The organism is Dechloromonas sp. H13, from assembly GCF_009469615.1.
In the GTDB taxonomy this organism is placed as follows: Bacteria; Pseudomonadota; Gammaproteobacteria; order Burkholderiales; family Rhodocyclaceae; genus Azonexus.
In genome coordinates this window covers 54716-166610 of the sequence record NZ_SSXX01000005.1, presented here as the reverse complement: position 1 = coordinate 166610, position 111895 = coordinate 54716, and the positions used below count along the sequence as shown (strand labels likewise).

Annotated in this window: 112 protein-coding genes and 1 riboswitch (1 of these 113 only partly in view); of the genes, 61 read left to right on the top strand and 51 right to left on the bottom strand. The window is 67.6% G+C overall.

Going from position 1 to position 111895, the window contains the following annotated elements; all coding sequences use genetic code 11:
• The 7 genes from ybgF to GH660_RS12725 form a co-directional block, all read left to right on the top strand.
• Nucleotides 1-323, top strand: partial view of a tol-pal system protein YbgF gene (gene ybgF / locus GH660_RS12755; protein ID WP_153147047.1) — the end only. It extends 421 nt beyond the left edge of the window; only the last 323 of its 744 coding nucleotides appear in the window; its start codon lies off the left edge, out of view; it ends in the stop codon at nucleotides 321-323.
• Nucleotides 324-962, top strand: a complete 639-nt coding sequence (gene queE / locus GH660_RS12750) for a 7-carboxy-7-deazaguanine synthase QueE (RefSeq protein ID WP_153147046.1) — start codon at nucleotides 324-326, stop codon at nucleotides 960-962.
• Between the two features lie 84 nt (nucleotides 963-1046).
• Nucleotides 1047-1727 carry a 7-cyano-7-deazaguanine synthase QueC gene (queC, locus tag GH660_RS12745; protein WP_153147045.1) on the top strand — a complete coding sequence of 227 codons (681 nt, stop codon included), beginning with the start codon at nucleotides 1047-1049 and terminating at the stop codon, nucleotides 1725-1727.
• On the top strand, nucleotides 1727-2830 hold the full coding sequence (locus tag GH660_RS12740; protein ID WP_194266315.1) for a YeeE/YedE family protein: 1104 nt from the start codon (nucleotides 1727-1729) through the stop codon (nucleotides 2828-2830). Before queC ends, GH660_RS12740 begins: the two co-directional genes overlap by 1 nt.
• A 43-nt stretch (nucleotides 2831-2873) precedes the next feature.
• Nucleotides 2874-3869: a YncE family protein gene (locus tag GH660_RS12735; RefSeq protein WP_153147044.1), complete on the top strand. Its 996-nt coding sequence runs from the start codon at nucleotides 2874-2876 to the stop codon at nucleotides 3867-3869.
• Nucleotides 3866-4621 (top strand): polysaccharide deacetylase family protein, encoded by a 756-nt coding sequence (locus tag GH660_RS12730; RefSeq protein WP_153147043.1) that lies wholly within the window; start codon nucleotides 3866-3868, stop codon nucleotides 4619-4621. The genes GH660_RS12735 and GH660_RS12730 overlap by 4 nt, the downstream gene beginning before the upstream one ends.
• Before the next feature lie 3 nt (nucleotides 4622-4624).
• Nucleotides 4625-5602 carry a sterol desaturase family protein gene (locus tag GH660_RS12725; protein WP_153147042.1) on the top strand — a complete coding sequence of 326 codons (978 nt, stop codon included), beginning with the start codon at nucleotides 4625-4627 and terminating at the stop codon, nucleotides 5600-5602.
• A gap of 4 nt (nucleotides 5603-5606) precedes the next feature.
• Here the strand turns inward: GH660_RS12725 and GH660_RS12720 are convergent, their stop codons facing one another.
• Together GH660_RS12720 and GH660_RS12715 are read right to left on the bottom strand one after the other, a co-directional pair.
• Nucleotides 5607-5825 (bottom strand): hypothetical protein, encoded by a 219-nt coding sequence (locus GH660_RS12720; protein ID WP_153147041.1) that lies wholly within the window; start codon nucleotides 5823-5825, stop codon nucleotides 5607-5609.
• Between the two features lie 7 nt (nucleotides 5826-5832).
• Nucleotides 5833-6990 carry a class I SAM-dependent methyltransferase gene (locus GH660_RS12715; RefSeq protein WP_153147040.1) on the bottom strand — a complete coding sequence of 386 codons (1158 nt, stop codon included), beginning with the start codon at nucleotides 6988-6990 and terminating at the stop codon, nucleotides 5833-5835.
• A 122-nt stretch (nucleotides 6991-7112) separates the two neighbouring features.
• Between GH660_RS12715 and ttcA the strand changes: the two genes are divergently transcribed.
• Together ttcA and GH660_RS12705 are read left to right on the top strand one after the other, a co-directional pair.
• Nucleotides 7113-8030, top strand: a complete 918-nt coding sequence (gene ttcA, locus GH660_RS12710; RefSeq protein WP_153147039.1) for a tRNA 2-thiocytidine(32) synthetase TtcA — start codon at nucleotides 7113-7115, stop codon at nucleotides 8028-8030.
• Between the two features lie 170 nt (nucleotides 8031-8200).
• Nucleotides 8201-9112, top strand: coding sequence for an adenylate/guanylate cyclase domain-containing protein (locus GH660_RS12705; RefSeq protein ID WP_194266314.1), 912 nt, complete (start codon nucleotides 8201-8203; stop codon nucleotides 9110-9112).
• A 78-nt stretch (nucleotides 9113-9190) separates the two neighbouring features.
• Here GH660_RS12705 and GH660_RS12700 read toward each other — a convergent pair whose 3' ends face one another.
• From GH660_RS12700 to recA, 8 genes are read right to left on the bottom strand one after another with little or no spacing between them, the layout of a single operon-like run.
• The gene (locus GH660_RS12700) at nucleotides 9191-9547 is read right to left on the bottom strand and encodes a PsiF family protein (protein ID WP_153147037.1); all 357 of its coding nucleotides are present in this window, start codon (nucleotides 9545-9547) and stop codon (nucleotides 9191-9193) included.
• A 51-nt stretch (nucleotides 9548-9598) separates the two neighbouring features.
• Nucleotides 9599-10537: an HPr(Ser) kinase/phosphatase gene (hprK, locus tag GH660_RS12695; protein ID WP_153147036.1), complete on the bottom strand. Its 939-nt coding sequence runs from the start codon at nucleotides 10535-10537 to the stop codon at nucleotides 9599-9601.
• A gap of 8 nt (nucleotides 10538-10545) precedes the next feature.
• Nucleotides 10546-10992 (bottom strand): PTS IIA-like nitrogen regulatory protein PtsN, encoded by a 447-nt coding sequence (gene ptsN, locus GH660_RS12690; RefSeq protein WP_153147035.1) that lies wholly within the window; start codon nucleotides 10990-10992, stop codon nucleotides 10546-10548.
• A gap of 50 nt (nucleotides 10993-11042) precedes the next feature.
• Nucleotides 11043-11366 carry a ribosome-associated translation inhibitor RaiA gene (raiA, locus tag GH660_RS12685; protein ID WP_153147034.1) on the bottom strand — a complete coding sequence of 108 codons (324 nt, stop codon included), beginning with the start codon at nucleotides 11364-11366 and terminating at the stop codon, nucleotides 11043-11045.
• A gap of 14 nt (nucleotides 11367-11380) precedes the next feature.
• A complete protein-coding gene (locus tag GH660_RS12680; RefSeq protein ID WP_153147033.1) occupies nucleotides 11381-12850 on the bottom strand; it encodes an RNA polymerase factor sigma-54 in 1470 nt (489 codons plus the stop codon).
• A 25-nt stretch (nucleotides 12851-12875) separates the two neighbouring features.
• The gene (gene lptB, locus GH660_RS12675; RefSeq protein WP_153147032.1) at nucleotides 12876-13613 is read right to left on the bottom strand and encodes an LPS export ABC transporter ATP-binding protein; all 738 of its coding nucleotides are present in this window, start codon (nucleotides 13611-13613) and stop codon (nucleotides 12876-12878) included.
• Complete coding sequence (gene recX, locus GH660_RS12670) at nucleotides 13610-14053, bottom strand: recombination regulator RecX (protein ID WP_153147031.1); 444 nt, start codon at nucleotides 14051-14053, stop codon at nucleotides 13610-13612. Before recX ends, lptB begins: the two co-directional genes overlap by 4 nt.
• The gene (gene recA, locus GH660_RS12665) at nucleotides 14046-15074 is read right to left on the bottom strand and encodes a recombinase RecA (protein ID WP_153147030.1); all 1029 of its coding nucleotides are present in this window, start codon (nucleotides 15072-15074) and stop codon (nucleotides 14046-14048) included. Before recA ends, recX begins: the two co-directional genes overlap by 8 nt.
• 326 nt (nucleotides 15075-15400) lie before the next feature.
• Here recA and GH660_RS12660 point away from each other — a divergent pair, with 326 nt between their 5' ends.
• The 3 genes from GH660_RS12660 to GH660_RS12650 are packed head-to-tail and all read left to right on the top strand — an operon-like array spanning nucleotide 15401 to nucleotide 20627.
• Nucleotides 15401-16897 carry a sodium:solute symporter family protein gene (locus GH660_RS12660; RefSeq protein WP_153147029.1) on the top strand — a complete coding sequence of 499 codons (1497 nt, stop codon included), beginning with the start codon at nucleotides 15401-15403 and terminating at the stop codon, nucleotides 16895-16897.
• Between the two features lie 14 nt (nucleotides 16898-16911).
• Complete coding sequence (locus GH660_RS12655) at nucleotides 16912-17964, top strand: VanZ family protein (protein ID WP_153147028.1); 1053 nt, start codon at nucleotides 16912-16914, stop codon at nucleotides 17962-17964.
• Entirely contained in the window at nucleotides 17913-20627 is a 2715-nt protein-coding gene (locus GH660_RS12650) for an HAD-IC family P-type ATPase (protein ID WP_153147027.1), read from the top strand. Before GH660_RS12655 ends, GH660_RS12650 begins: the two co-directional genes overlap by 52 nt.
• A gap of 674 nt (nucleotides 20628-21301) precedes the next feature.
• Here GH660_RS12650 and gltS read toward each other — a convergent pair.
• A complete protein-coding gene (gene gltS, locus GH660_RS12645; RefSeq protein WP_153147026.1) occupies nucleotides 21302-22504 on the bottom strand; it encodes a sodium/glutamate symporter in 1203 nt (400 codons plus the stop codon).
• An 87-nt stretch (nucleotides 22505-22591) separates the two neighbouring features.
• Here gltS and GH660_RS12640 point away from each other — a divergent pair, with 87 nt between their 5' ends.
• The 7 genes from GH660_RS12640 (at nucleotide 22592) to dsbD (ending at nucleotide 28531) form a co-directional block, all read left to right on the top strand.
• Entirely contained in the window at nucleotides 22592-22900 is a 309-nt protein-coding gene (locus GH660_RS12640) for a ferredoxin (RefSeq protein ID WP_153147025.1), read from the top strand.
• A complete protein-coding gene (locus GH660_RS12635; RefSeq protein WP_153147024.1) occupies nucleotides 22897-23535 on the top strand; it encodes an alpha/beta hydrolase in 639 nt (212 codons plus the stop codon). The genes GH660_RS12640 and GH660_RS12635 overlap by 4 nt, the downstream gene beginning before the upstream one ends.
• Complete coding sequence (locus tag GH660_RS12630; protein ID WP_153147023.1) at nucleotides 23523-24440, top strand: ATP-binding cassette domain-containing protein; 918 nt, start codon at nucleotides 23523-23525, stop codon at nucleotides 24438-24440. The genes GH660_RS12635 and GH660_RS12630 overlap by 13 nt, the downstream gene beginning before the upstream one ends.
• 104 nt (nucleotides 24441-24544) lie before the next feature.
• Nucleotides 24545-25639, top strand: coding sequence for a hypothetical protein (locus tag GH660_RS12625; RefSeq protein ID WP_228276488.1), 1095 nt, complete (start codon nucleotides 24545-24547; stop codon nucleotides 25637-25639).
• A gap of 28 nt (nucleotides 25640-25667) precedes the next feature.
• Complete coding sequence (locus GH660_RS12620; protein WP_153147022.1) at nucleotides 25668-26447, top strand: ABC transporter permease; 780 nt, start codon at nucleotides 25668-25670, stop codon at nucleotides 26445-26447.
• A gap of 9 nt (nucleotides 26448-26456) precedes the next feature.
• A complete protein-coding gene (gene cutA / locus GH660_RS12615; protein WP_153147021.1) occupies nucleotides 26457-26777 on the top strand; it encodes a divalent-cation tolerance protein CutA in 321 nt (106 codons plus the stop codon).
• 2 nt (nucleotides 26778-26779) lie between these two features.
• Nucleotides 26780-28531 (top strand): protein-disulfide reductase DsbD, encoded by a 1752-nt coding sequence (gene dsbD, locus GH660_RS12610; RefSeq protein WP_153147144.1) that lies wholly within the window; start codon nucleotides 26780-26782, stop codon nucleotides 28529-28531.
• Here dsbD and GH660_RS12605 read toward each other — a convergent pair.
• Nucleotides 28503-29240, bottom strand: a complete 738-nt coding sequence (locus tag GH660_RS12605; protein WP_228276487.1) for a phosphatase PAP2 family protein — start codon at nucleotides 29238-29240, stop codon at nucleotides 28503-28505. The genes dsbD and GH660_RS12605 overlap by 29 nt on opposite strands.
• Before the next feature lie 53 nt (nucleotides 29241-29293).
• On the opposite strand from GH660_RS12605, the gene GH660_RS12600 reads away from it, so the two are divergent.
• From GH660_RS12600 to GH660_RS12530, 16 genes are all read left to right on the top strand, one after another.
• Nucleotides 29294-29530, top strand: a complete 237-nt coding sequence (locus GH660_RS12600; protein ID WP_153147020.1) for an acyl carrier protein — start codon at nucleotides 29294-29296, stop codon at nucleotides 29528-29530.
• A 4-nt stretch (nucleotides 29531-29534) separates the two neighbouring features.
• Nucleotides 29535-30785 carry a beta-ketoacyl synthase gene (locus GH660_RS12595; protein ID WP_153147019.1) on the top strand — a complete coding sequence of 417 codons (1251 nt, stop codon included), beginning with the start codon at nucleotides 29535-29537 and terminating at the stop codon, nucleotides 30783-30785.
• A 42-nt stretch (nucleotides 30786-30827) separates the two neighbouring features.
• Nucleotides 30828-31085 carry a phosphopantetheine-binding protein gene (locus GH660_RS12590; RefSeq protein WP_304523164.1) on the top strand — a complete coding sequence of 86 codons (258 nt, stop codon included), beginning with the start codon at nucleotides 30828-30830 and terminating at the stop codon, nucleotides 31083-31085.
• A complete protein-coding gene (locus tag GH660_RS12585) occupies nucleotides 31082-31747 on the top strand; it encodes a hypothetical protein (RefSeq protein ID WP_153147017.1) in 666 nt (221 codons plus the stop codon). The genes GH660_RS12590 and GH660_RS12585 overlap by 4 nt, the downstream gene beginning before the upstream one ends.
• Nucleotides 31747-33090, top strand: a complete 1344-nt coding sequence (locus tag GH660_RS12580) for an AMP-binding protein (protein WP_194266313.1) — start codon at nucleotides 31747-31749, stop codon at nucleotides 33088-33090. Before GH660_RS12585 ends, GH660_RS12580 begins: the two co-directional genes overlap by 1 nt.
• Nucleotides 33077-33382: a hypothetical protein gene (locus GH660_RS17920; RefSeq protein ID WP_194266312.1), complete on the top strand. Its 306-nt coding sequence runs from the start codon at nucleotides 33077-33079 to the stop codon at nucleotides 33380-33382. Before GH660_RS12580 ends, GH660_RS17920 begins: the two co-directional genes overlap by 14 nt.
• Nucleotides 33379-34293: an acyl-CoA synthetase gene (locus GH660_RS12575; RefSeq protein WP_153147016.1), complete on the top strand. Its 915-nt coding sequence runs from the start codon at nucleotides 33379-33381 to the stop codon at nucleotides 34291-34293. The genes GH660_RS17920 and GH660_RS12575 overlap by 4 nt, the downstream gene beginning before the upstream one ends.
• Nucleotides 34290-34856: a LolA-related protein gene (locus GH660_RS12570; RefSeq protein WP_153147015.1), complete on the top strand. Its 567-nt coding sequence runs from the start codon at nucleotides 34290-34292 to the stop codon at nucleotides 34854-34856. The genes GH660_RS12575 and GH660_RS12570 overlap by 4 nt, the downstream gene beginning before the upstream one ends.
• The gene (locus GH660_RS12565) at nucleotides 34853-37180 is read left to right on the top strand and encodes an MMPL family transporter (RefSeq protein ID WP_153147014.1); all 2328 of its coding nucleotides are present in this window, start codon (nucleotides 34853-34855) and stop codon (nucleotides 37178-37180) included. The genes GH660_RS12570 and GH660_RS12565 overlap by 4 nt, the downstream gene beginning before the upstream one ends.
• A complete protein-coding gene (locus tag GH660_RS12560; RefSeq protein ID WP_153147013.1) occupies nucleotides 37177-37824 on the top strand; it encodes an alpha/beta fold hydrolase in 648 nt (215 codons plus the stop codon). The genes GH660_RS12565 and GH660_RS12560 overlap by 4 nt, the downstream gene beginning before the upstream one ends.
• A 4-nt stretch (nucleotides 37825-37828) precedes the next feature.
• Nucleotides 37829-38644 (top strand): polysaccharide deacetylase family protein, encoded by an 816-nt coding sequence (locus tag GH660_RS12555; RefSeq protein ID WP_153147012.1) that lies wholly within the window; start codon nucleotides 37829-37831, stop codon nucleotides 38642-38644.
• A gap of 62 nt (nucleotides 38645-38706) precedes the next feature.
• Nucleotides 38707-39900: a beta-ketoacyl-[acyl-carrier-protein] synthase family protein gene (locus GH660_RS12550; RefSeq protein ID WP_153147011.1), complete on the top strand. Its 1194-nt coding sequence runs from the start codon at nucleotides 38707-38709 to the stop codon at nucleotides 39898-39900.
• 106 nt (nucleotides 39901-40006) lie between these two features.
• Complete coding sequence (locus GH660_RS12545) at nucleotides 40007-40810, top strand: beta-ketoacyl synthase chain length factor (protein ID WP_153147010.1); 804 nt, start codon at nucleotides 40007-40009, stop codon at nucleotides 40808-40810.
• On the top strand, nucleotides 40804-41250 hold the full coding sequence (locus GH660_RS12540; protein WP_153147009.1) for a hotdog family protein: 447 nt from the start codon (nucleotides 40804-40806) through the stop codon (nucleotides 41248-41250). Before GH660_RS12545 ends, GH660_RS12540 begins: the two co-directional genes overlap by 7 nt.
• Nucleotides 41247-41969: a 3-oxoacyl-ACP reductase FabG gene (gene fabG, locus GH660_RS12535; protein WP_368666117.1), complete on the top strand. Its 723-nt coding sequence runs from the start codon at nucleotides 41247-41249 to the stop codon at nucleotides 41967-41969. The genes GH660_RS12540 and fabG overlap by 4 nt, the downstream gene beginning before the upstream one ends.
• 93 nt (nucleotides 41970-42062) lie before the next feature.
• A complete protein-coding gene (locus GH660_RS12530; RefSeq protein WP_228276486.1) occupies nucleotides 42063-42485 on the top strand; it encodes a hypothetical protein in 423 nt (140 codons plus the stop codon).
• A gap of 3 nt (nucleotides 42486-42488) precedes the next feature.
• On the opposite strand, the gene GH660_RS12525 is transcribed toward GH660_RS12530, so the two are convergent.
• The 14 genes from GH660_RS12525 to rpmH form a co-directional block, all read right to left on the bottom strand.
• On the bottom strand, nucleotides 42489-42818 hold the full coding sequence (locus GH660_RS12525) for a thioredoxin family protein (RefSeq protein WP_153147008.1): 330 nt from the start codon (nucleotides 42816-42818) through the stop codon (nucleotides 42489-42491).
• Nucleotides 42819-42827: 9 nt separating this feature from the next.
• Nucleotides 42828-44027 carry a cation:proton antiporter gene (locus GH660_RS12520; protein WP_153147007.1) on the bottom strand — a complete coding sequence of 400 codons (1200 nt, stop codon included), beginning with the start codon at nucleotides 44025-44027 and terminating at the stop codon, nucleotides 42828-42830.
• Complete coding sequence (locus GH660_RS12515) at nucleotides 44024-44794, bottom strand: class I SAM-dependent methyltransferase (protein WP_153147006.1); 771 nt, start codon at nucleotides 44792-44794, stop codon at nucleotides 44024-44026. The genes GH660_RS12520 and GH660_RS12515 overlap by 4 nt, the downstream gene beginning before the upstream one ends.
• A 24-nt stretch (nucleotides 44795-44818) precedes the next feature.
• A complete protein-coding gene (locus tag GH660_RS12510) occupies nucleotides 44819-45577 on the bottom strand; it encodes a glycosyltransferase family 2 protein (RefSeq protein ID WP_153147005.1) in 759 nt (252 codons plus the stop codon).
• A gap of 10 nt (nucleotides 45578-45587) precedes the next feature.
• Nucleotides 45588-46370, bottom strand: coding sequence for a 1-acyl-sn-glycerol-3-phosphate acyltransferase (locus GH660_RS12505; RefSeq protein WP_153147004.1), 783 nt, complete (start codon nucleotides 46368-46370; stop codon nucleotides 45588-45590).
• A complete protein-coding gene (locus GH660_RS12500) occupies nucleotides 46367-47380 on the bottom strand; it encodes a hypothetical protein (protein ID WP_228276485.1) in 1014 nt (337 codons plus the stop codon). The genes GH660_RS12505 and GH660_RS12500 overlap by 4 nt, the downstream gene beginning before the upstream one ends.
• Before the next feature lie 2 nt (nucleotides 47381-47382).
• Complete coding sequence (locus GH660_RS12495) at nucleotides 47383-48729, bottom strand: NAD(P)/FAD-dependent oxidoreductase (RefSeq protein WP_153147003.1); 1347 nt, start codon at nucleotides 48727-48729, stop codon at nucleotides 47383-47385.
• Nucleotides 48730-48756: 27 nt separating this feature from the next.
• A complete protein-coding gene (locus GH660_RS12490; RefSeq protein ID WP_153147002.1) occupies nucleotides 48757-49383 on the bottom strand; it encodes a hypothetical protein in 627 nt (208 codons plus the stop codon).
• A gap of 101 nt (nucleotides 49384-49484) precedes the next feature.
• On the bottom strand, nucleotides 49485-50264 hold the full coding sequence (locus GH660_RS12485; protein ID WP_228276484.1) for a TSUP family transporter: 780 nt from the start codon (nucleotides 50262-50264) through the stop codon (nucleotides 49485-49487).
• Nucleotides 50265-51611 carry a tRNA uridine-5-carboxymethylaminomethyl(34) synthesis GTPase MnmE gene (gene mnmE / locus GH660_RS12480; protein ID WP_153147001.1) on the bottom strand — a complete coding sequence of 449 codons (1347 nt, stop codon included), beginning with the start codon at nucleotides 51609-51611 and terminating at the stop codon, nucleotides 50265-50267. It abuts the gene before it with no gap.
• A gap of 3 nt (nucleotides 51612-51614) precedes the next feature.
• A complete protein-coding gene (yidC, locus tag GH660_RS12475; protein ID WP_153147000.1) occupies nucleotides 51615-53264 on the bottom strand; it encodes a membrane protein insertase YidC in 1650 nt (549 codons plus the stop codon).
• Between the two features lie 30 nt (nucleotides 53265-53294).
• Complete coding sequence (gene yidD / locus GH660_RS12470; RefSeq protein ID WP_153146999.1) at nucleotides 53295-53504, bottom strand: membrane protein insertion efficiency factor YidD; 210 nt, start codon at nucleotides 53502-53504, stop codon at nucleotides 53295-53297.
• Entirely contained in the window at nucleotides 53501-53866 is a 366-nt protein-coding gene (rnpA, locus tag GH660_RS12465; RefSeq protein ID WP_153146998.1) for a ribonuclease P protein component, read from the bottom strand. Before rnpA ends, yidD begins: the two co-directional genes overlap by 4 nt.
• A gap of 17 nt (nucleotides 53867-53883) precedes the next feature.
• The gene (rpmH, locus tag GH660_RS12460) at nucleotides 53884-54018 is read right to left on the bottom strand and encodes a 50S ribosomal protein L34 (protein ID WP_153146997.1); all 135 of its coding nucleotides are present in this window, start codon (nucleotides 54016-54018) and stop codon (nucleotides 53884-53886) included.
• A gap of 235 nt (nucleotides 54019-54253) precedes the next feature.
• Between rpmH and dnaA the strand changes: the two genes are divergently transcribed.
• The 5 genes from dnaA to dtd all read left to right on the top strand — a co-directional run bounded on the left by dnaA (nucleotide 54254) and on the right by dtd (nucleotide 60914).
• Entirely contained in the window at nucleotides 54254-55645 is a 1392-nt protein-coding gene (dnaA, locus tag GH660_RS12455) for a chromosomal replication initiator protein DnaA (protein ID WP_153146996.1), read from the top strand.
• A 210-nt stretch (nucleotides 55646-55855) separates the two neighbouring features.
• On the top strand, nucleotides 55856-56962 hold the full coding sequence (gene dnaN, locus GH660_RS12450) for a DNA polymerase III subunit beta (protein WP_153146995.1): 1107 nt from the start codon (nucleotides 55856-55858) through the stop codon (nucleotides 56960-56962).
• 41 nt (nucleotides 56963-57003) lie between these two features.
• Complete coding sequence (gene gyrB / locus GH660_RS12445) at nucleotides 57004-59493, top strand: DNA topoisomerase (ATP-hydrolyzing) subunit B (protein ID WP_153146994.1); 2490 nt, start codon at nucleotides 57004-57006, stop codon at nucleotides 59491-59493.
• An 83-nt stretch (nucleotides 59494-59576) separates the two neighbouring features.
• On the top strand, nucleotides 59577-60434 hold the full coding sequence (locus GH660_RS12440) for a restriction endonuclease (RefSeq protein ID WP_228276483.1): 858 nt from the start codon (nucleotides 59577-59579) through the stop codon (nucleotides 60432-60434).
• 27 nt (nucleotides 60435-60461) lie between these two features.
• Nucleotides 60462-60914 (top strand): D-aminoacyl-tRNA deacylase, encoded by a 453-nt coding sequence (gene dtd / locus GH660_RS12435; protein ID WP_153146993.1) that lies wholly within the window; start codon nucleotides 60462-60464, stop codon nucleotides 60912-60914.
• A 15-nt stretch (nucleotides 60915-60929) separates the two neighbouring features.
• Here the strand turns inward: dtd and GH660_RS12430 are convergent, their stop codons facing one another.
• The 4 genes from GH660_RS12430 to gshA are packed head-to-tail and all read right to left on the bottom strand — an operon-like array spanning nucleotide 60930 to nucleotide 65079.
• A complete protein-coding gene (locus GH660_RS12430) occupies nucleotides 60930-61745 on the bottom strand; it encodes a Sir2 family NAD-dependent protein deacetylase (protein WP_153146992.1) in 816 nt (271 codons plus the stop codon).
• The gene (locus GH660_RS12425) at nucleotides 61746-62774 is read right to left on the bottom strand and encodes an FAD:protein FMN transferase (RefSeq protein WP_153146991.1); all 1029 of its coding nucleotides are present in this window, start codon (nucleotides 62772-62774) and stop codon (nucleotides 61746-61748) included.
• Entirely contained in the window at nucleotides 62759-63757 is a 999-nt protein-coding gene (gshB, locus tag GH660_RS12420; protein WP_228276482.1) for a glutathione synthase, read from the bottom strand. Before gshB ends, GH660_RS12425 begins: the two co-directional genes overlap by 16 nt.
• A gap of 20 nt (nucleotides 63758-63777) precedes the next feature.
• Complete coding sequence (gene gshA / locus GH660_RS12415) at nucleotides 63778-65079, bottom strand: glutamate--cysteine ligase (RefSeq protein WP_153146989.1); 1302 nt, start codon at nucleotides 65077-65079, stop codon at nucleotides 63778-63780.
• Between the two features lie 150 nt (nucleotides 65080-65229).
• Here gshA and GH660_RS12410 point away from each other — a divergent pair, with 150 nt between their 5' ends.
• Nucleotides 65230-66852, top strand: coding sequence for an ABC-F family ATPase (locus GH660_RS12410; RefSeq protein ID WP_153146988.1), 1623 nt, complete (start codon nucleotides 65230-65232; stop codon nucleotides 66850-66852).
• A gap of 40 nt (nucleotides 66853-66892) precedes the next feature.
• On the opposite strand, the gene GH660_RS12405 is transcribed toward GH660_RS12410, so the two are convergent.
• A complete protein-coding gene (locus tag GH660_RS12405) occupies nucleotides 66893-67363 on the bottom strand; it encodes an SRPBCC family protein (RefSeq protein WP_153146987.1) in 471 nt (156 codons plus the stop codon).
• Between the two features lie 23 nt (nucleotides 67364-67386).
• Between GH660_RS12405 and GH660_RS12400 the strand changes: the two genes are divergently transcribed.
• Together GH660_RS12400 and GH660_RS12395 are read left to right on the top strand one after the other, a co-directional pair.
• Entirely contained in the window at nucleotides 67387-68097 is a 711-nt protein-coding gene (locus GH660_RS12400; protein WP_153146986.1) for a pseudouridine synthase, read from the top strand.
• Complete coding sequence (locus GH660_RS12395) at nucleotides 68094-69008, top strand: hydrogen peroxide-inducible genes activator (RefSeq protein WP_153146985.1); 915 nt, start codon at nucleotides 68094-68096, stop codon at nucleotides 69006-69008. Before GH660_RS12400 ends, GH660_RS12395 begins: the two co-directional genes overlap by 4 nt.
• Nucleotides 69009-69050: 42 nt before the next feature.
• On the opposite strand, the gene GH660_RS12390 is transcribed toward GH660_RS12395, so the two are convergent.
• The 4 genes from GH660_RS12390 to GH660_RS12375 all read right to left on the bottom strand — a co-directional run bounded on the left by GH660_RS12390 (nucleotide 69051) and on the right by GH660_RS12375 (nucleotide 74961).
• A complete protein-coding gene (locus GH660_RS12390) occupies nucleotides 69051-70193 on the bottom strand; it encodes an ABC transporter substrate-binding protein (RefSeq protein WP_153146984.1) in 1143 nt (380 codons plus the stop codon).
• A gap of 52 nt (nucleotides 70194-70245) precedes the next feature.
• Nucleotides 70246-72759 (bottom strand): DNA topoisomerase III, encoded by a 2514-nt coding sequence (locus GH660_RS12385; protein WP_153146983.1) that lies wholly within the window; start codon nucleotides 72757-72759, stop codon nucleotides 70246-70248.
• 76 nt (nucleotides 72760-72835) lie between these two features.
• The gene (dprA, locus tag GH660_RS12380; RefSeq protein WP_153146982.1) at nucleotides 72836-73915 is read right to left on the bottom strand and encodes a DNA-processing protein DprA; all 1080 of its coding nucleotides are present in this window, start codon (nucleotides 73913-73915) and stop codon (nucleotides 72836-72838) included.
• A complete protein-coding gene (locus GH660_RS12375; protein ID WP_153146981.1) occupies nucleotides 73912-74961 on the bottom strand; it encodes a LysM peptidoglycan-binding domain-containing protein in 1050 nt (349 codons plus the stop codon). Before GH660_RS12375 ends, dprA begins: the two co-directional genes overlap by 4 nt.
• A gap of 143 nt (nucleotides 74962-75104) precedes the next feature.
• Here GH660_RS12375 and def point away from each other — a divergent pair, with 143 nt between their 5' ends.
• From def to htpX, 3 genes are read left to right on the top strand one after another with little or no spacing between them, the layout of a single operon-like run.
• Nucleotides 75105-75608 carry a peptide deformylase gene (gene def, locus GH660_RS12370; protein ID WP_153146980.1) on the top strand — a complete coding sequence of 168 codons (504 nt, stop codon included), beginning with the start codon at nucleotides 75105-75107 and terminating at the stop codon, nucleotides 75606-75608.
• A complete protein-coding gene (fmt, locus tag GH660_RS12365; RefSeq protein ID WP_153146979.1) occupies nucleotides 75605-76528 on the top strand; it encodes a methionyl-tRNA formyltransferase in 924 nt (307 codons plus the stop codon). The genes def and fmt overlap by 4 nt, the downstream gene beginning before the upstream one ends.
• Before the next feature lie 58 nt (nucleotides 76529-76586).
• A complete protein-coding gene (gene htpX / locus GH660_RS12360; RefSeq protein WP_153146978.1) occupies nucleotides 76587-77432 on the top strand; it encodes a zinc metalloprotease HtpX in 846 nt (281 codons plus the stop codon).
• Here the strand turns inward: htpX and GH660_RS12355 are convergent.
• The gene (locus tag GH660_RS12355; RefSeq protein WP_153146977.1) at nucleotides 77429-77821 is read right to left on the bottom strand and encodes an S-adenosylmethionine decarboxylase family protein; all 393 of its coding nucleotides are present in this window, start codon (nucleotides 77819-77821) and stop codon (nucleotides 77429-77431) included. The two genes, htpX and GH660_RS12355, sit on opposite strands and share 4 nt — an antisense overlap.
• 9 nt (nucleotides 77822-77830) lie before the next feature.
• A complete protein-coding gene (locus tag GH660_RS12350) occupies nucleotides 77831-78718 on the bottom strand; it encodes a S1/P1 nuclease (RefSeq protein WP_153146976.1) in 888 nt (295 codons plus the stop codon).
• Between the two features lie 34 nt (nucleotides 78719-78752).
• On the opposite strand from GH660_RS12350, the gene rsmB reads away from it, so the two are divergent.
• The 8 genes from rsmB to GH660_RS12310 all read left to right on the top strand — a co-directional run bounded on the left by rsmB (nucleotide 78753) and on the right by GH660_RS12310 (nucleotide 90292).
• Nucleotides 78753-80012, top strand: coding sequence for a 16S rRNA (cytosine(967)-C(5))-methyltransferase RsmB (rsmB, locus tag GH660_RS12345; protein ID WP_153146975.1), 1260 nt, complete (start codon nucleotides 78753-78755; stop codon nucleotides 80010-80012).
• A complete protein-coding gene (locus GH660_RS12340) occupies nucleotides 80005-80583 on the top strand; it encodes a DUF4390 domain-containing protein (protein WP_368666116.1) in 579 nt (192 codons plus the stop codon). Before rsmB ends, GH660_RS12340 begins: the two co-directional genes overlap by 8 nt.
• Nucleotides 80580-82733: a PAS domain-containing sensor histidine kinase gene (locus tag GH660_RS12335; protein ID WP_153146974.1), complete on the top strand. Its 2154-nt coding sequence runs from the start codon at nucleotides 80580-80582 to the stop codon at nucleotides 82731-82733. The genes GH660_RS12340 and GH660_RS12335 overlap by 4 nt, the downstream gene beginning before the upstream one ends.
• Nucleotides 82711-83976 carry a sigma-54 dependent transcriptional regulator gene (locus GH660_RS12330; RefSeq protein WP_153146973.1) on the top strand — a complete coding sequence of 422 codons (1266 nt, stop codon included), beginning with the start codon at nucleotides 82711-82713 and terminating at the stop codon, nucleotides 83974-83976. Before GH660_RS12335 ends, GH660_RS12330 begins: the two co-directional genes overlap by 23 nt.
• A 27-nt stretch (nucleotides 83977-84003) precedes the next feature.
• Entirely contained in the window at nucleotides 84004-85437 is a 1434-nt protein-coding gene (gene trkA / locus GH660_RS12325; RefSeq protein ID WP_153146972.1) for a Trk system potassium transporter TrkA, read from the top strand.
• Between the two features lie 46 nt (nucleotides 85438-85483).
• A complete protein-coding gene (locus GH660_RS12320; RefSeq protein ID WP_153147137.1) occupies nucleotides 85484-86902 on the top strand; it encodes a TrkH family potassium uptake protein in 1419 nt (472 codons plus the stop codon).
• A gap of 58 nt (nucleotides 86903-86960) precedes the next feature.
• Nucleotides 86961-88028, top strand: coding sequence for a uroporphyrinogen decarboxylase (gene hemE / locus GH660_RS12315; protein WP_153146971.1), 1068 nt, complete (start codon nucleotides 86961-86963; stop codon nucleotides 88026-88028).
• Between the two features lie 281 nt (nucleotides 88029-88309).
• Nucleotides 88310-90292: a primosomal protein N' gene (locus GH660_RS12310; RefSeq protein WP_153146970.1), complete on the top strand. Its 1983-nt coding sequence runs from the start codon at nucleotides 88310-88312 to the stop codon at nucleotides 90290-90292.
• Between the two features lie 10 nt (nucleotides 90293-90302).
• Here the strand turns inward: GH660_RS12310 and GH660_RS12305 are convergent, their stop codons facing one another.
• Genes GH660_RS12305 through GH660_RS12290 form a run of 4 tightly spaced genes read right to left on the bottom strand, consistent with a single transcriptional unit; the run spans nucleotide 90303 to nucleotide 93786 of the window.
• Nucleotides 90303-91514 carry a nitrate/nitrite transporter gene (locus GH660_RS12305; RefSeq protein WP_153146969.1) on the bottom strand — a complete coding sequence of 404 codons (1212 nt, stop codon included), beginning with the start codon at nucleotides 91512-91514 and terminating at the stop codon, nucleotides 90303-90305.
• Nucleotides 91511-92218, bottom strand: coding sequence for an MOSC domain-containing protein (locus tag GH660_RS12300; protein WP_153146968.1), 708 nt, complete (start codon nucleotides 92216-92218; stop codon nucleotides 91511-91513). The genes GH660_RS12305 and GH660_RS12300 overlap by 4 nt, the downstream gene beginning before the upstream one ends.
• 18 nt (nucleotides 92219-92236) lie before the next feature.
• Nucleotides 92237-93130 (bottom strand): ROK family protein, encoded by an 894-nt coding sequence (locus GH660_RS12295; protein WP_153147136.1) that lies wholly within the window; start codon nucleotides 93128-93130, stop codon nucleotides 92237-92239.
• Nucleotides 93131-93135: 5 nt separating this feature from the next.
• A complete protein-coding gene (locus tag GH660_RS12290) occupies nucleotides 93136-93786 on the bottom strand; it encodes a class I SAM-dependent methyltransferase (protein WP_153146967.1) in 651 nt (216 codons plus the stop codon).
• Nucleotides 93787-93868: 82 nt separating this feature from the next.
• Between GH660_RS12290 and GH660_RS12285 the strand changes: the two genes are divergently transcribed.
• Nucleotides 93869-94189 carry a DUF1840 domain-containing protein gene (locus GH660_RS12285; protein WP_153146966.1) on the top strand — a complete coding sequence of 107 codons (321 nt, stop codon included), beginning with the start codon at nucleotides 93869-93871 and terminating at the stop codon, nucleotides 94187-94189.
• Between the two features lie 85 nt (nucleotides 94190-94274).
• Here the strand turns inward: GH660_RS12285 and GH660_RS12280 are convergent, their stop codons facing one another.
• A complete protein-coding gene (locus GH660_RS12280; protein WP_194266311.1) occupies nucleotides 94275-94655 on the bottom strand; it encodes a cytochrome c5 family protein in 381 nt (126 codons plus the stop codon).
• 55 nt (nucleotides 94656-94710) lie between these two features.
• Here GH660_RS12280 and GH660_RS12275 point away from each other — a divergent pair, with 55 nt between their 5' ends.
• Nucleotides 94711-95412, top strand: coding sequence for an N-acetylmuramoyl-L-alanine amidase (locus GH660_RS12275; protein WP_153146964.1), 702 nt, complete (start codon nucleotides 94711-94713; stop codon nucleotides 95410-95412).
• A gap of 27 nt (nucleotides 95413-95439) precedes the next feature.
• Here GH660_RS12275 and murB read toward each other — a convergent pair whose 3' ends face one another.
• The 3 genes from murB to bamE all read right to left on the bottom strand — a co-directional run bounded on the left by murB (nucleotide 95440) and on the right by bamE (nucleotide 100810).
• Nucleotides 95440-96453: a UDP-N-acetylmuramate dehydrogenase gene (murB, locus tag GH660_RS12270; RefSeq protein WP_228276481.1), complete on the bottom strand. Its 1014-nt coding sequence runs from the start codon at nucleotides 96451-96453 to the stop codon at nucleotides 95440-95442.
• Nucleotides 96450-100112 (bottom strand): methionine synthase, encoded by a 3663-nt coding sequence (metH, locus tag GH660_RS12265; protein WP_153147134.1) that lies wholly within the window; start codon nucleotides 100110-100112, stop codon nucleotides 96450-96452. Before metH ends, murB begins: the two co-directional genes overlap by 4 nt.
• Nucleotides 100113-100183: 71 nt before the next feature.
• Nucleotides 100184-100269: riboswitch (S-adenosyl-L-homocysteine riboswitch) on the bottom strand.
• Nucleotides 100270-100318: 49 nt separating this feature from the next.
• Nucleotides 100319-100810 (bottom strand): outer membrane protein assembly factor BamE, encoded by a 492-nt coding sequence (gene bamE / locus GH660_RS12260; RefSeq protein ID WP_153146963.1) that lies wholly within the window; start codon nucleotides 100808-100810, stop codon nucleotides 100319-100321.
• Between the two features lie 68 nt (nucleotides 100811-100878).
• Here bamE and GH660_RS12255 point away from each other — a divergent pair, with 68 nt between their 5' ends.
• A complete protein-coding gene (locus tag GH660_RS12255) occupies nucleotides 100879-101271 on the top strand; it encodes a rhodanese-like domain-containing protein (RefSeq protein WP_153146962.1) in 393 nt (130 codons plus the stop codon).
• Here the strand turns inward: GH660_RS12255 and GH660_RS12250 are convergent.
• From GH660_RS12250 to GH660_RS12240, 3 genes are read right to left on the bottom strand one after another with little or no spacing between them, the layout of a single operon-like run.
• Nucleotides 101251-102453, bottom strand: coding sequence for a multidrug effflux MFS transporter (locus GH660_RS12250; RefSeq protein WP_228276480.1), 1203 nt, complete (start codon nucleotides 102451-102453; stop codon nucleotides 101251-101253). The genes GH660_RS12255 and GH660_RS12250 overlap by 21 nt on opposite strands.
• Nucleotides 102446-103939, bottom strand: coding sequence for a YifB family Mg chelatase-like AAA ATPase (locus GH660_RS12245; protein ID WP_153146960.1), 1494 nt, complete (start codon nucleotides 103937-103939; stop codon nucleotides 102446-102448). The genes GH660_RS12250 and GH660_RS12245 overlap by 8 nt, the downstream gene beginning before the upstream one ends.
• Nucleotides 103940-103945: 6 nt before the next feature.
• Nucleotides 103946-104188: an accessory factor UbiK family protein gene (locus GH660_RS12240; RefSeq protein WP_153146959.1), complete on the bottom strand. Its 243-nt coding sequence runs from the start codon at nucleotides 104186-104188 to the stop codon at nucleotides 103946-103948.
• A 245-nt stretch (nucleotides 104189-104433) separates the two neighbouring features.
• On the opposite strand from GH660_RS12240, the gene GH660_RS12235 reads away from it, so the two are divergent.
• The 4 genes from GH660_RS12235 to GH660_RS12220 all read left to right on the top strand — a co-directional run bounded on the left by GH660_RS12235 (nucleotide 104434) and on the right by GH660_RS12220 (nucleotide 108504).
• Nucleotides 104434-105309, top strand: coding sequence for a TorF family putative porin (locus tag GH660_RS12235; protein ID WP_153146958.1), 876 nt, complete (start codon nucleotides 104434-104436; stop codon nucleotides 105307-105309).
• Between the two features lie 81 nt (nucleotides 105310-105390).
• Complete coding sequence (gene glnK, locus GH660_RS12230) at nucleotides 105391-105729, top strand: P-II family nitrogen regulator (protein WP_153146957.1); 339 nt, start codon at nucleotides 105391-105393, stop codon at nucleotides 105727-105729.
• A 10-nt stretch (nucleotides 105730-105739) separates the two neighbouring features.
• Nucleotides 105740-107227: an ammonium transporter gene (locus GH660_RS12225; RefSeq protein WP_153146956.1), complete on the top strand. Its 1488-nt coding sequence runs from the start codon at nucleotides 105740-105742 to the stop codon at nucleotides 107225-107227.
• A gap of 188 nt (nucleotides 107228-107415) precedes the next feature.
• Nucleotides 107416-108504, top strand: coding sequence for a phospholipase A (locus GH660_RS12220; protein WP_153146955.1), 1089 nt, complete (start codon nucleotides 107416-107418; stop codon nucleotides 108502-108504).
• On the opposite strand, the gene GH660_RS12215 is transcribed toward GH660_RS12220, so the two are convergent.
• The 3 genes from GH660_RS12215 to thrH all read right to left on the bottom strand — a co-directional run bounded on the left by GH660_RS12215 (nucleotide 108501) and on the right by thrH (nucleotide 111660).
• Nucleotides 108501-109853 (bottom strand): GGDEF domain-containing protein, encoded by a 1353-nt coding sequence (locus GH660_RS12215; protein ID WP_153146954.1) that lies wholly within the window; start codon nucleotides 109851-109853, stop codon nucleotides 108501-108503. The genes GH660_RS12220 and GH660_RS12215 overlap by 4 nt on opposite strands.
• 229 nt (nucleotides 109854-110082) lie before the next feature.
• Nucleotides 110083-110946, bottom strand: a complete 864-nt coding sequence (gene purU / locus GH660_RS12210; protein WP_153146953.1) for a formyltetrahydrofolate deformylase — start codon at nucleotides 110944-110946, stop codon at nucleotides 110083-110085.
• Between the two features lie 102 nt (nucleotides 110947-111048).
• Nucleotides 111049-111660: a bifunctional phosphoserine phosphatase/homoserine phosphotransferase ThrH gene (gene thrH, locus GH660_RS12205; protein ID WP_153146952.1), complete on the bottom strand. Its 612-nt coding sequence runs from the start codon at nucleotides 111658-111660 to the stop codon at nucleotides 111049-111051.
• Between the last annotated feature and the right edge of the window lie 235 nt (nucleotides 111661-111895).

The window sequence follows — 111895 nt, the reverse complement described above, 5'->3', positions numbered from 1 at the left end:
ACAAGTACAAGGAAGCGTCCTGGGGCTTTTCCGCCTTCGTCCAGAAATACCCGGACAGCTCGCTGGCGCCGAACGCCCAGTTCTGGCTGGGCAACGCCTTCATCGCCCAGCGCAACTGCGCCAAGGCGATCGAGGCGCATTCGGTGGTCACGACCAAATACGCCGACAGTGCCAAGGCGCCGGATTCGTGGCTGGCGATGGCGACCTGCCAGCAGGAGATGGGCAATCCGACGGCGGCGAAGCGCTCGCTGGAAACGCTGGTGGCCAAGTACCCGAATGCGCCGGCCGCCGATACCGCGCGTGATCGCCTGAAGAAAAAGTAGTTGGCGCTGCGTCTCACCGAAATCTTCTTCTCGCTGCAGGGCGAGGCATCGCGCGTCGGCCTGCCGACGGTGTTCGTCCGCCTCACCGGCTGCCCGCTGCGCTGCGTCTGGTGCGACACCACCTACAGCTTCACCGGCGGCGAACCGGCGACGGTCGCTGCGGTGCTGGCCGAGGTGGCGAAGTACCCGGCGCGCCAGGTCTGCGTCACCGGCGGCGAGCCGCTGGCGCAGAAGGAATGCCTGGCGCTGCTGGGCGCGCTGTGCGACGCCGGCTACGACGTCTCGCTGGAAACCTCGGGCGCCCTCGACATCGCCGCGGTCGACCCGCGCGTGGCGCGCATCATGGACCTCAAGGCGCCGGGGTCCGGCGAATGTGACAGGAACCGCTGGGAAAACCTGGCGGCGCTGACCGCGCGCGACGAAATCAAGATCGTCATCGCTTCGCGCGCCGACTACGAATGGGCGCGCGCCATGCTGCGCGAACAGCGCCTGAACGCGCGCTGCCCGGTGCTTTTCTCGCCCGCGCAAGGGCTGGTCGACCCGACGGCGCTGGCCGACTGGATCCTCGAGGACGGCCTTGACGTGCGTTTCCAGCTGCAGCTGCACAAGCTGTTGTGGGGCAACGCCAAGGGAAAATAGGGGGCTGCCGGGCCGGGCATTTCCAGCGCCGGAACAAGCAGATAGCGACGCAATCCAAGGCGTAATCGGGTATATTCGCGCCCCATGATGAAGCCTGCAGTCGTTCTCCTCTCCGGCGGACTCGATTCCGCCACCTGCCTCGCCATCGCCCGCAGTCAGGGCTTCGCCTGCTACTGCCTGTCCTTCGACTACGGCCAGCGGCACAACGCCGAACTGCGGGCCGCCGCGCGGGTCGCGCAGGCGCTGGGGGCGGTCGAACACCGCGTCCTCAGCCTCGGCCTCGCCCAGTTCGGCGGCTCGGCGCTGACCGACACCCGCATCGCCGTGCCCACCGCCGGCGTCCAGCCCGGCATTCCCGTCACCTACGTGCCGGCGCGCAACACCATCATGCTGTCGCTGGCCCTAGCCTGGGCCGAGGTGCTGGGCAGCCGCGACATCTTCGTCGGAGTCAATGCGGTCGACTATTCCGGCTATCCCGATTGCCGCCCGGAATACATCGCGGCCTTCGAGAAAATGGCCAACCTGGCGACGCGGGCCGGTGTCGAAGGCGCCCGGCTGGTCATCCACGCGCCGCTGATCGACCTTTCCAAGGCCGACATCATCCGCACCGGCAGCCGGCTGGGCGTCGATTACGGGCTCACCGTATCCTGCTACCAGGCCGATGCCGACGGCCGCGCCTGCGGCGTCTGCGATTCCTGCCGACTGCGCGCCGAAGGCTTCGCCGCCGCCAGCGTTCCCGACCCCACCGCCTACGTCCTCCGCTGATGGAATCCGCCGTTTCAGCCAACACCATTCTCTGGCTCGCCTTCGCCGTCGCCTTCGTCTTCGGCGCCATCGGCCAGAAAACCCATTTCTGCACCTTGGGCGCCGTGTCCGACATCGTGAACATGGGCGACTGGAACCGCATGCGCATGTGGCTGCTGGCCATCGGCGTGGCGATCCTCGGTTCGGCGGCGCTGCATGCGGCCGGCCTGATCGACCTCGGCAAATCGATCTACCGGACGCCCAACTTCACCTGGCTTTCCTACATCGTCGGCGGCCTCTGTTTCGGTATCGGCATGGTGCTCGCTTCCGGTTGCGGTTCGAAGACGCTTATCCGCATCGGCAGCGGCAACCTGAAGTCGGTGATCGTCTTCCTGGTCCTCGGCATCGTCGCCTACATGACCATGCGCGGGGTCTTCGGCGTCTTCCGCGTCAATGTGCTGGAAAAGGCGGCCCTCTCCTTCCCCGGCGGGCAGGACGTGCCAGCGCTGCTGACGGCCGCCGGCATGGACCCGCAAACGGCTTTCCTGCTCGCGGTTCTCGCCATCGGCGGCGGGTTGACCGCATTCAGCCTGTTCCGGCGCGAATTCTGGACGCTCGACAACCTGCTCGGCGGCCTCGGCACCGGGCTGGCCGTGGTCGCCGCCTGGTACGTCAGCGGCCACCTCGGCTACCTGCCGGAGCACCCGGAGACGCTGGAGGAAGCCTTCATCGCCACCAACAGCGGGCGCATGGAATCGCTGACCTTCGTCGCGCCGCAGGCTTACGCGCTGGAACTGCTGATGCTGTGGTCGGACACCAGCCGCAAGATGACTTTCGCCATCGCCACCGTGCTCGGCGTGATCGCCGGTTCCGGCGCATGGGCCCTGCTGACCCGCAGTTTCCGCTGGGAGGGCTTCGCCAGCGTCGAGGATACCGCCAGCCACCTGCTCGGCGCCGCGCTGATGGGCTTCGGCGGCGTGACGGCGATGGGCTGCACGGTGGGGCAGGGCATCACCGGCTTCTCGACGCTGGCGCTCGGCTCCATCGTCACCTTCCTGGCGATCGTCGCCGGCGCCGCGGCAACCCTAAAATTCCAGTACTGGCGGGTGATGCGCGAGGCATAATAGCGGGCGGCAGCCGGATCGGCTGTCGCACTCGACTATCGCCATGTTCGCCCGTTTCCTAAGCCAGACCCGCTTCGCCGCCTTTCTCGCCTGCCTGCCGCTGTTTGTCGCTGCCGGCGATGGCCTCGCCGCTCCCCCCGGACTTGCCATCGCGCTGAATTCCGCCGACGGCACGATCAGCCTGATCGACACCGAAACCTACAAGGTGGTCGGCAAGGCGGTGGCCTGCAAGGAGCCGCACCACCTGATGCCGTCGCCCGACGACAAGTCGGTCATCGTCGCCTGCTCGGCCTCCAACCAGCTGGTCTTCTTCGATCCATTGACCGGCCGGGAACAGAAGCGCATCCGCAACATTTCCGACCCCTACCAGATCGGCTTCTCGCCCGACCGCAAGTGGTTCGTCAGCAACTCGCTGCGCCTCGACCGCGTCGACCTCTACGACGCCGCCGATTTCCGGCTCAAGGCGCGTCTGCATGCGCCGCGCACTCCGTCGCACATGGCCTTCGACGCCGGCAACGAGTACGTCTTCATCACCCTGCAGGATTCCAACGAGGTGATGGCGATCAACCTGAAGACGCAAAAGACCGAATGGGTCATGCCGGTCGGCCCGACCCCGGCAGGGATCGTCATGACCCCCGACAACCGCCATCTCCTGGTCGCCATCATGGGCGAGGGCTATGTCGAGGTGATCGACTGGAAGGCGCAGAAGACGGTGAAGAAGGTGCCGACCGACACCGCCGCCCACAACCTGCACCCGCGCGGCGACGGACGTCACTACTTCGTTTCGAATCGCTCGGTGAGCGGCGGCAGCATTTCGCTGCTCGATACTCAGACCATGACCGTCGTCGAAAAGTACGACGTGCCGGGCGGCCCGGACGACATGGAAGTCCGCGCCGACGGCAAGGAGCTGTGGGCAACCGCCCGCTTCGGACGGCGCGTCCAGGTGGTGGACCTGATCAGCAAGACATTGAAGACCTCGATCCCGGTCGGCAGTTCGCCGCACGGGGTGTTCTTCCTGAATCACGCGCCGCGCAAATGAGCGCCCGTCAGCCGTTGCGCCGCCTGGCCTTCGCCGCTCTGCTCGCCGCGACGGCCGGCATGGCACACGCCGCCTGCAGCGGCCGCCTGTACCTGACCTTCGACACCGGCAACATGCGGCATGCCGAACTGATCGCCGAGATACTGGCCAGGCACCAGGCCAGGGCCACCTTCTTCGTCGCCAACGAGAAGACCCTGCGCGGCGACCATGCTCTGGACCAGAGCTGGGCGCCCTACTGGCAGGCGCGGGTGGCCGAGGGCCACGCCTTCGGCAGCCATACCTGGCGACATGGCAGCTTCCGCCAGGACAGCGGCGGGCAGACCCGCTACCGGCTGATGAACGGCAAGACGGAAAATCTCGGTGCCGATGCCATCTGCACCGAGATCCGCCAGCCCGACACCCGCTTCCGGGAACTCACGGGCCGCCCCCTCGACCCGCTGTGGCGTGCCCCCGGCGGGCGCACCACGCCGGCGACGCTGAAGGCCGCGCAGGCCTGCGGCTACCGCCATGTCGGCTGGGCGCCGGCCGGCTTCCTCGGCGACGAACTCCCTTCCGAAACCTATCCGAATCAGTTGCTGGTCGACCGCGCGGTGGGCAATCTCAAGGACGGCGACATCGTCATGGCCCACCTCGGCATCTGGTCGCGCCAGGAACCGTTCGCGCCGGCGCTCGACCAACTGCTCGACCGCCTGCAGGCCCGGGGCTTCTGCTTTGCGACGCTGGCGCCGGCCGCCGGTACGGTGGGCAGATAGAACATGGTCCAGCAATTCCTCGACACCTTCGTGCTGATCCAGGGCTGGCTGCTCGAGCATATCGTGCAGCCGCCGCTGCTGGCGCTGGGACTCGGCAGCTACCTGGAGGTCGCTTTCGACGGCGTCGAATTCTTTCTCTACGGTGTCCTGCAGCTGAGCATCGCCTACATGCTGCTGCGTCCGCTCGAGCATTTCCGCCCCATCGAGCGCTGGCCGGACCGCAAGGCGGTGCGCGTCGACGTCCTCTACACCTTCCTCGACCGCCTCGGCATCGTTCCGCTGGCGGTCTTCGCGCTCCTCAGCCCGCTGTTCCTCCATCTCGAAAGCTGGCTGCGCTTCCACGACATCATCCCGCCGCAGCTCGAGGATGCCTTTCCCTCGCTGGAAAATTATCCACTGGTCAGCTTCGTCGTCTATCTGGTCATCCTCGATTTCGCCGAGTACTGGCGCCACCGCCTGGCGCACACCTTCCGCTGGTGGTGGGCGCTGCATGCCATCCACCACAGCCAGCGCCAGATGTCGCTGTGGACCGACAGCCGCAACCATCTGCTCGACGACCTGATCGGCGGCGCCTGGTTCGCCCTGATCGCGCTCTGCATCGGCGTCCCGCCCGGACATTTCGTCGGCCTCATGGTCGCCGTGCGCATCGTCGAGAACCTGTCGCACGTGAACGCCCGGCTACACTTCGGCTGGCTCGGCGAACGCCTGCTGGTCAGCCCGCGCTACCACCGCTGGCATCATGCGGTCGACCTGCCGCCGGGCCGCAATTTCCGCTTCGGCTGCAATTTCGCCATTCTCTTCCCGATCTGGGACCGCCTGTTCGGCACCCAGTACCTGGGCGAGGAACTGCCGGCGACCGGGGTCCAGTCGCCGACCCTCGCCGCCCCGGCGCACGCCGACCACTTCTGGGCACAGCAGCGCGACGGCATCGCCGGGCTGGTCAAAGCGGTCAAGGCGACGCTCGGCCAGGCCCCCCGCTGAGGCCTCACTCCCCTTCGTTTTCCTTCAGCTTCTCGATCACCAGCGGAAAGGCGCCCGAGCCGATCAGGGCGACGGCGGAAACGATGAAGGCCAGGCCGGCCATCGGGTCATCGAGGACCGGATGCAGCAGGGCGCCGAAGCCGGCGACGCTGAGCAGGCCGGGAACGGCGCACAGGATGCCGAGGGTGGTGAGCACGATGAACGAGAGCGGGTAGTGGCGCATGAGTAACCTATAGACGGCGGCTCTGGTCGCCGCTGGCGAAGCCGCACAACGGCTGCTCGATGCCGCGACCGATGGCGATGACCTTGAACAGCTCGCCCATCTCGTGCGGCATCAGCAGCTTGTTGATGGCGCCGGCAGCGCGGATGTAATCCGGTGTATCGGCGGGCTGCGCCGCCAGCAGGTCGAGAATGCCGCAGTTGAGCAGGAACTGGCCCTGGCTGGCGTAGCCCAGGAGATCGAGCCCGGCCGCATCGGCGGCGGCGATCACGGCCGTGAAATCGACATGCACCGTGACATCCTGCAGGCCGGGCAGGTAGAAGGGATCGGGGTGCGCATGGTGGCGATAGTGGCACATCAGCGTGCCGCGGCCGCGCTGCTGGTGGTAGAACTCGCGGCGCGGAAACCCGTAGTCGATCAGGAGCAGGGCGCCGCGTTTCAGGCGGTGGCCCCATTCGGCGGCCCAGGCACGGTTCGCCAGGCTGATTTCGCTTTCGTAGCCGGGCGGCAGACGGCACTGGCGGCCGATTTCCTGCGCGGCCGCCAGCAGCGCGCCGGCCGCCGGTCGCTCGTTCCACGTGAAACCGCCTTGCCGGTCCAGCCCGACCCCGCGCTCGACAATCCCGTCTTCCCGCCAGGCAACGACGTGGGCCGGCATGGCGTCGAGCAATTCGTTGGCGACGACGACCCCGGCGAATGCTTCCGGCAGGGCATCGAGCCAGCGCACCCGCGCCAGCAGGTGCGGCACGGCGGCGGCCAGCGTCGCCCGCTGGCGTTCGCGCAGATCGGCGGAGAGATCGAGGATGTCGTAGTGCGCCGGCAAGGCGTCGAGGCGTTCGAGTTCGAGCAGAAGATCGGCGGCCAGACGGCCGGAACCGGCCCCCACCTCGAGCACGTGCGGCGCCGACCGGGCCGTCACCTGGGCGACCTGGCGCGCCAGCGCACGGCCGAAATAGGCCGTCATTTCCGGCGCGGTGACGAAATCGCCGGCGGCGCCGAATTTCCGCGCGCCCGCCGAGTAGTAGCCGAGACCCGGTTGATAGAGGGCCATCTCCATGAAGCGGGCGAAGGAAATCCAGCCGCCGGCGGCGCCGATTTCGCCGGCGATCGCGGCGACCAGGGCCCGGCTGTGGGCTGCGGCTTCGGGAGAAGGTTGGGGGAGAGTCATGGTATTTCCGGAAAGAAGACGATTTTAGCGGTCGCCGTGGCATTGCGCCGGAAAATTATCGCCGTCTCGCGGTAAACTTCGCCCTTTTCCGCGGTCGACCGCGGAAGGCAACGAAAATCGCCATGGAAACCTCGAACACCCTGCAAAAGCTCCGGAAATTCCTCGAAGGCCGCGTCGGCAAGGCGATCGGCGACTACAAAATGATCGAGGACGGCGACACCGTCCTGGTCTGCGTTTCCGGCGGCAAGGATTCCTACACGCTGCTCAACATCCTGCTCGCCCTGCAGCAGCGGGCGCCGATCAGCTTCCGCCTGATCGCGATGAATCTCGACCAGAAGCAGCCCGGTTTTCCGGCCGACGTCCTGCCGCGCTATTTCGATTCGCTGGGGGTGGACTACCGCATCGTCGAGGCCGACACCTATTCGATCGTCAAGGACAAGATCCCCGAAGGCAAGACCACCTGTTCGCTTTGCTCGCGCCTGCGCCGCGGCATCATTTACCGGACGGCCAAGGAACTGGGCGCCAACAAGATCGCCCTCGGCCACCATCGCGACGACATGGTCCATACGCTGTTCCTCAACATGCTGTTCGGCGGCAAGCTGAAGGCCATGCCGCCCAAGCTGGTCACCGACGACAAGGCACACGTCGTCATCCGGCCGCTCGCCTATTGCCCGGAAAAGGACATCGCCCGCTTCGCGCGCGGCATGGAATTCCCGATCATTCCCTGCAATCTGTGCGGGTCGCAGGAAAACCTGCAGCGCCAGAAGATCCGGGCAATGATGGAGGACTGGGATCGCAGGTACCCGGGGCGCACCGAAGCGGTATTCACCGCCATGCAGAATGTCGTGCCTTCGCACCTGGCCGACAACATGCTGTTCGATTTTCCCGGTCTGACGCTGGAGACGCCGGTGGACGAGGGCGACATCGCCTTCGACGAACCCGAGATGCCGTTGCGCGGCGGCGTGCCGATCGCTGTTGCGCCAGGCCCGGAAACGACACCCACTGGTGGAAATTTTTCCCGGGAATTCATGGGCATGTGAAAAACCTCACGTCTTGTGAAGTCGGCCGTTCCCTATACTGAATGCATGATCGACCCAACCCCATCCCGGAGAATGCCATGCTTGGCCACGCAAGCCGCAAAGGTGCATTGAAGCTGGTCCAGTCGCCCGGAGAGTGCGATAATTCGCAGCTTCTACCGGACCTTGACGTGATGACTGATACGCAACGCAGATTGATCGTGATGTTCGCCGACGTATCGGACAGCGCCCGACTGTTCGAACGCCTGGGAGATACCGAAGCATCCTATGCCGTCGAGCGTTGCCTCAAGCGCATGGAACGCGCCATCGCCGGCTATGGCGGACAGGCGGTCGAGGTTTCGGGCGACGGTCTGCTGGCCACCTTCGAGTCGGCGGAGCAGGCCTGCCATGCCGCGATCGACATGCAGTCGCGGGTGTCCAAGCTGCCCCCGGTGTCCGGCCTCAAGCTGACCATCCGCATCGGCCTCCATGTCGGCTCCATCGCCGTCGGCAAGGACACGATCAAAGGTTCCGCCATCGAAAGCACCGGCCGCATCGCCGGCAAGGCGCGCATCGACCAGATTCTCGCCAGCTCCCTGCTGATCGCCGAATTGCCCAAGCGGACACCCATCCTCAGCCGTCCGATGCCCGACCTCGGCAGCCTGAAGGAGGGCGAAACCACCTTCGATCTCGCCGAAATCGACTGGCTGGCCAATGAAGAAAATCAGCGCAAGCACGACAACATCGCCGTCGATCCGACGCCCAGCCAGTTCCTGGCGGATGTCGACCGCCTGTGCATTCGCTACCGCGGCAACGCCTTTCTGCTCGACGAGAAATCGCCCCTCCTGACCCTCGGCCGCGACCCGTCGAACAAGCTGGTCATCGTCGACCGCAAGGCCTCGCGCCAGCACGGGCGGATCGAACGGCGCAACAACAGCTACTACTACGTCGACAGCAGCACCAACGGCAGCTTCCTGACCATCGGCAGCCAGGGCGAAGTCCTGCTGCGGCGGCGCGAAATCGAACTCAAGGGCAACGGCCGGATATCGTTCGGCGCCTCGGCGAGCGACCCGAAAGCCGATTTCGCCGACTTCGAACATCTCTGATCGACAGACAAGCCGGCACCATGAAAAACGGCCGCCCTCGGGCGGCCGTTGCGGTCGACGACCGGAAATCGCCGAAATTCAGTTGGCTGCCTGGGCGTCGGCCACGCACTTCTTGATGAAGCTGCTCTTGGCGGCGCCGGCCAGCTTCTTCTCGGCAGCCGCCGCCTCGCAGGCGGCACCGGCCTGGCTGCCCTTGGCGTCAGCCTCGCACTTCTTGATGAAACTGCTGCGCGCCGCGCCGGCCAGCTTCTTCTGGTCGGCCGTGGCCTCGCAGGCACTGCCGGAACCCTGGGCGTCCGCCAGGCATTTCTTCATGAAGCTGGTCTTGGCGGCACCGGCCAGCTTTTTCTCGGCGGCCTTCGCCTCGCAGTCGTCGGCGGCGTACACGGAAGTGGCGGCAAAAGCCGCAAGCAATACGGCAATCAAGGTCTTCATGGTTTGTCCCCTCGGTGGTGAATGATCAAAGGCCAGCGCACTATCTGGCATTCAGGCGTCATCGTCAAGCATCATGCGCTGCTGGCGATCCATGAAATCCTGCATGCTGTCGATGCCACGCAGCTGCAGGATGGTATTGCGCACCGCCGCCTCGAGCAGCACCGCGAGGTTGCGCCCGGCGGCCACCGGAATCACCACCTTGCGCACCGGCACCCCGAGCACTTCCTGGGTCTGCGCGTCGAGCGGCAGGCGCGGGGCATCGCCGCTGCTGGCGGTCTTCTGCAGGTGGACGATCAGCTTGAGCTTCATCTTGCGACGCGAGGCGGTCTCGCCGAAGATGGTGCGAATGTTGAGCAGGCCGAGACCGCGCACCTCGAGAAAATCGCGCAGCATGCCGGGGCAGCGGCCCTCGACCGTCGCCGGCGCGATGCGGCCCATTTCGACGACGTCGTCGGCCACCAGGCCGTGACCGCGGGAAATCAGCTCGAGCGCCAGTTCGGACTTGCCGACGCCGGAATCGCCGGTGATCAACACCCCCATGCCGAGCACGTCCATGAACACGCCATGCAGGTTGACGGTATCGGCGAGGCGGGCGGAAAGGTAGATGCGCAGCAGGTCGATCACCGCCGAGCACGGCCTGGGCGACAGGATGACCGGCGTGTCGCTGGCCGCGCAGGCGGCGAGCATGACCTCGGGCGGCTTCAGCCCGTCGGCAATGATGACCGCCGGCGGCTCGGCCTGCAGCAATTCCTGAAAGAGCTGTCCGAAGCGGCGCTCGCCGATGCGCATGACCCATTCGTATTCGGCCTGGCCCATGACCTGCAGGCGCTCGGGGTGGATCACGTTGATATGGCCGACGACATCTGCCCCGTAATTGCTGGACAGCTTGATTTCGATCCGGCGGTCGATGCGCTGCCCGACCACCCAGTTGAGCATCAGCTTTTCGCGGTTGTCCTCGTAAAGCTGGATCAGGCTGATGTGGCGCGCCACGGGGAAATTCAGGACCGGAAGAGGGCGACGATGGCAGCGGAGTCGGGCGCGGCCAGCAGGGCTTCGCGGAAGGGGCGCTCGGAGAAACGCTGGGCCAGCTCGGAGAGGATCTGCAGGTGCTCCTCAGTCGCCTGCTCCGGGACCAGCAGCACGAACAGCAGGTTGACCGGGCGCCCGTCGGGCGAATCGAAGGGCACCGGCGTCGCCAGGCGCAGGAAGGCACCGGCCGCGTGCTTGAGACCCTTGATGCGGCCGTGGGGAATGGCGATGCCCTGGCCGAGGCCGGTGGAGCCGAGTTTTTCACGGGCGAACAGGCTGTCGAAGACAACCGAGCGGGCAAGGCCGAGATGGCTCTCGAAGAGCATGCCGGCTTGCTCGAAGACCCGTTTCTTGCTGCTGGCGTCGAGGTCGAGAAGCACCTGCGAGGCCGACAGGATGTTGGTCAATGGGTTCATAGGGGACAAAAAACAAGGCCGCAGCGATCAAGGCTGCGGCCGTTCGGCGATCAGCCGGCGACGTGGTTGGCTACCTTGTCGCCGCGATGGTGGTCCTGCAACTTCTGCTTGTATTTCTGGACCTGGCGATCCAGCTTGTCGAACATCGCATCGATGGCGGCGTAGAGATCGTCACCCGATTCCTCGACATGCATGTCCTTGCCGGGCACATGGACGGTCACTTCGGCCTTCTGCTTCAGCTTTTCAACGGACAGCACGACGTTGACACCGGTAACCTTGTCAAAATGGCGAACCACGGGATCCAGCTTGTTTTCCACGTATTCGCGCAATGCCGGCGTAACTTCGATATGGTGACCAGCGATCTGCAGATTCATTTTTTCTCCTCTCTCTACAGGGTCTTGCGTAAATTGACCGGCGGGATGTTGAGCGACTCGCGGTATTTTGCCACCGTGCGTCGGGCGACAACGATTCCCTGCTGGCCTAGTATTTCGGATAATTGGCTATCCGACAAGGGCTTCTTGCCGTCCTCGGCCCCGATCAGCTGCTTGATCAGGGCGCGGATGGCGGTGGCAGAGCAGGCGCCACCGGTATCGGTGGACACGTGGCTGCCAAAAAAATATTTCAGTTCGAAGATGCCGCGCGGCGTCGCCATGTATTTCTGGCTGGTCACGCGCGACACGGTCGATTCGTGGAGGCCGAGAATGTCGGCGATCTCGCGCAGGACCAGCGGCCGCATCGCCACCTCGCCGTGCTCGAAGAACTGGCGCTGGCGGTCGACGATGGCCTGGGTGACGCGGTGGATGGTCTCGAAACGCTGCTGGACGTTCTTGATCAGCCAGCGTGCTTCCTGCAGCTGGCCGGTCAGGTTGCCGTTGCCCCGGCGCTGGCGCGCCAGCACTTCGGCGTACAGGCGGTTGATGCGCAGCCGCGGGTAGGCGTCGGGGTTGGTGTAGGCCGTCCATTTGCCCTTGATTTTCTTGACGATGACGTCGGGCGTTATGTAGCGCGCCTCGAGCTGCGCAAAGCGGGCGCCGGGCCGCGGGTCGAGGCTGACGATCAGCGCATGCGCCTCCTTCAGGGCTTCGTCGTCGCAGCCGGTCAGCCGCTTGATCTTGACGAAATCGCGCGCGGCCAGCAGTTCGAGATGCTTCTCGACAATCTGCAGGGCCAGCGGACACTGTTCGTCGGCCGGCCGGGCGCGGAGCTGCAGCGCCAGGCATTCCTGCGGACTGCGCGCGCCGATTCCGGTGGGGTCGAAGCTCTGGATGTGGCGCAGGGCGATCTCCAGCTCCTCGGGTTCGATTTCGTACTCCGGCGGCAGGGTTTCCCAGAGCTCTTCGAGGGGCGTCGACAGATAGCCGTCGTCGTCCAGGGCCTCGATCAGGAAGCGCACCAGGCTGCGGTCGCGCTCGGAAAGCTGGGTCATCCCCAGCTGCCAGGTCAGGTGGTCGCGCAGGGTCGGCGTACTGGCGTGGATGTCCTGGGCATCGCTGTCGTCGTCCTCGTCGCGGCCGGCGCCGGTGAAGGTGCCGGCATCGGAGGCCCAGCGGTCGTCATCGACGCCGGTCGGGGTCTCCGGCACGGCCTGTTCGCGCTCGTCGCGCGCCGCCCGGTCGTCCTGGGACTCCTGCTCGCCGCGCTCGGCCGCCTCGCTGCGCGGGGCGTCGAACTGCTGGGCGGCGGCAAAGGATTCGGCCGGCCCTTCGTCGTCGCGTTCCAGCATCGGGTTTTCCAGCAGGTAGCGTTCGATTTCCTGCTGCATCTCGACGGTCGACAGCTGCAGGAGCTTGATCGACTGCTGCAGCTGGGGCGTCAGCGCAAGGTGCTGGGAGAGTTTTAACTGGAGTGCGGGCTTCATCGCTTGTCGGTACGCGGCCTCGGCATCACAGCTTGAAATGCTCGCCGAGATAGACCTTGCGCACGCTTTCATTCTCCACGATTTCGGCCGGCCGTCCAGCGGCCAGCACGTTGCCGGCGTTGATGATGTAGGCGTGGTCGCAGATGCCGAGCGTCTCGCGCACGTTGTGGTCGGTGATCAGGACGCCGATGCCGCGTTCCTTGAGGAAGCGGATGATCTTCTGGATTTCCAGCACGGCGATCGGGTCGACCCCGGCGAACGGCTCGTCGAGCAGGATGAAGCGCGGATTGGTGGCCAGCGCGCGGGCGATTTCCACCCGCCGCCGCTCGCCGCCGGAAAGCGCTGCGGCGTTGATGTGGCGCACATGGTCGACGTGCAGCTCGGCAAGCAGGCCTTCGAGGCGGTCGTTTTCTTCCGCCGGCGGCAGATTCAGCAGCTCCAGCACGGCGCGGATGTTTTCCTCGACGTTCAGCTTGCGGAAGACCGAGGCTTCCTGCGGCAGGTAGGACAGCCCCTGGCGCGCCCGGTTGTGCATCGGCAGATGGGTCAGCCGGGCATCGTCGATATGGACTTCACCACCGTCGGCCGGCACCAGGCCGACGATCATGTAGAAGCAGGTCGTCTTGCCGGCGCCGTTGGGACCGAGCAGGCCGACAACTTCGCCGCTCTTCACCTCGAACGAGACATCCTCGACGACGGTGCGCGCCTTGTATTTCTTGCGCAGGTTGTGCGCGGAAAGGGTCGAGACCCGGGAATCGCTCATTCATCGCCTCCGCGCATCACCTGGCGAATCGCCTCGCCGGAGAAGCCGCGATATTGCAGGAAACGCATCTGTTTGGCCCGCTCTTCGGCGGATTGCGGCACCTGACCGAACTTGCGCGCCCAGATCGCCCGGCAGCGCTCGGTCTCGTCGCCGGCCTCGGGCAGCGCCGCGGCGATGTCGTCGTCGGCGACGCCCTGCTGCTTCAGCTCCTGCCTGAGCCGGGCATTGCCGTAACGGCTGCCGCGCGCGGCGACGCGCTGGCTGGCGTAGCGGTGGTCGGACAGCAGGCGCTCGGCCTGCAGGGCGTCGAGCACCGCATCGAGCAGCTCCGCCGACTCCGCCTGCGCGGCCAACCTGGCCTTCAGCTCGGCCCGGCTGTGATCGCGGCGGGTCAGCAGCCGCAGGGCGGCGACCCGCAGCGCGGCGGACGAATCAGGCATCGACCTTTGCCGCCTTGACCGGCTTGATGACGGTGGTGCTGGCCGCCTCACGGATGCCGGCCTCGATCTCCTGGGCGATTTCCGGATGCGCCTTGAGGAACTCGCGGGCGTTGTCCTTGCCCTGGCCAATCTTTTCGCCCTTGTAGGCGTACCAGGCGCCGGATTTGTCGACCAACTTGTGGGCGACGCCCATTTCGACGATTTCGCCCTGGCGCGAGATGCCCTCGCCGTAGAGGATGTCGAAGATGGCTTCGCGGAAGGGCGGGGAGACCTTGTTCTTGACGACCTTGACCTTGGTTTCGCTGCCGATCACCTCGTCGCCCTTCTTGATCGAGCCGATGCGGCGGATGTCGAGGCGCACCGAGGCGTAGAACTTGAGCGCGTTGCCGCCGGTGGTGGTTTCCGGCGAGCCGAACATGACGCCGATCTTCATGCGGATCTGGTTGATGAAGATGACCAGCGTGTTGGTCTTCTTGATGTTGGCCGTCAGCTTGCGCAGGGCCTGGCTCATCAGGCGGGCGTGCAGGCCGACCATCTGGTCGCCCATTTCGCCTTCGATTTCGGCGCGCGGAGTGAGGGCGGCGACCGAGTCGACGACGATGATGTCGACCGAGCCTGAGCGCACCAGCATGTCGGCGATTTCCAGCGCCTGTTCGCCGGTGTCGGGCTGCGAGATCAGCAGGTCGCCGACATTGACACCGAGCTTCTGGGCGTACTGCGGGTCGAGGGCGTGTTCGGCATCGATGAAGGCGGCGACGCCGCCCAACTTCTGCATTTCGGCGACGACCTGCAGGCACAGCGTGGTCTTGCCCGAGGATTCCGGACCGTAGATCTCGACGACGCGGCCGCGCGGCAGGCCGCCGACGCCGAGCGCGATGTCGAGACCGAGCGAGCCGGTCGACACGACCTGGATGCCTTCGTCGATTTCGGCGTCGCCCATCTTCATGATGGAGCCCTTGCCGAACTGCTTTTCAATCTGTTGCAGCGCCGCTGCGAGCGCCTTCGCCTTGTTGTCGTCCATGGAGGTACCTCGGAAATTTGACGGGATTATGGCACAGGGGCCAGGGGATGGAATAGAAATTGCTGCGGTGCCGGCGCGAATTCCCGACCCGGGTAAAACCGGCAATGGGCAGCGCCAATTACTGTGTATAAACACAGTATAGCGATTCCCGTCGCTTGGCAAGCGCGGGCGGGCACGGATTTCGCCCCTTTTGGCCGGTCGACCGCAGCAGGCCGCCGCTGGCGCCCGCGCCAGGCCGGGACGATGCCGCCGGCAGGCATCGCTGCTGCAGCGCAACAGCCTTATAATTCCCGCGTTTTCAACCCCTTGCCTCCGGGCGGCGCAAGATGCTGATCTGGTTCGTCGTTCTCTACCTGATGCTGTCGATCGGCATCGGCCTCTACGTGGCCACCCGCGTGCATACGGCCAAGGATTTCGCCGTCGCCGGCCGCCACCTGCCGCTGCCGGTCGTCACCGCCACCGTGTTCGCCACCTGGTTCGGCGCCGAGGCGGTGTTCGGCGTCTCCGCCACCTTTGTCAAGGACGGCCTGCGCGGCGTCGTCGCCGATCCCTTCGGCTCGTCGCTGTGCCTGATCATCGCCGGTTTCTTCTTCGCCAAAAAACTCTACAAGCTCAACATCCTGACCCTGGGCGACTATTTCCGCCTGCGCTACAACCGCACCGTGGAAGTGCTGACCACGTTGTGCATCGTCGCCTCCTACCTCGGCTGGGTGTCGGCGCAGATCAAGGCGCTCGGGCTGGTCTTCAACGTCGTCACCAACGGCTTCGTCAACCAGACCGCCGGCATGATCCTCGGCGCCACCATCGTCCTCACCTACACCACCTTCGGCGGCATGCTGTCGGTGGCCATCCTCGATTTCGTCCAGATGGGCGTCATCATGGGCGGCATGCTGTACATCGGCTACATCGTCTCCGGCCTCACCGGCGGGGTGGAACTGGTGGTCAATCACGCCTCGGCTGCCGGCAAGCTCGATTTCTTCCCGCCGCCCGACCCCTGGCAATGGCTGACCTTCCTCGGTGCCTGGATGACCATGATGCTCGGCTCGATCCCGCAGCAGGACGTCTTCCAGCGCATCACCTCGGCGAAGACCGCGACCATCGCGATCTGGGGTTCGATCCTCGGTGGCACCATCTACTTCTGCTTCACCTTCGTTCCGATGTTCATCGCCTATTCGGCAACGCTGATCGATCCCGAGCTGTTCACCGGCCTGCTCGAAAGCGACTCGCAGCTGGTCCTACCGACGCTGGTCCTCCAGCACACACCGGTCTTCGCCCAGGCCATCTTCTTCGGCGCCGTGCTCTCGGCGATCATGAGCTGCTCGTCGGCGACCCTGCTCGCGCCGTCGGTCGCCTTTTCGGAAAACATCGTGCGCGGCTTCTTTCCCGGCATGGGCGACCACCAGTTCCTGCGCGTCATGCGCATCACCATTGTCTGCTTCACCGCCGTCGTCCTTGGCTTCGCGCTCTATTCCAACGCCAGCATCTTCAAGATGGTCGAGAACGCCTACAAGGTGACACTGGCCGGCGCCTTCGTGCCCCTCTTCTTCGGCGCCTTCTGGAAGAGGGCGACGACACAGGGCGCCCTGGCCGCCATTTTCGGCGGCCTCGCCGCGTGGATCCTGGTCGAACTGCTGGTCGGCGAGGCCAGCCTGGTGCCGCCGCAGCTGATCGGGCTGGGCGTCAGCATGCTCGGCATGGTCGCCGGTTCGCTGCTGCCGCAATGGGTCGGCCACGCCACCCCGGCCGCGGACATCCACGCCGCGCTGCACCACCGCGCCGCCGCCGAAACCCACCACGCGGCAGAACACCCGCATCACCACTGACATACAATCGGGCCATGGACTCCCGAGGCCCGGTTCTTCTCGCCCGTTACCTTGCGCTGGCCTGGCTCGGCCTGGTCGTCTATGGCAGCCTGCACCCGTTTTCCGGCTGGCTGGACAAGGGCGTTTCGCCCCTCGCCTTTCTTGAAGGCGGCTGGCCGCGCTACTGGACGGTCTTCGACCTCGCCGCCAATGTCGCGGTCTACGTCCCGCTCGGCTTCTTCCTGACTCTCGCGCTCTACCGCCTGCCGGGCCGCTTCACGGCGCCTGTGCTGGCGGTCGTGCTCGCCGGCGCGGTCAGCTTCGGGCTCGAAACGGCGCAGACCTGGCTGCCGTCGCGCGTGCCGTCGAACGTCGACCTCGCCTGCAACGCCCTCGGCGGCCTGCTCGGCGCGCTCTGGGCGCAACTGGTCGGGCCGCGCATCTTCAACCGCATCGCCGGCCTGCAGGCGCGCCTGATCGCGCCGGTCCCGCACGCCGAACTCGGCCTCACCCTGCTCGGGCTCTGGCTGCTGATCCCGCTCTCGCCGGAAACGCTGCTGTTCGGCGCCGGCGACCTCCGGCAACTGCTCGGCCTGAGCGGCGCCGTGCCGTTCGCCGCCGAGAGCTTCGTCCTCATCGAGGCCAGCATCACCGCCTTCAACGCGCTGGCGGTCGGCCTCATCGTACGCCTGCTGTGCGCGCGCATCGCCTTCGCCTATCTCGCGGTACCGCTCTTCATCCTGCTCGGCCTGCTGGTCCGCACCCTGGCGACGGCGATTCTCGACAGCCCCGGCGACGCCTTCGCGTGGCTGACGCCGGGCGCCCGGATGGGCCTGACGATGGCCGCCATCGGGCTGATTCCCGCCATCGTGCTGCCGGCCACGGCGCGCCTGATGCTGGCGGCGCTGGCCCTGATGGCCGGCGCCATCCTGGTCAACCTGGCGCCGCCCAACCCGTATTCGGCCGCCGCGCTGGCCGTCTGGCGCCAGGGGCACTTCCTCAACTTCAACGGCCTGACCCGCTGGGTGGCGACCCTATGGCCCTTCCTGACCCTGCCCTTCCTGCTGCTGAGCAGCCGCCGGACGTAAACTGGCACGCGCTGGCCCCGGCCGAGGCCGAGGCGCGACTCGGCGTCGGCAGCGGCGCCGGGCTGAGCGAGGTGGAAGCCGCCACGCGCCTGCGCCGGCACGGCCCCAACCGCCTGAGCGAACGGCCGGGCAAGCCGCCCTGGCGGCGCTTCGCCGAGCAGCTGAAACAGCCGCTGGTGCTCGTGCTGATCGCTGCCGGCGGGATCACCGCCGGCCTTGGCGAATGGGTGGACGCCAGCGTCATCCTCGGCGTCGTACTGGTCAATGCCGTCATCGGCTACTGGCAGGAAGCGCGGGCCGAGGGCGCCCTGGCAGCGCTCGCCAGGAGCGTGGCGATGCCGGTCACGGTGCGCCGCGGCGGCCATCGCCGCCGCCTGGCGGCGCACGAGCTGGTGCCCGGCGACGTCGTGCTGCTGGCCGCCGGCGACCGCCTGCCGGCCGACCTGCGGCTCGTGCACGGCCGGGAGCTGCACACCGACGATTCGCTGCTCACCGGCGAATCGCTGCCGATCGCCAAGCACAGCGCGGCGCTGCCCGCCGACACGCCGCTCGCCGAACGCGCCAACATGGCCTGGGCCGGCACCACGGTGGTCGCCGGGCAGGGCACCGGGCTGGTCACCGCCACCGGCGACGCCACCGAGACCGGGCGCATCGCCGACCTGATGGCCGCCGCCCCCGAGCTGGCGACGCCGCTGACGCGCAAGATGGCGACCTTCTCGACGTGGCTGCTGTGGGCCATCGGCGGGCTGGCCGTGCTCACCTTCGGCGTCGGGCTGGCGCGCGGCGAAGCGGCGTTCGACATGTTCATGGCCGCCGTCGCGCTCGCCGTCGGCGCCATTCCCGAGGGCCTGCCGGCGGCGGTCACCGTCACCCTGGCGATCGGCGTCGCGCGCATGGCGCGGCGGCGCGCCATCGTCCGCCGCCTGCCAGCGGTCGAGACGCTGGGCAGCACGACCGTCATCTGTTCCGACAAGACCGGCACGCTGACCGAAAACGCCATGACCGTGCGCGCCCTGGTCGCCGATGGCCGCGTGTGCGCGGTCGCCGGCCACGGCTACCGGCCGGAAGGCGCCATCGACTTCGCCGGCCAGCCGGTGCCGGTCGCCGGCGCCCTGCGCGAGTGCCTGGTCGCCGGCGCCCTGTGCAACGACGCCAGCCTTCGCCACGAGGGCGGCCACTGGAAGATCACCGGCGATCCGACCGAGGCAGCGCTGCTGGTCGCCGCGCGCAAGGGCGGGCTCGACGAGCACACGCTGCGCGCCCTGTACCCGCGCCGCGACGAGCTGCCCTTCGACGCCGGCCGCCAGTTCATGGCCACCGCGCACGCGGCCGACGGCGCATGCGTCGTCTACGTCAAGGGCGCCCTCGAACGCCTGCTGCCGCGCTGCGTCGACCGGCTCGCCGCCGACGGCCGTCCGGCGCCGCTCGACCCGGCCGCCGTCGAGGCCGCCGCGCAGGCGCTGGCCGGCCAGGGGATGCGCGTGCTGCTGCTGGCGCGTGCGGTTTTGGCCCCGGATTCGCCGTTGACCGCAACCGGCATCGACAACCTGACCTTGCTCGGCCTCGTCGGCATGATCGACCCGCCGCGCCCGGCGGCGGTCGCGGCGATCCGCCACTGCCATTCGGCCGGCATCCGGGTCAAGATGATTACCGGCGACCACGCCACGACGGCACTGGCCATCGCCCGCCAGATCGGCATCCCCGGCGAACGGGCGCTGACCGGCCGCGAACTGGCGGCGCTCGACGACGCGGCGCTGGCCACGGCAGCACACGAAATCGACGTCTTCGCCCGCGTCGAACCGGAACAGAAGCTGCGCCTGGTGCGCGCCCTGCAGGAACGCGGCGAGGTGGTGGCGATGACCGGCGACGGGGTCAACGACGCGCCGGCGCTCAAGCAGGCCGACATCGGCATCGCCATGGGGCAGGGCGGCACCGAGGTGGCCAAGGAAGCGGCAGCGATGGTGCTCACCGACGACAACTTCGCCAGCATCGAGGCGGCGGTCGAGGAGGGGCGCGGCGTCTGGGACAACCTGGTCAAATTCATCACGTGGACCCTGCCGACCAATTTCGGCGAGGGGCTGGTCATCGTCGCCGCCATCGTCTTCGGCGCCACGTTGCCGATCACGCCGCTGCAAATTCTCTGGATCAACATGACCACTGCCGTGCTGCTCGGCCTGACGCTGGCCTTCGAGCCGATCGAGCGCGGCATCATGAACCGCCCGCCGCGCCGGCTGGCGACGCCGGTACTCGACGGCGCCCTGATCCGCCGCATCGTGCTGGTCTCGCTGCTCCTGCTCGGCGGCGCCTTCGGCCTCTTCCTGCGCGAACTGGAACAGGGGCACACGCTGGCCGAGGCACGGACGGTCGCGGTCAACGTCTTCGTGCTGGTCGAAATGCTCTACCTGTTCAACTGCCGCTCGCTGACGCGCCCCTTCTGGCAGGTCGGCCTGTTCACCAACCCGTGGTTCTGGGGCGGCTTGACGGCGATGGCCGTCCTCCAGCTGCTGCTCACCTACTGGCCACCGCTCAACGCCGCCTTCCACACGGCGCCGATCGGCATCGCCGAATGGGGCGAAATCTTCGCCTTCGCCTGGCTCTGCGCGCTGATCGTCGGGGTGGAGAAACGCTGGACGGCGTTTCACGTGGAACGTGGGAGGGGATGATTCTGGTTGGCGTTCCGTGCCTAACGCTCGGCTCGGGTCTTCTGAGGCGTCGGGTTCCGCGCCCGACGCGCGGGCGGGTTTCTTGATGCGCTGTTTTCCGCCTTGCCGGCGGGCATACTTTCTTTTGGGTGGCCAAAAGAAAGTAGCCAAAGAAAAGGCCACCCCTGGGTCGGCGCCGGGCAAGCCCGGTACCTTGCGCTACTCGGCAGGCCGGGCGGCTGGCTAAACTCGCCTGCGGCTCAAACAACGCCAGCCGACTGCCCCCGGCCCGCCTGCGTTGCTCAGCGCCTCCCAAGGGGCCCGAAAGACGTCTCGGCTCAAACGGCAATGAAAAAAATCGGCCTGTTGCGGTCGACCACCAAAAATGGGCAAAAATCAAAATCGCTGCGATGCCGGTTCAGCACGGGCGGGTTTTCCGGGCCCCTTGGGAGGTGCCGAGCAACGCAGGCTTGGGCGGAAAAAGGGCGAGCACTGTCTGAGGGCGCAGCCCGAGTTGCGCAGCCCCCGCCCAAGGCGAGTAGCGCAGGGAACCGGCGCAGCCGGCGCCGACCCAGGGTCGCCTTCTTCTTTGCTTACTTCCTTCTTGGCGACGCAAGAAGAAAGTAAGACGCGCGTCAGGCGCGGAAACCGACGCCTCAGAACCCGCCCACGCCTCGGGCACAAAACCCGGCCCTTCAACCCGAAAATACCGGCAACGCCAGAAACAGCTTGATCACAATCGCATTGGCGATGTCGATGAAGAACGCCCCCACCATCGGCACCACCAGGAAGGCCAGGGGCGCCGAGCCGAAGCGGTCGGTCACCGCCTGCATGTTGGCGATCGCCGTCGGCGTCGCCCCCAGCCCGAAGCCGCAATGGCCGGCGGCGATCACCGCCGCGTCGTAATTGCGCCCGAGCACCGGGAAGGTGACGAAGACCGCGTAGGCGACCATCAGCAGCGCCTGCCCGAAGAGCAGGCCGAGCAGCGGCAGAGCCAGCGCCGAGAGTTCCCACAGGCGCAGGGTCATCAGCGCCATGGCCAGGAAGAGGGCGAGCGAGACGTTGCCGAGCACCGACACGGCGCGCTCGAAGACGTCGTACCAGCCGAGTGCGGCGAGGCCGTTGCGCAGCACGACGCCGACGAAGAGGACGCAGACGAAGGCCGGCAGCTCCAGCAGGCTGCCGGCCAGCGCCCGCGCGATGGCCTGCCCGGCGAGCAGGCAGATCGAGATCAGGGCCAGCGTCTCGATCAGCGCCGGCGCGGTGATCAGGCGCACCTCGTGCGGCTTCTCGAAAGTGTTTTCCGGCGGCCCGCCGGCGCCGTCCGCCGGCAGCGCCACCCGGCGCATGAGATGCTTGGCGACCGGCCCGCCCAGGATGCCGCCGAGCACCAGGCCGAAGGTGGCGCAGGCGAGGGCGATTTCGGTCGCCGCGACGACCCCGTGCTGCTCGCTGAACACCCGGCCCCAGGCCACCCCGGTGCCGTGCCCGCCGGAGAGGGCGATCGACCCGGCGAGCAGGCCAAAGAAGGGCGATTGCCCGAGCGCCGTCGCCAGCAGCAGCCCGGTCACGTTCTGCAGCACGAGGAAGCCGAGGACGACGCCGAGAAACACCAGCAGCGGCCGGCCGCCCTTGCGCAGGCTGGCGAGGTCGGCGTTGAGCCCGATGCAGGCGAAGAAGGTGAGCATCAGCGGCGCGCTGAGGTTGGTGTCGAACTGCACCTGGAAATCGAAGCCGCTGCGCAGCGCGAGCATCAGCAGCGCCACCAGCAGGCCGCCGGCCACCGGTTCCGGGATGGTGTAGGCGGACAGCCAGCGCACCCGCGTCACCAGCAGTTGTCCAACCAGCAGCACCGCCGAGGCGGCAACCAGGGTTCCATAGACATCGAGTTCGAGCATGACGATCACAAGCCGGACAAGTTGCCGGTCATTTTCACCCAGTTGGCGGAAGGCGGGAACTATAATTCCTGACCCCAAGGAGGAAAGATGAGCCATTTCAAACATCACGTCTTTTTCTGCTGCAACCAGCGCGAAGCGGGCGAAACCTGCTGCAACGCGCACGGCGCCAGCGAGATGCAGACCTACGCCAAGGACCGCATCGCCCAGCTCAAGATGAAGGGCGCCGGCAAGGTGCGCATCAACAAGGCCGGCTGCCTCGACCGCTGCGACGAGGGCCCGGTCATGGTCATCTACCCGGAAGCCGTCTGGTACACCTATGTCGACAAGGAAGACGTCGAGGAAATCATCCAGGAGCACCTGGTGCATGGCCGCGTCGTGGAGCGCCTGAGGATATGAAAGCCCCGGAAGAGAAAATCCTGATCGACGGCCCGGTCGGCAAGATCGAGGTCATCATGGAGCGCCCGGACGCGCCGAAGGGCATCGCCCTGATCGCCCACCCGCACCCGCTGGGCGGCGGCGCCAACACCAACAAGGTCGCCTACACGCTGGCGCGCACCTTCGTCAGCCTCGGCTACGCCGCCTTCCGCCCCAACTTCCGCGGCGTCGGCGGCACCGAGGGCATCCATGACGAGGGCCGCGGCGAAACCGACGACCTGCTCGCCGTGCTCGAGGACGCCAAGTGCCGCTGCGGCAACATTCCCGTCGCGCTCGCCGGCTTCTCCTTCGGCGCCTACTGCCAGACGCGCGTCGCCAAGCGCCTCGCCGAAGCCGGCCATCCGGCGCAGCGCCTGGTGCTGGTCGGCACCGCCGCCGGCTTCGTCGAGGGCACCCGCCAGTACGACACCGAGGCCGTGCCGCACGACACCATCGTCATCCACGGCTCGGCCGACGAAACGGTGCCGCTGGCCAACGTCTTCGACTGGGCCCATCCGCTCGACCTGCCGGTCGTCGTCGTGCCCGGCGCCGACCACTTCTTCCACCGTCGCCTGCACCTGATCCGCGACATCATCACCCGCGCATGGCGGCACTGAGCGCCGCTGGCCTGCGCAAGACCTACGGCGGCACCGAAGTCGTCGCCGGCCTCTCGTTCGCCGTCGAGGCCGGCCGCTGCTTCGGCCTGCTCGGGCCGAACGGCGCCGGCAAGACGACGACGCTGCGCCTCTGCCTCGGGCTCACCGCGCCCGACGGCGGCACCGTGACGCTCAACGGCCACGCCATTCCGGCCGCGGCGCAGCAGGCGCGGGCGCGGGTCGGCGTCGTGCCGCAGTTCGACAACCTCGACCCCGACTTCACCTGCGCCGAAAACCTGCTCGTCTTCGGCCGCTACTTCGGGCTGGCCGACGCCGACGTGCGCCAGCGCATCCCGCAACTGCTCGACTTCGCCGGGCTGGGCAGCAAGGCCGACGCGCGCATCGCCACCCTTTCCGGCGGCATGAAGCGGCGCCTGACGCTGGCCCGCGCGCTGGTCAACGACCCCGACCTCGTCTTTCTCGACGAGCCGACCACCGGCCTCGACCCGCAGGCCCGCCACCTGATCTGGGAGCGCCTCAAGCAGCTCAAGTCGGCGGGCAAGACGCTGATCCTGACCACCCACTTCATGGACGAGGCCGAGCGCCTGTGCGACACGCTGATCGTCATCGACCACGGGCGCAAGATCGCCGAAGGCAGCCCGCGCGAACTGATCGCCGCGCACATCGAGCCGCAGGTGGTCGAGGTCTACGACGAGGCGGGCGGCGACCTGCCGGCCTTCGTCGCCGCCCACCGCGACCTCGCCGGGCGCGTCGAGACCAGCGGCGAGACGGCCTTCTTCTACTGCGGCGAGCCGCGTCCGCTGCTCGCCCGCCTGGCCGAGGCGCCCGGCCTGCGCTACGTGCATCGCGCCTCGAACCTCGAGGACGTCTTCATCAAGCTCACCGGGCGCGAGCTGCGCGACTGAGCGGCCGCGAAAATCGGCCTTTTGCGGGCGTCGACCGCAACCGGCCGGCCATGGCGATGGTCTAGAATGACATGACCCCAACCCGACCCCGCGGAGGCCACACCATGCAACCCCGTCCCCTGTCCGTCCTGCTGCGCACGCTGTCCCTCCCGCTCGCCGCACTGGCCCTGCCGGCGCTGGCCGCGCCGACCGTCTACGAAATGCGCCTGACGACGCATGCCGGCATGGGTGCCGGCGGCGGCATGGGCGGCATCATGGGCATGCTGTCCGGCGGTGGCGGTGGCAGCAGCGTCAGCCGCAACATGGACCTGCGCCTGACCGCGCCCAGCGACCTGCCGGCCAGTTACCAGGCAGCGCACACCGTGCCGGAGGCCATGCGCATCGGCCCGCAACTGCCGCTCCAGGGCGAGCGGCGGAGCGGCGGCGGCAGCGCTCCCGACGGCGAGCCGGACGGCCGCGTGCTGATCTACTGGGGCTGCTCGCCGACGGTGCCGAAGGGGCAGCCGGAGATCATCGACTTCCGGGCAATGGCCGGCAAGGTGCCGCCCGAGGTCCAGGCGATGGCGCGCCAGGGGCGCAGCCGCGGACGCGGGGCGCCGCCCGATGCGTCGCTGCCGCCGCGCAGCATCGGCTGGCCGGCCGGCGACCAGAATTACCGCGGCATCCCGGACGGCGCCTCGGCCGTCGGCGAGCACGTCGTCAAGGCCAACTTCATGAACGACGATATCCGCTTCAGCCTGACGCCGGCCCTTGACTTCCTCGAACCGATGAACCTCCGCGCCCAGGCGAGCGACCTCAAGGCCGCCATCCCGCTGACCTGGGCCGCCCTCGGCCGCGCCCGCGGCTACGACCTGCAGGCGGTGTCCGCCGGCAACGACAAGGACGTCGTGATGTGGCTGGCGGCACGCAACAAGAGCCCGATGCTGCCAGCCAGCCAGCACGACTGCACCATCCCCGAGGGCATCTTCGCCAAGGGCGAGATGGCGATGCTGACCGGCATCGCGCACGGCCCGGTGCAGGGCTTTTCCTACCCGCCGCAGAAGCCGGGCGAGAAGAAGCCGCTGATCTGGACCGCCACGGTCAACGTCACCGCCTTCGACAGCGTGTTCCTCGGCATGGAAGCGGCCGCCGCCGGCGCCGCCCAGGATGCCGCGACGCCCGGCGTCGGTACCCTGCTGAAGGGCCTGTTCGGGCGATGACCGGCGTCCTGCCCACGCCGCGGACGGCATGCTGAGCGCCGCCGTCCGCCCGCCGGCGGTGCGCTGGTTCCCGGTCTGGCAGCGCAACTTCCTGGTCTGGAAGAAGCTGGCACTGCCGTCCATCCTCGGCAACCTGGCCGACCCGCTGATCTACATGCTCGGCCTCGGCTACGGGCTGGGCGCCATGCTGCCGGAAATCAACGGCCGCTCCTACGTCGCCTTCCTCGCCGCCGGCACGGTGTGCGCCTCGACGATGAACGCCGCCACCTTCGAGGCGCTGTATTCGGCCTTTTCGCGCATGCACGTGCAGAAAACCTGGGACGCCATCCTCAACACGCCGCTCGGGCTGGCCGACGTGGTGGCCGGCGAGCTGTTCTGGGCGGCGACCAAGTCGCTCTTTTCCGGCGCCGCCATCCTCGTCGTCGTCGCCGCGCTCGGGCTGGCCAGCGGCCCGCTGGCACTCTGGGTGCTGCCGGCCATCGTCCTCACCGGACTCGCTTTCGCCGCGCTCGGGCTGATCTGGAACGCGCTGGCGCCGTCCTACGACTTCTTCATGTACTACTTCACGCTGTTCATCACGCCGATGACGCTGATTTCCGGCGTCTTCTTCCCGACCGACCAGCTGCCCGGCTGGCTGGCGACGGTCGGCGGCTGGCTGCCGCTGGCCCAGGGCGTGGCGCTGGTGCGTCCGCTGCTCGCCGGGCAGGTGCCGGCCGATGCCCTGATCCACATCATGGCGCTCCTGGCGACCGCCGGCGTAGCCTTCGTCATCGCCCTGCGCCTGACGCGCCGCCGCCTGCTCAAGTAAAATCCGCCGATGCACCAGACCCTGCTCGTCATCGCCAACTGCCCGGACGAAGAAACCGCCAACGCCATTGCGCTCGCCGCCGTCGAGGCCCGCCTGGCCGCCTGCGTCAACATCCTGCCGCGCGTCCAGTCCGTCTACCGCTGGCAAGGCGCCGTCGAATCGGCGACGGAAATCCCGCTCCTGCTCAAGTCGACCGCAACCAATTACGCGGCCCTCGAAACCCTGATCCGCGAACGCCATCCCTACGACGTGCCGGAGATCATCGCCCTGCCGGTCGAGCGCGGCCTGCCGGCCTACCTGAACTGGGTGGCCGCCGAAACGCTCAAATGATCATGCGCCGCCTGTTCTTCCTCTTCGCCTTGCTCGTTTCGCTCGTCCACGCCGACGAATTCCTCGACCCGGCCGTCGCCTTCAAGCCGAGCGCGCGCGCCCTCGACGCGCAGACCATCGAGGTCGCCTTCGCCATCGCCAAGGGCTACTACCTCTACCGCGACAAGTTCCGCTTCGCCGTCGACGGCGAGAGCGTGACGCTCGGCTCTCCGGTCTTTCCCCGCGGCAAGGAAAAGAACGACGAGAATTTCGGCAAGGTCGAGGTCTTCTACAACAGCGTCGCCATCCGCCTGCCGGTCGAACGCCATGCCTCCGGCACGCTGCCGCTCCGGCTGAACGTCACCTCGCAGGGCTGCGCCGATGCCGGCGTCTGCTATCCGCCGCAGATGCAGACGGTGACGCTGGCGCTGCCCGACCCGGCGAGCACGCCCGCCGCGCCGCCGCCGGCTGCGGTCGACGCCGACGAAAGCGGCAAAATCGCCGGCATCCTGCGCGACGCCGGCTTCTGGGCCAATCTCGCCTTCTTCTTCGTCGCCGGCCTCGGCCTGGCGCTGACGCCCTGCGTGCTGCCGATGATCCCCATCCTCTCCGGCATCATCGCCGGACAGGGGCACAAGGCCTCGCACGCCCGCGGCTTCGCGCTGTCGCTCGCCTACGTGCTCGGCATGGCCGTCACCTACGCCGCCGCCGGCATCGCCGCCGGGCTGACCGGCACGCTGCTCTCGGCCGCCCTGCAGAACGCCTGGGTGCTCGGCGCCTTTGCGCTGGTCTTCGTCGTCCTCTCGTTCTCGATGTTCGGCTTCTACGAACTGCAACTGCCGACCGCGCTGCAGAGCAAGCTGTCGGAAGAATCCGGCCACCTGCGCGGCGGGCGCGGCGTCGGCGTCTTCGCCATGGGCGCCCTGTCGGCGCTGATCGTCGGCCCCTGCGTCGCCGCGCCGCTCGCCGGCGCGCTGCTCTACATCGGCCAGACCGGCGACGCCGTGCTCGGCGGCACGGCGCTGTTCGTCATGGCGCTCGGCATGGGCGCGCCGCTGATCGCCGTCGGCACCGCCGGCGGTTCGCTGCTGCCGAAGACCGGGCCGTGGATGGAGGGCGTCAAGAAGGGCTTCGGCGTGCTGCTGCTGGCCACCGCGATCTGGCTGATCGCGCCGGTCGTCCCGCCGGTCGTGCCGATGCTGGCCTGGGCGGCGCTGCTCATCGTCCCCGCCATCTACCTGCACGCCCTCGACCCGCTGCCGCCGCACGCCCGGGGCTGGCAGCGCTTCTGGAAGGGCGTCGGCATCGTCATGCTGCTGACCGGCGCCGCGCTGCTGATCGGCGCCCTGGCCGGCAGCCGCGACCCGCTGCAGCCGCTGGCCGGCCTGCGCGGCCAGGCGGTGGCGGCGCAGGAAACGAAGCTACCGTTCGAGCCGGTGCGCTCGCTGGCCGAACTCGACGCCCGGCTGGCTGCGGTCGACCGCCCGGTGATGCTCGATTTCTACGCCGACTGGTGCGTCTCGTGCAAGGAAATGGAGAAATTCACCTTCGCCGACCCGGTGGTGCGCGAGAAAATGGCCGGTTTCACGCTGCTCAAGGCCGACGTCACCGCCAACACGGCGGACGACAAGGCGCTGCTCGCCCGCTTCGGGCTCTACGGCCCGCCGGGGATCATCTTCTTCGACCGCGGCGGCCGGGAAATCGCCGGGCTGCGCGTGGTCGGCTTCCAGGAAGCCGCCGTCTTCCTCAAACAGCTGCAGCGCGCGGCCGGCTGAGGCTGCGCAGCGAAAGCGCGGCGAACAGCAGGCCGAAGGCGAGGCCGCCCAGCACGTCGAGAAAGACATGCTGGCGGGTGGCCAGCGTGGACCAGATGATCGCCGCGCACAGTGCCCAGCTCGTCGCCGCCAATGCCCGCGGGGCGCCGATGCCGGCCAGCAGGTGGCCGAGCCAGACCGCCGAGAAGACGGCCGTCGCGACGTGCAGCGAGGGGCAGGCGTTGCCGGCGAGGTCGATGCCCTTGACCAGGGCGATGCCCGGGTAGGCGTTCCAGTCGATGTCGGCGCGCGGCACCGCGGTCGGCCATAGCCAGAAGATCGCCAGGCCGCTCAGGCAGAGGGCCGCCATCCACAGGCCGTAGCCGACCAGCTGGCGGCGGTCGGGCAGGAAGGCCGGCGGCACCGAGACATAGACCCACAGCGCGGCGTAGAAGCCGAAGGCGGCCGGCGTGAAGGGCACCCAGGCGTCGACCGCGGTCAGCGGCATGACCGTCGCCGGAAAGAGGGGGTAGTGCAGGACGCCGAAATAGCCCAGGAAAAACAGCGGCATGAAGGCGGCCGTCCCGCAGGCCTTGAGCGGCCACAGGGTGGTCAGGCGGTTGATCGCCCGGCGCTGCCAGGGCAGGGCGTCGTTCGCCGCTGGCGGGGCCGGCAAAGGCGGCGGGATGGGCATCGGAGAGGGCGGAAATGGCGGCTGGCGACGGGCCATGCTACTGCAAAACTGTCGAAATGATGTGTTTTTCGGCTAAAATTCATGGTGTTATGGATTCTTTGACCCTGATCCGCGAATTTCTCGACAGCCGCCTCGGCGTTCCGCCCGGACAGGTGGTTCCCGACGCCGCGCTGGCCGCCCTCGGCGTCGACTCGCTGATGATGCTCGAGCTGGTTTTCGAGTGCGAGGACCGCTTCGGCGTGACGCTCGACAAGAACCTGAAAAGCCCCAAAACCGTCGGCGAACTGGTGACGCTGGTCGATCGCCTGCGCGACGCGCAAAGCTGACGGCATGACCCGACGGCGCGTGGCAATCACCGGACTCGGTCTGGTCAGTCCCTTCGGCGGCGATCCCGACGATTTCTTCGCACGCCTGCTGGCCGGCGAATCGGCGGTGCGTTTCCTGCAGACCGACGACCGGCCGCGACCGCTCGCCATGCCCTTCGTCGACTGCCGCGACTTCGATGCCGAAGCGGCGCTCGGCCGCCCGCTCGCCAGCCTGCTCGACCGTTTCGCCCGGCTCGGCGTCGCCGCCGCCTTCGCCGCCTGGGACGATGCCGGCCTGCCGCGCGCGCCGGCGGGCGCCGAGCGCGCAACCTGGGGCGTCGCCTGGGGCAGCGCGCTGGGCGGCGTGATGGCCTTCGAGAAGGGCTACCGCGACCTCTGGCAGCGCGAACGCGACCGCGTGTCGCCGCTGTCCATCGTCCTCGGCATGAACAATGCCGCCAATGCCCAGATTTCCATCCAGCTCGGCCTCGGCGGCATCAGCACCTGCCACAGCGTCGCCTGCGCCTCGTCGGCGATCGCCATCGGCGAGGCCTTCCGCCGCGTGCGCGACGGCGAGACGCCGGTGATGCTGGCCGGCGGCTCGGAAGCGCCGCAGGCCTACGCCGTCGCCCGCGCCTGGGAGGCCCTGCGCGTGATGGCCGGCGCCGACGAAGAAAGCGCCGCGCGCTGCTGCCGGCCGTTCGCCGCCGGACGCGGCGGCATGGTGCTCGGCGAGGGCGGGGCGGCGCTGGTGCTCGAGGACTGGGACCACGCCGTCGCCCGCGGCGCCACCATCCACGGCGAGCTGGCCGGCTACGGCACGACCTGCGACCACAGCCACCTGGTACGTCCGGCGCCGGACGGCCAGGTGCGCGCCCTGCGCGCGGCGCTCGCCGACGGCGGGCTGGCCGCCGCCGACATCGACTACCTCAACGCCCACGGCACGGCGACCGCCGAGGGTGACCCGGTCGAGATCGCCGCCTGCCGCGAGGTGTTCGGCGACGGCGGGCCGGCGATCAGCGCCACCAAGTCGATGCACGGCCACCTGCTCGGCGCCGCCGGGGCGCTCGAAGCCATCGTCACCGTGCTCGCCCTGCGCACCGGCGCCATTCCGCCCACCGCCCACCTCGACCCGCTCGATCCGGCCTGTGCCGGCGTCGACCACGTCACCACGGCGCGCCACGGCCAGCCGCTGCGCGCCGCCCTGTCGAGCTCATTCGCCTTCGGCGGCAGCAACGCGGTCCTCGCGTTCCGCGCCGTTCCCGGCCAACCCTAACGGATCGTTCCCATCATGTCTGCCCAAGCCACCCCCGAAGCCATCGCCGCCCTCCTGCCGGAAATCGCCGAACTGGTCGTCAGCGCGCTCAATCTCGAGATCGGCGCCGGCGACATCGACCCCGAGGCGCCGCTGTTCGGCGAAGGCCTCGGCCTCGATTCGATCGACATCCTCGAACTGGCGCTGGTCATCTCCAAACGCTACGGATTCCAGCTGCGTTCGGACAACGAGGACAACGTCCGCATCTTCTCGTCGCTGCGCGCGCTCGCCGCCCATATCGCGACGCACCGGACGAAATGAGCACGGCCGGCGCCACCAGCCTGCTGCGCAGCGCGACCTTCGGCGGCCTGGCCGTGGCGTGGGCGGTCTTCGCCCATCGCAACAGCATCGGCGGCACCTCCGATTTTTCCACCGCGCTCGCCGCGACACCGATCGTCATCGTCGCCGCCATACTGCTGCGGCGACTCGGCAACCCGCTGGCGATCGCCGGCGGCGGTCTCGCGGCGCTCGCCCTGCTGGCCTGGGCCTGGCCACAACTGCGCGAGAACGGCGCACTGCTTCATTACGTCGAGCACGTCGGAACCAACCTGGCGTTCGCCGTCGTCTTCGGCCGCACGCTGGGCGCCGGCCATGAGCCGCTGATCACCCAGCTGGCGCGCTTCGCCCATCCCGAAGGCCTGTCGCCGGCCAAACTGCGCTACACGCGGCAGGTAACGGTGGCGTGGACCGGCTTCTTCGTCACCGTCGCCGCCATTTCGACCGGCCTCTTCCTGCTGGCGCCGGCCGCCGTCTGGTCGGTCTTCGCCAACTTCCTGATGCTGCCGCTGATCCTGGCGATGTTCGCAGCCGAGCACCTGTGCCGCCACCTCGTCCTGCCGCCCGCGGAGCGCGCCAGCATCGCCGACACGATCCGCGCCTTCCGCGCCGGCAAGGCGCGCCGGGCACCGCCGCCGGACCGGTGATGAACCTCGTTCCGCTGCTCGGGCACGCCAGCCTCGACGACGTTTTCGCCTGGCGCGCCGACGGGCCGGTCCGCGTCCGCGACTTCATCGCCGACGCCGAAGCACTCGCCGCCCTGCTACCGGCCGGTCGGCACCAACTGAATGTCTGCCACGACCGCTACCGTTTCGCCGTCGGCTTCGCAGCCGGCCTGCTGCGCGGCAAGACCAGCCTGCAACCGGCCTCGCAGTCGGCCGAAACGCTGCGCCAGATCGCCGCCGAATGCCCGGACGTCTATTGCCTGAGCGACGGCGAATTCGACAGCCTCGACCTGCCGCGCTTCGTCTTTCCGGCGATGCCTGCGGTCGACGCCGCAAAAGTGGCAAAAATCCCGGCCATCCCGGCCGAGCTGATCGCAGCCCGGCTGTTCACCTCCGGCTCGACCGGTCGCCCGGTCGCCCACGACAAGACCTGGGGCAAGCTGGTGCGAAACGGCCGCGTCGAAGCCGAACGCCTCGGCCTGCTGCGGCAGCCGCACAGCATCGTCGGCACGGTGCCGGCGCAGCACAGCTACGGTTTCGAATCGACGGTGCTGCTCGCCCTGCACGGCCACTCGCCGTTCTGGTCCGGCAAGCCCTTCTACCCGCAGGACATCGTCGCCGCGCTGCAGGCCGTGCCGGCGCCGCGCCTGCTAGTGACGACCCCCTTCCACCTGTCGGCGCTGCTGGCCGCCGGCCTCGAAATCCCCGCCGTCGACCTGTTGCTCTCGGCTACCGCACCGCTCTCGAAACAACTGGCGTGCGCTGCCGAAGCGGCATGCCAGGCGCCGCTCCACGAAATCTACGGCTCGACCGAAAGCGGCCAGCTGGCTAGCCGGCGCACCACCGCCGACCTCGCCTGGGAGCTGCTGCCCGGCGTCGCGCTGGAGCAGGCCGACGAAACGACGTTCGCCAGTGGCGGCCACGTCGAAGGCCGGGTGCCGCTTTCCGACCTGATCGAGATCCGCGCCGACGGCCGCTTCCTGCTCCACGGCCGCAATGCCGACATGGTCAACATCGCCGGCAAGCGGACCTCGCTGGCCTACCTCAACCACCAGATCGCCGCCATCGCCGGCGTCGTCGATGCCGCCTTCTTCCTCCCCGACGCCGAGACGGCGGACGGCATCGCTCGTCTCTGCGCCTTTGTCGTCGCCCCCGGCCTGAGCCGCCGGCAGCTCGTCGCCGACCTGCGCCAGCGCCTCGACCCGGTCTTCCTGCCGCGGCCGCTGGTGCTGCTCGACGCGCTGCCGCGCAACAGCACCGGCAAGCTGCCGCGCGAACGCCTGCAGGCCCTCTATGCCGAACAGGTCCACGATGGCGGCCGCTGAATTCGCCTGGCCGGTGCCCGCCGACCATCCCGCCTTCGCCGGCCATTTCCCCGGCCGCCCGATCGTTCCCGGCGTCGTCCTGCTCGACCGTGCCATCGCCTTTGCCGGGCAACTGCGCGGCGCGGCCGACGGCGCCTGGCAAATCGGCAACGCCAAGTTCTTCAGCCCGGCCGGGCCCGGCGAAGTGCTCACCTTCGCGCTCGACCAAAGGCCGGGCGGCGCCATCGCCTTCACCGTGCGCGCCGGGGAGCGTGCCGTGGCCGCCGGCAGCCTGACGCCCGCCGCGCAATGAGCCGCGAACGACCGGCCGGTGCCGACTGGCGGCGCCAGCAGGAAAAAAGCAACCTCGCCATCCTCCGCCTGATGGTGTGGATCTCGCTGACCTTCGGGCGCCGCGTCGGGCGCCTGGTCCTCTACGGCATCGCCGCCTACTACGTGCTGTTCGCGCCGCGCGCCCGGCGCTACAGCCGCGCCTACCTCAACCGCGCGCTCGGGCGCTGGGCCGGCTGGGGCGACGGCTTCCGCCACGTCTTCAGCTTCGCCAGCACCATCCACGACCGCATCTACCTGCTCAACGACCGCTTCGACCTGTTCGACATCGAGGTCGTCGGCGCCGAGGCGCTGCACGCGGCGCTCGCCCGCCAGCCGGGGGCGCTGCTGATCGGCGCCCACCTCGGCAGCTTCGAGGTGTTGCGCGCCGTCGGCCGCGGCCGCGCCGGGCTCAAGGTGGCGATGCTGATGTACGAGGAAAACGCGCGCAAGATCAACACCACGCTGGCGGCGATCAACCCGGCGGCCGGCGACGACATCATCGCCCTCGGCCACATGGGATCGATGCTCGCCGCGCGCGACAGGCTCGACCAGGGCTACCTCGTCGGCATGCTGGCCGACCGCGGCCTCGGCGACGACGCGACGGTCGACTGCCAGTTCCTCGGCGCGCCGGCGCCGTTTCCGCTCGGCCCCTTCCGCACCGCGGCCATGCTCGGCCGGCCTGTGTTCTTCATGACCGGCCTCTACCTCGGCGGCAACCGCTACTGCATCCACTTCGAGCCGCTCGCCGATTTTTCGGCGACGCCGCGCGCCGAACGCGATGCGGCAATCCGCGCGGCGATGCAGAATTACGCCGACCGCCTGACGCATTTCTGCCGGGTGGCGCCCTACAACTGGTTCAACTTCTTCGATTTCTGGCAGAACAACCCATGAAGCGATTTTGCGCCGGCCTCCTGCTGCTCGGCCTCGCCCTGCCGGCCATGGCCGCCTTCGACATCGGCCAGCTGATGAACGACCTGGCCCGGCACAAGGGGGGCAGGGCGAAATTCGTCGAGACGAAATACATCGCGCTGCTCGACCGGCCACTCGTCGCGACCGGCGAGCTGACCTACGGCGCCCCGGACCGCCTGGAAAAGCGCACGCTGACGCCGAAGCAGGAAACCCTGCGGCTCGACCGCGACACGCTGAGCATCGAGCGCGAGAAGCAGAAACTGAGTATCAACCTCGCCAGCCAGCCGGAAGCACTCGCCTTCGTCGACAGCCTGCGCGGCACGCTGAACGGCAACCGGAGCGCGCTCGAGAAGAACTATCTCCTGCACCTGTCGGGCAACCCGGACAAGTGGGTGCTCACACTGCTGCCCAGCGACCAGCGGATTGCCAGCCTGGTCCAGCGCATCACGATCAGCGGCAGCCGCGACCACATCCGCAGCATCGAGTATCTGCAGGCCGACGGCGACCGCTCGCTGATGCTCATCGAACCGCTCGCCGAGCGATGAGCCGCGCCGGCCGCCGCGCCTTCCTGCTCTGGCTGCTCGCCATGCTGGCCGGCGCCGCCGTCGTCTGGAGCAGCCGCTTCACCGCCGACATGTCGTTCTTCCTGCCGGCCCGTCCGAGCGCCGGGCAGCAGGTCCTGGTCGAACAGTTGAAGGAGGGCGCCGTCGCCCGCCTGCTGATGGTCGCCATCGCCGGCGGCAACGGCGAGCAGCGCGCCGCGCTGTCGCGCGACCTGCGCGGTCGACTCGCCGGAATGCCCGAATTTGTCGCCGTGCAGAACGGCGAAGCCGGCAGCCGCGACGCCGACCGCGATTTCCTGTTCCGCCACCGCTACCTGCTCAGCCCGGCCGTGACGCCCGGACGCTTCACGGTCGACGGCCTGCGGACGGCAATTTCCGACAGCATCGACCGCCTCGCCTCGCCGGCCGGCCTGCTGCTCAAGCCGCTGCTGCCGCGCGACCCGACCGGCGAACTGTTCGAAGTGCTGCGCCAGCTTGACCCCGGCGCCCAGCCCAACAGCCGCGACGGCGTCTGGGCCTCGCCCGACGGCGAACGGGCGCTGCTCCTGGTCCAGACGCGCGCGGCGGGCGCCGACACCGACGGCCAGGAAGCCGCCATCGCGGCCATCCATGCGCAGTTCGCGGCGAGCGCCGCGGCGGCCGGCGTCGCCGACGCCCGCCTGCAGCTTTCCGGTCCCGGCCTCTTTGCCGTCAAGTCGCGGGCGACGATCAAGGGCGACGTCTCGCGTCTGTCGGCGATCGGCACCCTGGCCATCGTCGCCGTCCTCCTTTTCGTCTACCGTTCGCCGCGCCTGCTCGGGCTCGGCCTGTTGCCGGTGCTGTCCGGCGCCCTGGCCGGCATCGTCGCCGTCAGCCTGGCCTGGGGCACGGTGTTCGGCATCACCGTCGGCTTCGGCTCGGCGCTGATCGGCGAGGCCGTCGATTACTCGATCTACTACTTCGTGCAGTCGCGGCGCGGCGGTCTCGCCGCGTGGCAGGCGCGCTTCTGGCCGACCATCCGGCTCGGCGTGCTGACCTCGGCCTGCGGCTTCGGCGCGCTGCTTTTCTCGGGCTTCCCCGGCCTCGCCCAGCTTGGGCTCTACGCCCTGAGCGGCGTCGCCACGGCCGCCGTCGTCACCCGCTACGTGCTGCCGCAGCTGGCCGGCGAGCACGTCGCCGCGCGTGACCTCGGCGCACTCGGCGGCGCCCTGCAGGGCGCCATGCACCGCCTGCGCCGCCTGCGCTGGCCAGCGGTGGTCCTCGCCCTGACGGCCACCGCCTACCTCGCCGGAGAACGCGACCGCCTGTGGGCACCCGAGCTCTCGGTGCTGAGCACCACCAGCCGCGCCGATGCCGCCGCCGACGCGGCGCTGCGCGCCGACCTCGGCACGTCCGATGCGCGCTTCCTGGTGGTCGTCGGCGGCGTCGATCAGGAGGCCGCGCTGCAGGCCGCCGAGCGGGCAGGGCAGGTGCTCGACGAGTTGCAGGCCGCCGGCGCCATCGCCGGCTACGACAGCCCGGCGCGCTTCCTGCCGAGCCAGGCGCAGCAGGCGGCACGGCGCGCCAGCCTGCCGGCCGCCGAAGAACTGTGGCCACGGCTGCAGGCGGCGCTCGCCGATTCGCCGCTGGCCGCCGGCAAGCTGGCGGGCTTCGTCGCCGACGTCGCCGCCGCCCGCCAGGCGCCCGACATCACTCGCGGCGATCTGGCCGGGAGCGGCCCCGGCCTGGCCGTCGATGCGCTGCTGCTGCCGCGCGCCGGCGGCTGGAGCGCCGTCCTGCCGCTGCGCCTGGCCGACGGCGACCCGGCGGCCGGCCTCGCCGCGGTACGCCAGGCGCTCGCCGGCAGCGGCGCGCTCGCCCTCGACCTCAAGGGCGAACTCGACACCCTCTACCACGACTACCTGCACGAAGCCGTGCACCTCGCCCTTGCCGGCCTTGCCGCCATCGTCGTCCTGCTCGCCGCGACGCTGCGCTCGCCGCGCCGGCTGGCCGCCGTCCTGCTGCCGCTGGCGCTCGCCGTGCTGTTCGCCGTCGCCGGCCTGCACCTGAGCGGCGAACGCCTCCACCTCCTGCACCTGGTCGGCATGCTGCTGATCGTCGCCGTCGGCTCCAACTACGCGCTGTTCTTCGCCGGCGCCGACGGTCCGCCCGACCCCGACACGCTGGCCTCGATGGGGGTCGCCAACCTGACCACCGCCATCGGCTTCGGCACCCTCGGCCTGTCGCAGGTGCCGATGCTGCACGCCATCGGCGTCACCGTCGGACCGGGCGCCATCCTCGCGCTGCTGCTGGCGGCGATCTTCGTTCCACGTGAAACTGGCGCATGAGCGATCCGCTGCCCACCCTGCGCCAGACGAGCGGCGCGCCCAACCTGCTGGTGCTGCTGCCCGGCGCCTACATGCGCGCGGCGGACTTCGTCGCCGCCGATTTCTTCGCCACCGTCGCCCGGCGCCGCCTGGCGCTCGACCTGGTTGCGGTCGACCTCGATCTGGCGGCCATTTCCGCCGGCGCTGCGTTGCCCGCCGTGCACGACGAGATCCTCGCCCCGGCCCGCCGCCAGGGCTACCGGAAGGTCTGGCTCGGCGGCATCTCGCTCGGCGGCCTGCTCGCCCTCTGCCACGCCGCCGACACGCCGGGCAGCGTCGACGGCCTCTGCCTGCTCGCGCCGTATCCAGGCAGCCGCCTGACCACCGCCGCCATCGACCGCGCCGGCGGCCTCGACCGCTGGCAGGCGAGCGCGGAAGAACTGGCCGATCCGGAATTCCGCATGTGGCGCTGGCTGCAGAACCCGCCGGCCGGCCTGCCGATCTTCGTCGGCTACGGCCGCGAGGACCGCTTCGCTGCCGGCATGCAACGGATCGCCGAACGCTTCCCGCCGGCCGCCCGCGCCGTCGTTCCCGGCGGCCACGAATGGCCGGTGTGGCAGCAGTTGTGGGAACATTTCCTCGATCTCGGCCACTTTTCCGCCTGACGCCATGCCGCAGCCCTGGAAACCTTCGCCCGCCATCAAGCTTTCGTTCGCGCTGCACGGCGCCGCCGCCCTCGGCCTCGTCGCCGCGCCGGCCGCCTGGCCGTGGGCGCTCGGCGCGCTCGGCCTCAATCATCTGGCGCTCACCGCTGCCGGCCTGCTGCCCCGCTCGAGCGTGCTCGGCCCCAACCTGACGCGCCTGCCGCCGGCCGCCGCCGGCCGCGGCGAAATCGCGCTGACCATCGACGACGGCCCCGACCCCGAGGTCACGCCGCGCGTCCTCGACCTGCTCGACGCCGCCGGGGTCCGGGCCAGCTTCTTCTGCATCGGCCGCCGCGCCCGCGCCCATCCCGCGCTGTGCCGCGCCATCGCCGCCCGCGGCCACCGCGTCGAAAACCACGGCGATTCGCATTCCTGGGCCTTCTCGACCTTCGGCATGGCGCGCATGCGCGCCGACATCGCCGCCGCCCAGGCGACGCTGGCCGACCTGACCGGGCAGGCACCACGCTTCTTCCGGCCGACCGCCGGCCTGCGCAGCCCGCTGCTCGACCCCGTGCTGGCCGGCCTCGACCTGCGCCTCGCGGCGTGGACGCGGCGTCCCTACGACACCCGCGACGGCGCCGCGCACACGGTGCACGAACGCCTGACCAGGCGCCTCGCCGCCGGCGACATCCTGCTCCTGCACGACGGCCATGCCGGCCGCACTCCGGAAGGCGAGCCGCTGATCCTCGCCGTCCTCCCCGGGCTGCTGCGCAGCATCGCCGAGCACGGGCTACGTCCGGTCACACTGGCCACCGCGGTAGACGGGCCGCCCACCGCCTGAGTCCGACACCGGCACCCCGGGTTCTGGTCTAGAATTCGGGCCTGATCGACTCGAGGTCCGACGTGACTCCGCAGCTTCTCTCCGCCTACACCGCAACGACCTGTCTCGGCCACGGGCTGGAGGCCATGCTGGCGGCCCTGCGCGCCGGCCGCAGCGGCCTGCGGCCCTGCGCCTTCGAGACGGTCCGGCTCGACACCTGGATCGGCGAGGTCGCTGCGGTCGACGCCCAGAAACTGCCGAAAACGCTCGCCGCCTACGACTGCCGCAACAACCGCCTGGCCGCCCTGGCCCTCGAAGCCGACGGCTTCGGCGAGCGCGTGCGCGCGGCGGCCGCCCGCTACGGCAAGCGGCGCATCGGCGTCTTCCTCGGCACCAGCACCGCCGGCATCCTGCAGACCGAGCTCGCCTACCGCCGGCGCGACCCGGCGAGCGGCGCGCTGCCCGACGACTTCAACTACCGCACCACACACAACGCCTTTTCTCTGGCCGAATTCACGCGCGCGTATTTCGCGCTGGAAGGGCCGGCTTTTTCCGTATCCACCGCCTGCTCGTCGAGCGCCAAGGTATTCGCCGCCGCCGCCCGCCTGCTGGCCTGCGGGGTGATCGACGCGGCCGTCGTCGGCGGCGTCGACTCGCTGTGCCTGACCACGCTCTACGGCTTCGCCTCGCTCGAACTGACCTCGTCCCGGCCGTGCCGCCCCTACGACGCGACTCGCGACGGCATCTCGGTCGCCGAGGGTGCCGCCTTCGCGCTGCTCGAACGCGCCCCGGCCAGGGCGCCGGCCGGCGCCGTCCTGCTCCTCGGCAGCGGCGAATCGAGCGACGCCTACCACATGTCGGCGCCGCACCCGGAAGGCCTCGGCGCCCGCCTGGCCATGGAAAGCGCATTGCGCTCCGCCGGGCTCGCCACGGCCGACATCGACTACATCAACCTGCACGGGACGGCGACGCCGGCCAATGACACCGCCGAGGGCAAGGCAGTCGCCGCGCTATTCGGCAGCCGCGTCGCGTGCAGCTCGACCAAGGGCGCCACCGGCCACACATTGGGCGCCGCCGGCGCCGTCGAAGCCGTGATCTGCGCGCTGGCGCTGACGCACGACCTGCTGCCCGGCAGCCCGGGCACCGCAACGCCCGACCCGGCACTGCCGCTCGCCTACCTGCTGCACAGCCGCGACGGCCACATCCGCCGCGCCCTGAGCAACTCGTTCGGCTTCGGCGGCAGCAACTGCAGCCTGATCCTGGGGGTGGCGACATGAGCAGGAAGCAGGGGCCCCACGCAGTGGGGATGCGCCCGGCCGCGAGTGTCGCCCGTCGCCGACACGTGGACGGTCAAGCTGTGATGACGCACAAGGAGGCGGCCGAATGAACGCGATGCCGCTCAGCGCCTGGATCGACGGCGTCGGCTTCCTCGCCCCCGGCCTGCCCGACTGGCCGAGCGCCCGTGCCGTGCTGCGCGGCGAGCAGGCCATCGGCACCGCACCTTCTGTCCTTCAGGCGCCGACCATCCTGCCGCCGGCCGAGCGTCGGCGGGCCAGCCGCGTCATCAAGCTGGCGCTGACCATCGGCCTCGAAGCCGCCGCCCATGCCGCTGCCGACGTCGCCACGCTGGCCACCGTCTTCGCCGCCTCGGGTGCCGACGGCCACAACTGCCACGCGCTGTGCGAACAGCTGGCGAGCGACGACCGCCAGATTTCGCCGACCCGCTTCCACAACTCGGTGCATAACGCCGCCGCCGGCTACTGGGGCATCGCCACCCAATCGCGGGCGCCGTGCCAGGTACTCTGCGCCTATGACGCCAGCTTCGGCGCCGGGCTGCTCGACGCTCTCGGCCAGGTCGTCGTCGACCGCCAGCCGACGCTGCTGATCGCCTACGACAGCGAATACCCCGAACCCCTGCACAGCAAGCGCCCGCTGCCCGACGTCGCCGGCATCGCGCTGCTGCTGACGCCCGAACGTAGCGCCCGCTCGCTGGCGCACATCACCATCCACCTCGACGAAAGCGCACCGGCCACGCTGGCCGACCCGGTGCTGGAAACCCTGCGCGCCACCATCCCGGCGCTGCGTGGCCTGCCGCTTCTGGACCTGCTCGCCCGCGGCGAATCGGGCTGCGTCAGCCTCGACTACCTGCCGCCGCTGCAGCTCAAGGTCGACCTGCAGGCATGCTAGACCACGCCGGGATCGCCGCCCGCATTCCGCACCAGGGCGCCATGTGCCTGCTCGACGCCGTGGTCGACTGGTCGGAAACGGCGATTTCCTGCCGCGCTGTCAGCCATGCCGATCCGGCCAACCCGCTGCGCGCCGACGGCCGGCTCGGCGCGGTGGCCGGCATCGAATACGCCGCCCAGGCGATGGCCGTGCACGGCGCGCTGCTCGCCGCCGCCGACGAACCGCCGCGCCAGGGCTACCTGGCCAGCGTGCGCGGCGTGCAGCTGCATGTCGCCCGCCTCGACGACCTGGCGGGCGAACTGACCATCACCGCCGAGCGCCTGTCCGGCGACGGCAACCACGTCCTTTACCAGTTTGCGTTAAGCCACGCCGGCCGCTGTCTGCTCGAAGGACGTGCCGCCGTCATCCTCGACGCCGCGGCCGGAAAGGAAAACCAATGATGAAACGCGCCCTCGTCACCGGCGGCAGCGGCGACATCGGCGCAGCGATCTGCCGCCGCCTGGCTGCCGCCGGCCACCACGTCATCGTCCATGCCAACCGCAGCCAGGACAGGGCGGCGGCGGTCGTCGCCGACATCCTTGCCAGTGGCGGCAGTGCCGAGGCGGTCGCCTTCGACGTCACCGAGCGCGCGGCGACGGCCGCCGCGCTGGAACGGCTGCTCGAAGCCGGCCCCATCCAGATTCTCGTCAATAACGCCGGCATCCACGCCGACGCGGTATTTCCCGGCATGTCGGCCGAACAGTGGCATGCCGTGGTCGACGTTTCGCTGAACGGCTTTTTCAACGTCACGCAGCCGTTGACCCTGCCGATGCTCCGCACCCGCTGGGGGCGCATCGTCAATATCTCGTCTGTCGCCGCCGTCGCCGGCAATCGCGGCCAGGTCAATTACTCGGCGGCCAAGGGCGCCCTGCACGCCGCCAGCAAGTCGCTGGCGCTCGAACTGGCCAGCCGCGGCGTCACGGTCAACGCCGTGGCGCCCGGCATCATCGCCACCGGGATGAGCGAGGACACCTTCGACGCCGAGGCGATCAAGCGGCTGGTGCCGATGCAGCGTGCCGGTACGCCGGAGGAAGTCGCCGACCTCGTCGCCTTCCTTACCTCCGAGCAGGCGGCCTACATTTCCGGGCAGGTGATCTCGATCAACGGCGGAATGATCTGAGGCTGGCTGCGGCCGGCGTCGCATCATTCATCTTGCATGCGCCGGCGGGTTGCCAGAAGATCTGCAGCGAACCTTTTACAAAGGAGATCCGCCATGCCGAATTTCGTCCCGCGCCTTGCCTCGCCGGCGCAGCCGCCCGCAAACCCCTGGCTGTCCTGGTCGAGCTATCTGCAGAACCCGTTCACCGCGTGGCAGACCGGTCGTCTGCCGCTCTCCGGCGACGTCACGCAGGCGATCAATCCGTGGAGCTGGACCTTCGGGTCGGCCAGCAGTCAGGTTGGCCTGGTCAATATCAACCTCGGCCGCAGCAGCGACCCCGATCTGGAGCAGGAAGTGCTCGACGAGGTCGGCAGTTACGGCAAGCAGCTCGGGCGCATCGGCGACGCGCTGGCGGTGCTGATCAAGCATGTCAAGCTGGAGCAGCTCGACGATGCCGAACGCGACGCGATCACCGCGCTGCGCTTCCAGCTCGACGAAATTGCCCGCGTCAAGGCACGGCGCCAGACCGGCGTCTAGCGCTTAGCAGGCCGCAATAGTCGACAGGATCTCGCTGACTTCGGAAACATCGGTCGGCCTGACCACGCGGGCGACTTCCCGCCCGTCGTGCAGCAGAATCAGCGTCGGCCACAGCTTGACGCGAAACGAGCGCCCCAGCGGGCGGCCGGGTCCGTCTTCGACCTTGACGTGGCGCAGGTCGGGATAGTCGCGCAGGGCCGCTTCGATGGCCGGCTGCGCACCCTGGCAGTGCGGGCACCAGTCGACGCCGAATTCGAGCAGCAGGGAACCGGGGAGGGCGTCGATTTCTGCCCGTTCCGGGGCGTCGACCGCATAAGTCGGGATGTAGGTCATGGTCTTTCCTCAGGCGGAGCGCCGGATCAATGCCTGCAGCCGCGCCAGTTGCGGCGCGACCAGCGGCACGGTGAGCATGGTGCTGGCGACCGCCATCAGCAGCAACGCGGTGAAGGCTTCGGGAGTGATGATCTGCTTGTCGAGCAGGATGTTGGCGAAAATGATCATGATCAGCGCCTTGGTCTGCAGCAGCCAGCCGATGACGCTCGCCTCGCCCGGCGTCCAGCCGAGCAGGCGGCCGGCAAAGCGCACGCCGATCAGCTTGCCGGCGACCGCGGCGACCAGCAGCAGGGCGGCGGCGAAGAACACCGCGACGCCGCCGACCCCCCAGTTGGTGCGCAGGCCGGTGCTCAGGAAGAAGACCGGCATCATGACCAGCAGCACGTGGTGGCGCAGCTGGTCCATGCGTGCCTGGTCGAACCAGTCGGCCTCGATGACGGCGCCGGCGAGGAAGGCGCCGACCATGAAATGCAGGCCGGCCCAGTCGGCGCCGAAGGCGCAGACGGCGAGCCAGATCAGCGCGACGTACCAGCGGTCGCGCTCGGCCAGACGCTGCATCAGCCGGCGGAAGCCCCAGGCGGCGATGGCGAAGGCGAGCAGGAAGGCAGCCTGCTTGCCGACCCGCTGCCAGTCCATCAGGATCAACGCCAGGACGCCCCAGATCGCGATGTCGTCGAGGCTGGCGTAGCGCAGGATGCGCTGGCCGATCGGCTGGCGCAGGATGTCCAGCTTTTCCATGAGCAGGATCAGGATGGGCAGGGCGGTGACGGCGCAGGCCATGCCGACGCCGAGCACGAATTGCCAGGTGCGTGCCTGCGGCCCCATCCAGCCGTCGTACATGAGCAGGCCGGCGGCGGCCAGGCAGCCGAAGAGCAGCGGCGTGCCGAGCGCCAGTCCGGCGGTAATGGTGCTCTCGCGGCGGTGTTCCCAGGCCTTCCTGAGGTCGAGTTCGATGCCGGCGATCATGACGAACAGCATCACCGCCCACCAGGCGATGCCGTTCAGCGCCTGGACGACGGCCGGCGTGAATACGAAGGCGTAGTAATCGGGCAGGAAGCGGCCGAGGATGCCGGGTCCGAGCAGGATGCCGGTAATGATCTGGACGACGACCAGCGGCGCCCAGTAGTCGGTCTGCGCGACGCGCCAGATCAGCCAGGGCGCGGAGAAGATGATCGTCATCGCGATCAGGAAGACTTCGGTGGTGTTCATGAAACCCGGTCGGCCTTGCGCCCGAGATATTCGCGGAAGATGCCGAAGGTGACCGTACAGTGGACATCCTCGAAGCCAGCCTGGCGCAGGGCGGCGAGTACCAGCGCCGGGTCAACGGCGGCGGCGACGGTGTCGCCGTAATAGGCCCACAGGCGGCCGACGTCGGCCCGGCTGCGGCCGAGCCGCGAGAGCAGCGGCACGACGTGGCCGAGATAGGCGGCCAGCAGCCACTGGCCGAACCGGTTCCGCGGGCGGCTGATTTCCATCAGGCAGACCCGGCCACCGGGCCGCAGCACGCGCAGGTACTCGGCGAAGGCGCGATCGAGGTCGCCGACGTGGCGCAGCGCGTAGCCCATCGAGATGAAATCGACATGAGCGTCGGGCAGCGGGATCGCCTCGGCATAGCCTTCGATGGTCTCGACATCGACCTTCCGGCGCAGCTCGGCGAGCATGCCGGGCGAGGGGTCGAGGGCCAGCACCCGGCCCTGCGGGCCGACCAGTTCCACCGCGGCAACCGTCACCAGGCCGGTGCCGGCGGCCACGTCGAGCAGGTGCATGCCGGCGCCGAGGCCGTTGCGCTGCAGCACCTCACGCCGATAGCGCGGCCCGGTGCCGAAGCCGGTGATGCGCTCGGCCTCGTCGTAGCCGGCGGCCGCCTGGTCGAACAACTCGCGGGTGACGCGCCGCCGCTCGTCCTCGCCGGAAAAATAGGCGTCGAGGCGGGCATCGGGTTTGAGGGCGGTATGGCGCGGTTCGCTCGGATTCATTGTCGCAACTGTCAAAAAAGGATTTCAGTGGGTAACGCGGCGCCAGACCAGCCACGGCAAGCGCAGCAGGAAGCCGATGAACAGCCGCGTGTGCATCCAGGTCAGCAGCGTGTTGTCGCGCAGGTATTTGAAATGCGAGACACCGCCTTCGGCCGCCGACAAGTAGCGTACCGGCGCGTCGAGGTTGCGCGGGCGGACGCCGGCCCAGCACAGCCGGACGACAGCTTCCGGATCGAAATCGAAGCGGCGCATGAAGCGGTTTTTTTGCATGACCCGGATCAGCGGCGCGATCGGATAGACGCGGAAGCCGTACAGCGAATCGCCGATGCCCATCCACAGGGTTTCGAGATTGGCCCAGCCGTTCGACACCTTGCGCCCATTGACGCGCAGCGCCGGCGCTTCCGGCCCGAACACCGGCTTGCCCAGCACCATGGCGCCGGGATCGGCCTGCGAGGCGGTCATGAAGGCAGGGATCAGGTCGGCCGGATGCTGGCCGTCGGAATCCATGGTCAGCGCGTGGGTGAAGCCGGCGGCGGCGGCGCGCGTGATGCCGGCGAGCACCGCCGCGCCCTTGCCGCGGTTTTCCGGCAGGGCGATGACCTGCAGGCCGTCGTCCTGCGCCGCCAGCGCCTGCAGCTGCTCGGCGCTGCCATCGCTGCTGCCGTCGACCACGACCCAGACCGGCGTCCACTGCGCGCGCGCCGCGCGCACGGTGGCGACCACCCCGGGGCCGGGGTTGTAGCTGGGGATGATGACGAGGTGGGTGCGGGAAGCGGTGGACATGGGTTGGAGGTCAGGCCGCGCCGGTTGCGGTCGACGCCGTATTTTGGCCCAATTCCGCGCGGAAATAGGCAGCGAGTTCGCGGGTGAAGGCGGCGTGATCGACCGGCGGTGGAAAGCGCTGGCCGAGGCGGATACGGCAATGCAGGGGCAACTGCGGGCGCCGGAACAGCGGCCAGGCCTTGCCGAGATAGGGCGTCGAGAACTCGATCAGCAGCGTCTGCACCGGCGTCGCCGCCCGCCAGGCGAGCAGGCCGCAGCCCGGCGCGAAGGGATCGAGCGGGAAGCCGGCGGTCCGCGATCCTTCGGGAAAGATCACCAGTTGCGCGCCGTCACGCAGTTCGGCACGCGCCTGCAGAATCATTTCCAGCGGCGCATCGTTGCGGATATAGCCGGCGAGACGCGCCGCCGCGCCGAACAGCAGGCGGTCGAGCAGGGCGGCCTTGATCACGCAGACGGCGTCGGGCAAGCGCGAAGCAATCAATACCACATCGAGCAGCGAGGGATGGTTGGCGGCGACGATCAGCGGCCCGGCGTCGCGCAGGCGGTCGAGTTCGGCGAGATCGAAACGGCAGGCGCAGAACCATTGCAGGAAACCGAGGTAGAAACGGAAGCCGTACATGATCGCCCGCCGCCCGAGCGCCTGCCCGGTCGGGCGCGGCAGCAGCGGCCGCAGCAGCAGCGCGCAGGGCAGCCAGAGCAGGCAGAGGACGGCAAGCGCACCGAGCCCGAGCAGCATGGCGAGCATTTCGTAGGCGATCCACAGCGGATGGCCGGCGCGCCGCGGCCCGCTCATCCGGCCAGCGGGTGGAGGCCGGTCGCCTCGATTTCCAGCAGCAGGTCGGCGCGGCAGATGTCGGCCTGGACGAACACGATGTCGGCGGCGGCGCCGAGGTGCGTGGCCAGGACATCGGCGACCCCGGCGAGATCGGCCGCATGGCGGAGGTAGACGCGATAGCTCAGCGCATCGGGCGCGTAGGCGGCCGAGCGGCGAACCTGGTTGGCGGCCTCGACGACCGCGCCGATGTTGGCCAGCACCTCGCGGCACTGGGCGACGGCGTCGCCGGCGTGCACCGTCCGGTGGCCGACGATGCTCGCCGTGCCGGAAACGAAGAGGATTTCCTGGTCCGCCAGGCTGGCCAACATGGCGCGTGAGAAGGTCGGGCTGCGCGGCCCGTAGTCGGCGGGGTAGTGGTAGGCGCTGACCTGGCGCGGGTTCTCGAGCGCCGTCGCTGCCCGCTCGCCGGCCATGAAGGCGATGCGCAGCGGCCCGCCGGCGAGGCCGATGGCGCAGGCGGCCGGCACGTTGCCGGTGGCGCCACGGTGGAATTCGAGGAAGGCATCCTGGCGGCCGATGTTGAACTGGCGATAGCGTTCGAGGCCGTGCGACTCGCCGTTGATGTCGGCGAAGTAGTTCCACGCCCGCCACAGGTGCGGCACCCGCTCGGCGGCGAGCAGCCGGAAGATGCGGCGATACGCGGCGTGGCTGGCGGCCTGCAGCGGCGAGCGGTCGCCGGTGCCGGGAAAGTCCGCCTCGGCGATTTCGCAGACGCCGTAGAGCATGCCGTCGCCGCGCCGCCAGGCGATGCCCTCGCTGCAACCCGCCGTGCAGGGTCCGGACGCCAGCCACAGCTCGTGCAGGCCTGTCGCGGTCGACCCCGGCAAAGGGGCAAAAATGCTCTGCAGCGGCCAGCCCGGCGGACTGCCGGCCGGCGCCGGGCCGAGACAGGCGCCGCCCAGCACGTGACCGGCGGCGGCCCCGGCGGGCAGGGCGCCCGGCACGACGCGGGTCTGCAGTTCGAGCACCGTCAGCCCGGCGTGACGGCCGCGTCGTCGACGCGGCGGATGTTGAAGCGGCGCCGCCGCCAGCCGCGGAAGGCGCGCCGCGGCTGCAGGAGGTTGGCGCTGTAGTAGAGCAGCTTGAAGATGCGCAGCGAATTCCAGATCGGCGTCCTGCCGAAGATGTCGCCGGCCAGGACCGAGAGCAGCGCCTCCTTGACGCGGAAGATGTTCTTCGGGCCCATGAAGAAATCGCGCATGATCGGGTTGGTCACGCGGTAGATGAACCACGAGAATTCCTTCGGCCCGTGCCGCATCAGGCGGTCGAAGCGCTTGAGGGCGGCAGGGGCCGCCGCCGGGTTGCGGAGGCAGGCGTCGATGGTCTCGGCGCCGAGCACGCCGCTGTGCATCGCCAGCCAGACGCCGGACGAAAAGACCGGGTCGATGAAGGCGTAGGCATCGCCGAGCAGCAGGTAGTTGGGGCCGTGGTTGCGCTCGGAAACATAGGAGAAATTGCCGGTCGCCTCGACCTCGTTGACCAGCTCGGCGTCCTGCAGGCGCTCGGCGAGCGCCGGGCAGAGGGCGATGCCGTCGGCGAGAAACTGCTGCAGGCTGCGTCCGCCGCGCGTTTGCATGAAATACGGCCAGGTCACCATGCCGACGCTGGTGACGTCGCCCTGCATCGGGATGAACCAGAACCAGCCGTGTTCGAACCAGAAGATGGTGATGTTGCCTGCGGCCTGGCCTTCGTTGCGCCGAGCCCCGGCGTAGTGGCCGTAGACCGCCGAGCTGTTGTGCTTCGGATTGCGCTGCTTGATGCGAAAGCGGTTGGCGAGGAAGGTGTCGCGTCCGGAGGCATCCACCACGAAGCGCGCCTGCCATTCTTCCTCGCGCCCGTCGTCATGGCAGGCGCGAACGACCGCGCCGCTGTTGTCAGGCAGGAAATCGACGCGCCGCACCTTGCAGCCTTCATGCACCGCGACGCCCTTGCGCGCCGCATTGCGGATCAGCACGGCGTCGAATTCGGCGCGCTTGACCTGGTAGGCGTAGGGCATCGCCTTGTCCCAGGCGTCGGCGAACTCGAAGGCCTGCTTGTGGGCGTGGTGCGGCGAGACGAACTCGGCGCCCCATTTCTGCATGCCGATGGCGCGCACCTCGTCGCCCACGCCTAGCCGCTCGAACAGCGGCAGGTTGGCCGGCAGCAGCGATTCGCCGATGTGGAAGCGCGGATGGCGGGCCTTGTCGAGCAGCACCACCGAATAGCCCATCTCGGCCAGCAGCGGCGCCACCGTCGACCCGGCCGGGCCGCCGCCGATGACCAGCACGTCGCATTGCCGCGGTGCCGCCGGAGGTGCTGCCTGGGCGCTGGCTGTCATCTTGCGACTCCTTCGTGACGGGCGCGCTCAGCGGCCCTTGTAGGTGACCGCGCCGACGACCTCGGCCTGGCCGTCGATCCGGCTCAGCTTGTTGGCGGACCAATAGACGTAATAGGGCGCGAAGCCTGACCACCAGTAGCGCCACGACGGGCCGTCGAGCCGGAACTTGTCGCTGGTCTGCGGATAGCCGACGGCAATGATCACCTGTTCCCGCGTCATGCCCTTGAGCAGGCGGCCGGCCTTGACCGCGTCGCGCACCGGCGGCGGGAAGGCGGCGATCTTCGGCCGCGGATCGTCGGCAACGACGATGCGGCCCAGCCATTCCTGCATCGTCTCCTGGTCGCGATGTTCGAGCAGCAGGCGCAACGAGCGGCCGTCGACATCGACATGGGCAACGTAGCCGTCGATCTTCGTTACCCGGAGCGGCGTGCCGGCCGCCACGAACGGCAGCTGGCCGTAATTCGAATCGCTGACCAGGTCACCGTCGTAATGCAGGTTGCAGCAGGCGTAACCGACCTGGAGAGAGGCGGCCCGGGCGCGCGGCGCGGGCGCCTCGCCGTCGGACGTCGGGCCGCCGGCGCAGGCCGCGAGCAGGGCGGCCAGGGCGGCTGCGGTCGACAGGCGAAAAGGCCCGAAAATGGTGTGAGCTGACATCGAATTCCCTTTGTGCTGCGGCCTGGATTATACCCTTCCGCCAGCGCCCCGCCGGCACGGCGGACCGGGCAGCCGGTCGGACTCGACAGGTCGGCAGGCTGCTAGACGAAGCCCCGCGCGGTGTCCCAGGCGAACTTGACGATCAGCACCGCCACCAGGACCAGGAAGACCCGGCGCACGAAGCGGCTGCCGTGGCGCAGCGCCAGCCAGGTGCCGGCCTGCGAACCGGCGACGTTGGCGGCCGCCATCGCCACCGCCAGCAGCGGCAGGACATGGCCGTTGGGAACGAAGTAGAGCAGCGCCGCCAGGTTGGTCGCCACGTTGACCACCTTGGCGCTGGCCGAGGCGTGCAGGAAATCGAAGCCGAAATAGCGGACGAACAGGAAGATCAGGAAGCTGCCGGTTCCCGGCCCGAAAAACCCGTCGTAGAAGCCGATGCCGCCGCCGAGCAGCAGGGCGTAGACCAGTTCGCTATGGCCGCTGTGGGCCGGGCGGTGGGCCTCGCCGAATTCCTTCTTTTTCAGGGTGTAGACCGCGGCGACCACGAGCAGGACGAGGATCAGCGGGCGCACCGCGTCGCGCGGCAGCCAGGCGACGGCGGCCGCCCCGACGTAGGAGAAGGCGAAGGCGGCGAACGCCGCCGGCAGGATGGTGCGCCACGGCATGACGACGCGGCGCGCGTAGCGCCAGGTCGCGTTGGCGGTGCCGACGATGCTGGCGCACTTGTTGGTGCCGAACAGGGTGGCGGCCGACTCGCCCGGATGCACGGCGAACAGGGCGGGAATCTGGATCAGCCCGCCACCGCCGACCACGGCGTCGACGGCACCGGCGAAAAAGGCGGCGACGACCAGCGCCAGCAGGCCCGGGGCGAGCGCTTCCACCTACTTTCCGATGCAGAAGCGGCTGAAAATGACGCCGAGCAGGTCGTCGGCGGTGAATTCGCCGGTGATTTCGCCGAGCGACTGCTGCGCCAGGCGCAGTTCCTCGGCGAAGAGCTCGAGCGCCGGCAGGCGGCCCTCGACGACGTTGCTCGCCGCCACCACGTGCTCCTGCGCCGCGGCCAGCGCGCGCAGGTGGCGTTCGCGGGCGATGAAGACGTCCTCGGCCTGGTGCCAGCCGGCGACACGCAGCAGTTCGGCGCGCAGCAGGTCGATGCCCTGGTTGGCCTTCGCCGACAGCGAAACGGCGACGCCGTCGGCCTCGTCGTGACGTTCCGGCGCACGGCCGGCGAGGTCGATCTTGTTGTAGACGGTGACGCGCTGCAGGCGGGCGGGCAGCTTGCCGAGGATTTCGCGGTCGGCTTCGCCGACGCCGCTGCGCGCATCGACCAGCAGGAGGACCACGTCGGCCCGCTCGATTTCCTGCCAGCTGCGTGCGATGCCGATCTTCTCGACCTCGTCCTCGGTTTCGCGCAGGCCGGCGGTGTCAATGACGTGCAGCGGAATTCCCTCGATCTGGATGGTCGACCGCAGCGCATCGCGCGTGGTGCCGGCGATCGGCGTGACGATGGCCAGTTCGTCGCCGGCCAGGCGGTTGAGCAGCGACGACTTGCCGACGTTGGGCTGGCCGGCCAGCACGACGTGCAGGCCGGACTGCAGCAGCTTGCCCTGGCCGGCGCGGTCGAAAATTTCCGCCAGTTTCGTCTGCAGGCGCTGCAGGCGGCCGAAGGCATCGGCGGCCTTGAGGAAATCGATTTCTTCTTCGGGGAAATCGAGGGTCGCCTCGACCAGCATGCGCAGGTTGATCAGTTCGTCGGTCAGCGTCTGGATCGCCTGCGAGAACTCGCCCTGCAGGGAACGCACGGCGGAGCGGGCGGCGCTCGCCGTGGCGGCATCGATCAGGTCGGCGACCGCCTCGGCCTGCGCCAGGTCCATCTTGCCGTTGAGGAAGGCGCGGCGGCTGAATTCGCCCGGTTCGGCCAGGCGCGCGCCGAGGTCGAGACAGCGCGCGAGCAGCATCTGCATGACGACCGGGCCGCCGTGGCCCTGCAGTTCGAGGACGTCCTCGCCGGTGAAGGAATGCGGGCCGGGGAAAAACAGCAGAATTCCGGTGTCGACCGCAACCCCCTCGGCCGAACGGAAATCGGCCAGCGTGGCGTGGCGCGGCTGCGGCGTCTTGCCGGTCAGCGCAAAAGCAAAGGGCAGCAAATTGCTGCCCGAGATGCGTATCACCCCGACACCGCCGCGGCCGGGGGCCGTGGCGATGGCGGCGATGGTGCCGGAGTTCACACGTCAGGCCTTGGCGTCGTTGGCCGCCTTGCCGCCGGCCTCGATCATGCGCGTGATCTGCCACTGCTGGGCGATCGACAGGACGTTGTTGACCACCCAGTAGAGAACCAGGCCGGCCGGGAACCAGAAGAACATGAAGCCGAAGATCAGCGGCATCATCATCATCACCTTGGCCTGGATCGGGTCCGGCGGCGTCGGGTTCAGCTTGGTCTGGACGAACATCGAGGCCATCATGATGACCGGCAGAATGTAGAAGGGATCGGGCGCCGCCAGGTCGTGGATCCACAGGATCCACGGCGCGCCGCGCATCTCGACGGCACCGAGCAGCACCCAATAGAGGGCGATGAAGACCGGAATCTGCACGAGGATCGGCAGGCAGCCGCCGAGCGGGTTGACCTTCTCGGTCTGATACAGCTTCATCATCTCCTGGTTCAGGCGCTGCTTGTCGTCGGCGTAGCGTTCCTTCAGCTGCATCAGGCGCGGCGTCAGCACGCGCATCTTGGCCATCGACTTGTAGGAGGCGGCGGACAGCGGATAGAAGACGGCCTTGATGATGATGGTCAGGATGACGATGGCCCAGCCCCAGTTGCCGACCAGCTTGTAGATCGCCTGCAGGGCCCAGAAGATGGGCGCCGCGACGACGGTCAGCCAGCCGTAGTCGACGACGAGGTCGAGGCCCGGCGCCAGCTTCTTCAGCGTGTCCTGCTCCTGCGGGCCGGCGTAGAGGTCGACGGAGGTGCCGCCCTTCGCACCCGGCGCGATTTCCGCCACCGGCACGATGACGCCGGCCTGGTAGAGGTTCTGCCCGTCGACCTTGCGCATGTAGTACTCGCGCTGGCTGTGCTCCTTGGGCACGAAGGCCGACACGAAATAATGCTGGACCATGGCCAGCCAGCCGTTGTCGGCGGCCTTGGCGAATTTGGCCTTGCCGGCGCCGATGTCGTCGAAGCTCACCTTCTGGTACTTGTCGGCCTCGGTATAGACCGCCGGGCCGGTGAAGGTCGACACCATCATCGTTTCGCCTTCCGGCGCCACGCTGTCGCGCTGCAGCTGGTAGTAGGCGTGGGCGGACAGCGGCTTGTCGCCCTTGTTGTCGATTTCCCAGGCCACGTCGACCAGGTAGGAACCGCGCCTGAAGGTCAGGATCTTGGCCACGTTGGCACCGTTGGGCGCAGTGGCTTCGAGGCGGACCTTCAACTCGTCGGCACCGTCGGCCAGCGTGGTCGGGCCGGCGACGCGCCGGAACGTCGTGCGGTGCGTCGGCATTCCGTCGCCGATCAGGCCGCTCTGCATCACGTAATGGTGCTTGGCGTCGAACAGCGCGAAGGTCTTGTCCTGGCTGTCGTGTTCCTTGTAGTTCAGCAGATCGAGGTGGACGATGTCGCCGCCGACGGTGGAAATCGTGGCCTTGACCAGGTCGGTCTGGATATCGACGGTTTCGCCGGCAACCGCGGGCGCCGCCGCGGCACCGGGCGCGGCAGCCGGCGCACCGGCCTGGAGGGCGGCCGACGGCTGCGGCGCGGCGCTGCCGGCCGGCACGGCGGCCGTTGCATTGGCCGGCGGCTTGGGCTGGTTGTACTTCTGCCAGCTTTCCCACAGCATGAAGCTGGAGAAGGTGAAGATCAAAACCAGGATCAGGCGACGAGTGTCCATGAACAGCCTACGTAATCAAGCATTCTCAAATCAGGGTACCGGATCGTACCCGCCGGGATGCCAGGGATGGCAGCGGCAGACGCGCTTGACGCCGAGCCAGCCACCCTTGAGGGCACCGTATTTCTGTACTGCTTCCACCGCATATTCCGAACAGCTCGGATAATAACGGCAACGCCGCCCGAGAAACGGGCTGATCGCATACTGGTAGGTGCGCAGCAGGGCGACCAGCAGGCGCTTCATCGCTTTTCCCGCGGCCGCTGCAGCTTTTCCAGCAGGGCCAGGAAATCGCTGGCGATCGCCTTGCCGACGAGCGGCCGTTGCGGCTTCACAGCCAGCCGGACGACCAGGTCGACCGGCGGCAGGTTCGGCCGACAGCGGCGAAACTCCTCGCGGATCACCCGTTTGACCCGGTTGCGGTCAACGGCCCGCTTGACCAGTTTCTTGCCGACCACCAGGCCGAGGCGCGCCTCGCTGAAACCTTCGGCCCGCGGCTGGTAGTGCAGCATCAGCAATTCACCGCGAATCGCCCTCCTGAAACCAAAAACGGATGAGAACTCATCCGTTTTTGTCAGGCGATAGCGTCTGGCGAAGGCTTGTTCCACCCCGCCGAACGTCCGGCTTAAACGGCCAGACGGGCGCGACCCTTGGCGCGGCGAGCAGCGATGACTGCGCGGCCACCCTTGGTGCGCATACGAACCAGGAAGCCATGGGTGCGCTTGCGGCGCACGACCGACGGTTGATACGTGCGTTTCATGTGGTAATCCCTTGATGTGCTAAGAAAAACGCGCAATTACACCGTGTTTCGACCCGTCCTGTCAAGATCAATTATTTCCGAAAGCTGTGGATAACTTGCCGGGGCAGGGGTAGAATCCGGGTTTCGCACACGGCCCGCCGGCCGTCCCGCGATTTTGTAAAAAATTCCACTGAATCATGTAGTTAATAAAACCGCCAGCAATTTTTTGCCTGCGCGGGGAGGAGTATTGTTGGCGATGGCCGGTTTTTGGGAATCCTGCTTGCAGCGTTTCGAACAGGAATTGCCTGTGCAGCAGTTCAATACCTGGATCAAGCCGCTGCGCCTCGAAGGGGAAAGCCAGCCGCTCGAAGGGTTGCGGCTGATCGCTCCCAACGGCTTCATCATGAAGTGGGTGCGCGACCGCTACCTGACGCGCATCGAGGACTACAGCCGCGCCTTCTTCAGCGGGCCGGTCAGCATTTCGCTGGTCATCGACGGCGGCAAGGGGGGCAGCGCTAGCAACGGCAACGCGCGCTCCGCCGGCCCGGAACCGGCAACGGTCGCGACGGCCCCGGCCGCACCGGTGGCGCCGAGCCCCGGCAAGGCGCCAGGCAAGGCCAACACCTACGAAAAATCGCGCCTCTTCCCGGCGTTCACCTTCGACACCCTGGTCGTCGGCAAGGCCAACGACCTCGCCCGCGCCGCCGCCGTTCAGGTCGCGAACAACCCCGGCGGCGCCTACAACCCGCTGTTCATCTACGGCGGCGCCGGCCTCGGCAAGACCCATCTGATCCACGCCATCGGCAATACCATCGTTGGCGAAAACCCGGACAAGATTGTCCGCTACGTGCATGCCGAGGACTACTACTCGGACGTCGTACGCGCCTACCAGCAGAAATCCTTCGACACCTTCAAGCGCACCTACCGCACGCTCGACGTGCTGCTGCTCGACGACGTCCAGTTCTTCAACGGCAAGAACCGCTCGCAGGAGGAATTCTTCTTCCTCTTCAACGCCCTGATCGAGGCGCGCAAGCAGATCATCATCACCTGCGACACCTATCCGAAGGACATCAACGGCCTCGATGACCGCCTGGTGACCCGCTTCGACTGGGGCCTGACGGTCCAGATCGAGCCGCCGGAACTCGAGATGCGCGTCGCCATCCTGAAGAAGAAGGCCGAGGCCGAGGGCCTGCAGCTCGACGACGAGGTCGCCTTCTTCATCGCCAAGCACCTGCGTTCCAATGTCCGCGAACTGGAAGGCGCACTCAAGAAGGTGCTCGCCTATTCCTCCTTCCACGGCCGCGTCATCGCCCTCGACCTCGCCAAGGAGGCGCTCAAGGATCTCATCGGCTCGGTGCGCAACGTCGGCATCGACAACATCCAGAAGACGGTAGCCGACTATTACAAGATCAAGGTCGCCGATTTCTTTTCCAAGAACCGCAAGCGTGCCGTCACGCGGCCGCGCCAACTGGCCATGTGGCTGTGTCGCGAAGTCACCTCGCACAGCTACCCGGAAATCGGCGACGCCTTCGGCGGCCGCGATCACACCACGGTCATCCATGCGGTCAAGACCATCGAATCGCTGCGCCTCAAGGAAAGCGAACTCAATCATGACCTGCACGTGCTGCTGCAGGTGCTGAAGGGGTGAAAGCTGTTGATAAGCCTGTGCGGATACTGTCAGCCGATTGTGGGCCAACCGGGGATTTCCGCTTTGTGGGAAAATTGTCCAGAATTCGCCCACAGGCAAAGCAGTGCCTTGCACAGAGCCTGAAATAACAACTAACTACATGAAAATAAACAACTTGTTTATCTTATCCACAGACTTGTTCCCGATGTAGTCAACTTAGGAATTTAACTTATGGTTCTTATTAAAACCCATAGAGACACGCTCCTGGCCCCGCTGCAGTCTGTGTCGGGAATCGTCGAACGGCGGCACACGCTGCCGATCCTTTCCAACGTGCTGCTGGAAAAGAAGGGCGACAAGCTGACCCTGCTGGCGACCGACATCGAGATCCAGATCACCACGGCCACCGCCGGGGCAGGCGGCGACGGCGATGGCGCGGTGACGGTCGGCGCGCGCAAGCTGCAGGAAATCCTGCGTTCACTGTCGGACAACTCGGAAGTCAGCCTGGTGCTGGAAGACAAGCGTCTGCAGGTGCGCGCCGGCAAGAGCCGCTTCAGCCTGCAGACCCTGCCGGCGGACGATTTTCCACGCATGACGATCAGCGAGGGCGAAACCCGGCAGTTCACGATCTCGCAGAAGGCCTTCCGCCAGTTGATCGCCAAGACGCAGTACAGCATGGCGGCGCAGGATGTCCGCTATTACCTGAACGGCCTGCTGCTGCTGGTCGAAGGCAAGGAACTGCGCGCCGTGGCGACCGATGGCCATCGCCTGGCCTTCGCCAGCGTCGAGATCGAAGCCGAGTTGCCGCGTCAGGAAATGATCCTGCCGCGCAAGACGGTGCTCGAACTGAACCGCCTGCTGGTCGACAGCGACGACGCACTGAACATTACGCTCGCCCCGAACCAGGTGCGTTTCGCATTCGGCTCCGTGGTGCTGGTTTCCAAGCTGATCGACGGCAAGTTTCCGGATTACGAGCGGGTGGTGCCGAGCAGCCTGCGCAATCACCTGACGGTCGGTCGCCAGACGCTGACCCAGGCCATGCAGCGGGCGGCGATCCTGACCAACGAGAAATTCCGCGGCGTGCGCGTCGTGCTCGGCGAGAACAGCCTCAAGCTGATCGCCGCCAACGCCGAACAGGAAGAGGCGCAGGAGGAAATCGAGGTCGATTACGCCGGCGAACCGATCGATGTCGGCTTCAACGTCGGTTATCTACTCGACGTGCTGAACAACGTACACACCGAGGAAATCCGCTGGAGCTTCAACGACGCCAATTCCAGCGCCCTGATCACGGTGCCGGGCAACGACCGCTTCAAGTACGTCGTCATGCCGATGCGCATCTGACACCCTGAATTCAACGACTAGTTTCACGTGGAACACAAGTAATGAGCGAAGAAAACACGCCGATGAACAACCCGCAAGGCGGCGCCCCGGCCTATGGTGAAGCCAGTATCCAGATCCTCGAGGGCCTGGAGGCCGTGCGCAAGCGTCCGGGCATGTACATCGGCGACACGTCCGACGGCACCGGCCTGCACCATCTCGTCTTCGAGGTCGTGGACAATTCCATCGACGAAGCCCTGGCCGGGCATTGCGACGACATCACCGTCACCATCCACACCGACAATTCGATCAGCGTCATCGACAACGGCCGCGGCATCCCGACCGGCGTCAAGATGGACGACAAGCACGAGCCGAAGCGCTCGGCCGCCGAAATCGCGCTGACCGAGCTGCACGCCGGCGGCAAGTTCAACCAGAATTCCTACAAGGTGTCCGGCGGTCTGCACGGTGTCGGCGTCTCCTGCGTCAATGCGCTGTCGAAGTGGCTGCGCTTGACCATCCGCCGCGAGGGCAAGAAGCACTTCATGGAATTCTGCCGTGGCGTGCCGGTCGACCGCAGCATCGAGCTGCGCGACGGGGTCGAGGTATCGCCGCTGAAGATCCTCGGCGATACCGAGAAGCGCGGTACCGAGGTGCACTTCCTGGCCGACGAGGAAATCTTCGGCCACGTCGAGTTCCACTACGAAATCCTCGCCAAGCGCTTGCGCGAGCTGTCCTTCCTCAACAACGGCGTCAGCATCCGTCTGGTCGACCAGCGCGCCGGCAAGGAGGAACTGTTCGCCTTCGCCGGCGGCGTCAAGAGCTTCGTCGAGTATGTGAACCGGACCAAGACCGTCCTCCATCCCAACATCTTCTACTCGGCCGGCGAGGCCAGGGTCGGCGACACCGGCGTCACCATCGGCGTCGAAGTGGCGATGCAGTGGAACGATTCCTACCAGGAACAGGTGCTTTGCTTCACCAACAACATCCCGCAGTCCGACGGCGGTACCCACCTGACCGGCCTGCGCGCCGCGATGACCCGGGTCATCAACAAGTACATCGACGAAAACGAGATCGCCAAGAAGGCCAAGGTCGACATCAGTGGCGACGACATGCGCGAAGGCCTGGCCTGCGTGCTGTCGGTCAAGATGCCCGACCCCAAGTTCGCCTCGCAGACCAAGATGAAGCTGGTTTCCTCGGAAGCCCGCCCGGCGGTCGAGGAAGTCGTCGCCCAGAAGCTGGCCGATTTCCTGCTCGAACGCCCGGTCGATGCCAAGACCATCTGCGGCAAGATTGTCGAGGCCTCGCGCGCCCGCGAAGCCGCCCGTCGCGCCCGCGAAATGACGCGGCGCAAGGGCGTGCTCGACGGCATCGGCCTGCCCGGCAAACTGGCCGATTGCCAGGAAAAGGACCCGGCACTCTGTGAAATGTACATCGTCGAGGGTGACTCCGCAGGCGGCTCCGCCAAGCAGGGCCGCGACCGCAAGTTCCAGGCGATCCTGCCGCTGCGCGGCAAGGTGCTCAACGTCGAGAAGGCGCGCTTCGACAAGCTGATCTCCAGCGAGCAGATTGTCACGCTGATCACGGCGCTCGGCACTGGCATCGGCAAGGACGAATTCAAGATCGAGAAGCTGCGCTACCACCGCATCATCATCATGACCGACGCCGACGTCGACGGCGCGCACATCCGCACCCTGCTGTTGACGCTGCTCTATCGCCAGATGCCCGAGCTGATCGAACGCGGCTACGTCTACATCGCCCAGCCGCCGCTGTACAAAGTCAAGCACGGCAAGACCGAGCGCTACCTCAAGGACGACCAGGAATACCACCAGTTCCTGCTGCGCATGGCGATGGATGAAGCTAGCCTGACGCCGCGCGCCGGCGCCGAGCCGGTGAGCGGCCCGGCACTGGAGGAACTGGCCCGCTCCTGGCTGTTGACCGAAGCGGTCATCGAGCGTATCTCGCACCTGGTCGACCCCTCCGTTCTCAAGGCCCTGGTCCAGCACAACCTGAAGCTCGACCTCGCTTCCGAAGCCGGCGCCCGGGCCAGCGCCGATACCCTGGCGCAGCATCTGGCCGGCGGCATCCGCATCGTTCCCCGTTTCGACGACATCCAGGAACGGTGGACGCTGCGCGTCGAGAAAATCCATCACGGCAACCTGAAGGTCGGCCTGATCGACGAAGACCTGCTGCTTTCCGGCGATTTCCTGCAGCTGCGCCGCACCGCCGAAACCCTGGCCGACCTCTTCGGCCCCGGCGCCTTCATGGCGCGCGGCGAGAAGAAGCAGGCGGTCGGCAATTTCGGCGACGCCATGAAGTGGCTGCTGGCCGACGTCGAGCGCGGCATCAGCAAGCAGCGCTACAAGGGCCTCGGCGAAATGAACCCCGAGCAGCTCTGGGAAACCACTATGGACCCCAAGGTCCGCCGCCTGCTGCGCGTGCAGATCGACGATGCGATCGCCGCCGACGAGATCTTCACGACGCTGATGGGCGAACTGGTCGAACCGCGAAGGGTCTTCATCGAGACCAATGCGCTGAATGCGCGGATCGATATTTGAACCGTGACCAAGAGCATGAAGAGAGGCCCTGTTTTACGGGTCTCTTTTTTTTTATAGCAGAGTTTATGAACTGGAGTTGATCAGTGCCCGAAATTACGATCCCTACCTTTGACGAACTCATGAACCCGTTACTAGCAGCTCTTAATGCGCTGGGTGGATCTGGATCGGTTGAGGAAATTTATTCGAAGACTGTCGATATCGTGCAATTACCTGAGGATGTCTTGGCGCAACTCCACGACCCGGAAAAGAGCAGCCTAACTGAGGTTGGTTATCGCTTGGCTTGGGCGCGTACATACTTGAAGAAATTCGGATTACTCGAAAATTCGAGCCGTGGAATCTGGTCGCTTACCGAAAAGGCTCGCGGGCTGGATACAGTTGATTCTGGAGAGGTTGTCCGGTTTGTTCGCGCCTTGGACAAGGCAGAGGGTTCTAAGAAACGGCCTGCCGATCAGACGGCTCGAGAGTTAACTGAACAAGAGGGATGGAAGGAAAAACTCTCTTCCGTCCTGACCCAAAAACTCGACCCGGCTGGTTTTGAACGCTTGGTGCAGCGACTGCTTCGTGAGTCAGGTTTCATTCATGTCGAGGTAACCGGACGTACTGGGGATGGGGGAATCGACGGAAAGGGTATTGCTAGGATTCATGGATTCATGAGCTTCCATGTACTCTTTCAGTGCAAGCGCTATAAGGGTTCCGTCTCCGCAAGTGAGATTCGGGATTTCCGTGGTGCGATGGTTGGTAGGGCGGACAAGGGCCTCTTTATTACGACGGGTTCGTTTACGCCAGCAGCAATCAAGGAAGCGACTCGGGATGGCGCTCCACCGATCGACCTCGTTGATGGCGATGAACTTGCCGAGAAGTTGAAGGAATTTGCATTAGGCATTCGCACGGAAACTGTCGAACGAGTTAGCGTTGACGAGTCTTGGTTTGAGGGTATTTGACGGGTTGTTTCGTCGAAAGCTAACGAGATGCGTGTCGTCATCCAGCGGGTCAAAGAGGCGTCGGTTGCGGTCGACGGTGAAATTGTCGGCAAAATCGGCGGCGGGTTGTTGGTGCTGGCGGGGTTCGAGGAGGCCGATGGCGAGGCCGACCTCGACTGGATGGCGGGGAAAATCGTGCGCATGCGCATTTTCGGCGATGCGGAAGGTGTGATGAACCGCAGCGTGCAGGAGGCCGGCGGCGAGATTCTGGCGGTGTCGCAATTCACGCTGTTCGCGTCGGCGAAGAAGGGCAACCGGCCGTCGTGGAGCCGGGCGGCGCGCGGCGATGTTTCGCAGCCGTTGTTCACGAGTTTTGTCGGCAAGTTGGCCGCCGCGCTGGGCCGGCCGGTGGCGACCGGGGTGTTCGGTGCCGACATGGCCATCAGCCTGGTCAATGACGGGCCGGTGACGCTGTTCCTGGATTCGAAGGCGCCGGACTAAGTAGGCGCTCGCTTATTAGGCGAACGCCTGACACAGGCGGGTGATGCCATCGAGGCCGCCGAGCGGCAGGGAAATGCTTTGGTCGTTGGCCGGCACCTCGGGGTCGCCGGGGTTGATGCGGATGAGCTTGCCGCCGCAGTTTTCCGAGAAGTGGCGGACCGAAGGGATGGCCGTGCCGGCGCCGATTTCGATGACTACCGGGCGCTCCGCGGTCGCCAGCCACTGGCCGAGGCGTTGCTCCTGCAGCGCGCTGCGCCGCTCGATCCAGCCCCAGTCGCCGAACATCAGGATGTTCGGGCGGGCCAGCGCGCCGCAGCGCGGACACTGCGGCGGGTCGTTGAGCAGGCGGCAGTTTTCGGCGTCGATGACGGGCTGGAAGTCGTCGGCCACCCAGATCTGCTCGCCGCAGCCGGCGGCACATTGCAGGTGATGGATCGAGCCGTGGATTTCGCAGATGCGTTGCGGCGGGAAGCCGGCCTTGGCGAAGTGGCCATCGACGTTGCTGGTGAACACGAAGGCGCCGTGCCTCATTGTTTCGGCGATGCTGCGCAGCAGGGCGAAGCCGGCGTGCGGGGCGGTAGCGCGGTAGAGGGCGAGGCGGTGGCCGTAGAAGCCCCAGGCCAGGCGCGGGTCGCGGCGGAAGGCGTCGGGGTTGGCGATCGCCTCGAAGCGGATGCCGGCCCTGCCGAGCGCCGGATAGACGGCCCAGAAGCCGCCCGGCCCGCGGAAATCGGGGAGCCCGGAGTCGATGCCCATGCCGGCGCCCGCGCTGATCAACAGGCCGTCGGCAGCGCGTAGCCAGCGCGCGGCGCGGGCGAGGGCGGCGTCCATTCAGGGCACGACGGTGAGCGGCGGCGGCTGGCCGATGAATTCGAGGCGCCGATGCAGCGCTTCGGTGACGAACACTCGGCTGTCGCGGTCGACGCGCAAAACGAGGCCGATTTCCATCCTTTCGGCCATTGCGCGCCAGGCCTCGGGGCCGGCGATGAAGATCGGCTTGGAGGCGGCGTCCGACAGCGTGCCGGCGCGCGGGCCGGCCGGGATGAGGATGGTGACCGCCTGCGTGTGGTCGGCCGGGTAGCCGCTGCGCGGGTCGAGCAGGTGGGCGTAGCGGCGGTCGCCGATTTCGAAGAAGCGCTGGTAGTCGCCGGAAGTACCGATCGCTTCGCCGTCGTCGAGCGTCACCGTGGCCAGCGGCCCGGGCTGGCGCGGGTGCTGGATGCCGACCCGCCATTTCTTGCCTTCCTTGCTGCCGAGCGCCATGACGTTGCCACCGATGTTGATCAGCGCGTTGTGGATGCCCTGTTGGCGCAGGATGGCGGCGGCGCGGTCGAGGGCGACGCCCTTCAGGTAGCCGCCGAAATCGAGCGCCACGGCGCGGTTGCGGCTGCGGATGGTGGTGCCGTCGATGGTGATGTCGGCGATCGACGGCTTTTGTGCCAGCCAGCGCCTGATCTCGTCTTCCGGCGGCAATTCGGCCTTGAATTCGTCGGACTGGAAGCCCCACAGCTTGATCAGCCGGCCGATGCCGGGATCGAACAGGTAGTCGCCCCGCTTGGACAGCGCCTGCGCCTCGCCGACGAAGGCGGCCAGCTCCGGTGTCACCGTTTGCGGTCGACCCTCGCCCAGGGCTGAATTCAGGGTCGTCAGTTCGGAGGGCTGCCAGGCGTGGTAGGCGCGGTGCAGGCGGTCGAACTCGCGCAGCACGGCGGCGATCGCCTGCCGTCCTTGTGCCGGGTCGGCGCTGACCACCAGCACCTCGACGCGGGTGCCGAAGACGTAGGCCTGCTGCTCCTGCAGCGGCGTGCGGCCGCAGGCGGCGAGCAACAGCGCGGCGGCGAGGATCAGGAGGGCGCGCATGCCTCCTCGAGGGCGGCGATGAAGGCGGCCGCGGCGTCGAAGCCGGTCTGCTCGCGGATCTCGACCATGCAGGTCGGGCTGGTGACGTTGATTTCGGTCAGCCAGTCGCCGATCACGTCGAGGCCGACCAGCAGCAGGCCACGGGCGGCGAGCAGCGGCCCGAGCGCTTCGGCGATCTCGCGGTCGCGCGGCGACAGCGGCTGCGCGACGCCGGTGCCGCCGGTGGCCAGGTTGCCGCGCGTCTCGCCGGCCTTGGGGATGCGCGCCAGGCAGAAGGGCGCCGGCTGCCCGGCGATGAGCAGGATGCGCTTGTCGCCGGCGGTAATCTCGGGCAGGAAGCGCTGCGCCATGATGGTGCGCGTGCCTTCGCGGGTCAGCGTCTCGATGATGACGTTGCGGTTGGGGTCGGCGTGGCCGACGCGGAATATCTGGCTGCCACCCATGCCGTCGAGCGGCTTGAGGATGACATCGCGCTGGTCGTCGATGAATTGCTGCAGCTGGTCGGTCTGGCGGCTGACCAGGGTGGTCGGGGCGAACTGCGGGAATTCGCAGATGGCCAGCTTTTCCGAATGCTCGCGCAGGGCGCGCGGCCGGTTGAAGACGCGCACGCCGTCGGCTTCGGCGCGTTCGAGCAGCCAGGTGGCGGTGAGGTATTCGAAATCGAAGGGCGGGTCGCGGCGCATGACGACCGCGTCGAAGGCGGCGTGCAGCGGCAGCCGTTCGCGGGCGCTTTCATGGTACCAGTCGGCTTCGTCCAGGCTCAGGTGGAGGTGGCGGGCGAGTCCGCTGACACCGCCGGCCGGGTCGCCTTCCGGCCGGCGCCAGGCCAGCGTCTGCGCCTCGATGGCGGAGACCTTGTGGCCGCGGTGCTGGGCGGCGCGCATCATGGCCACCGACGAATCCTTCCAGGCCTTCAGTTCGGGCAGCGGATCGAGGACGAAGGCCAGCCGCAGCGGCCGGCTGCCGATAGTGGGGAGAACCACGGCGGGTTGCATGGTCTCGCTCACTCGACGAGGGCCAGCGCGCTTTCGGGCGCCGAGCGTTCGAGTTCGACGGCCGCCGCCAGGCAGGCGAGACGGCCGACGACGCCGTAGGCGTAGAAGCGGTTGGGCGGCGAATCCGGGTTGCCGCAACGGTAGTCGGGCAGGTTGCAGCCGGTCTCGAAGGCCAGCGGTTCGAAATGCATGCCCGGGGCGTTGAGGTTCTCGTCCTTGCCGCGCCCGGTATGGACGCGGTAGAAGCCGCCGACGACGTAGCGGTCGATCATGTAGATGACCGGCTCGGCGACCGCGTCGTTGAGCGTCTCGAAGGAATGGACGCCTTCCTGGATCAGCACCTCGGAGACCTCCAGGCCCTCCTTGACGACGCTCATCTTGTTGCGCTGCTTGCGGTTGAGGGCGATCACCTCGTCGGCGTCGCGCACCGTCATGACGCCCATGCCGTAGGTGCCGGCGTCGGCCTTGACGACGACGTAGGGTTTTTCGTCGATCTCGTATTCGCGGTACTTTTCGCGCACCATGTCGAGTACGGCGGCGACGTTGGCGGCCAGGCATTCCTCGCCCTGGCGCTCGTGGAAATTGACGCTGCGGCAGACCGAGAAGGCGGGGTTGATGCGCCACGGGTCGATGCCGATTTCGCGGGCGAAGTCGTTGGCGACCTGGTCGTAGGCGGCGAAGTGGTTGGATTTGCGGCGCACCGCCCAGCCGGCGTGCAGCGGCGGCAGGACGAACTGCTCGTGCAGGTTCTCCAGGATTTCCGGAATGCCGGCCGAGAGGTCGTTGTTGAGCAGGATGGCGCACGGGTCGAAGCCGTCCAGCCCGAGGCGGTACTGGCTACGCACCAGCGGTTCGAGCAGGAGCGTCTGGCCGTTCGGCAACTCGACCGGCGTCGGCTGCACGATGTCCGGCAGCAGCGAGCCGATGCGCACGTTGAGCCCGGTCTGCTTGAGGATGGCGGCGATCTGCGCGACGTTCTGCAGGTAGAACAGGTTGCGCGTGTGGTTTTCCGGGATCAGCAACAGGTTGCGCGCGTCCGGGCAGATCTTCTCGATGGCGCTCATCGCCGCGTGCACGCACAGCGGCAGGAAGGCCGGGTTGAGATTGTTGAAGCCGCCGGGGAACAGGTTGGTGTCGACCGGCGCCAGCTTGAAGCCGGAATTGCGCAGGTCGCACGAGGAATAGAAGGGCGGCGTGTGCTCCTGCCACTGGCCGCGCAGCCAGTGCTCGATCTGCGGGCTGGCGGCGAGGAAGCGGCGCTCAAGTTCGAGCAGGGGGCCGGTGAGGGCGGTGGTGAGGTGTGGAACCATGAGCTGTCTCGTTGCCTGTGCGGCGAGTAGTTGTTCCTTGGAATGTTACACCGCAGTGCACAAACATGGGGCACCCTGTCGCGGTCAACCCGTTGAAAACAGGTAAAATCCGTCCCTTCGCCTTATCGTCATTCGCAGATCGGAACCGCCGTGCTCGTCGCCGCCAACATCACCATGCAGTTCGGGGCCAAGCCCCTGTTCGAGAACGTCAACGTCAAGTTCGGCGAAGGTTTCCGCTACGGCCTGATCGGCGCCAACGGGGCGGGCAAGTCGACCTTCATGAAGATCCTGTGCGGCGCGCTCGAAGCGTCGGCCGGCAACGTCTCGAAGGACGCCACCGAGCGCATGGCCTACCTGCGCCAGGACCAGTTCGCCTACGAGGACATGCGCGTCCTCGACGTCGTCATGATGGGCCACGAGGAGCTGTGGGCGGCGATCCAGGAACGCGACGCCATCTACGCCAATCCGGAGGCGAGCGAGGACGATTACATGCGTGCCGCCGAGCTCGAGGGCAAGGTCGGCGAATACGACGGCTACACCGCCGAGGCGCGCGCCGGCGAGCTGCTGCACGGCGTCGGCATCCCGACCGAGCAGCACGACGGCCCGATGCGCGAGGTCGCTCCCGGCTGGAAGCTGCGCGTGCTGCTCTGCCAGGCACTGTTCGCCAACCCGGACATCCTGCTCCTCGACGAACCGACCAACAACCTCGACATCAACACCATCCGCTGGCTGGAGGATGTGCTCAACAATCGTGATTCGACGATGATCATCATCTCGCACGACCGCCACTTCCTGAACCAGGTGTGCACCCACATGGCCGACCTCGACTACGGCAAGATCACCATCTATCCGGGCAACTACGACGACTTCATGGAAGCGGCCCAGCAGGCCCGCGAGCGCCAGTCGAATGCCAACGCCAAGGCCAAGGAACGGATCGCCGAACTGCAGACCTTCGTGCGCCGTTTCTCGGCCAACGCCTCGAAGGCCAAGCAGGCGACCAGCCGGATGAAGCTGATCGACAAGCTGAAGCCTGAGGACGTCAAGCCGTCGTCGCGCCAGTACCCGTGGATCCGCTTCGAGTACGACGACAAGCAGAAGCTGCACCGCCAGGCGGTCGAGATCGAGAACCTGTCCTTCGCCTACGAGGGCGGCGAGCGCAAGATTTTCGACAACCTGACGGTGACCATCAACGCCGGCGAGAAGATCGCCGTCATCGGCGAGAACGGCGTCGGCAAGACGACCTTTCTGAAGCTCTTGATGGGCGAACTGCAGCCGCAGTACGGCACGCTGAAGTGGGCCGAAAAGGCCAACCCCGGCTACTACGCGCAGGACCACAGCGCCGAGTTCGCCGGCACGCAAAGCCTGACCGAATGGATCGTCGGCTACGCCCGCGCCTCGGTCGAGGAGGGCGGCGACCTGGAAACCCTGGTGCGCGGCACGCTGGGCCGCCTGCTGTTCTCCGGCGACGAGCAGAAGAAGCCGGTCAACGTCATTTCCGGCGGCGAGCAGGGGCGCATGCTGTTCGGCAAGTTGATGCTGCAGAAACCGAACGTGCTGGTGCTTGACGAGCCGACCAACCACCTCGACATGGAATCGATCGAGGCGCTCAACAGCGGCCTCGAAAAATTCCCCGGCACCCTGGTCTTCGTCTCGCACGACCGCGAATTCGTTTCCTCGCTGGCGACGCGCGTCTTCGAGGTCAAGGGCGACGGCCGCATCGTCGACTACCTCGGCGGCTACGAGGACTACCTGGCCAGCCAGGGCGTCGAATAAGCATTTTTGCCCGTTTTCGGGCGTCGACCGCAGCCGGCCGCTACTGCGGCTTGCCGCCGGCCGCCAGGGTGCGGATGATGCGCACGCAGTCCACGTCGGACTGGTGGTAGGCCGATTTCACGTACTCGATGTAGGCGCGTTCCTCGGAGTTCGGATTGCTGGCCAGCGTCGTCCGGTAGGCGAAGCGCAGGAACAGGAAGCCGGACTGGGGTTCCTCGATGGTGATGGTCAGGCTGCCGCCGGGATGGCTCGCCGAGGGCTCGATGTCGAAGCGGACCCAGTGCGCCTCGGCCAGCGTCACACGGTCGCGGATGACGGCCGGGCCGAAATCCAGCTCGCGCAGCAGTTCGCCAGCCTGCCGTTCGAGGATGGTGCACGACTCCAGCCCCGGCAGGAAGGGCAGCGGGTCCTCGGCACGGTACAGCAGCCCTTGCCAGAGCTGGTCGCGGGTCAGGGGGGCGATCAGCGGGTTGTCCGGGTCGTTGATCTGGATGAGATGCTCGAAATTCATGGGCGGATGTTAGCATCCCCGCCATGCAACTCGAACGACTCCTCCAGAAGCACGGCTTCGGCACGCGCAAGGCCTGCCGGGCGCTCGTCCGCCACGAGCGGGTCGCGGTCAACGGCACGATCTGCGCCGATCCCTTCGCCGACATCGCCACGCCGGGGCTGGTCTTCAGCGTCGACGGCGTCGCCTGGCCCTACGCCGAGTTCGCCAGCCTGATGCTGCACAAGCCGGCCGGCTACGAGTGCTCGCGTAAGCCGCAGCACCACCCCGGCGTCCTCGAACTGCTGCCGCTGCCGCTGCGCGAGCGCGGCGTGCAGCCGGTCGGCCGCCTCGACGAGGACACCACCGGCCTGCTGCTGATCACCGACGACGGTCAGCTGAACCATGTGCTGTCGTCGGGTCGGCGCAAGGTGCCCAAGACCTACCTGGCAACGACCAGGCATCCGCTCGACCAGGCGCTGGTCGACAGGCTGCTCGTCGGCGTCCTGCTCAACGACGAGCCGGCGCCGATCGCCGCCGCGGCGGCCGAAATCGCCGGCGAACGGCTGCTGCGCCTGACCGTCACCGAGGGCAAGTACCATCAGGTCAAGCGCATGGTGGCGGCGGCCGGCAACCGGGTCGATGCGCTGCACCGCGAGGCGGTCGGCGCGCTGGCCCTGCCGGCGGACCTGCAGCCCGGCGAATGGCGCTGGCTGAGTGCGGTCGACCTGCAAAAACTGGGATATTTGCCATCATGACCCTGACTGAAATGCGCTACATCGTGGCGCTCGCCCGTGAGCGCCATTTCGGCAAGGCGGCCGACGCCTGCCACGTCAGCCAGCCGACGCTGTCGGTGGCCCTGAAGAAGGTCGAGGGCCAGCTCGGCGCCGCGCTCTTCGAGCGCACCGCTTCCGACGTGCGGATCACTGCCCTTGGCGAGCGCATCGTCGCCCAGGCCCGGCGCGTGCTGGAGGAGGCCGTGCGCCTCGAGGAGATCGCCGGTTCGGGCGGCGATCCGATGAGCGGCCCGCTGCGCGTCGGCGTCATCTACACGATTGCGCCGTATCTCCTGCCGCAGCTGATTCCCGCCCTTCACAAGCAGGCGCCGGCGATGCCGCTGTTCCTCAAGGAGGATTTCACCGGTAACCTGATTCCGGCACTCAAGGCGGGCGAACTGGACGTCATCGTCATCGCGCTGCCCTTCGCCGAGCCGGGCCTGGTCGCCCAACCGGTCTATGAAGAGCCGTTCCGCGTGGTCGTTCCGGCCGGCCATCCCTGGGTCGGCCGGAACGACGTCGCGGCCGACGAACTGGACGGCGAGAACCTGCTGCTACTCGGTCAGGGCAACTGCTTCCGTGACCAGGTGTTGGAATCCTGTCCGCGGCTGACGGTGCCGGATGCGCTCGCTCATTCGCTCGAAGGCAGCTCGCTGGAAACCATCCGCTACATGGTGGCGAGCGGCGCCGGCGTGGCGGTGATGCCGAGCACGGCGGCCGATCCGCTGGTCGCCCGGGAGCCGATGGTCAAGGTGCTGCCCTTCGCCGGCACCCAGCCGGCGCGCATGGTGGGGCTGGTGTGGCGGGTGACCTTCCCGCGTCCGCAGGCGATCGACGCGGTGCGCGCGGCGATCCTGTCCTGCCAGCTGCCGGGCGCGACACCAGTCCGCTGAGGTTTCACGTGGAACCGGCGGTGCCCCTGCCACCGGCCGGGTTCAGCGCAGGAAGCTGCCGTCCTTGCGGATGATGGTCAGTTCGACGAAGGTCGAGCCGTTGTGGTTGCCCGGCGTGAAATTCACGGCGAAGCCGCCGGCGTCGAAGTTGCGCAGGTTTTCCATGGCCGAGATGAACTTGTCGCGCGTCAGCTCCTTGCCGGAGCGGCGCAGGCCTTCGACGAAGACCTTGGCGGCGATGTAGCCTTCCAGGCTGGTGAAGGAGACGTCGCGCCCGGTGCCCGAGGCGGCCAGCAGCTTCTGGTAGTCACGCACGACGGGCAGGGTGCGCGACCAGGGGAAGGGCACCACCTGGGAAATGCCGACACCGGCACCGTCGGGGCCGAGTTCGTTGGCCAGCGCCCGGCTACCGACGAAGGACACGGTGTAGAACTGGGCACCGCTGCCGGCGGCGCGCATGGCGTTGATGAAAGCGGCGCTCGACTTGTAGGTGGTGACCATGACCACCATGTCGGGCTTGGCGGGGATCAGGGTCTTGACGGCGGCGGCGACATCGCTCGAATTGCGCTCGACGGTGGCGGTGGCGACCAGCTGCAGATTCCGTTTGGCCATCGCCTTTTCGACGCCGCTCAGGCCGGCCTTGCCGTAGGCATCGTTCTGGTAGAAGACGGCGATGCGCTTGACGTTGAGCGAGGTGAATTGCTCGACGATCTTTTCCGTCTCGTCGCCGTAGCTGGCGCGGACATTGAAGACCAGGCGGTTGAACGGCAGGCGCAGCGCCTCGGCACCGGTGAAGGCGCCGAAGAAGGGAACGCCGGCCGGATTGGAAACCTGCAGCGCTGCCAGGCTGGTCGGCGTGCCGACATAGCCGAAGAGGGCGAACACGTCATTCTTGTCGATCAGTTCCCGGGTGTTGGCGGTCGCCCGGTCCGGCTCGTAGCCGTCGTCGAGGGAGAGCAGCTTGATCTTGCGACCGTGGACCCCGCCCTGGGCGTTGATCTGGTCGAAATAGAGCTTGGCGCCAAGCTGCATCTCGATCCCCAGTTCCTGGGCCGGGCCGCTGAGCGGGACCGACTGGCCGATGGTGATGCTGCCGTCGGTGACACCGGTCTCGGCCGTGGCCAGTGATGCCATGACGAGTGCAGCGGCGGCCAGCAGGCCGCGGAAGGCGGATTTTCCGATCATCGATATGCTCCTCGGCACCGGGCCGAATTTTGTTTTTTAGGTGTGGTGCGCTTCAGGCGTCCGCTTTTTTGGGCGCCGGCTTCTTGGCCGGGGCCTTTTTCTCGAACTCGAAACCTACCTTGCCATCCTTGGCCACCAGGTAGGCCGAGAACTTGCGGCGCGTGCGGTTGGAAACGAATTCCTTCAGCAGGTCGGTCTTGCCGTCGGCCAGCAGCTTCTTCATCTGCGCCGCATCGATCGGCTGCTGCAGGATGATCTTGCCGGAGCGGAAGTCGCAGGTCCGGGCCGGGCCGACGGATTTCTCGCAGACGTAGGCGGCGCCGTGATCGTAGACGCCGGCGGCGCACTTCGGGCAGTTGCCAAGGCGTTCCTGGCCGGAAAAGTCGACCGGTTCGGCGTCGGCCTCGTCGGCCTTGTCCTGGCCGAAATCGAATTCCGGCTCCATCTTCTCGTTGAGCTTGATGGTGGCGGCGAAGCTGCGGCCCATCTTGTTGCGGAAGCCGGTCAGCGGGCCGATCTGCCTTTCGGTGAGCAGGGTGTCGATTTCGGCCGGCTCGAACTGGCGGCCGGCGACGATCTTCCACAGCGCGTAGTCGCAGCCACCGCACTGGAATTTCTTGTAGGTTTCGCGGATCTGGCCGCCGCATTTCGGGCAGGGCGCCGACAGCACGCCGAAATCGCCGGGGATGGTGTCGGCTTCGTAGCTCTTGGCGCGCTCGACGATGTGCCGGGTCATTTCGGCGATTTCGCGCATGAATTCCTCGCGCGTGAATTCGCCTTTCTCGATGCGCCCGAGCTTCCATTCCCAATCGCCGGTCAGTTCCGGTTGGGTCAGTTCGGCGATGCCAAGCCCGTTGAGCAAGGTCATCAGCGAGAAGGCCTTGGCGGTCGGGATCAACTCGCGGCCTTCGCGGTGCATGTACTGCTCGCCGATCAGGTTCTCGATGATTTGCGCGCGTGTGGCTGGCGTGCCGAGGCCGCGGCCGGCCATCGCCGCCTTGAGTTCCTCGTCGTCGACCATCTTGCCGGCGCCTTCCATGGCGGAGAGCAGGGTCGCTTCCGAGTAGCGCGGCGGGGGCTTGGTTTCGTTGGCCTTGACCGTGACCTCTTCGGTTTTGACCTTTTCGCCGGCGTCGACCGCAACCAGGTTGCCTTCGCTGCCTTCCTGGCCTTCCTTGCCATGCACGGCCAGCCAGCCGGGGTTGACCAGCACCTTGCCCTCGGTCTTGAAGGGATGCCCTTCGACGCGGGTGATGCGGGTGGTGACCAGGTATTCGGCGGCCGGGAAGAAGACGGACAGGAAGCGGCGAACGACGAAGTCGTAGAGCTTCTGTTCGAGTTCGTTCAGGTGCTTGGGCGCCTGCGGCGTCGGGATGATGGCGAAGTGGTCGCTGATCTTGGCGTTGTTGAAGATGCGCTTGTTCGGGATCACCCAGTTGCGCGCCAGGATCTGGTGCGCGAACGGCGCGTAGCGGGCAAGCAGCACCTCGTCGTGGCCCTTGCCGGCGCCTTCGCCGGTGAGCACCGACAGGGTGGCCTTGACCGTGCCCAGGTAGTCCTCCGGCAGGCAGCGCGAGTCGGTCCGCGGGTAGGTCAGGACCTTGTGCTTTTCGTACAGCGCCTGGGCCAGCGACAGGGTCGTCTTGGCCGAGAAGCCGAAGCGGGCGTTGGCCTCGCGCTGCAGGCTGGTGAGGTCGAAGAGCAGCGGCGAGAGGCGGGTTTCCGGCTTGGCTTCCTCGCTGACAAGGCCGGGCTTGCCGAGGGTGGCAGCACGGATGGCGTCAGCACGTTTTTCTTCCCAGAGACGGTCGGCGCGGGCGTGTTCGTCGTCATCCCGCCGAAAGCCTTCGTCGAACCATTTGCCGGTGTAGTTGCCGGCGCGGGCGGCGAATTCGGCCTCGACTTCCCAATAGGGGCGCGCCTTGAACTCGCGAATCTTCTTCTCGCGCTCGACGACGATGGCCAGCGTCGGTGTCTGCACGCGGCCGACGGTAGTCAGGTGGAAGCCGCCGGTCTTCGAGTTGAAGGCGGTCATCGCCCGCGTGCCGTTGATGCCGACCAGCCAGTCGGATTCGGAGCGGCAGACGGCGGCGTCGCCGAGGCCCTGCATGTCGTTGCCGTGGCGCAGGCGGGCGAAGCCGTCGCGGATGGCGCCCTGGGTCATCGACTGCAGCCACAGGCGCTGCACCGGCTTGGTCGTTTTCGCGTGCTGGGCGATGTAATTGAAGATCAGCTCGCCTTCGCGCCCGGCGTCGCAGGCGTTGATCAGGCCCTCGACGTCCTTGCGCTTGATCAGCTTGTTGAGCAGCTTGAGGCGCGATTCGGTCTTCTCGATCGGCGACAGCGCGAAATGCGGCGGGATCACCGGCAGGTGGGCGAACGACCATTTGCCGCGCTTGACCTCGAATTCCTCGGGGCAGGACAGTTCCAGCAGGTGGCCGATGGCCGAGGACAGCACGTGCGACTCGCTTTCGTAATAGTCGTCGTGCTTGGTAAAGCCCCCCAGCGCCCGGGCGATGTCGGCGGCGACGGAGGGTTTTTCGGCGATGATCAGCTTTTTGGTCATGGGTTCTGTCGGTTGGGTGCCGGGGCATGATAAGTGTCCGGCGCGCGGCTTGGCAAGCCGTCTACATATGATGGCGTCAGCCGAGGCGCTGGTAGCGGTTGCCGGGCAGGGCGGCGATCCGGCCGGCCAGTTCCAGCGTCAGGAGTTCGCCGAGCAGCCGGTCGGTGGCAAGTCCGGTGCGCTCGGCGAGGTCGTCGAGGTTGCAGGGATCGTGGCCGAGGGCGCCGAGGATGGCGTCGTCGTCGGGGGACGCCGTCGGCGCCGGGGCGCTGGCCGTAGACGCCGGAAAATCCCCGATTTCCTCGAGGATGTCCTGCGCCGTCTCGACCAGCTTGGCCCCCTGCTTGATCAGCTTGTGGCAGCCGCGGGCGACCGGCGAATGGATCGAGCCGGGAATGGCGAAGACCTCGCGCCCCTGCTCGGCGGCGAGGCGGGCGGTGATCAGCGAACCGCTCTCGGGGGCCGCCTCGACGACCAGGACACCGCGCGCCAGGCCGGAAATGATGCGGTTGCGCCGCGGAAAATTGGCGGCGATGGCCGGCGTGCCGAGGGGAAATTCGGAAACGATGGCGCCGTGCTCGGCAATGGCCAGCGCCAGTTCCCGGTTGCGCGCCGGGTAGAGGCGGTCGGCGCCGGTGCCGATGACAGCGACCGTCGCACCGCCGGCGGCCAGGGCGCCGCGGTGGGCGGCGGCGTCGATGCCGAGCGCCAGGCCGCTGACGATGGCGAGGCCGCTGCCGGCGAGCGTGCGGGCCAAACTTTCCGCGGTCTGCATGCCTTGAGGCGTCGCGTTGCGGCTACCGACGACGGCCAGGCCGCGCTGCCGCAGCAGGGCCGGATCGCCGCGTACGTAGAGCAGGGTGGGGGGGTCGGCGATTTCGAGCAGGGCCGGCGGATAAGCGGCGTCGGCCAGGGTGACAATGTGCTGGCCCGGCTGCGCGGCCCACGCCCGGCTGCGGTCGACGCCTTCGGCGGGGTCGAAATCGAACAGCAGGTCGGCGCGCTCGCCGACGACCGCACGCGCGGCCAGTCGGCCGGCGGCAAAAATGGCCGCCGGTAAACCGAAAGCGGCGAGAAGCTTTCTTTGCGTCTCGCCGCCGATGCCGGGGATCAGGGTCAGCCGCAACCAGGCGGCCAACCCGTCGTCGTCGATCATGGATTGCGTGCGGAATCGCCCACGGTCACGGGAATCGAGGAGTCGAGGACCAGCGCGTAGGAGACGCGGTCGAAGGTACGGAAGACGAACACGTAGGCGTAGCGCTCTTCCGGGATCGGGGTGTACACGCGGCCGCTGCCGTCCTCGGCGATGCGCTCGGCGATGCGGTTGCGGAACAGGGCGAGGACGTTGCCGATTTCCAGTCCGTCGGCCCGGCCGCGGTTCAGGGAGACCACCGAACCGCGGGCACCCGAATCCACGCCACCGTAGATCGACATGACGCGGGCTGCAATTTCGCGATCCGGACGGTGCGGCACGTAGGCGATCAGGTTGGCGGGCGGGGCTGGCACCAGACGGTCGCCGGGCAGGATTTCCTCCTTGGCGACCGTGATGTTGAGGACCGCCGGCTCCCCGGCCTGAACCAGCTGCGCATTGCCGAGGAAGAAGGCTTCGTAGCCGATGACTTCCTTGGTTTCCGGGTCGGTCAGCGGTTTGCCAGGGCGGAAGACATTCCAGCGCACGACGCTGGCGTCGGGGATGCCCGCGGCGAAACCCTTGTCCCCGGCGCCCATCATGGTGCGGTATTCGGGGCCGGCGACGAAGCGCGGCGCGGCGTCGAGCTGACCCTGTTCGACAACCAGCGGCTGCGACAGGAAGGGCTCGATGATGTTCGGCGGAATGCTCGAGATGGCCGTCTGGTCGGGCGTCGAATAGACCTGCGGTTCGAGCTTGACGGGGCCGCCGGTGGCGGACTTCGACTTGACCGCCTTGCCGATGCGCAGGCGGGGCGTCTTGCCCGAGCGGTCGAGGATGACGACCTCGCCGGGGTAGATCAGGTGCGGGTTCTTGATCTGCTCGCGGTTCATGTTCCAGATTTCCGGCCAGCGCCAGGGTTCCTTGAGGAACTTGCCGGAGATTCCCCAGAGCGTGTCGCCACGCACCACGACGTGGCGGTCGGGCGGGTTGTCGACGAGCTGCGGGGGCTCGGCGGCCGATGCGCAAACGGCCGTCACGGCCAGGATGAGCGCGGATATAATGCGTACCATAGTCGTAACCTCACGTGCCGACGGAACACGGAGCTGCCGTCACGGTCCTATCCATGGCAGGCAAACCCGCTTCCATATCTCTGGAATTGCTTTAGATTCTGCACGTAATAACTTAAGCGAGCAAGCTTTTTTCGGTACTTCTCATGGCTCTTCTACCCATTTTGCGTTTCCCCGACCCGCGTTTGAAAAAGATTGCCGCGCCGGTCACCAAGATCGACGATTCCGTCCGCCAGCTGATCGCGGATATGGCCGAAACCATGTACGAAGCGCCGGGCATCGGCCTGGCGGCCACCCAGGTCGATGTGCACAAGCAGATCGTCGTGATCGATGTCTCGGAGGAACGAAACCAGTTGCTCGCGCTGATCAATCCGTGCCTCGACGAATTGCAGGGCGAGCAGGAAGGCGAGGAGGGCTGCCTGTCGGTGCCCGGCATTTTCGAGAAGGTGGCGCGCGCCGAGCGGGTCACCGTCCATTACCGGGACGTCGACGGCGAAACGCGCAGCCTGGTCGCCGAAGGGCTGCTCGCGGTGTGCATCCAGCATGAGATCGACCACCTCAACGGCAAGGTCTTCGTCGACCATCTTTCGCAGCTCAAACAGACCCGCATCCGCAACAAGCTCGCCAAGCAGGCGCGGGTCACCGCGTGAGGCTGATTTTCGCCGGGACGCCGGATTTCGCCGCGCAGGCCCTGCGGGCGATCGTCGCCGCCGGGCACGAGGTGGCGCTGGTGCTCACCCAGCCCGACCGCCCGGCCGGGCGCGGCATGGCCCTGCAGCCGTCGCCGGTCAAGCGGCTGGCGCTGGAAAACGGCATCGCCGTCTTCCAGCCGCCGACCCTCAGGGATGCGGCGGTGCAGGCGCAGCTTGCCGCGGTCGGTGCCGAGGTCATGGTGGTCGCTGCCTACGGCCTGATCCTGCCACAGGCGGTGCTCGACCTGCCGCGTTTCGGTTGCCTCAACATCCATGCCTCGCTGCTGCCGCGCTGGCGCGGGGCGGCGCCCATCCAGCGGGCGCTGCTGGCCGGTGACGCGGAAACCGGCGTCTGCATCATGCAGATGGAAGCCGGGCTGGATACCGGCCCGGTGCTGCTGCGCGGCGCCTTCCCGATCGCCGCCGCCGAGACCGGCGCGACCCTGCATGACCGTCTCGCCGAGCTCGGTGCCCGGCTGGTGGTCGAGGCGCTGGGCAAGCTGCCGCTGCCGGGCGAACCGCAGCCGGCCGCCGGCGTCACCTACGCGCAGAAGATCGACAAGGCGGAAGCGCTGATCGACTGGTCGCGCAGTGCCGCCGAACTGGATCGCCACATCCGCGCCTTCAATCCGTTTCCCGGTGCGCAGGCGCAGTTCGCCGGGCAGACGGTCAAGCTGTGGCGTGCCGTGCCGCTTGCCGATGGCGGTGAAATCGGGCGGATTTTGCGCGTCGACCGCGACAGCATCGTCGTCGCTTGCGGCAGCGGCGCGCTGGCCGTCAGCGAGTTGCAGAAGGCCGGTGGCAAGCGCCTGGCGGTCCGCGATTTTCTCGCTGGCCACCCGCTGAAGGCCGGCGACCGCTTCGACCTGCCGGCTTGAAATCGGCCGGCGGCGGCACTATTTAACGAAAGATGCGATAGCCGCGAGGAGGCTCGAAATGTTCAACTGGGTGAAGACGGCCATGCTGATGGCGGCCATCATGGCGCTGTTCGGCATCGTCGGCGGCATGCTCGGCGGTCAGCAGGGCATGCTGATGGCGCTCGTTTTCGGCGGCGCGATGAACGTGTTTTCCTATTGGTTCTCCGACAAGATGGTGTTGAAGATGTACAACGCCCAGGAGGTCGACGAAACCAGCGCCCCGCAGTTCTACAACATGGTGCGCGAGCTGGCGCAGCGCGCCAACCTGCCGATGCCGCGCGTGTATATCATCGACGAGCACCAGCCGAACGCCTTCGCCACCGGGCGCAATCCGGAGCATGCCGCGGTGGCGGCGACCACCGGCATCCTGCAGCTGCTGTCGGCGCGCGAACTGCGCGGCGTCATGGCGCACGAGCTGGCGCACGTTGCGCATCGCGACATCCTGATCTCGACTATCTCGGCGACGATGGCCGGCGCCATCTCGGCGCTCGCCAACTTCGCGATGTTCTTCGGCGGGCGCGGCAGCGACGGCCGCCCGGCCAACCCGCTTGCCACCATCGCCGTGGCCCTGCTGGCGCCGCTGGCGGCCAGCCTGATCCAGATGGCCATCTCGCGCGCCCGCGAATACGAGGCGGACCGCGGCGGCGCCGAGATCAGCGGCGATCCGGACGCCCTGGCCGACGCCCTGGGCAAGATCCAGATGTACGCCGAAGGCCGCATCCCGATGGGGCCGGCCGAGGCACACCCGGAAACGGCGCAGATGATGATCCTCAACCCGCTCTCGGCGGGCGGCATCAAGGGCCTGTTCTCGACCCACCCGCCGACCGAGGAGCGCATCGCCCGCCTGCGCGCGCTGGCGCGTTAGGCGCGGGGAGGTGGAGCGAGGTGGCCGCGTGCCACCTCTTTTTTTTGCAGCCGGCCCGGCGCGAAGGCGGCGACGACTTCGGTGAACAGCGCCTGCGCCCGGGCGCTGTTGTCGCCGCTGAAATTGCAGACATAGACGTCGAGCGTGACGCCGGCGACTTCCGGCCAGGTGTGAACGGCGAGGTGCGACTCGGCCAGCACGACGGTGCCGGTGACGCCGGCCGGCCGGCCGCGCGCATCGCGGAAGGGGTGGAACAGGCGGCCGACGACGGTCAGGCCGTGGCGCGTGCAGGCGGTGACGCAGAATGCCTCGAGGCCCGGCGCGTCGAGCAGGAAGCGCGGCGCGCAGCGGCAGTCGTGCAGGTCGGCGATCAGGTGCAGGCCATTCATGTCGCGATTCTATTGGGTTTCACGTGAAACGCGAGCGGCGATGTCGGCCTCCAGCAGCCAGCCGAGGCGGTAGCCGGCGTCGACGATGCGGCGGTCGGCAACGGCGCGTGCCTGGCGGTGGAAGTCCTCGCTGACGATCGGCAACAGGCTGCCGGCGGCCGTCGGGTAGGCGACGGCGAGCAGGGCATGGCTTTCAGTGCGCCACGTCGCGACGTCGCCCGGCGTCGGCGGCGGGTGCCCGGCGCGCAGGCGCTCGGCGTTCTTCTGCAGGCGGGCACCGCGCAGCCAGGGCGGGCCGGGCAGGTCGTCCCAGTAAAGGTGGAGGCTGGTGAAGGGCAGGCGCCTGTTGAACGGGTTCTCGATCTCGACGGTGTTGCCGCCCTCGTCGTCGTGGCGGCCGGCATGCAGCGGCTGGTGGAGATCGGCGACCAGATGCGCCAGCCAGGGCAGGGCATACGAAATTTCGTCCTTTTTGCCGGTCGACCGCAGCAGGGTGCTCAGGCGCTCGATCTGGCGGTCCGCCTCGCCGTCCACGACGCGTCCGTGGCGGTCGACATCGACGTAATGCCAGCGCTTGTGGCGCGCCGTGTCGGGCAGGCCGGGCAACGCCGGCGTCGCGGCATCGCGCGTTTCGTCGTAAAAGCGGGGATCGTTGCGGGAGTCGTCGGGCCAGGTGGCGGCCTCGGCGAAGATGGCGCCGGGGTCGGCGGTGCGCGCCCGGTCGACCCAGCGCGGGTGGTCGGGATGGCGGGCGAGGGCGGCGGCGATGAATTCGCGGCTGGCCGGCGACAGTTGCTCCCAGGCGATCACCGCGACCAGCCGGTGGCCGGCCGCGTTCCAGGCTTCGGCGAGGGGCGGAAAGAACAGAAGGCACAGGGCGGCGAGCAACGGACGCATGACGCCATTATGCCGCGTGCGATAATCGCGGCCTATGTCCCGCCTGCCCCCCGATTCCCTGGCTTACGCCCTGCTGCACGCCGCCCGCATCGACGCCGCCGTCGGCGCTGGACAGAGCCTGGCCGACGGCCTGCTGGCGCGCGTCGATGCCGCGGCGCGGCCGGCGGTGCAGGATCTGGTCTATGGCAGCCTGCGCCAGTTCGGGCGCGGCGACTTCATGCTCGCGCAATTGCTGGCCAAACCGCTCGCCACGCCGGAAGTGCACGCCCTGCTGCTGGTCGCGCTGTACCGTCTGGAAACGCGGCCGGAAGTGGCGCACACGGTGGTCGACCAGGCCGTCGCGGCGGCCGGGGAGCTGGCCGGCGGGCGCTTCCGCGGCCTGGTCAACGGCGTCCTGCGCAATTTTCTGCGGCAGCGGGAAACGCTGCTCGCCGCCGCGGCCGCCGACCCGGTCGCCGCCGCCTGCCATCCCGAGTGGTGGCTGCGCCGCCTGCAGGCGGCCTACCCGGCGGACTGGCCGGCGATCGTCGCCGCCGGCAACGGGCCGCCGCCGATGGCGCTGCGCGTCAATCTGCGGCGCACGACGCGCGCCGCCTACCAGGCGAGCCTGGCGGCCGCCGGCCTCGCCGCGACACCGGTCGGCGAGGCCGGTCTCATGCTCGGGCGGCCGCTGCCCGTCGAACGCCTGCCGGGCTTCGCCGCCGGCCTCGTCTCGGTGCAGGATCCCGGCGCGCAGCAGGCGGCGCTGCTCCTCGACCCGGCGCCCGGCAGCCGCGTGCTCGACGCCTGCGCGGCGCCGGGCGGCAAGACCGCCCATCTGCTGGAGCGCGCCGACCTCGACCTGCTGGCGCTCGACCTCAAGCCGGCGCGCTGCCGGCGCATTGCCGAGAACCTGGCGCGCCTCGGGCTGCAGGCCTCGCTCAAGGCGGCCGATTGCGCCCGCCCCGCCGGCTGGTGGGACGGAAGGCCGTTCGATGCGGTGCTCGCCGACGTGCCGTGCACGGCGAGCGGCGTCGTGCGCCGCAACCCGGATGCCAAGTGGCTGCGCCGCGACGCCGACGTCGCCGGCTTCGCGGCGACGCAGGCGCGGATTCTCGACGCCCTGTGGCAGGTCGTGCGGCCCGGGGGTAAACTGCTGTACGCCACCTGTTCCGTCTTCCCCGAGGAAAATGGCGAACAGATCAGGCGTTTTCTGGCGACCCGCCCGGATGCCCGGCGCGACCACGAGGAACAGATTCTGCCGACTGCCGACCATGATGGCTTCTTCTACTGCCGCCTCGAAAAACGTGCTTGAGCGCCTGCGGCTCTGGCTGCTGGCGTGCCTGGTCTGGGCGCCGGCGCTGGCGCTGGCGGCCGAAATCGAGATCGCCAATCCGCAGATCGTCGCCGGCGACGACGGCTACGTCCTTTCCGCCGATTTCGGTTTCGATCTCAACCAGCGGCTCGAGGAGGCGGTGACCAAGGGCGTCGTCCTCCATTTCGTCGCCGAGTTCGAGCTCACCCGCCCGCGCTGGTACTGGCTGGACGAGAAGGTGGTCAGCCGCAGCCAGACCTACCGCCTTTCCTATCATGCGCTGACCCGCCAGTACCGCCTGTCGACCGGCGGCCTGCACCAGTCCTTCGACTCGCTGTCGGAAGCCCTGCGCGTCCTGTCCCGCCTGCGCAACTGGGTGGTGATCGAAAGGGCGGCCGACGGCAACCCGGTTGTGCGTCCGGGCGAAACCTACACGGCGGCCCTGCGCCTGCGGCTCGACATCAATCAGCTGCCGCGCCCCTTCCAGATCAGCGCGCTCGGCAACAAGGACTGGAATCTCTCTTCCGACTGGAAGACCTGGCAGGCGACCATGCCGGCGGAGGCCCGGTGAAGCGCTTCGTCGCCGTCGGCGGCGCGGTGGCGGGCACCCTCGGCGCCATCGTCTGGTTCCTGCTGCTGATGTCCACGGCAGCCAACACCGCCATCTTCACCCGCCACTACCCGCTGCTGATCGGCCTCAACGCGGTGCTGGCGCTGGCCATGGTCGGTCTCGTCAGCTGGCAGCTGCGCTCGCTGTGGCGCGACTACCGCAGCCAGATTTTCGGCGCCCGGCTCAAGCTGCGCCTGATGCTGATGTTCGGGATCATCGCCGTGCTGCCCGGGGCGCTGGTCTATGGCGTGTCGGTGCAGTTCGTCACGCGCTCGATCGAAAGCTGGTTCGACGTGCGCGTCGAAAAGGCTCTGGAATCCGGCCTGCAGCTCGGCCGTTCGGCGCTCGATTCGCTGCTCGCCGACCTGACCGATAAGGGGCACGCGATGGCCGACGAGCTCTCCGAACTGCGCGAATCCGGCCGCCGCTCGGCCCTGCTGCGCCTGCGTGAGCAGCGCGGCGTGCAGTCGGCCGCGCTCTATACATTGGGCGGCAAGCTGCTGGCCAGCGCCAGCAGCGAAATCGGCGACCCGCTGCCCGACCAGCCGACGCAGGCGCAACTCAAGCAGGCGCGCAATGCGCGCGCGGTGACCGCGGTCGACGGCGAGGGCGGCCGCCTCTACCTGCGCGTTCTGGTGCCGGTGTCGGCGCGCACCGTCTTCGAGGAGCCGCGCATCCTGCAATTGATCCAGCCGGTGCCGCCCTCGCTCGCACATGACGCCGACGCCGTCCAGGTCGTCTATCGCGACTATCAGGAGTTGCAGCTGGCACGTCAGGGGCTGACCCGGATCTATGCCCTGACGCTGACGTTGACCGTGCTCGTCGCGCTGTTCGGCGCCTTCGCCCTGGCCTTCGTCATGACCCGGCGCCTGTCGGCGCCGCTGTCGATGCTGGCCGAGGGAACGCAGGCCGTGGCCCAGGGCGACTTCTCGCCGCGCCAGGCAGTCTACAGCCGCGACGAGCTGGGGGTCCTGACCCAGTCGTTCAGCCGCATGACGCGCCAGCTCGACGACGCCCGCCGCGAGACCGAGCGCCACCGGGCGGAACTGGAGTCGGCGCGCGGCTATCTGGAATCGATCCTCGCCAACCTGTCGGCCGGCGTGATGGTCTTCGACCGCCATTTCGTACTGCGCACGGTCAACGAGAGCGCATTGTCGATCCTCGACGACGATTTCCTCGGCCTGATCGGCGAGGCGACCGACGCCTGGCCCCGCCAGAACCTTCTCGGCCAGTTCATCCGCGACCATTTCGCGGCCTCGCAGGACGCCGAGTGGCAGGCCCAGCTCGAACTGGAGCGGGTCAACGGCATGCCGCAGGTGCTGCTGCTGCGCGGCTCGCGCCTGCCGGAGGCGAGCGGCGGCGGCGACGTCGTCGTCTTCGACGACGTGACACGCATCGTCGCCGCCCAGCGCAGCGCGGCCTGGGGCGAGGTGGCCCGCCGCCTGGCGCACGAGATCAAGAATCCGCTGACGCCGATCCAGCTTTCCGCCGAGCGCCTGCAGTTCAAGCTGGCCGGCAAGCTGGCGAACGGCGATGCCGAGATGCTGGCGCGCGGCACGCAGATGATCATCAACCAGGTGCAGGCGATGAAGCGCATGGTCGACGATTTCCGCGACTACGCCCGGCTGCCGGTGCCGGAGGTCGCCCCGCTCGACCTCAACGAACTGATCGGTGAGGTGCTCGGCCTCTACGAGAGCTCGTCGGCGACCATCGACATCCACCTCGCCGCCGACCTGCCACCGGTCCTCGGCGACGCCACGCAGCTACGCCAGGTCATCCACAACCTGTTGCGCAACTCGGAAGACGCGCTCGAAGGGCGGGCGGCGGCGCACATCCGCATCGTCACCGAGCTGGCCGGCGGCCGGGCGCGCCTGCTGATCGCCGACAACGGCCCCGGATTCCCGGTCGAGCTGCTGCCGCGCATCTTCGAACCCTATGTCACCACCAAGGCCCGCGGCACGGGCCTCGGCCTGCCCATCGTCAAGAAGATCGTCGACGAACACCAGGGCAGCATCGAAATCAGCAATGCACCGGAGGGCGGCGCGCGGATCGACATCCACCTGCCCCTGGTGAAGGAGGAAGCGAAGCATGGCAATCATTCTGGTCGTTGACGACGAAGTCGGCATCCGCGAACTGCTGTCGGAAATCCTGATCGACGAGGGCTACGACGTGCGGCTGGCGGAAAACGCCACGGCGGCGCGCCGCATCCGCGGCGAGCTGCGCCCCGACCTGGTGCTGCTCGACATCTGGATGCCCGACACCGACGGCATTTCGCTGCTCAAGGAGTGGCATGCCGGCGGCCATCTCAACATGCCGGTGGTCATGATGTCCGGCCACGGCACGATCGATACGGCGGTCGAGGCAACGCGCTTCGGCGCCTTCGATTTCCTCGAAAAGCCGATCGCCCTGCAGAAGCTGCTGTCGACGGTGCAGAAGGCGCTCAAGCACGACACCCCGGCGCAGCGGCCGCCGCTGACGCTGGAAGCCTTCGGGCGCTCGACGATGGTCAAGGAATTCCGCCGTCGCCTCGAACAGGCGGCGGCCAAGGCGCCGCTGCTGCTGCTCAAGGGCGCCGTCGGCGGCATGGCCGAAATCTGCGCGCGTACCCTGAAGGCGCCGCGCGCGCCGTGGCTCGACCTGTCCGGCGTGAGCAGCGCGCTGACCCAGGAAATGCTCGAGAAGCTGGGCGGCGGCGTGCTGTTCGTGCCGGACCTGGCGGCGCTCGGCAAGATGCAGCAGATGAACCTGGCGTTTGCGGTCGACCGTCTGGAAAGGCTCAATCTGCAGCTCGTCGCGGCTACCGTCACACCCCTCGCCGCGCTCGGCGAGGCCGGCTGGGACGGCAAGCTGCTGGCGCGCCTGGCCGAAGTGTGGGTGGCGCTGCCGTCGCTCGCCGGCCATGCCGACGAACTGCCGGAAATCGCCGGCCTGCTGCTGACCAACTTCGTCGAACGCGGCGAAGTCCAGCCGCGGCGTTTCTCGACTGGCGCGCTCAACGCGCTGCGTACCCAGCCCTGGCACAGCCGCCCGGAAGCGAGCTGGAGCGATCTCTACGCGCTGGTCCGCAACCTGGCGCTGACCTCGCTGGATGAGGAGATCACGGCCGACGACGTGCAGCGCGTGATGCCGCAGGAGCAGGCGGCAGAGCACGAACTGGCCTCGCTGGCCCCGTTGCTCGACCAGCCCTTGCGCGAGGCGCGCGATGCCTTCGAAAAACTCTATTTCGAGCACCATTTGCGGCTCGAAGGTGGCAATATGACGAAACTGGCGGAGCGTTCCGGGCTGGAGCGCACGCACCTCTACCGCAAGTTGAAGCAGCTCGATGTGAAGCTCGGCAGGCGCGGCGAAGAATAATCCGGTTCAAACCGGGGCGGGGGCGACATGAAAGTCATCATTCTGGGGGCTGGCCAGGTGGGGGCCAGCGTGGCCGAGGGCCTGGTGTCGGAAGAGAACGACATCACGGTGGTCGATAGCGACGGCGCCCGGCTGGCGCAACTGCAGGACCGTCTCGACCTGCGCACGGTGGTCGGCAACGGCGCCGTCCCCTCGGTGATGCGCAATGCCGGCGCCGACGACGCCGACCTCATCATCGCCGTCACCCAGAGCGACCAGACCAACCTCGTCGCCTGCAAGGTGGCGCACAGCGTCTTCAACGTGCCGACGCGGATCGCCCGCCTGCGTTCGCGCGATTTCCTGGAAGACGCCAGCCTGCTCGCCCCGGAGAATTTCGCGGTCGATTTCGCGCTCTGCCCGGAGCAGGTGATCACCGACTATATCCGGCGCCTGATCGAGTTCCCGGAAGCCCTACAGGTGCTCAATTTCGCCCGTGGGCGCGTCAGCCTCGTCGCGGTGCGCGCCTACGAGGGCGGCCTGCTGGTCGGCAAGCAGATCAGGCAGATGCGCGAACATCTGCCGCCCGAGATGGACGCCCGCATTTCGGCGATCTTCCGCCGCGACCAGCCGGTCTTTCCCGAGGGCGACACGGTGATCGAGGCCGGCGACGAGGTCTTCCTGCTCGCCGCCGCCGAGCATATCCGGCCGGTGCTGCGCCAGTTGCGGCGGATGATGAACCCCGTCCAGCGCATCATGGTCGCCGGCGGTGGCAACATCGGCCTGCGCGTCGCCAGGTCGCTCGAGAAGCGCTACGAAATCAAGCTGGTCGAGGGGCGCAAGGAGCGCGCCGAATTCCTCGCCGGCGAGCTCAACAATACGCTGGTATTGCTCGGCGACGCGACCGACGAGGAGCTGCTGGAACAGGAGAACATCTGCGAGATGGACCTCTTCCTCGCCGTGACCAACGACGACGAAGACAACATCATGTCCGGCAGCCTGGCCAAGCGTCTCGGCTGCAAGCGCGTGGTGGCGCTGATCAACCGCCGCGCCTACGCCGAGATGATCGAGGGCGGGCCGATCGACATCGGCATTTCGCCGGCCCAGGTGTCGATCGGCACGCTGCTCGCCCACGTCCGCCAGGGCGATGTGGCGGAAGTGCACTCCCTGCGGCGCGGGGCGGCCGAGGCGCTGGAAATCGTCGCCCACGGCGACGCCCGGACGTCGCAGGTGATCGGCAAGCGCATCGACCAGATCGACTGGCCGCACGGCGTCACCGTCGCCGCGCTGGTGCGCAATTTCGACCAGGCGGTGATCGTCGGCCAGACCGACGACTGGACCGCGATCACCCGCCACGGCGAGGTGGTGATCGCCCACCACGACACGGTGATCGAGGCCGAGGACCACGTCATCGTCTTCTGTACCCGGAAGAAGCTGGTCAAGCAGGTCGAGAAACTGTTCCAGGTCGGTTTCCACTTCTTCTGAGGGGTCGACCGTGACACGCTTCGCCCCTGTCTATCGCGCGCTGGGCATGATCATCATGCTCTTCGGGCTGACCATGCTGGCGCCGCTGATCCTCTCCTACGTCACCGAAGACGGCGCCCAGACCGCCTACGACGAAGCCTTCGCGCTGACCATGCTGTGCGGCGCCTTCCTCTGGTATCGCTACCACAACTGCAAGCGCGACCTCGCCATCCGCGACGGCTTCCTGATGGTGGTGCTGGTGTGGACGGTCCTGCCAGCCTTCGCCGCCATTCCGCTGATGATCCACCTCGGCCTCAGCCACACCGATGCCTATTTCGAGACGGTTTCCGGCCTGACCACGACCGGCTCGACCATCCTTTCCAACATCGACACGCTGCCGATGTCGATCAACCTGTGGCGGCACCAGCTGGTCTGGGTCGGCGGCATGGGCCTGATCGTGCTGGCCATCGCCATCCTCCCGCTGCTCGGCATCGGCGGCCGCCAGATGTTCAAGGCCGAGACGCCGGGGCCGATGAAGGACGCCAAGATGACGCCGCGCATCGCCGAGACGGCGAAGGGCTTGTGGCTGGTCTATCTGGGGGTATCCATCGCCTGCATCGTCGGCTATCGCTGGGCCGGCATGACCTGGTTCGATGCCGTCTGCCACGGTTTCTCGACCATGGGCCTGGGCGGCTTCTCGACGCACGACGCCAGCTTCGGCTATTTCGATTCACCGGCCATCGAGCTTGTCTGTATCATCTTCATGCTGATTGCCGGCATGAATTTCGGTACGCTGTTCCTGGCGGTGCATGGGCGTTCGTTGCGCCCCTACCTGCACGATCCCGAGGCCGGCTGGTTCATCGGCGTCACCGTCGTCAGCATTCTCATCGTCGCCATTTACATCTGGAAGGACGGGGCATACGCCGAACTCGACACGGCGGTACGCCACGTGGCGTTCAATCTGGTATCGATCGCGACGACGACCGGCTACGCCAGCGTCGACTACGCCCTGTGGCCGATCTTCGCCCCGCTGTGGATGCTCTTTCTGTCCAGTTTCGCGACCAGCGCCGGGTCGACCGGCGGCGGCATCAAGATGATGCGCGCCCTCCTGCTCTACAAGCAGGTGTACCGCGAACTGCTGCGCGCCATGCACCCGAGCGCCGTCTACAACATCCGCGTCGGCGGCCAGGTGGCGCCGCAGTCCATCCTGTTCGCCGTGCTCGCCTTCGGTTTCATGTACATGGTCAGCGTCGTCTCGCTGACCCTGCTGATGGCGTTTACCGGCCTCGACATCATTTCGGCGTTCACCGCCGTGGTCGCCAGTATCAACAACACCGGTCCCGGCCTCGGCGTGGTGGGACCATCGACGACCTACGCGGTGCTTGAAGACTTCCAGACCTGGATCTGCATCTTCGCCATGCTCCTCGGCCGCCTGGAGATCTTCACCCTGCTCGTCGTCCTGACCCCCGCCTTCTGGCGGAAGTGACCCGGCGCCCGGAAAGGCGGATAATCCCACCTTTGCGATTTTTCTGGCGGAGTCCGACGTGAGCCGACCCAAGAACGATACCTTCCTGCGCGCCCTGCTGAAGGAGCCGACCGACTACACCCCGCTCTGGCTGATGCGCCAGGCCGGCCGCTACCTGCCGGAGTATTGCGAGACGCGCAAGCGGGCGGACAACTTCCTCAACCTGTGCAAGTCGCCGTCGCTCGCCTGCGAGGTCACGCTGCAGCCGCTGGCCCGCTACGACCTCGATGCCGCCATCCTGTTCTCCGACATCCTCACCGTGCCGGACGCGATGGGCCTCGGGCTCTATTTCGCGGAAGGCGAGGGGCCGCGTTTCGAGCGCCCGCTGCGCGAGGAATGGGCGATCAACGACCTCACCGCGCCCGATCCCTACGATCACCTGCGCTACGTGATGGACGCCGTCGCCGAGATCCGCCGTGCGCTGGACAACTCGGTACCGCTGATCGGCTTCTCCGGCAGCCCCTACACGCTGGCCTGCTACATGGTCGAGGGCCAGGGGTCGAGCGACTTCCGCCACATCAAGGCGATGCTCTACAACCGGCCGGACCTTCTGCACCGCATCCTGTCGGTGACCGCCGATTCGGTGACCAGCTATCTCAACGCCCAGATCGACAGCGGCGCCCAGGCCGTGATGATCTTCGACACCTGGGGCGGTTCCCTGTCGGCAGCGGCCTACGAGGAATTCTCGCTGGCCTACATGCAGCGCATCGTCGCCGGCCTCAGGAAGGAAAGGGACGGCCAGCGCATCCCGAGCATCGTGTTCACCAAGAACGGCGGCCTGTGGCTGGAGAAGATCGCGGCGATCGGCTGCGACGCGGTCGGTCTCGACTGGACCATCGACATCGGCGAAGCGCGCCGCCGGGTCGGCGACAAGGTGGCGCTGCAGGGCAACCTCGACCCCAACGTGCTGTTCGCGCAACCCGAGGTCGTCGCCGCCGAAGCCCGCAAGGTGCTCGACAGCTTCGGCCCGGCCAACACCGGCCATGTCTTCAACCTTGGCCACGGCATTTCGCAATTCACGCCGCCCGACCACGTGACGGCGCTGGTCGAGGCGGTGCGCTCGCATAGCCGCCTGTTGCGCCGATAGGGCGCCAAAAGGCGGGTGGGAAACGGCGGTTATGCACAGAACGTCGTTTCCTGCACAAAAAAAATTCCAAACCCGCTCTTGACAGTTCGCGTTTTGTTCAAGTTGTTGATTTGATTGTGTTTGTCGAATTGCCTAATATTTCGGCAAAGTAACAAAAGCCTTTCGCCATCGTTACTTAGCTGATTCGTCCAAAAGCAATCCACAAAGTTATCCACAGGATTTGTGGACAAGCCGAAAAACCCTGATTTATCGGGGTTGGGCGGCATTTCCAGAAGCCGGCCATGCCTGTTCTCCGCGTCGCCCTCGACCTGCCGCTGCATCGCCTGTTCGATTATGTCGCCGCCGACGCGTCGACCGCGGATGTCGGTTATCGCGTGCGGGTGCCGTTCGGGCGCGGCGAGCGGGTCGGCGTCATCGTCGAGGTCGCCGTTGCCAGCGAGTGGCCGCCGGAGCAGCTGAAAGCGGCCGGCGAAATCCTGCGCGACCTGCCGGCATTGCCCGCCGATTTCTTCGGCCTTTGCGAATTTGCGAGCACTTACTATCAGGCACCGCTCGGCGAAGTGGTCATGCAGGCCTTGCCTGCCGGTCTCAAGCGTGTGGCCCCGGTGCTCCGCCGCCAGGGGCGGGCGGTGCGTCCGCCGCCGCCGGCGGCGGCCCCCGAGCTTACCGCGGCGCAGGCTGCGGTGCTCGCCACCATCGCCGTGCAGGACGGCTTCGCCACCCATCTGCTGCATGGCGTCACCGGCAGCGGCAAGACCGAGGTTTACCTGCGCTTGGTCGAGCGCACGCTGGCGGCAGGCAGGCAGGCGCTGCTGTTGGTTCCCGAAATCAACCTGACGCCGCAGCTCGAAAGCCGGGTGCGGGCGCGTTTTCCCGAGGCTGGCGTCGTCTCGCTGCATAGCGAGCTGGCCGAGGCGGCGCGCGAACGCAACTGGCTGGCCGCCTTCGCCGGCGAGGCCAGCATCGTCCTCGGCACGCGCCTGGCCATTTTCGCGCCGCTGCCGCGCCTCGGGCTGATCATCGTCGACGAGGAACACGACACGTCGTTCAAGCAGCAGGACGGGATGCGCTATTCGGCGCGCGATGTCGCGGTCTTTCGCGCACGCCAGCATGGCATTCCGGTCGTCCTCGGTTCGGCGACGCCGGCCCTGGAATCCTGGGCCAACGCGCAGGGCGGGCGCTATCGCCTGGCCTGCCTGCGCGAGCGGGCCAATCCGGCTGCCGTGCTGCCTGCGGTCAACCTGCTGGATACCCGCAAAACCGTGCTCAGGGAGGGCGTCAGCGAACCGCTGCTCGCCGCCATCAGGGAACGCCTGGCGCGCGGCGAGCAGAGCCTGGTATTCCTCAACCGTCGCGGTTATGCGCCGGTGCTGGCGTGCCCGGCCTGCGGCTGGGTGTCGCGCTGCCAGCGCTGCGCCGCCAACCTGGTGCTGCATCTGGCGGAGCGCCGCCTGCGCTGCCACCACTGCGGTTTCGAGAATCGCGTGCCGCAAGCCTGCCCGACCTGCGGCAACCAGGACATCCATCCCTTCGGCCGCGGCACGCAGCGGGTCGAGGTCTGGCTGCAGGAACAGTTCCCGGAAGCGCGCATCCTGCGCGTCGACCGCGATTCGGTGAAAAGCCGTAAGCAGTGGGAAGCGATGCTCGAACGCATCCACGGCGGCGAGGCGGACATCCTGGTCGGCACGCAGATGCTGGCCAAGGGCCACGATTTCCCGAAACTGACGTTGGTCGGCGTGCTCGGTGCCGATGCTGCGCTGTTCGCCGCCGACTGGCGGGCACCGGAACGCCTGTTCGCCCAACTGATGCAGGTTGCCGGACGCGCCGGGCGCGCCGAACTGAAAGGCGAGGTGCTGATCCAGACCGAGTACCCGGATCACCCGCTGTACGCGGCGCTGGCCGCCCACGACTACCCGGGCTTTGCCGCCGCGTTGCTCAAGGAACGCGAACAGGCCGGCTTTCCGCCCTATGCCTTCCAGGCTATGTTGCGCGCCGAGGCGCCGGAGATGGCCGATGCCATCGCCTTTCTCACCACCGCCTGCGCCTTGCCGGTGGTCCAGGAACACCCGAACGTCGTCCTTTACGACCCGGTGCCGATGAAACTCTCGCGCCTCGCCAGTCTCGAGCGCGGCCAGCTGCTCGCTGAGTCGCCGTCGCGCCCGGCCCTGCAGGCCTTCCTGCCGCGCTGGCGGGAAGCCATCGAGGGCATCAAGGCGCCGTCAAAACTGCGCTGGCACCTTGAGGTCGATCCGCTGGAGTTCTGATTTTGCCGTTTTATTGGCGTCGACCGGAGATGAACAACCAGGCGAAGGCGGCGACCTGGCCGGCCAGCAGCGTCAGGAAGCCGGTCCGGTAAGCAACCTCGGCGGCCCAGCCGGCAGCCTGGAGCAGGTCGACGAGGGCGCCGAAGCCCCATTGCAGGCCGAAGGCGCCGGCGAAGACGAGCAGGTTGAGCGCTGTGTTGGCGCGCCCCGACAAGGCTGGCGGGAAGGTTTGCGCGACCAGCGAATAGGCGATGTTGGACAGCGAGAAACAGGCGCCGAGCACCGGCCACAGCCAGTCGCTACCGTACCCGGGAAGCAGGGTTAGCCCGGCCAGGCTGACGATGGCGGCCAGCATGGCACCGAGATAGACATGCTCGAGCTTGACCCCGCGCCGCACCAGAGCGGCGGCGAAGAAGCCCATGAACAGGAAGCCGGCGAGCATGGCGCTGCTGATCCAGGTCAGGCGGGCGGCGATGGCGGTGCGGTCGAGGTGTTCGATGACACTCATCCAGCGCGTCGCCCACAGGCCCTGTACGGCCATGAAGCCGCCGGTCATCCAGAAACCCATCGGCGCGTAGCGCCAGAAATTGCGGCTGGTGAACACCTGGTGGACGCCGGCCAGTTGTTCGGCAAATCCGGCGCCTTTGGGGCCTTCCTTGTCCGGCACGAACCACCACAAGGCGGTGGCGACCAGCAGCGTGGTCACCGCCAGCCCCAGCATGATCTCGCGCCAGCCGGCGAAGCCGAGCGCCAGTTCCAGCGGCTTCGAGGCGGCGAGGGCGCCGAGGCCGCCCGAGGCCATGATCCAGCCGGTCAGCGAAGCCTGGCGCTCGGGCGGGAACCATTGCGAGAAGGCCTTGAACGAGGCCATCAGGCAGGCCGAGACGCCGAGGCCGATCAGCGCGCGGCCGACGGCGAGGCCGGTCAGCGTATCGGACCAGGCGAAGGCAGCGGCACCGGCGGCGGCGATCAGCAGCAGCGCGGCCTCGACGCGGCGCGGGCCGAAGCGGTCGAGCAGCATCCCGAGCGGCAACTGGGCCGCACCGAAGGCGAGGAAATAGGTACTGGTCAGCAGGCCCAGCGCGTTGTCGCCGAGGCCGAGGTCGCGCGCCAGCACCGGGCCGATGACGGCGTTCGCCGTGCGGTAGAGGTAGGACAGGAAATAGCCGGCGGCGAAGGGCAGGAACAGGCGCAGCCACAACTGACGGTTGTCGAGTGTCATTTCCCGGCCTCCGGTTTCACGTGGAACGCCGGCGGCGGCGGTGATTCCTGGCCGTCCTGCTTTTCCAGCCAGGCGAGGCGGTCGACGATCTTGCGTTGCCAGCCGGCAGCGATGCCCGGTGTGGCGGCCAGTTGCCGGAGCGCGGCCGGGGCCGGCCGGTGCGTGGCCCAGAGCGCCATCGCGGCGGCGAGGGTGGGGGCGTCGGCGGCGGTTTCGACGAGATCCAGACTGGCCTCCGGGGTTACCGTTCCCGGCTGCAGGACACGGAAATACCAGCCCGTCAGGCGCTGCTCGGCAATATGGGCGGCCATGCCATCACAGCCAAAACGGTCGTCGATCTTCCAGCACGGGCTGCGCGGCTGGCAGACCTGCAGTCGGGTCGCGCCAAGCTGGAAGATGTCGCCGATGCGAACCTGGGTTTCATCGAGTGCGGGACTGGAAATGTTTTCCCCGAGGCTGCCGGGCAGCAGCTGCGCGGCGGCTTCCGGAAACTTCTCGGCGAGGCGCGCGTAGTGGGCGGCCGGATAGAGATGGACGGCCTTTTCCGGGCCGCCGTGGACGCGCCGGTCGGCCTGTTCGTCACCGGAAAAGCCTTCCGGGCCGAGCTGCAGCGCGGCGCGGACGGGATGCTTGAACATGCCGGTCGGGCGCCCGCTGTCGGGGAGCGGAGCAATGCCGCCGATGAAGAGGGAAATGCGGTTCATGGTCGCGTGATTTTGCCATCAATCCCACAGCCATGCCGCGCCGCGCACCCCCGAGGAATCCCCATGTGCCGGCGGGACGATTCTTGTGTAGAAAACGTCCGAAAAAACGTGTGGACCGCAACAGGCCGGCAGGTTGCGGTAGAGGCGCTGCAGGTTCGACAGACCGCCGCCGAGGACGATGACCTGCGGGTCGAGCAGGTTGATGACGCCGGCCAGGGCGCGACCGAGGCGCGCCTCGTAGCGTTGCAGGGTAGCCTCGCAGGTGGCGTCGCCGGCGCTGGCGCGCTGGTCGATTTCTGCCGGATCGAGGGTTTCGCCGGTCTGCTGGGCATGGTCGCGGGTTAGTGCCGGCCCGCACAGGTAGGTTTCGATGCAGCCGCGGCGCCCGCAATAGCAGGCGGGCAACGGCAGGTCGGCGGCTTGCGGCAACGGCAGCGGGTTGTGTCCCCATTCGCCGGCGATGGCGTTGGCGCCGGCGAGGATGTGACCATGGGCGACGATGCCGCCGCCGACGCCGGTGCCGAGGATGACGCCGAAGACTACCTCGGCGCCGCGCCCGGCGCCGTCGGCGGCTTCCGACAGGGTGAAGCAGTTGGCGTCGTTGGCCAGGCGCACCTCGCGCTGCAGCAGCGCTTCGAGGTCGGTGCGGAGCGGGCGGCCGATCAGGCAGGTCGAGTTGGCGTTCTTGATCAGGCCGCTCGCCCGCGATTCGGCACCGGGGATGCCGATGCCGACCGAGCCGCGCCGGCCGAGTTCGCTTTCAGCAGCTTTGACCAACCCGGCGACGGCGGCGATGGTCGCCACGTAGTCGCCCTGCGGCGTCGGCAGCCGGCGGCGCAGCAGTTCCCGGCCGTCCGCCGCGAGGGCGATGACCTCGATCTTGGTGCCGCCAAGGTCGACGCCGATGCGCAGGCGGCTCAAACGCGGACCGCCACGCCCTTCACGTTGCCGTAGGTGGTGGTCATGGTGCGCAGCACGCTGCCGCCGGCTTCGAGCAGCAGCATGAAGAGGTTGCGCTCGGTGTACAGGCAGACCGGCCCGGTGATGCCGTATTTCTTGGCCATCGCCGGGGCGAGCGGGGCGTAGCGGTCGCTGCTGTGCTGCTCGTGGCCGGGATAGCCGTCGCCGAGTTCCGAATGCAGGCCGTGGATCGACACATAGAGCTTGCCGCCGATGCGCAGCTTGAGCAGCAGCTGGCGGATGACCGCGCGCGCGTGCTCGTAGCGCAGGGCGCACAGGCCGCGGCGCACCATGATGATGTCGAACGGCTCGCCCGGCAGTTCGGCGGGCAGCTGGTCGAGCGTGCAGGGAAGGAAGCTGACTTCGTTGCCGATTCCGGCGGCGACGATGCGCCCCTCGATTTCCTGCTTGCGCGCCGGGTCGTCGCCGAGCACGACGCGAGCCTCCAGCTGGGCGAAGCGCCTGGCCAGTTCGCAGCGGCTGGCCGGGATGATCAGCACCGAGGTGCGGTGATCCACCCGCTGGCGCTTGAGACATTCCTCCAGCGCGTAGCGTTCGAGTTCATCGTTCCCCGACTCCAGGGGATTGGCGTTAATATTGGTCGTCATAGGCGGACTCTCCTGCAACCATTCTGCATGATGCGCGGGCAGTCTGACAACCTGAGGCACGGACAAGGCGGAGGAGCATTCCATGTTGGTCAAATTCCTATCGAGCGAAACCGGTGAGCTGATGATGTTCGCCGACGTGGCCGGCACCCTGTTACGGGCGGTCGGCAAGGAGACGACGCGGCGCGGCACCTTCACCCGCGACGAGATGCTGCCCGCCGCGCAGCTGTTGCGCGCCGCCGTCGCGCGCGGCGAAAGCGGCGCTCAGGCGGAGGAAGTGGACGAGGGGGGCGAGCCGCCGGTGGCGCTCGGCCCGCGCGCTTGGCCGCTGATCGACATGCTGGAGCGTTCGGCCAGGGGCGACGCGCAGGCCAACATCGTCTGGGAAGCGGCGGCGGATTTCTAGGGCGAATCTCGGGCCAATTGCCGGCCCGCGCCGTCCGGGCGGTTACCGGAAACGCGCCTCGGGCGGGCCCGCGACCGGCGCCGGGTCAGCCCTTGCGGCGGGCGTCGGCCTTCTTGCGCCAGCGGGCGGCGTCGGCCGCGCTTGGTTCGGCAAACTTGCCGCCACCGGCGTTGGCCATATGGACGACGGCGCGCGCCACCTCGAGATCGCTCAGCTGCGGGTTGCCGCCCATCGCCGGCATCTTGCGCACGCCGCGAAGGGCGGCCGGCACCAGGTCGTTCAGCCCCTCGCGGACCAGCTTGCCCCAGGCCTTGGCATCGCCGAAACGCGGGGCGTTCTCCTTGCCGCTGCCGTGGCACTCGATGCAGACGGCCTGATAGACCTCGGCGCCGCTTTTTTCCTGGGCCACGACGGTCGGCGACAGGGCGGCGATGAGCGGAAGGAGGAGGAGGGGATGGAGACGCATGATCGATTTTCCGGGAGGACAAGCCGCCAGTTTAATTGGCGGCGATAATCCCGGCATGGAATTTCTGCGCCTGTTGATTTCCGCCTGTTTCTGGGCGTCGACCGCAACGGCCCTGGCGGCGCCGCAGGTGGCCGTCGATGTCGGCCACACGCTCGCCGATCCCGGGGCCAGCAGCGCGCGCGGACGCAGCGAATTTGCGTACAACCTCGATTTTGCCCGCTTGCTGGCCGCCGCCCTGCGCGCCGAAAGGCTGGGCGTCCTCGAGGTCAATTTCGCCGGCGCCATCGGCAGCCTGGCCGAGCGCCCGGCGCAGGCGCGCGGCAGCGACTTCCTCATTTCCGTCCACCATGACTCGATCAGCCCGGAATACCTGCAGTTCTGGGATTGGGACGGCGAGGAACTGAGCCATACGACGCTCAAGCGCGGCTTCGGCATCTTCGTCTCGCGGCGCAACCCCGACCTCGCCGGCAGCCTGCGCTGCGCCTCGGCGATCGGCGCCCGGCTGCGCCGCACCGGCTTCGTGCCGACGCCCTGGCACGGGCGCAAGCACCAGCCGGCCGATGCCGACAACGGCGTCTGGTTCTACGACAACCTGGTCGTCCTGCACAAGGCGACCTTTCCGGCCGTGCTGTTCGAGGCCGGCGTCATCAAGCACCGCGAGGAGGAGCTGGAACTGCTCGATGGCGATCGCCAGGCACGCATGGCCGATGCCGTGGCGACCGGCATCGCCGCCTGCCTGGCGGTCGGGACGAAGTGACGAGGCAGCGGGTAGCCGTCGCGCGCCCTACAGGAATATCGGTTCGGGCGTGAGGTCGACGGCGAACTTGTCGCGCACCGCCGCCTGAACCGCCGCCATCGTCCGCCGGACGTCGGCGCCCGTCGCCCCGCCGCAATTGACCAGCACCAGCGCCTGCTTTTCGTACATGCCGACCGGGCCGAGATTCCTGCCCTTCCAGCCGGCCTGTTCGATCAGCCAGCCGGCCGCCAGCTTGACGCGGCCGTCGGCCTGCGGATAGCGCGGCAGGCCCGGATGCGCGGCGGCCAGCGCGGCTGCCCGGGCGGCGTCGACCACCGGGTTGTGGAAGAAGCTGCCGGCGTTCGGCGTCGTCGCCGGGTCCGGCAATTTGCGCCGGCGGATGGCGACGATGGCGTCGGCGATGTCGCGCGGCGTCGGCGCGGCGATCCGTTGGGCGGCCAGTTCCTGGGCGACGTCGGCGTAGCGCAGGTTGGCCGTCCACGCTTTGGGCAGGCGGAAGACGACGGCGGTGATCGCCACGCGCCCGTTGAGATGCCAGCCTTCCTGCTTGAACATGCTGTCGCGGTAGGCGAACCGGCATGCGTCGCGGTCGACGGTGAAAAATGCCTGTTTTTCAAAATCCCAGGCGGTCAGGGAATGGAATCGTTCGGCGATTTCCAGTCCGTAGGCGCCGATGTTCTGGATCGGCGCGGCGCCCACCGTGCCGGGAATCAGGCTCAGGTTTTCCAGCCCCGGCCAGCCCTGCGCCAGCGTCCATTGCACGAAATCGTGCCAGTTCTCGCCGGCACCGGCCGCGACGTACCAGGCATCGGCATCCTCCGTGAGCAGGCGTCTGCCGGGAATGGCCATGTGCACCACCAGCCCGTCGAAATCGCCGTTCAGTACCAAGTTGCTGCCGCCGCCGAGGACGAAGCGTGGCGTTTCGCGCAGTTCCGGGGCGGTGAGTTGCGCGGCGTCGTCGATGCTGGCAAAGCGCGCCGCCCGGCCCGGCAGGGCGAGGGTGTGGCGCGCCGCGAGATCGACGCCGTGCCGCAGGATCACAGCAACGGCGCCAGCCAGTATTCGGCGTCCGTGAGGCTCATGCCCTTGCGCGCGGCCCAGTCCGCGAGCTGATCGTGGCCGATCTTGGGGATGGCGAAATACTGCGCCGCCGGGTGGCCGATGTAGAAGCCCGAGACGGATGCGGCCGGCGTCATGGCGCAGGATTCGGTAAGTCCCATGCCGGCGTTGCCGGGGGCGTCGAGCAGGGCGAACAGGTCGCGCTTGGCGGTATGGTCCGGGCAGGCCGGGTAGCCGGGGGCGGGGCGGATGCCCTTGTATTGCTCGGCGATCAGCGCGTCGTTGTCCAGGTTCTCGTCGCCGGCGTAGCCCCAGTAGTGGGTGCGCACGCGCAGGTGCAGCCATTCGGCGGCGGCCTCGGCGAGACGGTCGGCGAGGGCCTTGAGCATGATTGCCGAGTAGTCGTCGTGCGCCGCCTCGAATTCGGCGATCCGGCTTTCGATGCCGAGGCCGGCGGTCACCGCGAAGGCGCCGACGTAGTCGCGCTCGCCGACGAAATCGGCGAGCGCCAGGTTGAAGCGGCCCTTGGGCTGCTTGTGCTGCTGGCGCAGGCCGACCCAGCGGGCCAGTTCGCGCGTCCGTTCCTCGTCGCCGTAGATGACGATGTCCTCGTTCTCACCACGCGCCGGGTAGAGGCCGAAGACGGCGCGGGCGGTCAGCCAGTTTTCGCCGACGATCCGGGCCAGCATGGCCTTGGCGTCAGCGAACAACTGGCGGGCGGTTTCGCCGACCGTTTCGTTTTCCAGGATGGCCGGGTAGCGGCCGGCCAGGTCCCAGCTCTGGAAGAAGGGCGACCAGTCGATGAAGAGGGCGAGGTCCTCGAGTTCGAGCGTGATCGCCAGCAGCCCGAGCTGGTTCGGGATGACCGGGGCATAGGGCTGGTTCCACGTGAAACGGTTGGCGCGCGCTTCGGCCAGCGAAACCAGCGTGGCGCCCCTGCGCCCGGCGTGCTCGGCGCGGACGCCGGCGTATTCGGCGACGATTTCCTGCTTGTAGGCGTCGCGCTGGTCGGCCGAGAGCAGCTTGGTGGCGACGCCGACGGCGCGCGAGGCGTCGGGCACGTAGACGACGGCGCCCTCGTAATTGGGCGCGATCTTGATCGCCGTGTGGGCGCGGCTGGTGGTGGCGCCGCCGATCAGCAGCGGCTGCTCCATGCCCTGGCGCTGCATCTCGCCGGCGACATGCGACATTTCCTCGAGCGACGGGGTGATCAGGCCGGAGAGGCCGATGATGTCCACCCTGTGTTCGCGCGCGGCGTGCAGGATGTTCTCGCAGGACACCATGACGCCGAGGTCGATGACGTCGTAGCCGTTGCAGCCGAGGACGACGCCGACGATGTTCTTGCCGATGTCGTGCACGTCGCCCTTGACCGTGGCCATCAGGATCTTGCCCTTGGAGCCGAGGCCGGTGCGCGATTTTTCGGCTTCGATGAAGGGTAGCAGGTGGGCGACCGCCTGCTTCATGACACGGGCCGACTTGACCACCTGCGGCAGGAACATCTTGCCGGCGCCGAATAGGTCGCCGACGTGGTTCATGCCGGCCATCAGCGGGCCTTCGATGACGGCGAGCGGTGGCTTGCCTTCGCTTTCCAGTTTGGCGCGCACCTCTTCGGTATCGGCGACGACGAAATCGGTGATGCCCTTGATCAGCGCATGTTCCAGCCGTTTCTCGACGGATTTCTCGCGCCACGAAAGATCGGGGCCGCTGTCCCTGGACTTGCCTTCCTTGACCGTTTGCGCGAACTCGACCAGCGCCTCGCCGGCGCCGGGATTCCTGTTCAGCACGACGTCCTCGACCTTCCCGCGCAGCGTCGCTTCGAGGTCGTCATAGACGCCGAGCATGCCGGCGTTGACGATGCCCATGGTCATGCCGGCGCGGATCGCGTGGTAGAGGAAGACGGTGTGGATCGCCTCGCGCACCGGGTCGTTGCCGCGGAAGCTGAAGGAAACGTTGGAAACGCCGCCGGAAACGTGGGCGTGCGGCAGGTTCTGCTTGATCCAGCGCGTCGCCTCGATGAAATCGACGGCGTAGTTGTCGTGCTCGGGAATGCCGGTGGCGATGGCGAAGATGTTGGGATCGAAGATGATGTCCTCGGCCGGGAAGCCGATGCCGGTCAGCAGGTCGTAGGCGCGCCGGCAGATTTCGGTCTTGCGGGCGAAGGTGTCGGCCTGGCCCTGCTCGTCGAAGGCCATGACGATGACCGCGGCGCCGTAGCGGCGGGCGAGGCGGGCCTGTTCGAGGAACTTGGCCTCGCCTTCCTTCATCGAGATCGAATTGACGATGCCCTTGCCCTGGATGCACTTGAGGCCGGCCTCGATGACGTCCCATTTCGACGAGTCGATCATGATCGGCACCCGGGAGATGTCCGGCTCGGAGGCGATGAGCTTGAGGAAGCGGTCCATCGCGGCGAGCGAATCGAGCATCGCCTCGTCCATGTTGATGTCGATGACCTGGGCGCCGTTGTCGACCTGCTGGCGGGCGACGGCCAGCGCGTCGTCGAAGCGGCCTTCGAGGATCATCCGGGCGAAGGCCTTGGAGCCGGTGACGTTGGTCCGTTCGCCGACGTTCACGTAGAGCGAATCGGCGCCGACGTTGAACGGTTCCAGTCCGGACAGGCGCAGTTTCCGCTCGATTTCCGGCACTTTTCGCGGGTCGACCGCAGCGACCCGCTCGGCGATCGCCGCGATGTGCTCGGGCGCGGTGCCGCAGCAGCCGCCGACGATGTTGACGATGCCGGTCTGCGCCCAGCTCCCGATCTCGTCGGCCAGCATCTCGGGCGTCTCGTCGTAGCCGCCGAAGGCGTTGGGCAGGCCGGCGTTGGGGTGGGCCGAGACGAAGCAGTCGCAGACGCGCGAGAGTTCCTCGACGTACTGGCGCAGCTCCTTGGCGCCGAGCGCGCAGTTGAGGCCGAAGGACAGCGGCCGGATGTGGTTCAGCGAATTCCAGAAGGCTTCGGCGGTCTGCCCGGAGAGCGTGCGGCCGGAAGCGTCGGTGATGGTGCCGGAGATCATCACCGGCCAGCGGCGGCCGGTGCGCTCGAAGAAGGTCTCAAGGGCGAACAGCGCAGCCTTGGCGTTCAGCGTGTCGAATACCGTCTCGACCAGCAGGATGTCGGCGCCGCCCTCGACCAGCCCGGTGATCGCCTCGAAGTAGTTGGCGACCAGCTCGTCAAAACTGACGTTGCGGTAGCCGGGGTCGTTGACGTCCGGCGAGATCGACGCCGTGCGGCTGGTCGGGCCGAGGACGCCGGCGACGAAGCGCGGCTTGCCCGGGTTGGCGGCGGTGAATTCGTCGCACAGCCGGCGGGCCAGCGCGGCGCCCTCGAAGTTCAGCTCGTAAACGATCTCGGTCAGGTTGTAGTCGGCCTGCGAGACGGCGGTCGAGTTGAAGGTGCAGGTTTCCAGGATGTCGGCGCCGGCTTCCAGGTACTCGCGGTGGATGTCGCCGATGACGTCGGGCCGGGTCAGCACCAGCAGGTCGTTGTTGCCCTTGAGGTCGTGCGGGTGGTCGGCGAAGCGTTCGCCGCGGTAGTCGGCCTCGAGCAGCCCGCGGCGCTGGATCATCGTGCCCATGGCGCCGTCGAGGACGAGCAGGCGCTGCTGCAGGAGGGATTGGAGTTCGGCGGAGCGGTCGGGCTGCATCATGATTACCTCGGCAAGACAAACGTGCGCCGGAGACGCCGCAAAAAGCAAACGGCGTCACAAACCGGCAGGGTTTGCGAGCGCCGTTGATCGTTGCCGAGCCTGGCCCCGAAATTCACGGGTGGGCATGAAAAGGGTCGCAGCGCTCCTCGGCAGGGGGCCTAGTTTACTGTCCGCGCCGCCGGCTGCCAAGCGCCTTGATTTGTCTAGGCTTTCATCGCGACACGTTTGCCGGCCTTGGTGACCAGCCCGCTGCCGGTGTCGAAGAAGACGTTGAAATAGGTTTCCTCGTTGTGCGGAATGCCCTCGATCCGCCATTCCCAGACTTCCTCGCGCAGGTTGGCGAAGGTTTCGACGCGCGCCGGCTGGCCGAGCAGGCGGCGGATCCGGTCGCGGTCCATGCCCGGCTGGACCCGGGCGTAGTTGGCCTCGTTCAGCACCTGGTCGACCGTCCGCACGATCTGGTCGGGGCCAAAGGTGATCATGTAGCAATGCACGCCGCTCGGCTGGCGGGTGAATTCCCAGGTCACGCTGCCGTCGTCGTTGCGGAACTCGAACCCGGGATTGCCCATTCGGGCGCGCACCTCGGCGGCGCTCGTGACGCCCGGCTTGATGTCCTGCAGGACGAGGTTGTCGCAGCCGGGGAGGATGGCGGCGATGGCCGCGACGGCGGCGGTGATCCAGTTGCCTGATTTCATGCCCGGAGTTTACGCCATTCCGCGCTTGCTTCCATAATATCGGTATCCCCTGATTTACGGATATGACCATGCAACATCTCGATCCCGTCGCCGCCCATGCCTTCCTGCAGGCGCATCCGCGGGCGCTGCTGGTCGATTGCCGGACGGAAGTCGAGCACATGTACGTCGGCCACCCGGTCGGCGCCGAGCACGTCGCCTGGCAGGAGGCGCCGGACTGGGAAATCGACCCCGAATTCGCCGACAAGGTGAAGTGGCTGGTCGGTGGCGACCTGGAGCGTCCGGTGTTGCTGATCTGTCGCAGCGGCCACCGCTCGGTCTATGCCGGCGAGGCGCTGGAAGCCGCCGGCTTCGCCGCGGTGATCAACGTGCTCGAGGGCTTCGAGGGGCCGCTCGATGACGAATTTCACCGCAGCACCTTGGGCGGCTGGCGCCACCGCGGGCTACCGTGGCAGCAGTCGTAGCTTCTGGTGGGCGCCGGCGGCCAGACCGCCGAGCGTCATCAGGCCGGCCATGCCGAGGGCCAGGGTCAGCGTCGAGCCCCAGAGCAGCGGCGCGATCAGGGCGGCCGCCAGGCTGTTGAAGCCGGACTGGAAGAAGGTCTGGCAGGAAGCGGCCAGCCCGCGCTGCGCCGGAAAGGGGTCGAGGGCGTAGAGGGTCAGGGTGGGCATCGCCAGCGACATGCCCAGGGTGTACGCGCACAGCGGCATGACGCTCCACGGCAGGGCCGGCGGTAGGGTCAGGTTGAGACCCAGATTGGCGAGCGCGGCGCTGCCCATCACCAGGTAGCCGAGGGCGATGGTGCGCCCGCGCGCGACCTTTCCGGCCAGGCGCCCGGAAAGCCACGATCCGCTCATCAGTCCGGCCATGGCCGGGCCGAACAGCCAGAGAAACCCGGTTTCGTGGATGCCGAGATGCCGCATCAGGAACACCGGCGCCGACAGCACGTAGATGAAGAAGCCGGCGAAATTGAGTGAGAGGGCGGCGCAGGCGAGCAGGAAGGGCGGCGAAGTCATCACCTTCCAGTAGGTGCGCCCAAGATAGGCGGGCCGCAGGGATTGTCGCCGCTCCGGCGGCAGGGTTTCCGGTAGCAGCTTCCAGCAGGCCAGCCAGAGTGCTGCGGTCGACAGCACCAGGAAGGCAAAAACCGAGCGCCAGCCGAACAGGGTCTGCAGCCAGCCGCCGATCACCGGCGCGATGGCCGGCGCCAGGGCGAACATCATGGTGATCTGCGACATCAGGCGTTGCGCCGCGGCACCGTCGAACAGGTCGCGCACGATGGCGCGGCTGATGACGATGCCGGCGCCCGCCGTGACGCCCTGCATCGCCCGCCAGAACCAGAGCTGTTCGATGCGGGTGGCGAAGGCGCAGCCGGCCGAGGCGGCGGCGAACAGCGCGAGGGCCAGGAGAATGATGCGCCGGCGGCCGAAGCGGTCGGACAGTGCGCCATGCCACAACGTCATCGCGGCGAAGGCCGCGAGATAGGCGGAGAGGGTCTGCTGGACCTCGAGCGGCGTGGCCCCGAGGGTGGCGCCGATTTCATGGAAGGACGGCAGGTAGGTGTCGATCGAGAACGGACCGAGCGCCGCCATCGACGCCAGCAGCAAGGCGATGGCGCGGGTTGACGGCGCCTTCCCTTCAGCCACCGGAGAGGCGCCGGTACTGGATGGCCTCGGCAACATGGGCGGCGCCGACGGTGGGGCTGTCGGCGAGGTCGGCGACGGTGCGCGCGACCTTGAGGATGCGGTGCCAGGCGCGCGCCGAGAGGTCCAGCCGCTGGCTCGCCTGCCTGAGCAGGCCGGCGCCGGCGGCGTCGGGCATGCAATGGACGTCGACCTCGGCGGCGCTGAGCCGGGCGTTCGGCTTTTGCTGGCGCGCCCGTTGCAGCGCCTGCGCGGCCACTACTCGTCCGCGTACCGTCGCCGACGATTCGCCGTCGCCCTTCCCGGCGAGCGCCTCGGCCGGCAGGGCGGGAACTTCGATCAGCAGATCGATGCGGTCGAGGAAGGGGCCGGAGAGCTTGCCGCGGTAACGGGCGATCTGGTCCGGGGTGCACCGGCACTTGCCGTTGCTGTGGCCGCTGAAGCCGCAGGGGCAGGGATTCATCGCCGCGACCAGCTGGAATTCGGCCGGGAACTCGGCATGGCGGGCGGCGCGGGCGATGTGGATACGCCCCGATTCGAGCGGCTCGCGCAGGGTCTCGAGCACCTTGCGATCGAATTCCGGCAGTTCGTCGAGGAACACGACGCCCTGGTGCGCCAGCGAGATCTCGCCGGGGCGCGGCGGGTTGCCGCCGCCGACCAGGGCGACCGCCGACGCCGTATGGTGCGGTGCACGATAGGGGCGCTGGCCGAAGCGTTCGGGGCGGAACTGCCCGACCAGCGACAGCACGGCGGCCGACGCCTTGGCCGCCTCGACATCGAGCGCCGGCATCAGCCCGGGCAGGCGGGCGGCGAGCATCGACTTGCCGGAACCCGGCGGGCCGATCATCAGCAGCGAGTGGTTGCCGGCGGCGGCGATCTCGAGCGCCCGCTTGGCCTGGCTCTGGCCGCGTACCTCGCCGAGGTCGGCGAAAACCGGCTGATTTTCGAAGTCGACCGCAGCCGGCCGCGGCAGCAGCTGCTGGCCGCCAAGGTGAGCGCACACTTCGAGCAGGGAGCGCGCCGAGTAGATGTTCTCGCTGCCGGTCAGCGCCGCTTCGCGGGCGCTGGCCTCGGGCAGGATGAAGGCCTTGCCGTTGGCTGCCGACTGCAGGACCATGGCCAGCGCGCCGCGCACCGGACGCAGTTCGCCGGACAGCGACAGTTCGCCGGCAAACTCGCAGGCATCCAGCGCCGGCGCCGGAATCTGGCCGCTGGCAGCCAGGATGCCGAGGGCGATCGGCAGGTCGAAGCGCCCGGATTCCTTGGGCAGGTCGGCCGGCGCCAGATTGACGGTGATGCGCTTCTGCGGGAATTCGAAGCCGGAATTGACGATCGCGGCGCGCACCCGGTCACGCGCTTCCTTGACTTCGGTATCGGGAAGGCCGACCAGCGTGAACGCCGGCAGGCCGCTGGCCAGGTGGGCTTCGACCAGCACCGGGGGCGCCTGCAGGCCGTCCAGCCCCCGGCTGTGCGCGACGGCGAGCGCCATGGCCGCCTACTGGCCCGCGCGGGCCTTTTCCAGCGCCTCGACGCGGGCTTCGAGTTCCTTCAGCTTCTCGCGGGTGCGCGCCAGCACCTGCGCCTGAATGTCGAATTCCTCGCGGGTGACCAGATCGAGCTTGGCCAGCAGGCCGCTCACGACCGCCTTGGCATTTTTTTCAAAATCCTTGGCCGGCGAATTGGCGAGCAGGGAGCTCATCTTGTTGCCGATATCTTCGAGTGTTTTCGGGTCGAGCATGGGGTTCCTCCGTGGCTTTCGAGTGTATCACAGCGCCGGTCGGCCCCATTTTGGTCAGACCGCCCGCCCGTGGTGCGTAACAATGTGTAACCGCACCTGTTTGGTGCGCCGCCTTGGTGCATGGCTTGCCACCCTGGGATCAATCCCATGATTTGAATCAAAAAAATTGCCTGGCACGGGTTCTGCTAATGCTGTGCTGCACAATTTTCTTTTTCTTTTTTTACCTTGACTGCAGGAGAGACACCATGAAGAAGTCCCTGATCGCCTTGGCCTTGGCTGGCGCCTTTGCCGTTCCGGCTTACGCCCAAACGTCGTCGTCCGACGCAACGGGCGCCCCCCCGGCCGCCGAACCGGCGGGCCCGCACACCTTGACCGGCAACATGACCATTGCCTCGAGCTATCGTTTCCGTGGTATCGACCAGACCTTCGGCAAGCCGGCCCTCCAGGGTGGTATCGATTACTCGCACGAGAGCGGCATCTACGTCGGTAACTGGAACTCCAACGTTTCCTCCGGCGCCGGCTTCCCGGAAGGCAACCTGGAAATGGACTTCTACGGCGGCTGGAAGAAGAGCTTTGGCGACTTCGGCCTCGACCTCGGCGGTATCTATTACTACTACCCGGGTTCCAATGCCAGCCCGCTGTCCTACACGAACTCCAAGGATCTGGGCGCCTCGTCCAGCGGTACCGTCCATAACGGCGAACTCTACATCGGCGCCAGCTGGAAATTCATCTCGCTGAAGTACAACTACGCGATCACCGACTACTTCAGCCTGCCGGACTCCAAGGGCACCAGCTATCTCGACCTGTCGGCCAACTACGATCTGGGCGACGGCTGGGGCATCCAGGCCCACGTCGGCCACCTGTACGCCTCGAAGTACAAGTATGCCGGCACCACCGGCAGCGACGACATCAGCTACACCGACTGGAAACTGGGCGTGACCAAGGACTTCAGCGGCTGGGTGGTCGGTCTCGCCTATATCGATACCAATGCCAAGGGTGATTGCGGCAGCGCCGAGTTCTACTGCTTCTCCAATTCCCTCAACGCCAACGGCGGCCTGGGCTCGAAGACCAAGGATGCCGGCCGCGGTATTGGTGTGATCTCCGTGTCCAAGACCTTCTAATCCAGCCTGAACCTTCCCCGCCGGTGACCCGGCCGGCGCCAGCGGGGAAGTGCCAATGTCAATTCTTTTGGGGAACTAGCCATGAAATTCGTAACCGCCATCATCAAGCCGTTCAAGCTTGACGAAGTGCGTGAAGCCTTGTCCGCCATCGGCGTGCAGGGCGTCACGGTCACTGAAGTGAAAGGTTTCGGCCGGCAGAAAGGGCACACCGAGTTGTATCGGGGCGCCGAATATGTCGTCGATTTCCTGCCCAAGGTCAAGATCGAAGCCGCAGTGAAGGCCGACCAGATCGACCAGGTCATCGAAGCCATCGAGAAATCCGCCAGCACCGGCAAGATCGGCGACGGCAAGATCTTCGTCTTCGACCTCGAACAAGTCATTCGTATCCGTACCGGCGAAACCGGTACCGATGCCCTGTAAGGAGCGCAACATGAAACGCGTATTTGCATTGCTGGCCCTGGTCGGCGCGGTCGCCTTCGGCGCACCGGCCTGGGCGGAGGAAAAGGCCGCTCCCGCGGCTCCGGCGGCCACCGCGCCTGCGGCCGCGGCTGCTGCGGCGGCACCCGCCGCGGCCGATGCCGCCGCACCGGCCGAAGCTGCGCCGGCGCTGGTTCCCAACAAGGGCGACAACGCCTGGGTCATGATGAGCGCCGCGCTCGTCATCCTGATGTCGATCCCCGGCCTGGCGCTGTTCTACGGCGGTCTGGTCCGTTCGAAGAACATGTTGTCGGTGCTCATGCAGGTCTTCGTCGTCTTCTCGATGATTACCGTGCTCTGGGTGGTCTATGGCTACTCGGCGGCGTTCACCGAGGGCAACGAGTTCTTCGGAGTCCTCGACAAGCTCTTCCTGAAGGGTGTGACGCCGGAATCGGTGGGCGCGACCTTCTCCAAGGGCGTGGTCATCTCCGAACTGGCCTTCGTGATCTTCCAGGGCGCCTTCGCGGCCATCACCTGCGGCCTGATCGTCGGCGCCTTCGCCGAGCGTGCCAAGTTCTCCGCCATCCTCGTCTTCATGGTGATCTGGTTCACGCTGTCCTACATCCCGATGGCGCACATGGTCTGGTACTGGGCGGGCCCGGACGCCTACACCGACGCCGCCGCGGCTGAAGCGGCCGGCAAGACCGCCGGCTTCCTGTTCCAGAAGGGTGCGCTCGACTTTGCCGGCGGTACCGTCGTGCATATCAACGCAGCCATCGCCGGTCTGGTCGGTGCCTACATGGTCGGCAAGCGTACCGGTCTGGGCAACGTCGCCATGGCCCCGCACTCCCTGACCTTCACGATGATCGGTGCCTCCCTGCTGTGGTTCGGCTGGTTCGGCTTCAACGCCGGTTCCGCCCTCGAGGCTTCCGGCGGCGCTGCCCTGGCCATGGTCAATACCTGGCTGGCTACCGCTTGCGCGGCACTGTCCTGGATGTTCGCCGAATGGATCATCAAGGGTAAGCCCTCGATGCTGGGTGCCGCTTCCGGCGCTGTCGCCGGCCTCGTGGCGATCACTCCGGCTGCCGGCTTCGTCGGTGTCATGGGTGCCATCGTCATCGGCCTGCTGGCGGGCATCGTCTGCCTGTGGGGCGTCAATGGCCTGAAGAAGCTGCTCGGTGCGGACGACTCGCTCGACGTCTTCGGCGTCCATGGCGTCGGCGGCATCCTCGGCGCCATCCTGACCGGCGTCTTCGTCGATCCGGCCCTCGGCGGCACGGGCGTCTATGACTACGTGGCCAACAAGGTCGGTGACTTCGACATGACCACGCAAGTCATTTCCCAGCTGTGGGGCGTCGGTACCGTCGTCGTCTGGTCGGGCGTCGTCTCCATCGTCGCCTACAAGCTGGTGGATATCGTCATCGGCCTGCGTGTGCCGGAAGACGAGGAGCGCGAAGGTCTCGACCTCACCTCCCACGGCGAAACCGCCTACCACCACTAAGCACGGGATTTTCAGTCTCTCTCCCTTCGGGCACCTTCGGGTGCCCGTTTTTTTTGTTTCCTTTCGAGGACGATTTTCTGGCTGTGACGGGCGCCGGATGCAATAATCCGGGTCTGACACCTGCATGACATCTTCCTGCCAACCTGACAACGCCATAGGGCCGCGCTACGGTTTCACATCGAAACAAAATGAAAATCTCCATCGACACCCTGCGCCTCGGCGCACTTCTTCTTGCCACCGCCGGCAGCAGCGGCGTCGCCTTCGCCCAGAAGCCGCCGGCGACCCCGGCCGACTGCCGCAACATCGCGGCGAGCATGGAACGGCTGGCCTGCTACGACGCCGCGGTCGGACGATCCGAAACATCGGCCAGGGAATCCGCCAACCCCGCTGCCGCACCGGCGCCCGGGCCGGTCGTTTCCGGTGACCCGGCAGCCGCCGGTACCACCTTGGCGGCGGCCGGCCAGGCGCCTTCGGCGCCATCGATCATCGACGCGACGTGGGGTTTCGATCCCGCCTCGCCACGCTACGACATCAGTTTCCACAACTCGAACTACCTGCTTTTCGGTCGTTACACGGACCACGTCAACAACGCGCCCTACATGCCGCTGTTCCAGGCTGCCGGGCAGCCGCAGGAAAATCTCAACGACATCGAGGCAAAGTTCCAGATCAGCTTCAAGGCGCGCGTGTGGACGACCGACGACCGGCGCTGGGGCGTCTGGGCAGCCTACACCCAGCAGAGCCAGTGGCAGGTCTACAACGGCGACGTGTCGCGGCCGTTCCGCGAGAACAACTACATGCCCGAGGTGTTCGTCAGTTACCGCCCGGATGTCGATCTCGGCGGCGGCTTCAACTGGAAGCTCCTGAATGTCGGCTACAACCATCAGTCGAATGGCCGTACCGACGTGCTGTCGCGCAGCTGGGACCGACTCTTCGCCACGGTCGGCGTCGAGCGGGAAAATCTCGCCCTTTACGCTACCGCCTGGTACCGCCTTCCCGAAAGTGCGAGCCAGGACGACAATCCGGACATCACCGACTACTACGGCTACGGCGAGCTGAGCGCCCTGTACCGCTGGCGCGGCAACAGCTTCAAGCTTTCGGCGCGTGGCAACGTGGCCACCGGCAAGGGTTCCGTGCAGGCCGGCTGGTTCACGCCGCCGCTGTTCGGTCCGTTGCGCGGCTACGTGCAGGTCTTTTCGGGCTATGGCGAGAGCCTGATCGACTACAACTGGAACCAGACCACCGTCGGAGCGGGTATCGCCCTGAACGACGGGTTCTAATCTTCCCGCAGTAAATCTTCCCGGAGTAGTCTGGGACCGCTGTTCTCGTCGGACGGGAACAGCGGGAACCAGCCCTGCTCGGGGGGCGGGTAGATGCAGTTGCGGCCGGCGGCCTTGGCCTTGTAGAGCGCGTCGTCGGCGCACAGGGTGGCGTGGTCGAGGGTTTCGTCGCCGCCGATGCAGGCCGCGACGCCGCAGCTGATCGAGAGGCGGACGAAGCCGCGCGGATTGTTGATCAGGATCTCGTTGACCGCCTTGCGGATCCGCTCGGCGACCAGATAGGCGCCATCCGTCGAGGTTTCCGGCAACAGCAGGCGGAACTCGTCGCCGCCGGCGCGCGCGAAGATGTCCTGTTCGCGCAGGTTGTCCTTCACGACGGCGACGAACTGGCGCAGCGCCTCGTCGCCGGCGGCGTGTCCGAGGCTGTCGTTGATTTCCTTGAAGTGGTCGATGTCCATCACGACCAGCGCCAGGTCGCCGCCGTTGCGGGTAAGGCGGGAGAGTTCGTGCTGCGCGAGTTCGTAGAAGGTGCGCAGGTTGTAGGCGCCGGTCAGGAAGTCGGTCGCCGCCAGGATTTCGAGGCGCTGCTCCAGCGCCTTGCGCTCCGAGATGTCGAGCATGGCGCCGACGATGCCGTCCGGCTGGCCGGCCGAATCGTTGAATACCGCCTTGTGGAAGATGACGTCGCGGACATTGCCGTCGGCATAGCGGACGCGGGTTTCATAGGTCTGGGTGCCGCCCTTCGCGAGGTGGTCGATATCCGATTTTTCATAGACCCGGGCCATCTCCTCGCTGGCGATGTCGAACACCGTCTTGCCGACGATCTCGCTGGCCGGCAGCCCGATGAAGTCCTCGAACGCCTTGTTGCAGGCCGTGTAGCGGCGCTCGCGGTTCTTGATGAAGATCGGGATCGGCAGGGTGTCCACGGTAGCCTGCAGGCGCAGCAGTTGCGCGAGGGGCAGGCCGGGCGGCACCTCGTGGCAGGCGATGCGCGGCTGCCGCTCGAGCCGGGCGACGATCAGCGCGATGCGATCACCGTCGTCCATCGCGCAGCAGTCGAAGGCGTCGCTGCCGACAATGCGGCGCGCCAGCACCGGGTCATAGGGGTCGAGCAGGACAACATGCGGAAAATCGCTCGGGCACATCGGGTGAAAGCGTTGCCGCCAGTCGCTGTGGGCAGCTTCGCCGTCGATCGCGACGAGGACCGCCAGCGCTGCGTTGGCTTCCGCGCACTGGCCGTCCGGATTGGGACTGACCGCCACTAGGCCCGGCAAGGCAGGCAACGCCGCCCGCTTGCGCTTACGCAAGTCGAGGAACAGCAGGCGTGGCGGGTGCAGAACTTCCGGCATGGAATTTTCCCAGTGATGGCGGATTCCATATTAGGAGTCGGTTATTCGGCATGACAGGAAATATTTCTCACTGGCGACCGATGAAATCGGGGAGTTTTCGTGTCAGCGTGAAATATTCCGCGCTTCGCCGTCGTAGGCGAACGGAATTTTCATAGTTGTACGGCATGACGGCCGTCCGGTGGCCGGGGCGGCTTTTGCCCCAGAACCCGGGTCGACCGCAGCAGGCGGGTCAGCGGAAGACGACGGTCTTGTTGCCGTGCACCAGCACCCGGTCTTCGAGGTGGTAGCGCAGGCCGCGGGCGAGCACCGTCTTCTCGATGTCCTTGCCGTAGCGCACCATGTCTTCCGGCGAGTCGGAATGGTCGATGCGGATGACGTCCTGCTCGATGATCGGGCCGGCGTCGAGTTCGCTGGTGACGTAGTGGCAGGTGGCGCCGATCAGCTTGACGCCGCGCGTGTAGGCCTGGTGGTAGGGCTTGGCGCCGGCGAAGCTGGGCAGGAAGGAGTGGTGGATGTTGATGATTCGGCCGGCCAGCGCGTCGCACAGCTCGGGCGACAGGATCTGCATGTAGCGGGCGAGCACCATGGTGTCGCCGCGCACGTCGTCGAAAATGCGCTGGACCTCGGCGTAGGCGGCCTGCTTGTTGTCGCCGGTGACCGGGACGTGATGGAAGGGGATGCCGTGCCACTCGACGAAGCCGCGGAAGGTGTCGTGGTTGGAGATGACGCAAGGGATCTCGATGTCGAGTTCCTTGGCCTGCCAGCGCGCCAGCAGGTCGTAGAGGCAGTGCTCCTGCTTGGAGACGAGGACGACGACGCGTTTCTTGACCGCGCTGTCGCTGATCCGCCAGGTCATCTGCAGCGGCGTCGCCACTTCCTTGCCGAAACGCTCACGGAATTCGGCGAGCAGGAAGGGCAGCGAATCGGCCTTGATCTCGATGCGCATGAAATAACGGCCGGTCAGCGCGTCGGCGTGGAAACTCGACTCGAGTATCCAGCCGCCGCTCTGCGCGATGAAGCCGGAAACCTTGGCGATGATGCCGACCTGGTCGGGGCAGGAGGCGGACAGGGTATAGAAACGGTCGCGGTGCATGGCTTGATATGGCCGGCTATGAGCGGAAAGAGCGAGCCCCCTTGGAGGGCGGCGAACGCAGTGAGCGGGGGTGGGGCAAATTGCCGAAGGCTTGCGCCAAGGTCAGGCGACCTTGGCGAATGCCTTGTCGATCTCGGCGCGCAGTTCGTCGTAGGTCCGCGTTACCGGGAACTGCGGGAATTCGCGGATGACGTTCTCCGGCGGGTGGAACAGGATGCCGCCGTGCGCCTCGCCGAGCATCGCCGTGTCGTTGTACGAATCGCCGGCGGCGACGACGGTGAAGTTCAGCTCCTTGAAGCGCCGGACCGCCTCGCGCTTCTGGTCCGGCATGCGCAGGTGGTAGTCGACCAGCATGCCCGCCTCGTCGTCCTCGAGCGAATGGCAGAACAGCGTCGGCCAGCCCAGCTGGCGCATCAGCGGGTGGGCGAATTCGTAGAAGGTGTCGGAGAGGATGACGACCTGGTAATCCTCGCGCAGCTGGTCGAGGAAGGCGCGCGCGCCGGGCATCGGCCCCATCTCGCCGATCACCTTCTGGATGTCCGGCAGGCCGAGCTTATGCTGGCGCAGGATGTCCAGGCGGTAGGTCATCAGCTTGTCGTAGTCCGGCTCGTCGCGCGTCGTGCGCATCAACTCGGGGATGCCCGTGCGCTTGGAGAATTCGATCCAGATTTCGGGGACGAGGACCCCTTCGAGGTCGAGGCAGACGATTTGCACGGGTTGGCTCCAGCGGCGAGTTCGTAAAACCGAAATTTTACCTTATGAGGCTTGATTTTCGGGTTGTTTCGGGCGTCGACCGCAACCAACGCGGGCTTGCGCGCCGCCTGCTACTTCCGCGGGGGCTCGTCTAGGCATTCGGTAGTAGTCGCGGCGGGTCATTCGGATGGTTTTGATCGAGATCAAACCGGTGCCGGTTTTCTGTGCGGAAATCCTCGCCCTATCGGCCACCGCC

Coding starts and splice junctions, on each gene's coding strand:
- GH660_RS12725 (WP_153147042.1), top strand. CDS start 4,625: ATGGTCCAGCAATTCCTCGACACCTTCGTGCTGATCCAGGGCTGGCTG.
- GH660_RS12600 (WP_153147020.1), top strand. CDS start 29,294: ATGGATTCTTTGACCCTGATCCGCGAATTTCTCGACAGCCGCCTCGGC.
- queC (WP_153147045.1), top strand. CDS start 1,047: ATGATGAAGCCTGCAGTCGTTCTCCTCTCCGGCGGACTCGATTCCGCC.
- recX (WP_153147031.1), bottom strand. CDS start 14,053: ATGCCTGATTCGTCCGCCGCGCTGCGGGTCGCCGCCCTGCGGCTGCTG.
- GH660_RS12225 (WP_153146956.1), top strand. CDS start 105,740: ATGAAACGCGTATTTGCATTGCTGGCCCTGGTCGGCGCGGTCGCCTTC.
- GH660_RS12700 (WP_153147037.1), bottom strand. CDS start 9,547: ATGAAGACCTTGATTGCCGTATTGCTTGCGGCTTTTGCCGCCACTTCC.
- GH660_RS12630 (WP_153147023.1), top strand. CDS start 23,523: ATGGCGGCACTGAGCGCCGCTGGCCTGCGCAAGACCTACGGCGGCACC.
- lptB (WP_153147032.1), bottom strand. CDS start 13,613: ATGAGCGATTCCCGGGTCTCGACCCTTTCCGCGCACAACCTGCGCAAG.
- GH660_RS12510 (WP_153147005.1), bottom strand. CDS start 45,577: ATGTCCACCGCTTCCCGCACCCACCTCGTCATCATCCCCAGCTACAAC.
- GH660_RS12495 (WP_153147003.1), bottom strand. CDS start 48,729: ATGACAGCCAGCGCCCAGGCAGCACCTCCGGCGGCACCGCGGCAATGC.
- GH660_RS12505 (WP_153147004.1), bottom strand. CDS start 46,370: ATGAGCGGGCCGCGGCGCGCCGGCCATCCGCTGTGGATCGCCTACGAA.
- rsmB (WP_153146975.1), top strand. CDS start 78,753: ATGTCCCGCCTGCCCCCCGATTCCCTGGCTTACGCCCTGCTGCACGCC.
- GH660_RS12715 (WP_153147040.1), bottom strand. CDS start 6,990: ATGACTCTCCCCCAACCTTCTCCCGAAGCCGCAGCCCACAGCCGGGCC.
- glnK (WP_153146957.1), top strand. CDS start 105,391: ATGAAATTCGTAACCGCCATCATCAAGCCGTTCAAGCTTGACGAAGTG.
- GH660_RS12565 (WP_153147014.1), top strand. CDS start 34,853: ATGAGCCGCGCCGGCCGCCGCGCCTTCCTGCTCTGGCTGCTCGCCATG.
- cutA (WP_153147021.1), top strand. CDS start 26,457: ATGCACCAGACCCTGCTCGTCATCGCCAACTGCCCGGACGAAGAAACC.
- dnaA (WP_153146996.1), top strand. CDS start 54,254: ATGGCCGGTTTTTGGGAATCCTGCTTGCAGCGTTTCGAACAGGAATTG.
- GH660_RS12705 (WP_194266314.1), top strand. CDS start 8,201: ATGACTGATACGCAACGCAGATTGATCGTGATGTTCGCCGACGTATCG.
- GH660_RS12215 (WP_153146954.1), bottom strand. CDS start 109,853: ATGCCGGAAGTTCTGCACCCGCCACGCCTGCTGTTCCTCGACTTGCGT.
- GH660_RS12430 (WP_153146992.1), bottom strand. CDS start 61,745: ATGGACGCCGCCCTCGCCCGCGCCGCGCGCTGGCTACGCGCTGCCGAC.
- GH660_RS12330 (WP_153146973.1), top strand. CDS start 82,711: ATGGCAATCATTCTGGTCGTTGACGACGAAGTCGGCATCCGCGAACTG.
- dtd (WP_153146993.1), top strand. CDS start 60,462: ATGCGTGTCGTCATCCAGCGGGTCAAAGAGGCGTCGGTTGCGGTCGAC.
- recA (WP_153147030.1), bottom strand. CDS start 15,074: ATGGACGACAACAAGGCGAAGGCGCTCGCAGCGGCGCTGCAACAGATT.
- purU (WP_153146953.1), bottom strand. CDS start 110,946: ATGCACCGCGACCGTTTCTATACCCTGTCCGCCTCCTGCCCCGACCAG.
- GH660_RS12425 (WP_153146991.1), bottom strand. CDS start 62,774: ATGCGCGCCCTCCTGATCCTCGCCGCCGCGCTGTTGCTCGCCGCCTGC.
- GH660_RS12620 (WP_153147022.1), top strand. CDS start 25,668: ATGCTGAGCGCCGCCGTCCGCCCGCCGGCGGTGCGCTGGTTCCCGGTC.
- GH660_RS12285 (WP_153146966.1), top strand. CDS start 93,869: ATGTTGGTCAAATTCCTATCGAGCGAAACCGGTGAGCTGATGATGTTC.
- GH660_RS12385 (WP_153146983.1), bottom strand. CDS start 72,759: ATGACCAAAAAGCTGATCATCGCCGAAAAACCCTCCGTCGCCGCCGAC.
- GH660_RS12255 (WP_153146962.1), top strand. CDS start 100,879: ATGCAACATCTCGATCCCGTCGCCGCCCATGCCTTCCTGCAGGCGCAT.
- GH660_RS12235 (WP_153146958.1), top strand. CDS start 104,434: ATGAAGAAGTCCCTGATCGCCTTGGCCTTGGCTGGCGCCTTTGCCGTT.
- trkA (WP_153146972.1), top strand. CDS start 84,004: ATGAAAGTCATCATTCTGGGGGCTGGCCAGGTGGGGGCCAGCGTGGCC.
- GH660_RS12240 (WP_153146959.1), bottom strand. CDS start 104,188: ATGCTCGACCCGAAAACACTCGAAGATATCGGCAACAAGATGAGCTCC.
- GH660_RS12545 (WP_153147010.1), top strand. CDS start 40,007: ATGAACGCGATGCCGCTCAGCGCCTGGATCGACGGCGTCGGCTTCCTC.
- GH660_RS12395 (WP_153146985.1), top strand. CDS start 68,094: ATGACCCTGACTGAAATGCGCTACATCGTGGCGCTCGCCCGTGAGCGC.
- GH660_RS12490 (WP_153147002.1), bottom strand. CDS start 49,383: ATGTCAGCTCACACCATTTTCGGGCCTTTTCGCCTGTCGACCGCAGCC.
- gltS (WP_153147026.1), bottom strand. CDS start 22,504: ATGCTCGAACTCGATGTCTATGGAACCCTGGTTGCCGCCTCGGCGGTG.
- gshA (WP_153146989.1), bottom strand. CDS start 65,079: ATGGTTCCACACCTCACCACCGCCCTCACCGGCCCCCTGCTCGAACTT.
- fabG (WP_368666117.1), top strand. CDS start 41,247: ATGATGAAACGCGCCCTCGTCACCGGCGGCAGCGGCGACATCGGCGCA.
- GH660_RS12655 (WP_153147028.1), top strand. CDS start 16,912: ATGGACTCCCGAGGCCCGGTTCTTCTCGCCCGTTACCTTGCGCTGGCC.
- GH660_RS12720 (WP_153147041.1), bottom strand. CDS start 5,825: ATGCGCCACTACCCGCTCTCGTTCATCGTGCTCACCACCCTCGGCATC.
- GH660_RS12290 (WP_153146967.1), bottom strand. CDS start 93,786: ATGACGACCAATATTAACGCCAATCCCCTGGAGTCGGGGAACGATGAA.
- GH660_RS12570 (WP_153147015.1), top strand. CDS start 34,290: ATGAAGCGATTTTGCGCCGGCCTCCTGCTGCTCGGCCTCGCCCTGCCG.
- ptsN (WP_153147035.1), bottom strand. CDS start 10,992: ATGAACCCATTGACCAACATCCTGTCGGCCTCGCAGGTGCTTCTCGAC.
- GH660_RS12735 (WP_153147044.1), top strand. CDS start 2,874: ATGTTCGCCCGTTTCCTAAGCCAGACCCGCTTCGCCGCCTTTCTCGCC.
- dprA (WP_153146982.1), bottom strand. CDS start 73,915: ATGATCGACGACGACGGGTTGGCCGCCTGGTTGCGGCTGACCCTGATC.
- GH660_RS12605 (WP_228276487.1), bottom strand. CDS start 29,240: ATGGCCCGTCGCCAGCCGCCATTTCCGCCCTCTCCGATGCCCATCCCG.
- htpX (WP_153146978.1), top strand. CDS start 76,587: ATGTTCAACTGGGTGAAGACGGCCATGCTGATGGCGGCCATCATGGCG.
- dnaN (WP_153146995.1), top strand. CDS start 55,856: ATGGTTCTTATTAAAACCCATAGAGACACGCTCCTGGCCCCGCTGCAG.
- GH660_RS12730 (WP_153147043.1), top strand. CDS start 3,866: ATGAGCGCCCGTCAGCCGTTGCGCCGCCTGGCCTTCGCCGCTCTGCTC.
- GH660_RS12515 (WP_153147006.1), bottom strand. CDS start 44,794: ATGAATCCGAGCGAACCGCGCCATACCGCCCTCAAACCCGATGCCCGC.
- GH660_RS12680 (WP_153147033.1), bottom strand. CDS start 12,850: ATGAAGCCCGCACTCCAGTTAAAACTCTCCCAGCACCTTGCGCTGACG.
- GH660_RS12405 (WP_153146987.1), bottom strand. CDS start 67,363: ATGAATTTCGAGCATCTCATCCAGATCAACGACCCGGACAACCCGCTG.
- GH660_RS12540 (WP_153147009.1), top strand. CDS start 40,804: ATGCTAGACCACGCCGGGATCGCCGCCCGCATTCCGCACCAGGGCGCC.
- GH660_RS12310 (WP_153146970.1), top strand. CDS start 88,310: ATGCCTGTTCTCCGCGTCGCCCTCGACCTGCCGCTGCATCGCCTGTTC.
- GH660_RS12585 (WP_153147017.1), top strand. CDS start 31,082: ATGAGCACGGCCGGCGCCACCAGCCTGCTGCGCAGCGCGACCTTCGGC.
- yidC (WP_153147000.1), bottom strand. CDS start 53,264: ATGGACACTCGTCGCCTGATCCTGGTTTTGATCTTCACCTTCTCCAGC.
- bamE (WP_153146963.1), bottom strand. CDS start 100,810: ATGAAATCAGGCAACTGGATCACCGCCGCCGTCGCGGCCATCGCCGCC.
- GH660_RS12660 (WP_153147029.1), top strand. CDS start 15,401: ATGCTGATCTGGTTCGTCGTTCTCTACCTGATGCTGTCGATCGGCATC.
- rpmH (WP_153146997.1), bottom strand. CDS start 54,018: ATGAAACGCACGTATCAACCGTCGGTCGTGCGCCGCAAGCGCACCCAT.
- gyrB (WP_153146994.1), top strand. CDS start 57,004: ATGAGCGAAGAAAACACGCCGATGAACAACCCGCAAGGCGGCGCCCCG.
- GH660_RS12355 (WP_153146977.1), bottom strand. CDS start 77,821: ATGAATGGCCTGCACCTGATCGCCGACCTGCACGACTGCCGCTGCGCG.
- yidD (WP_153146999.1), bottom strand. CDS start 53,504: ATGAAGCGCCTGCTGGTCGCCCTGCTGCGCACCTACCAGTATGCGATC.
- ttcA (WP_153147039.1), top strand. CDS start 7,113: ATGGAAACCTCGAACACCCTGCAAAAGCTCCGGAAATTCCTCGAAGGC.
- GH660_RS12530 (WP_228276486.1), top strand. CDS start 42,063: ATGCCGAATTTCGTCCCGCGCCTTGCCTCGCCGGCGCAGCCGCCCGCA.
- GH660_RS12580 (WP_194266313.1), top strand. CDS start 31,747: ATGAACCTCGTTCCGCTGCTCGGGCACGCCAGCCTCGACGACGTTTTC.
- dsbD (WP_153147144.1), top strand. CDS start 26,780: ATGCGCCGCCTGTTCTTCCTCTTCGCCTTGCTCGTTTCGCTCGTCCAC.
- GH660_RS12640 (WP_153147025.1), top strand. CDS start 22,592: ATGAGCCATTTCAAACATCACGTCTTTTTCTGCTGCAACCAGCGCGAA.
- GH660_RS12305 (WP_153146969.1), bottom strand. CDS start 91,514: ATGACACTCGACAACCGTCAGTTGTGGCTGCGCCTGTTCCTGCCCTTC.
- GH660_RS12560 (WP_153147013.1), top strand. CDS start 37,177: ATGAGCGATCCGCTGCCCACCCTGCGCCAGACGAGCGGCGCGCCCAAC.
- GH660_RS12320 (WP_153147137.1), top strand. CDS start 85,484: ATGATCATCATGCTCTTCGGGCTGACCATGCTGGCGCCGCTGATCCTC.
- GH660_RS12245 (WP_153146960.1), bottom strand. CDS start 103,939: ATGGCGCTCGCCGTCGCGCACAGCCGGGGGCTGGACGGCCTGCAGGCG.
- GH660_RS12635 (WP_153147024.1), top strand. CDS start 22,897: ATGAAAGCCCCGGAAGAGAAAATCCTGATCGACGGCCCGGTCGGCAAG.
- GH660_RS12575 (WP_153147016.1), top strand. CDS start 33,379: ATGAGCCGCGAACGACCGGCCGGTGCCGACTGGCGGCGCCAGCAGGAA.
- GH660_RS12740 (WP_194266315.1), top strand. CDS start 1,727: ATGGAATCCGCCGTTTCAGCCAACACCATTCTCTGGCTCGCCTTCGCC.
- raiA (WP_153147034.1), bottom strand. CDS start 11,366: ATGAATCTGCAGATCGCTGGTCACCATATCGAAGTTACGCCGGCATTG.
- GH660_RS12350 (WP_153146976.1), bottom strand. CDS start 78,718: ATGCGTCCGTTGCTCGCCGCCCTGTGCCTTCTGTTCTTTCCGCCCCTC.
- GH660_RS12520 (WP_153147007.1), bottom strand. CDS start 44,027: ATGAACACCACCGAAGTCTTCCTGATCGCGATGACGATCATCTTCTCC.
- metH (WP_153147134.1), bottom strand. CDS start 100,112: ATGCAGCCCGACCGCTCCGCCGAACTCCAATCCCTCCTGCAGCAGCGC.
- def (WP_153146980.1), top strand. CDS start 75,105: ATGGCTCTTCTACCCATTTTGCGTTTCCCCGACCCGCGTTTGAAAAAG.
- GH660_RS12650 (WP_153147027.1), top strand. CDS start 17,913: ATGGCCCTTCCTGACCCTGCCCTTCCTGCTGCTGAGCAGCCGCCGGAC.
- GH660_RS12375 (WP_153146981.1), bottom strand. CDS start 74,961: ATGGTACGCATTATATCCGCGCTCATCCTGGCCGTGACGGCCGTTTGC.
- GH660_RS12525 (WP_153147008.1), bottom strand. CDS start 42,818: ATGACCTACATCCCGACTTATGCGGTCGACGCCCCGGAACGGGCAGAA.
- GH660_RS12625 (WP_228276488.1), top strand. CDS start 24,545: ATGCAACCCCGTCCCCTGTCCGTCCTGCTGCGCACGCTGTCCCTCCCG.
- GH660_RS12555 (WP_153147012.1), top strand. CDS start 37,829: ATGCCGCAGCCCTGGAAACCTTCGCCCGCCATCAAGCTTTCGTTCGCG.
- GH660_RS17920 (WP_194266312.1), top strand. CDS start 33,077: ATGGCGGCCGCTGAATTCGCCTGGCCGGTGCCCGCCGACCATCCCGCC.
- GH660_RS12275 (WP_153146964.1), top strand. CDS start 94,711: ATGGAATTTCTGCGCCTGTTGATTTCCGCCTGTTTCTGGGCGTCGACC.
- GH660_RS12390 (WP_153146984.1), bottom strand. CDS start 70,193: ATGATCGGAAAATCCGCCTTCCGCGGCCTGCTGGCCGCCGCTGCACTC.
- GH660_RS12595 (WP_153147019.1), top strand. CDS start 29,535: ATGACCCGACGGCGCGTGGCAATCACCGGACTCGGTCTGGTCAGTCCC.
- GH660_RS12220 (WP_153146955.1), top strand. CDS start 107,416: ATGAAAATCTCCATCGACACCCTGCGCCTCGGCGCACTTCTTCTTGCC.
- GH660_RS12280 (WP_194266311.1), bottom strand. CDS start 94,655: ATGCGTCTCCATCCCCTCCTCCTCCTTCCGCTCATCGCCGCCCTGTCG.
- GH660_RS12400 (WP_153146986.1), top strand. CDS start 67,387: ATGCAACTCGAACGACTCCTCCAGAAGCACGGCTTCGGCACGCGCAAG.
- GH660_RS12300 (WP_153146968.1), bottom strand. CDS start 92,218: ATGAACCGCATTTCCCTCTTCATCGGCGGCATTGCTCCGCTCCCCGAC.